The organism is Micromonospora sp. NPDC049081 (genome assembly GCF_040648835.1).
Lineage (GTDB): Bacteria > Actinomycetota > Actinomycetes > Mycobacteriales > Micromonosporaceae > Micromonospora > Micromonospora antibiotica.
On sequence record NZ_JBEZEK010000003.1, the window covers coordinates 102,440 to 216,868 of the forward strand.

The 114,429-nt window shown below is 72.9% G+C and carries 106 protein-coding genes and 3 tRNA genes (2 of these 109 only partly in view); 48 read left to right on the forward strand and 61 right to left on the reverse strand.

Going from position 1 to position 114,429, the window contains the following annotated elements:
* From AB0B63_RS07565 to ftsY, 5 genes are all read right to left on the reverse strand, one after another.
* Positions 1-735, reverse strand: the beginning of a protein-coding gene (locus AB0B63_RS07565) for a [protein-PII] uridylyltransferase (RefSeq protein WP_357015514.1). The gene continues 1,590 nt to the left of window position 1, outside the view; 735 of the gene's 2,325 nt are visible here — the first part of the coding sequence; its start codon is at positions 733-735; its stop codon lies beyond the left edge, outside the window.
* A 13-nt stretch (positions 736-748) separates the two neighbouring features.
* A complete protein-coding gene (locus tag AB0B63_RS07570) occupies positions 749-1,087 on the reverse strand; it encodes a P-II family nitrogen regulator (RefSeq protein ID WP_067307311.1) in 339 nt (112 codons plus the stop codon).
* Positions 1,088-1,112: 25 nt separating this feature from the next.
* Positions 1,113-2,525 carry an ammonium transporter gene (locus AB0B63_RS07575; RefSeq protein ID WP_208567198.1) on the reverse strand — a complete coding sequence of 471 codons (1,413 nt, stop codon included), beginning with the start codon at positions 2,523-2,525 and terminating at the stop codon, positions 1,113-1,115.
* Between the two features lie 228 nt (positions 2,526-2,753).
* Entirely contained in the window at positions 2,754-3,617 is an 864-nt protein-coding gene (locus AB0B63_RS07580) for an aminoglycoside phosphotransferase family protein (RefSeq protein ID WP_172898393.1), read from the reverse strand.
* 7 nt (positions 3,618-3,624) lie between these two features.
* Positions 3,625-4,806: a signal recognition particle-docking protein FtsY gene (gene ftsY, locus AB0B63_RS07585; RefSeq protein WP_357015519.1), complete on the reverse strand. Its 1,182-nt coding sequence runs from the start codon at positions 4,804-4,806 to the stop codon at positions 3,625-3,627.
* A 148-nt stretch (positions 4,807-4,954) separates the two neighbouring features.
* Here ftsY and AB0B63_RS07590 point away from each other — a divergent pair, with 148 nt between their 5' ends.
* The 6 genes from AB0B63_RS07590 to AB0B63_RS07615 all read left to right on the forward strand — a co-directional run bounded on the left by AB0B63_RS07590 (position 4,955) and on the right by AB0B63_RS07615 (position 12,613).
* Entirely contained in the window at positions 4,955-6,667 is a 1,713-nt protein-coding gene (locus tag AB0B63_RS07590) for an alkaline phosphatase D family protein (protein WP_357015522.1), read from the forward strand.
* A gap of 23 nt (positions 6,668-6,690) precedes the next feature.
* Complete coding sequence (locus tag AB0B63_RS07595; RefSeq protein ID WP_307826066.1) at positions 6,691-7,128, forward strand: MarR family transcriptional regulator; 438 nt, start codon at positions 6,691-6,693, stop codon at positions 7,126-7,128.
* Positions 7,129-7,398: 270 nt separating this feature from the next.
* Entirely contained in the window at positions 7,399-9,018 is a 1,620-nt protein-coding gene (locus tag AB0B63_RS07600; RefSeq protein ID WP_357015525.1) for an MDR family MFS transporter, read from the forward strand.
* Positions 9,015-9,506 (forward strand): universal stress protein, encoded by a 492-nt coding sequence (locus AB0B63_RS07605; RefSeq protein ID WP_307799198.1) that lies wholly within the window; start codon positions 9,015-9,017, stop codon positions 9,504-9,506. Before AB0B63_RS07600 ends, AB0B63_RS07605 begins: the two co-directional genes overlap by 4 nt.
* A gap of 126 nt (positions 9,507-9,632) precedes the next feature.
* Positions 9,633-10,154 carry a DinB family protein gene (locus AB0B63_RS07610; RefSeq protein WP_357015529.1) on the forward strand — a complete coding sequence of 174 codons (522 nt, stop codon included), beginning with the start codon at positions 9,633-9,635 and terminating at the stop codon, positions 10,152-10,154.
* Between the two features lie 170 nt (positions 10,155-10,324).
* On the forward strand, positions 10,325-12,613 hold the full coding sequence (locus tag AB0B63_RS07615) for a tetratricopeptide repeat protein (protein ID WP_357015531.1): 2,289 nt from the start codon (positions 10,325-10,327) through the stop codon (positions 12,611-12,613).
* A 16-nt stretch (positions 12,614-12,629) separates the two neighbouring features.
* On the opposite strand, the gene AB0B63_RS07620 is transcribed toward AB0B63_RS07615, so the two are convergent.
* From AB0B63_RS07620 to AB0B63_RS07630, 3 genes are all read right to left on the reverse strand, one after another.
* Positions 12,630-13,247 carry an HAD-IA family hydrolase gene (locus AB0B63_RS07620; protein ID WP_357015534.1) on the reverse strand — a complete coding sequence of 206 codons (618 nt, stop codon included), beginning with the start codon at positions 13,245-13,247 and terminating at the stop codon, positions 12,630-12,632.
* Positions 13,247-16,855: a chromosome segregation protein SMC gene (gene smc / locus AB0B63_RS07625; protein ID WP_357015537.1), complete on the reverse strand. Its 3,609-nt coding sequence runs from the start codon at positions 16,853-16,855 to the stop codon at positions 13,247-13,249. Before smc ends, AB0B63_RS07620 begins: the two co-directional genes overlap by 1 nt.
* Positions 16,856-17,144: 289 nt before the next feature.
* Complete coding sequence (locus AB0B63_RS07630) at positions 17,145-17,339, reverse strand: hypothetical protein (protein WP_208567207.1); 195 nt, start codon at positions 17,337-17,339, stop codon at positions 17,145-17,147.
* Between the two features lie 375 nt (positions 17,340-17,714).
* Between AB0B63_RS07630 and AB0B63_RS07635 the strand changes: the two genes are divergently transcribed.
* Both AB0B63_RS07635 and AB0B63_RS07640 read left to right on the forward strand, forming a co-directional pair.
* Positions 17,715-19,475 carry a CAP domain-containing protein gene (locus tag AB0B63_RS07635; RefSeq protein ID WP_357015541.1) on the forward strand — a complete coding sequence of 587 codons (1,761 nt, stop codon included), beginning with the start codon at positions 17,715-17,717 and terminating at the stop codon, positions 19,473-19,475.
* A 107-nt stretch (positions 19,476-19,582) separates the two neighbouring features.
* Positions 19,583-20,488, forward strand: coding sequence for an endo alpha-1,4 polygalactosaminidase (locus AB0B63_RS07640; RefSeq protein WP_357015544.1), 906 nt, complete (start codon positions 19,583-19,585; stop codon positions 20,486-20,488).
* Positions 20,489-20,611: 123 nt separating this feature from the next.
* Here AB0B63_RS07640 and AB0B63_RS07645 read toward each other — a convergent pair whose 3' ends face one another.
* The 9 genes from AB0B63_RS07645 to rsmD form a co-directional block, all read right to left on the reverse strand.
* Entirely contained in the window at positions 20,612-22,831 is a 2,220-nt protein-coding gene (locus tag AB0B63_RS07645) for an MMPL family transporter (RefSeq protein WP_357015547.1), read from the reverse strand.
* Between the two features lie 223 nt (positions 22,832-23,054).
* Positions 23,055-23,912, reverse strand: coding sequence for a bifunctional DNA-formamidopyrimidine glycosylase/DNA-(apurinic or apyrimidinic site) lyase (gene mutM / locus AB0B63_RS07650; RefSeq protein WP_219468259.1), 858 nt, complete (start codon positions 23,910-23,912; stop codon positions 23,055-23,057).
* Positions 23,905-24,702 carry a ribonuclease III gene (rnc, locus tag AB0B63_RS07655; RefSeq protein ID WP_357015551.1) on the reverse strand — a complete coding sequence of 266 codons (798 nt, stop codon included), beginning with the start codon at positions 24,700-24,702 and terminating at the stop codon, positions 23,905-23,907. Before rnc ends, mutM begins: the two co-directional genes overlap by 8 nt.
* A gap of 108 nt (positions 24,703-24,810) precedes the next feature.
* Positions 24,811-25,833, reverse strand: coding sequence for a phosphate acyltransferase PlsX (locus AB0B63_RS07660; protein ID WP_357015966.1), 1,023 nt, complete (start codon positions 25,831-25,833; stop codon positions 24,811-24,813).
* A 114-nt stretch (positions 25,834-25,947) separates the two neighbouring features.
* Positions 25,948-26,121, reverse strand: coding sequence for a 50S ribosomal protein L32 (rpmF, locus tag AB0B63_RS07665; RefSeq protein WP_088646032.1), 174 nt, complete (start codon positions 26,119-26,121; stop codon positions 25,948-25,950).
* A 5-nt stretch (positions 26,122-26,126) separates the two neighbouring features.
* Positions 26,127-26,690 (reverse strand): YceD family protein, encoded by a 564-nt coding sequence (locus AB0B63_RS07670; protein WP_208567211.1) that lies wholly within the window; start codon positions 26,688-26,690, stop codon positions 26,127-26,129.
* Between the two features lie 110 nt (positions 26,691-26,800).
* A complete protein-coding gene (locus tag AB0B63_RS07675) occupies positions 26,801-27,298 on the reverse strand; it encodes a hypothetical protein (RefSeq protein ID WP_208567212.1) in 498 nt (165 codons plus the stop codon).
* Between the two features lie 174 nt (positions 27,299-27,472).
* Positions 27,473-27,958, reverse strand: a complete 486-nt coding sequence (gene coaD / locus AB0B63_RS07680) for a pantetheine-phosphate adenylyltransferase (RefSeq protein ID WP_219468256.1) — start codon at positions 27,956-27,958, stop codon at positions 27,473-27,475.
* Positions 27,955-28,518, reverse strand: a complete 564-nt coding sequence (rsmD, locus tag AB0B63_RS07685) for a 16S rRNA (guanine(966)-N(2))-methyltransferase RsmD (protein ID WP_208567214.1) — start codon at positions 28,516-28,518, stop codon at positions 27,955-27,957. Before rsmD ends, coaD begins: the two co-directional genes overlap by 4 nt.
* Before the next feature lie 306 nt (positions 28,519-28,824).
* Between rsmD and AB0B63_RS07690 the strand changes: the two genes are divergently transcribed.
* The 4 genes from AB0B63_RS07690 (at position 28,825) to AB0B63_RS07705 (ending at position 32,608) form a co-directional block, all read left to right on the forward strand.
* On the forward strand, positions 28,825-30,090 hold the full coding sequence (locus AB0B63_RS07690; RefSeq protein ID WP_357015558.1) for a cell wall anchor protein: 1,266 nt from the start codon (positions 28,825-28,827) through the stop codon (positions 30,088-30,090).
* 98 nt (positions 30,091-30,188) lie between these two features.
* Positions 30,189-31,049 carry an ABC transporter ATP-binding protein gene (locus tag AB0B63_RS07695; RefSeq protein ID WP_357015561.1) on the forward strand — a complete coding sequence of 287 codons (861 nt, stop codon included), beginning with the start codon at positions 30,189-30,191 and terminating at the stop codon, positions 31,047-31,049.
* A complete protein-coding gene (locus tag AB0B63_RS07700; protein ID WP_208567217.1) occupies positions 31,046-31,807 on the forward strand; it encodes an ABC transporter permease in 762 nt (253 codons plus the stop codon). The genes AB0B63_RS07695 and AB0B63_RS07700 overlap by 4 nt, the downstream gene beginning before the upstream one ends.
* 30 nt (positions 31,808-31,837) lie before the next feature.
* Positions 31,838-32,608 (forward strand): MerR family transcriptional regulator, encoded by a 771-nt coding sequence (locus AB0B63_RS07705; RefSeq protein ID WP_357015564.1) that lies wholly within the window; start codon positions 31,838-31,840, stop codon positions 32,606-32,608.
* A 196-nt stretch (positions 32,609-32,804) separates the two neighbouring features.
* Here the strand turns inward: AB0B63_RS07705 and recG are convergent, their stop codons facing one another.
* Together recG and AB0B63_RS07715 are read right to left on the reverse strand one after the other, a co-directional pair.
* Entirely contained in the window at positions 32,805-35,009 is a 2,205-nt protein-coding gene (recG, locus tag AB0B63_RS07710; protein ID WP_357015567.1) for an ATP-dependent DNA helicase RecG, read from the reverse strand.
* Positions 35,006-36,631, reverse strand: a complete 1,626-nt coding sequence (locus AB0B63_RS07715) for a DAK2 domain-containing protein (RefSeq protein WP_219468241.1) — start codon at positions 36,629-36,631, stop codon at positions 35,006-35,008. The genes recG and AB0B63_RS07715 overlap by 4 nt, the downstream gene beginning before the upstream one ends.
* A 285-nt stretch (positions 36,632-36,916) precedes the next feature.
* Here AB0B63_RS07715 and rpmB point away from each other — a divergent pair, with 285 nt between their 5' ends.
* Positions 36,917-37,108: a 50S ribosomal protein L28 gene (gene rpmB / locus AB0B63_RS07720; RefSeq protein ID WP_007456456.1), complete on the forward strand. Its 192-nt coding sequence runs from the start codon at positions 36,917-36,919 to the stop codon at positions 37,106-37,108.
* Between the two features lie 110 nt (positions 37,109-37,218).
* Positions 37,219-38,472 carry an ATP-grasp domain-containing protein gene (locus AB0B63_RS07725; RefSeq protein ID WP_357015571.1) on the forward strand — a complete coding sequence of 418 codons (1,254 nt, stop codon included), beginning with the start codon at positions 37,219-37,221 and terminating at the stop codon, positions 38,470-38,472.
* Positions 38,473-38,535: 63 nt separating this feature from the next.
* Here AB0B63_RS07725 and AB0B63_RS07730 read toward each other — a convergent pair whose 3' ends face one another.
* Together AB0B63_RS07730 and AB0B63_RS07735 are read right to left on the reverse strand one after the other, a co-directional pair.
* Positions 38,536-38,997 carry a GNAT family N-acetyltransferase gene (locus tag AB0B63_RS07730; RefSeq protein WP_208567222.1) on the reverse strand — a complete coding sequence of 154 codons (462 nt, stop codon included), beginning with the start codon at positions 38,995-38,997 and terminating at the stop codon, positions 38,536-38,538.
* 22 nt (positions 38,998-39,019) lie between these two features.
* Positions 39,020-39,958, reverse strand: coding sequence for a thiamine-phosphate kinase (locus tag AB0B63_RS07735; protein ID WP_357015575.1), 939 nt, complete (start codon positions 39,956-39,958; stop codon positions 39,020-39,022).
* Between the two features lie 122 nt (positions 39,959-40,080).
* On the opposite strand from AB0B63_RS07735, the gene AB0B63_RS07740 reads away from it, so the two are divergent.
* The 11 genes from AB0B63_RS07740 to AB0B63_RS07790 all read left to right on the forward strand — a co-directional run bounded on the left by AB0B63_RS07740 (position 40,081) and on the right by AB0B63_RS07790 (position 53,958).
* The gene (locus AB0B63_RS07740) at positions 40,081-40,314 is read left to right on the forward strand and encodes an Lrp/AsnC ligand binding domain-containing protein (RefSeq protein ID WP_088646044.1); all 234 of its coding nucleotides are present in this window, start codon (positions 40,081-40,083) and stop codon (positions 40,312-40,314) included.
* Positions 40,315-40,512: 198 nt separating this feature from the next.
* On the forward strand, positions 40,513-41,049 hold the full coding sequence (locus tag AB0B63_RS07745) for a DUF3515 family protein (RefSeq protein ID WP_208567446.1): 537 nt from the start codon (positions 40,513-40,515) through the stop codon (positions 41,047-41,049).
* A 254-nt stretch (positions 41,050-41,303) separates the two neighbouring features.
* Entirely contained in the window at positions 41,304-42,497 is a 1,194-nt protein-coding gene (locus tag AB0B63_RS07750) for an MFS transporter (protein ID WP_357015578.1), read from the forward strand.
* A 1,056-nt stretch (positions 42,498-43,553) separates the two neighbouring features.
* Positions 43,554-45,689 carry a hypothetical protein gene (locus AB0B63_RS07755; RefSeq protein WP_357015582.1) on the forward strand — a complete coding sequence of 712 codons (2,136 nt, stop codon included), beginning with the start codon at positions 43,554-43,556 and terminating at the stop codon, positions 45,687-45,689.
* 46 nt (positions 45,690-45,735) lie between these two features.
* On the forward strand, positions 45,736-47,577 hold the full coding sequence (gene pelF / locus AB0B63_RS07760; RefSeq protein ID WP_357015586.1) for a GT4 family glycosyltransferase PelF: 1,842 nt from the start codon (positions 45,736-45,738) through the stop codon (positions 47,575-47,577).
* On the forward strand, positions 47,577-49,106 hold the full coding sequence (locus AB0B63_RS07765; protein ID WP_357015589.1) for a hypothetical protein: 1,530 nt from the start codon (positions 47,577-47,579) through the stop codon (positions 49,104-49,106). Before pelF ends, AB0B63_RS07765 begins: the two co-directional genes overlap by 1 nt.
* A gap of 37 nt (positions 49,107-49,143) precedes the next feature.
* On the forward strand, positions 49,144-49,983 hold the full coding sequence (locus AB0B63_RS07770; protein WP_357015970.1) for a nucleotidyltransferase family protein: 840 nt from the start codon (positions 49,144-49,146) through the stop codon (positions 49,981-49,983).
* Positions 49,980-50,873 carry an NAD(P)-dependent oxidoreductase gene (locus tag AB0B63_RS07775; RefSeq protein WP_208567228.1) on the forward strand — a complete coding sequence of 298 codons (894 nt, stop codon included), beginning with the start codon at positions 49,980-49,982 and terminating at the stop codon, positions 50,871-50,873. Before AB0B63_RS07770 ends, AB0B63_RS07775 begins: the two co-directional genes overlap by 4 nt.
* 54 nt (positions 50,874-50,927) lie before the next feature.
* Complete coding sequence (locus AB0B63_RS07780) at positions 50,928-52,304, forward strand: nucleotide sugar dehydrogenase (RefSeq protein WP_357015594.1); 1,377 nt, start codon at positions 50,928-50,930, stop codon at positions 52,302-52,304.
* Positions 52,301-53,266, forward strand: a complete 966-nt coding sequence (locus AB0B63_RS07785) for an NAD-dependent epimerase/dehydratase family protein (protein WP_357015597.1) — start codon at positions 52,301-52,303, stop codon at positions 53,264-53,266. Before AB0B63_RS07780 ends, AB0B63_RS07785 begins: the two co-directional genes overlap by 4 nt.
* Complete coding sequence (locus AB0B63_RS07790; RefSeq protein ID WP_244252298.1) at positions 53,266-53,958, forward strand: hypothetical protein; 693 nt, start codon at positions 53,266-53,268, stop codon at positions 53,956-53,958. The genes AB0B63_RS07785 and AB0B63_RS07790 overlap by 1 nt, the downstream gene beginning before the upstream one ends.
* 342 nt (positions 53,959-54,300) lie before the next feature.
* On the opposite strand, the gene AB0B63_RS07795 is transcribed toward AB0B63_RS07790, so the two are convergent.
* Positions 54,301-54,927, reverse strand: a complete 627-nt coding sequence (locus tag AB0B63_RS07795) for a TetR/AcrR family transcriptional regulator (RefSeq protein WP_357015601.1) — start codon at positions 54,925-54,927, stop codon at positions 54,301-54,303.
* A gap of 105 nt (positions 54,928-55,032) precedes the next feature.
* Here AB0B63_RS07795 and AB0B63_RS07800 point away from each other — a divergent pair, with 105 nt between their 5' ends.
* A complete protein-coding gene (locus AB0B63_RS07800) occupies positions 55,033-56,079 on the forward strand; it encodes a hypothetical protein (RefSeq protein WP_357015604.1) in 1,047 nt (348 codons plus the stop codon).
* A gap of 39 nt (positions 56,080-56,118) precedes the next feature.
* Here the strand turns inward: AB0B63_RS07800 and AB0B63_RS07805 are convergent, their stop codons facing one another.
* On the reverse strand, positions 56,119-56,715 hold the full coding sequence (locus AB0B63_RS07805) for a TetR/AcrR family transcriptional regulator (protein ID WP_219468208.1): 597 nt from the start codon (positions 56,713-56,715) through the stop codon (positions 56,119-56,121).
* Positions 56,716-56,935: 220 nt separating this feature from the next.
* Between AB0B63_RS07805 and AB0B63_RS07810 the strand changes: the two genes are divergently transcribed.
* Positions 56,936-57,955 (forward strand): aldo/keto reductase, encoded by a 1,020-nt coding sequence (locus tag AB0B63_RS07810; RefSeq protein WP_357015608.1) that lies wholly within the window; start codon positions 56,936-56,938, stop codon positions 57,953-57,955.
* A gap of 34 nt (positions 57,956-57,989) precedes the next feature.
* Here the strand turns inward: AB0B63_RS07810 and AB0B63_RS07815 are convergent, their stop codons facing one another.
* Both AB0B63_RS07815 and AB0B63_RS07820 read right to left on the reverse strand, forming a co-directional pair.
* The gene (locus tag AB0B63_RS07815; RefSeq protein ID WP_357015611.1) at positions 57,990-58,430 is read right to left on the reverse strand and encodes a VOC family protein; all 441 of its coding nucleotides are present in this window, start codon (positions 58,428-58,430) and stop codon (positions 57,990-57,992) included.
* A gap of 28 nt (positions 58,431-58,458) precedes the next feature.
* Entirely contained in the window at positions 58,459-58,674 is a 216-nt protein-coding gene (locus AB0B63_RS07820; RefSeq protein WP_357015614.1) for a hypothetical protein, read from the reverse strand.
* 168 nt (positions 58,675-58,842) lie between these two features.
* Between AB0B63_RS07820 and AB0B63_RS07825 the strand changes: the two genes are divergently transcribed.
* On the forward strand, positions 58,843-60,252 hold the full coding sequence (locus AB0B63_RS07825; RefSeq protein WP_357015617.1) for an alpha/beta hydrolase: 1,410 nt from the start codon (positions 58,843-58,845) through the stop codon (positions 60,250-60,252).
* 50 nt (positions 60,253-60,302) lie between these two features.
* On the opposite strand, the gene AB0B63_RS07830 is transcribed toward AB0B63_RS07825, so the two are convergent.
* Positions 60,303-61,205 carry an oxidoreductase gene (locus AB0B63_RS07830; protein ID WP_357015620.1) on the reverse strand — a complete coding sequence of 301 codons (903 nt, stop codon included), beginning with the start codon at positions 61,203-61,205 and terminating at the stop codon, positions 60,303-60,305.
* Here AB0B63_RS07830 and AB0B63_RS07835 point away from each other — a divergent pair.
* Entirely contained in the window at positions 61,204-61,857 is a 654-nt protein-coding gene (locus AB0B63_RS07835) for a TetR/AcrR family transcriptional regulator (protein WP_244252300.1), read from the forward strand. The genes AB0B63_RS07830 and AB0B63_RS07835 overlap by 2 nt on opposite strands.
* 115 nt (positions 61,858-61,972) lie before the next feature.
* Entirely contained in the window at positions 61,973-62,446 is a 474-nt protein-coding gene (locus AB0B63_RS07840; protein WP_357015623.1) for a carboxymuconolactone decarboxylase family protein, read from the forward strand.
* Between the two features lie 106 nt (positions 62,447-62,552).
* Here AB0B63_RS07840 and AB0B63_RS07845 read toward each other — a convergent pair whose 3' ends face one another.
* Genes AB0B63_RS07845 through AB0B63_RS07855 form a run of 3 tightly spaced genes read right to left on the reverse strand, consistent with a single transcriptional unit; the run spans position 62,553 to position 63,799 of the window.
* Complete coding sequence (locus AB0B63_RS07845) at positions 62,553-62,744, reverse strand: DUF397 domain-containing protein (protein WP_208567237.1); 192 nt, start codon at positions 62,742-62,744, stop codon at positions 62,553-62,555.
* A complete protein-coding gene (locus AB0B63_RS07850; protein ID WP_357015628.1) occupies positions 62,737-62,931 on the reverse strand; it encodes a DUF397 domain-containing protein in 195 nt (64 codons plus the stop codon). The genes AB0B63_RS07845 and AB0B63_RS07850 overlap by 8 nt, the downstream gene beginning before the upstream one ends.
* Positions 62,924-63,799 carry a helix-turn-helix transcriptional regulator gene (locus AB0B63_RS07855; protein ID WP_357015631.1) on the reverse strand — a complete coding sequence of 292 codons (876 nt, stop codon included), beginning with the start codon at positions 63,797-63,799 and terminating at the stop codon, positions 62,924-62,926. The genes AB0B63_RS07850 and AB0B63_RS07855 overlap by 8 nt, the downstream gene beginning before the upstream one ends.
* A 470-nt stretch (positions 63,800-64,269) precedes the next feature.
* Here AB0B63_RS07855 and AB0B63_RS07860 point away from each other — a divergent pair, with 470 nt between their 5' ends.
* Positions 64,270-64,494 carry a hypothetical protein gene (locus AB0B63_RS07860; RefSeq protein WP_357015634.1) on the forward strand — a complete coding sequence of 75 codons (225 nt, stop codon included), beginning with the start codon at positions 64,270-64,272 and terminating at the stop codon, positions 64,492-64,494.
* Positions 64,491-64,778 (forward strand): hypothetical protein, encoded by a 288-nt coding sequence (locus AB0B63_RS07865; protein WP_357015637.1) that lies wholly within the window; start codon positions 64,491-64,493, stop codon positions 64,776-64,778. Before AB0B63_RS07860 ends, AB0B63_RS07865 begins: the two co-directional genes overlap by 4 nt.
* Before the next feature lie 73 nt (positions 64,779-64,851).
* Here the strand turns inward: AB0B63_RS07865 and AB0B63_RS07870 are convergent, their stop codons facing one another.
* The 3 genes from AB0B63_RS07870 to AB0B63_RS07880 all read right to left on the reverse strand — a co-directional run bounded on the left by AB0B63_RS07870 (position 64,852) and on the right by AB0B63_RS07880 (position 67,658).
* Entirely contained in the window at positions 64,852-65,865 is a 1,014-nt protein-coding gene (locus AB0B63_RS07870; protein ID WP_208567242.1) for a hypothetical protein, read from the reverse strand.
* A 314-nt stretch (positions 65,866-66,179) separates the two neighbouring features.
* Positions 66,180-67,274: a D-alanine--D-alanine ligase family protein gene (locus AB0B63_RS07875; RefSeq protein ID WP_357015640.1), complete on the reverse strand. Its 1,095-nt coding sequence runs from the start codon at positions 67,272-67,274 to the stop codon at positions 66,180-66,182.
* A gap of 150 nt (positions 67,275-67,424) precedes the next feature.
* Positions 67,425-67,658, reverse strand: a complete 234-nt coding sequence (locus tag AB0B63_RS07880; protein ID WP_208567451.1) for a hypothetical protein — start codon at positions 67,656-67,658, stop codon at positions 67,425-67,427.
* 256 nt (positions 67,659-67,914) lie between these two features.
* On the opposite strand from AB0B63_RS07880, the gene AB0B63_RS07885 reads away from it, so the two are divergent.
* Both AB0B63_RS07885 and AB0B63_RS07890 read left to right on the forward strand, forming a co-directional pair.
* The gene (locus tag AB0B63_RS07885; protein WP_208567244.1) at positions 67,915-68,760 is read left to right on the forward strand and encodes a helix-turn-helix transcriptional regulator; all 846 of its coding nucleotides are present in this window, start codon (positions 67,915-67,917) and stop codon (positions 68,758-68,760) included.
* Positions 68,761-68,767: 7 nt separating this feature from the next.
* Entirely contained in the window at positions 68,768-68,977 is a 210-nt protein-coding gene (locus AB0B63_RS07890; protein WP_208567245.1) for a DUF397 domain-containing protein, read from the forward strand.
* A gap of 43 nt (positions 68,978-69,020) precedes the next feature.
* On the opposite strand, the gene AB0B63_RS07895 is transcribed toward AB0B63_RS07890, so the two are convergent.
* The 5 genes from AB0B63_RS07895 to AB0B63_RS07915 all read right to left on the reverse strand — a co-directional run bounded on the left by AB0B63_RS07895 (position 69,021) and on the right by AB0B63_RS07915 (position 74,169).
* Complete coding sequence (locus AB0B63_RS07895) at positions 69,021-70,073, reverse strand: ROK family protein (RefSeq protein ID WP_357015644.1); 1,053 nt, start codon at positions 70,071-70,073, stop codon at positions 69,021-69,023.
* A gap of 169 nt (positions 70,074-70,242) precedes the next feature.
* Positions 70,243-71,034, reverse strand: a complete 792-nt coding sequence (locus AB0B63_RS07900) for a putative protein N(5)-glutamine methyltransferase (RefSeq protein WP_208567247.1) — start codon at positions 71,032-71,034, stop codon at positions 70,243-70,245.
* Positions 71,035-71,170: 136 nt separating this feature from the next.
* Positions 71,171-72,331: a cystathionine gamma-lyase gene (locus tag AB0B63_RS07905; RefSeq protein WP_357015648.1), complete on the reverse strand. Its 1,161-nt coding sequence runs from the start codon at positions 72,329-72,331 to the stop codon at positions 71,171-71,173.
* On the reverse strand, positions 72,328-73,335 hold the full coding sequence (locus AB0B63_RS07910; RefSeq protein WP_208567249.1) for an NAD(P)H-dependent glycerol-3-phosphate dehydrogenase: 1,008 nt from the start codon (positions 73,333-73,335) through the stop codon (positions 72,328-72,330). Before AB0B63_RS07910 ends, AB0B63_RS07905 begins: the two co-directional genes overlap by 4 nt.
* Positions 73,336-73,443: 108 nt before the next feature.
* Entirely contained in the window at positions 73,444-74,169 is a 726-nt protein-coding gene (locus tag AB0B63_RS07915; RefSeq protein ID WP_208567250.1) for a lysophospholipid acyltransferase family protein, read from the reverse strand.
* A gap of 125 nt (positions 74,170-74,294) precedes the next feature.
* Between AB0B63_RS07915 and cofC the strand changes: the two genes are divergently transcribed.
* The 4 genes from cofC to AB0B63_RS07935 all read left to right on the forward strand — a co-directional run bounded on the left by cofC (position 74,295) and on the right by AB0B63_RS07935 (position 78,654).
* Complete coding sequence (gene cofC / locus AB0B63_RS07920; RefSeq protein WP_357015652.1) at positions 74,295-74,978, forward strand: 2-phospho-L-lactate guanylyltransferase; 684 nt, start codon at positions 74,295-74,297, stop codon at positions 74,976-74,978.
* A gap of 62 nt (positions 74,979-75,040) precedes the next feature.
* On the forward strand, positions 75,041-75,238 hold the full coding sequence (locus tag AB0B63_RS07925) for a cold-shock protein (RefSeq protein WP_208567252.1): 198 nt from the start codon (positions 75,041-75,043) through the stop codon (positions 75,236-75,238).
* A gap of 219 nt (positions 75,239-75,457) precedes the next feature.
* Positions 75,458-77,617 (forward strand): RNA degradosome polyphosphate kinase, encoded by a 2,160-nt coding sequence (locus tag AB0B63_RS07930; RefSeq protein ID WP_244252338.1) that lies wholly within the window; start codon positions 75,458-75,460, stop codon positions 77,615-77,617.
* A gap of 152 nt (positions 77,618-77,769) precedes the next feature.
* Entirely contained in the window at positions 77,770-78,654 is an 885-nt protein-coding gene (locus tag AB0B63_RS07935; RefSeq protein ID WP_219468161.1) for an NUDIX hydrolase, read from the forward strand.
* A 316-nt stretch (positions 78,655-78,970) separates the two neighbouring features.
* Here AB0B63_RS07935 and AB0B63_RS07940 read toward each other — a convergent pair whose 3' ends face one another.
* The 3 genes from AB0B63_RS07940 to leuC all read right to left on the reverse strand — a co-directional run bounded on the left by AB0B63_RS07940 (position 78,971) and on the right by leuC (position 81,935).
* Positions 78,971-79,717 (reverse strand): HU family DNA-binding protein, encoded by a 747-nt coding sequence (locus AB0B63_RS07940; protein WP_357015657.1) that lies wholly within the window; start codon positions 79,715-79,717, stop codon positions 78,971-78,973.
* Between the two features lie 172 nt (positions 79,718-79,889).
* Positions 79,890-80,477, reverse strand: a complete 588-nt coding sequence (leuD, locus tag AB0B63_RS07945) for a 3-isopropylmalate dehydratase small subunit (RefSeq protein ID WP_208567255.1) — start codon at positions 80,475-80,477, stop codon at positions 79,890-79,892.
* Positions 80,478-80,492: 15 nt separating this feature from the next.
* A complete protein-coding gene (gene leuC / locus AB0B63_RS07950) occupies positions 80,493-81,935 on the reverse strand; it encodes a 3-isopropylmalate dehydratase large subunit (protein WP_208567256.1) in 1,443 nt (480 codons plus the stop codon).
* A 49-nt stretch (positions 81,936-81,984) separates the two neighbouring features.
* Between leuC and AB0B63_RS07955 the strand changes: the two genes are divergently transcribed.
* Positions 81,985-82,671 (forward strand): IclR family transcriptional regulator, encoded by a 687-nt coding sequence (locus AB0B63_RS07955; protein ID WP_088646078.1) that lies wholly within the window; start codon positions 81,985-81,987, stop codon positions 82,669-82,671.
* Between the two features lie 240 nt (positions 82,672-82,911).
* On the opposite strand, the gene AB0B63_RS07960 is transcribed toward AB0B63_RS07955, so the two are convergent.
* From AB0B63_RS07960 to AB0B63_RS07975, 4 genes are all read right to left on the reverse strand, one after another.
* Positions 82,912-82,987: transfer RNA gene (locus tag AB0B63_RS07960), tRNA-Glu, on the reverse strand.
* Positions 82,988-83,532: 545 nt separating this feature from the next.
* Positions 83,533-83,605, reverse strand: a tRNA-Glu gene (locus tag AB0B63_RS07965).
* A 140-nt stretch (positions 83,606-83,745) separates the two neighbouring features.
* Positions 83,746-83,817 (reverse strand) — tRNA-Gln (locus AB0B63_RS07970).
* Positions 83,818-83,925: 108 nt separating this feature from the next.
* Positions 83,926-84,729, reverse strand: a complete 804-nt coding sequence (locus AB0B63_RS07975) for a fumarylacetoacetate hydrolase family protein (protein WP_357015662.1) — start codon at positions 84,727-84,729, stop codon at positions 83,926-83,928.
* Between the two features lie 155 nt (positions 84,730-84,884).
* Here AB0B63_RS07975 and AB0B63_RS07980 point away from each other — a divergent pair, with 155 nt between their 5' ends.
* Together AB0B63_RS07980 and AB0B63_RS07985 are read left to right on the forward strand one after the other, a co-directional pair.
* A complete protein-coding gene (locus AB0B63_RS07980; RefSeq protein ID WP_357015665.1) occupies positions 84,885-86,534 on the forward strand; it encodes a hypothetical protein in 1,650 nt (549 codons plus the stop codon).
* Positions 86,535-86,605: 71 nt separating this feature from the next.
* The gene (locus tag AB0B63_RS07985) at positions 86,606-87,490 is read left to right on the forward strand and encodes a 3-methyladenine DNA glycosylase (protein WP_208567259.1); all 885 of its coding nucleotides are present in this window, start codon (positions 86,606-86,608) and stop codon (positions 87,488-87,490) included.
* A 153-nt stretch (positions 87,491-87,643) separates the two neighbouring features.
* Here the strand turns inward: AB0B63_RS07985 and AB0B63_RS07990 are convergent, their stop codons facing one another.
* From AB0B63_RS07990 to AB0B63_RS08025, 8 genes are all read right to left on the reverse strand, one after another.
* Complete coding sequence (locus tag AB0B63_RS07990; RefSeq protein ID WP_357015668.1) at positions 87,644-88,816, reverse strand: cellulose binding domain-containing protein; 1,173 nt, start codon at positions 88,814-88,816, stop codon at positions 87,644-87,646.
* A gap of 89 nt (positions 88,817-88,905) precedes the next feature.
* The gene (locus AB0B63_RS07995) at positions 88,906-89,304 is read right to left on the reverse strand and encodes a DUF4180 domain-containing protein (RefSeq protein ID WP_208567261.1); all 399 of its coding nucleotides are present in this window, start codon (positions 89,302-89,304) and stop codon (positions 88,906-88,908) included.
* Positions 89,305-89,533: 229 nt separating this feature from the next.
* Positions 89,534-89,959, reverse strand: coding sequence for an alternative ribosome rescue aminoacyl-tRNA hydrolase ArfB (gene arfB, locus AB0B63_RS08000; RefSeq protein WP_208567262.1), 426 nt, complete (start codon positions 89,957-89,959; stop codon positions 89,534-89,536).
* 78 nt (positions 89,960-90,037) lie between these two features.
* Positions 90,038-90,901: a trypsin-like peptidase domain-containing protein gene (locus AB0B63_RS08005; RefSeq protein ID WP_357015672.1), complete on the reverse strand. Its 864-nt coding sequence runs from the start codon at positions 90,899-90,901 to the stop codon at positions 90,038-90,040.
* Positions 90,902-90,958: 57 nt separating this feature from the next.
* Complete coding sequence (locus AB0B63_RS08010; RefSeq protein ID WP_208567264.1) at positions 90,959-91,918, reverse strand: VWA domain-containing protein; 960 nt, start codon at positions 91,916-91,918, stop codon at positions 90,959-90,961.
* Positions 91,915-92,916, reverse strand: a complete 1,002-nt coding sequence (locus AB0B63_RS08015; RefSeq protein ID WP_357015676.1) for a DUF58 domain-containing protein — start codon at positions 92,914-92,916, stop codon at positions 91,915-91,917. The genes AB0B63_RS08010 and AB0B63_RS08015 overlap by 4 nt, the downstream gene beginning before the upstream one ends.
* Complete coding sequence (locus AB0B63_RS08020; RefSeq protein ID WP_208567266.1) at positions 92,913-93,962, reverse strand: AAA family ATPase; 1,050 nt, start codon at positions 93,960-93,962, stop codon at positions 92,913-92,915. Before AB0B63_RS08020 ends, AB0B63_RS08015 begins: the two co-directional genes overlap by 4 nt.
* Before the next feature lie 233 nt (positions 93,963-94,195).
* Entirely contained in the window at positions 94,196-94,717 is a 522-nt protein-coding gene (locus tag AB0B63_RS08025; protein WP_208567267.1) for a hypothetical protein, read from the reverse strand.
* Between the two features lie 395 nt (positions 94,718-95,112).
* On the opposite strand from AB0B63_RS08025, the gene AB0B63_RS08030 reads away from it, so the two are divergent.
* On the forward strand, positions 95,113-96,048 hold the full coding sequence (locus tag AB0B63_RS08030; protein WP_357015975.1) for an endonuclease/exonuclease/phosphatase family protein: 936 nt from the start codon (positions 95,113-95,115) through the stop codon (positions 96,046-96,048).
* A 16-nt stretch (positions 96,049-96,064) separates the two neighbouring features.
* Here the strand turns inward: AB0B63_RS08030 and cimA are convergent, their stop codons facing one another.
* On the reverse strand, positions 96,065-97,648 hold the full coding sequence (cimA, locus tag AB0B63_RS08035) for a citramalate synthase (protein WP_208567269.1): 1,584 nt from the start codon (positions 97,646-97,648) through the stop codon (positions 96,065-96,067).
* Between the two features lie 287 nt (positions 97,649-97,935).
* On the opposite strand from cimA, the gene AB0B63_RS08040 reads away from it, so the two are divergent.
* Both AB0B63_RS08040 and AB0B63_RS08045 read left to right on the forward strand, forming a co-directional pair.
* Positions 97,936-98,394 carry a PRC-barrel domain-containing protein gene (locus AB0B63_RS08040; protein WP_208567270.1) on the forward strand — a complete coding sequence of 153 codons (459 nt, stop codon included), beginning with the start codon at positions 97,936-97,938 and terminating at the stop codon, positions 98,392-98,394.
* Between the two features lie 112 nt (positions 98,395-98,506).
* Positions 98,507-99,259 carry a tyrosine-protein phosphatase gene (locus tag AB0B63_RS08045; protein ID WP_357015682.1) on the forward strand — a complete coding sequence of 251 codons (753 nt, stop codon included), beginning with the start codon at positions 98,507-98,509 and terminating at the stop codon, positions 99,257-99,259.
* Positions 99,260-99,282: 23 nt separating this feature from the next.
* Here the strand turns inward: AB0B63_RS08045 and AB0B63_RS08050 are convergent, their stop codons facing one another.
* Together AB0B63_RS08050 and AB0B63_RS08055 are read right to left on the reverse strand one after the other, a co-directional pair.
* Positions 99,283-100,380 (reverse strand): branched-chain amino acid aminotransferase, encoded by a 1,098-nt coding sequence (locus AB0B63_RS08050; RefSeq protein ID WP_357015687.1) that lies wholly within the window; start codon positions 100,378-100,380, stop codon positions 99,283-99,285.
* 109 nt (positions 100,381-100,489) lie between these two features.
* A complete protein-coding gene (locus AB0B63_RS08055; RefSeq protein WP_357015690.1) occupies positions 100,490-101,521 on the reverse strand; it encodes a 3-isopropylmalate dehydrogenase in 1,032 nt (343 codons plus the stop codon).
* A gap of 220 nt (positions 101,522-101,741) precedes the next feature.
* Here AB0B63_RS08055 and AB0B63_RS08060 point away from each other — a divergent pair, with 220 nt between their 5' ends.
* Both AB0B63_RS08060 and AB0B63_RS08065 read left to right on the forward strand, forming a co-directional pair.
* A complete protein-coding gene (locus tag AB0B63_RS08060; protein WP_357015693.1) occupies positions 101,742-102,617 on the forward strand; it encodes an FAD:protein FMN transferase in 876 nt (291 codons plus the stop codon).
* Between the two features lie 356 nt (positions 102,618-102,973).
* Complete coding sequence (locus tag AB0B63_RS08065; RefSeq protein WP_208567275.1) at positions 102,974-103,330, forward strand: hypothetical protein; 357 nt, start codon at positions 102,974-102,976, stop codon at positions 103,328-103,330.
* 164 nt (positions 103,331-103,494) lie between these two features.
* On the opposite strand, the gene serA is transcribed toward AB0B63_RS08065, so the two are convergent.
* The 5 genes from serA to AB0B63_RS08090 form a co-directional block, all read right to left on the reverse strand.
* Positions 103,495-105,093 carry a phosphoglycerate dehydrogenase gene (gene serA / locus AB0B63_RS08070; protein WP_208567276.1) on the reverse strand — a complete coding sequence of 533 codons (1,599 nt, stop codon included), beginning with the start codon at positions 105,091-105,093 and terminating at the stop codon, positions 103,495-103,497.
* 642 nt (positions 105,094-105,735) lie between these two features.
* Complete coding sequence (ilvC, locus tag AB0B63_RS08075; protein ID WP_208567277.1) at positions 105,736-106,749, reverse strand: ketol-acid reductoisomerase; 1,014 nt, start codon at positions 106,747-106,749, stop codon at positions 105,736-105,738.
* Positions 106,750-106,819: 70 nt separating this feature from the next.
* Entirely contained in the window at positions 106,820-107,335 is a 516-nt protein-coding gene (gene ilvN / locus AB0B63_RS08080) for an acetolactate synthase small subunit (protein WP_208567278.1), read from the reverse strand.
* A 66-nt stretch (positions 107,336-107,401) separates the two neighbouring features.
* A complete protein-coding gene (locus tag AB0B63_RS08085; protein ID WP_357015698.1) occupies positions 107,402-109,288 on the reverse strand; it encodes an acetolactate synthase large subunit in 1,887 nt (628 codons plus the stop codon).
* 239 nt (positions 109,289-109,527) lie between these two features.
* Positions 109,528-111,939 (reverse strand): bifunctional diguanylate cyclase/phosphodiesterase, encoded by a 2,412-nt coding sequence (locus AB0B63_RS08090; protein ID WP_357015701.1) that lies wholly within the window; start codon positions 111,937-111,939, stop codon positions 109,528-109,530.
* A gap of 110 nt (positions 111,940-112,049) precedes the next feature.
* Between AB0B63_RS08090 and ilvD the strand changes: the two genes are divergently transcribed.
* A complete protein-coding gene (gene ilvD / locus AB0B63_RS08095) occupies positions 112,050-113,897 on the forward strand; it encodes a dihydroxy-acid dehydratase (protein WP_208567281.1) in 1,848 nt (615 codons plus the stop codon).
* Between the two features lie 87 nt (positions 113,898-113,984).
* Here the strand turns inward: ilvD and AB0B63_RS08100 are convergent, their stop codons facing one another.
* Positions 113,985-114,209: a hypothetical protein gene (locus AB0B63_RS08100; RefSeq protein WP_357015705.1), complete on the reverse strand. Its 225-nt coding sequence runs from the start codon at positions 114,207-114,209 to the stop codon at positions 113,985-113,987.
* On the opposite strand from AB0B63_RS08100, the gene AB0B63_RS08105 reads away from it, so the two are divergent.
* A protein-coding gene (locus AB0B63_RS08105) for a DUF5753 domain-containing protein (RefSeq protein WP_357015708.1) crosses the window boundary here: on the forward strand, positions 114,199-114,429 show its start. The gene runs 525 nt beyond the window's last position; only the first 231 of its 756 coding nucleotides appear in the window; its start codon is at positions 114,199-114,201; its stop codon lies off the right edge, out of view. The genes AB0B63_RS08100 and AB0B63_RS08105 overlap by 11 nt on opposite strands.

Genomic DNA, 114,429 nt, shown 5'->3' on the forward strand with positions numbered 1-114,429 from the left:
CTGGGCGACCAGCCGGTCGACCCGGCGGCCCACCTGCCGGTGCAGGGCGTCGCGGGTGTCCAGCAGCCGCAGGTGGGCGGCGCGGACGGCGGGACGCAGCGCGTCGGTGATCCCGGCGGTGGCGATGGCCCGCAGGATGCCCACGTCGCGCAGCCCGCCGGCGGCCTCCTTCAGGTCACCTTCGAGCAGGAAAGCCAGTTCACCGTGGGTACGCCAGCGCACCTCGGTGATCTCCCGCAGGGCGGGCAGCTGGCGGACGGCGGTCCGCCGCCAGTGGTCGGTGGCGGTGCGGGTGAGGGTGTCGGCCAGCGCCGGGTCACCGGCGACGAAGCGGGCGTCGAGCAGGGCCAGGGCGACCTTGACGTCGTCCTGGGCCACCGACAGCGCCTCGGCGAGGGTACGCACCGAGTGGTCGAGCCGGACCCCGGCGTCCCAGATCGGGTACCACAGCGAGGCGGCCAGCTCGTCCACCCCGGCCACCCCGGCGTGCAGCAGCACGAGGTCGAGGTCGCCGTACGGGGCGCACTGTCGACGGCCGAGGCCACCGACGGCGATCAGCGCGATGCCCTCCCGCTTCGGCAGCAGCCCGCGCAGCCAGGTGTCGAAGGCCTCCGCCCGGCCCGCCCGGGCCGGTTCCCCGATCCCCGCCGGGACCCCGACGACCCCGTCGACCAAGAGGTTCCCGTCTCCGTTTCCGGTGTCATCCGACGTGTTCCTCTTGATCGACGGGGTCATCTGGGGGGTCCTCCTACAGGGCGTCGAGGCCGCGTTCGCCGGTACGGACCCGGACGACCTCTTCCACGCCGGTCACCCAGACCTTGCCGTCACCGATCTTGCCGGTCCGGGCGGCGGCCACGATCGCGTCGACGACCTTGTCGACGTCCATCTCGTCGGTGAGCACCTCGACCCGGATCTTGGGCAGGAACTCGACCGTGTACTCGGCACCCCGGTAGACCTCGGTGTGCCCCTTCTGACGTCCGTACCCCTGGACCTCGCTGACGGTCAGGCCGGCCACGCCGAGGGCGTGCAGGGCCTCCTTCACCGCGTCCAGTTGGTACGGCTTGATGACCGCGGTCACCAGCTTCATGTCCAAGCCCTCCATTCTCCGAACGTTAACCGGCGACCTTCTCGTCCACGGGCGCGGTGGCCGGTTCGGGGGCCCCCGGGGAGGCCGGCTTAGCGCCGCCGGGGGTGATCCCGGCCATCGCGAACGCACCGCCACCGGCACCGCCGGTGCTCGGGGACAGGTCGTAACCGCTCTCCGCGTGCTCGCTGATGTCGATGCCCTCGACCTCGTCGTCGGCCTTGACCCGGAAACCGAGGGTCTTGTCGATGACGAAGGCGAGCACCCAGGCGACACCGAACGACCAGGCGGTCACGATCAGGCCGGCGAGGGCCTGGCGGCCGAACTGGGTGACGCCGCCGCCGTAGAACAGGCCGTCGGAGGCGCCGACCACGTCGCTGATCGCGGCGTTGACCGAGTTGGTGGCGAAGAGGCCGAGCCAGAGCGACCCGATCCAGCCACCGACGAAGTGCACGCCGACCACGTCGAGCGAGTCGTCGTAGCCGAGCTTGTACTTCAGGCTGATGGCCAGGGCGCAGACCACACCGGCGACGATGCCGAGCAGGACCGCCGCCCAGGGGGCGATGAACCCGCAGGCCGGGGTGATGGCGACCAGACCGGCGACGGCACCGGACGAGGCACCGACCATGGTCGGCTTCTTGTCCTTGATCCACTCCACCGCGATCCAGCCGAGCACCGCAGCGGCGGTGGCGAGCTGGGTGTTGATGAAGGCCAGCCCGGCGACCGAGTCGACGGTGAGCTCCGACCCGGCGTTGAAGCCGAACCAGCCGAACCACAGCAGGCCGGCGCCGAGCGCGACCAGCGGGATGTTGTGCGGCTTCATGCCCTCACGCGGCCAGCCCAGCCGCTTGCCGAGCACCAGGGCGACGGCGAGAGCCGCCGCACCGGCGTTGATGTGCACCGCGGTACCACCGGCGAAGTCCAACGCGTGGATCTTGGCACCGATGATGCCACCGCCCCACACCCAGTGGGCGACCGGGAAGTAGACCAGGGTGGCCCAGCCGAAGGCGAACAGCAGCCAGCCGCCGAACTTGGCCCGGTCGGAGATCGCGCCGCTGATCAGCGCGACGGTGATCACCGCGAAGACCATCTGGAACGCCATGAACACGTACAGCGGGACGCCGATGCCGCTGGGGTTCTCCGCCGTGGCGCCCCACAGGTCGGTCTCGGCGAGGAAGGTCTTGGTGCCCAGGTAGGCACCGGGGTCGCCCCAGAAACCGTTGACGTCGGTCCCGAAGGCGATGCTGAAACCGTAGAACCACCACAGAACAGAGATGAGCCCGATGGCGGAGAAGCTCATCATCATCATGTTGAGCACGCCCTTGGCCCGGTTGAGGCCGCCGTAGAACAGCGCCAGTCCCGGGGTCATGAGCAGCACGAGAGCGGTCGAAACCAGCAGCCAAACGGTGTTGCCGCCGTCGATCGTCGGTGCTTCAGGCACGCTGGCCTCCTAAAGGTGAAGTTCCCTCCTTCGCGGCTTCCGGGGCAGCGTCGCCCGTACGCCGGTTGGGCGGAAGCTTGGTCGGCCGCTGTTTCCGGACCGACACCCCTCGATTTCCGACACGTGACGGGTTGTTTCCGGCGTGTGAAGAACCTCGATCATGAAATTCGGGAAACGAAAGAGTGGCCGTTCCGGCAACGAACAGCCACTCTTTCCCCGATGCGGTCGTCAGCGCAGGGCGTGCTCCAGGGCGTGCCGTTCGTAGTCGAGCAGGCGCAGGTCGCGCATCGGGCGACGAAGGTGACCCTTGTGCACGATCCGGACGAACGCCGGCTCCCCCGCCGCGGCCATCCGCCGGATGCCCTCCACGTGGTCGACGATCCGCTTACGGATGGTCCGGATCAGCCGGTGCCGGTCCCGGGGGATCAGCCCGTACGCGTCGGCGAACAGCCGCAGCCGGCGGGGCCGGTCCGGGTGCTTCCAGCCGAGCGTGATCGAGTCCCGGTCGGCGAAGATCGGCACCCAGGTCCACGCCGCGTACGCCACGTCGTAGATCCGGGCCCCGGGCGAGGCGAGGTCGAAGTCGATCAGGCCGAGGGTGCCGTCGGGCCGCCAGATCACGTTGTGCGGGGCGGCGTCGTGGTGGCAGATCACCTCGGTGTCCGGTGGCGGCGGCCCGAACGAGCGCCAGACCGCGCCGGGCGGCGGGGCGAAACCGTACTGGGCGTCGTGGAACATCCGCAGCATGGTCGCCACCGTCACCAGCGCCTCGTCGGTGACCCAGTGCGGGGCCAGCGGGTACTCCCCGCACTCCCCTTCGAGGTAGGACAGCACCTCCCGGTTGCGCTCGTCCATCCCCAGCGCCCGGGGAGCGCCGGTGAACCCGACGTACTCCAGGTGGCGCAGGAGGGCGTGCACCGAGGGCGTCCACGGGCCGGCGTTGCGCCGGACGGTGTCGCCGACCCGGACGACGGTGCTCACGTTCCCGCCGTGCAGCGGGATCTCCTGCGAGGTCACGTACGGTCTCCCCAGGCCCGGCGCCGCATGGCGGGGGTCACGCCACCCGGCGTACGCGCGATCGTCGTTGCTCACCGCGAGGTTACGCGTCCCGGGCGAGCGGCTCGGTGCCGAGCAGCGCGTCGACGAACTGCGCCGGGTCGAACGGGGCCAGATCGTCCGCGCCCTCGCCGAGACCGACCAGCTTGACCGGGATGCCGAGCTTGCGCTGGACGGCGATCACGATGCCACCCTTGGCCGTCCCGTCGAGCTTGGTCAGCACCACGCCTGTCACGTTCACCACCTCGGTGAAGACCCGGGCCTGTTCCAGCCCGTTCTGCCCGGTGGTGGCGTCCAGGATCAGCAGCGTCTCGTCGATCGGGCCGTGCTTCTCCACCACCCGCTTGACCTTGCCCAGCTCGTCCATCAGGCCGATCTTGTTCTGCAACCGGCCGGCGGTGTCGATGAGCACGGTGTCGGTGCCGGCGTCGATGCCCCGGCGGACCGCGTCGAAGGCCACGCTGGCCGGGTCGGCGCCCTCGGCGCCCCGGACCGTCTCGGCGCCCACCCGGCCGCCCCAGGTCTCCAGCTGGTCGGCGGCGGCGGCGCGGAAGGTGTCGGCCGCGCCGAGGGTGACCGAGCGGCCGTCGGCGACCAGCACCCGGGCGATCTTGCCGCAGGTGGTGGTCTTGCCGGCGCCGTTGACCCCGACCACCAGCAGCACCGCCGGCATGCCGTCGCGGCCGGTGGTGCGCAACGAGCGGTCCAGTCCCGGGTCGAGGGCGGTGACCAGCTCGGTGGCGAGCAGGTCGCGCAGCTCACCGGCGGAGCGGGTGCCGAGCACCCGGGTCCGCTCGCGGAGCCGGTCGACGATGTCGCGGGTGGCGTCGATGCCGACGTCGGCGGTGATCAGGCTGTCCTCGATCTCCTCCCAGGCGTCCTCGTCGAGGTGGTCGCGGGCGAGCAGGCCGAGCAGGCCCTTGCCGAAGGCGTTCTGCGAGCGGGCCAGCCGCGACCGCAGCCGGACCAGCCGGCCCGCGGTCGGCTCGGGGACCTCCAGCGGTGGGGCCGTGACCACCGGCGGCTCGACCAGGACACCGGTGGACAGGTCGGACTCCCCCGCCTCGACGGGTGGCCCGGCGAGGTCCTCCTCGGCCCGGGTGTCGACCTCGGTCTGCGGCAGCGGGGGTGCGGCACGCCGACGCAGCCGGGGCACGACCAGGCCGAGGCCGCCGAGGATCAGCACGCCGAGCAGGGCCAGTGCGACGAGGAGGTAGTCCGTCATGCCGAAATCCTGTCAGATGCCGGCGACGGCGTCCCACTCACCGCCTCCGGAGCTGAGCGAGCTGCGGGTACGCTCGCCGCTGCCGGGGGTGACCCACCCGCCCACGGGGTAGAAAAGATGAATCGTCCTCTCCTCGGAGGTGCCACCCATGCCTGAGCCCCGTCTGCTCATCGGCCCGTTGCTGCGCCGGGTCGTCGGCACCCGGGCGACGGTGTGGGTGGAGACCAGCGGGCCCGCGGTGGTCACCGTCCGCACGGCCGACGGCGCCACCGGCTCCGCGCCGACCTTCTCCGCGTACGACCACCACTACGCGCTGGTGGTGGTGGAGGGGCTCACCCCGGACCACACCACCAGCTACGAGGTGCTGGTCGACGACGAGCTGGTCTGGCCGGTGGCCCGGGACGGGTTCCCGCCCAGCGTGATCCGGACCAGGGCGGCCGACGACCGGGACCAGCCGGTCAGCCTGATCTTCGGGTCGTGCCGGGAGACCACCCAGCACAACACCACCCGCAAGCTGCCCCCGGACGCGCTTGACGCGTACGCCCGGCGGTTGATGGCCGCGCCCGACCGGGATGCGCAGCCCGACCTGCTGGTGCTGCTCGGCGACCAGGTCTATGCCGACGTCACCTCGCCCACGGTCAGACGGTTGCTCAAGCGGCGTCGGCGGCGGCCGAAGGACGCCCCGGCCGACCAGGTGGTCAGCTTCGACGAGTACACCAAGCTCTATCTGGAGTCGTGGCGCGACCCGGAGATCCGCTGGCTGCTGTCCACCGTGCCGAGCGTGATGATCTTCGACGACCACGAGGTGATCGACGACTGGAACACCTCGAAGTCGTGGCGGTCCGACATGCGCGAGCAGGCCTGGTGGGCCGAGCGGATCCGCAGCGGCCTGGCCTCCTACTGGGTCTACCAGCACCTGGGCAACCTGGCCCCGGACGAGATCGCCGCCGACCCGCTCTACGCCAAGGTCGTCGCCGCCGAGGACGCCACCGACGTGCTGCGCGAGTTCGGCGAGCGGGTCGACAAGGAGGCCGATGAGGCGCACGACACCGAACGCTGGCGGGCCGTGCAGTACCAGTGGAGCTACGCGCTGGACCTGGGCCGGACCCGGCTGGTCATGCTGGACAACCGGTGCAGCCGGGTGCTCGAACCGGGCGGTCGGGCGATGCTGCCCGCCGGTGAGTGGTCCTGGTTCCTCGACCGGGCCCACGGCGTCTACGACCACCTGGTGATCGGGGCGTCGCTGCCCTGGCTGCTGCCGCCGGGCATCCACCACGTGGAGGCGTGGAACGAACGGCTGGCCGACTCCGGCCGGCCGTGGGTCGCCGGGCTGGCCGAGAAGCTGCGCCGAGCGCTCGACCTGGAGCACTGGGCCGCGTTCCGCCGTTCGTTCGACGCCCTCGGCGCGCTGTTCGTGCGGCTGGGCAGCGGCACCCAGGGCAGCACCGGGGACCGGATCGGCGCGGGGCCCGCGTACCCGGCGCCGGCGTCGATCAGCGTGCTCTCCGGCGACGTGCACCACTCGTACGTGGCCCGCGCCCGGTTCGACGACCCGGCGGTGCGTACCCCGGTGCACCAGCTCACCTGTTCCCCGATCCACAACCAGGTGCCGGCGGCGATGCGCCCGCTGATGAAGCTGGGCTGGAGCGCGGGACCGGCGGCGGCCACCCGGGCGCTGGCCCGCTCCGCCGGGGTACGCCGCCCGACGGTGCGTTGGAAGAAGCTGGCCGGCCCGTACTTCGGCAACGCGGTGAGCACGCTGCGGCACACCGGGCGGGAGGCCGTGGTGCTGATCGAGGGCACCACCAGCGACGGGCACCTGCGTGAGGTGGCCCGGCAGCGACTCTCCTCGGCGAAGTGACCTCCGCCACGTACCCTCGTGCCGTGGACGATCATCTGCCGGAGACGCTGCGCGTGTTGGAGCACGAACTCACGGCGCTGCTCCGCCGGGGCCGGGCACTGTCCTGGGAGATCGCCCGGGAGGTGCACCCCAACCTGGAGCCGAACGCGTACGGCCTGCTGCTGTGGTTGCGCCGGTCCGGGTCGACCCGGCTGACCGACCTGGCCGCTGAGCTGGGCATCGGTAAGGGCACGCTGAGCCGGCAGATCCAGGGGTTGGAGGCGCTGGGCCTGGTGCGCCGCGATCCGGACCCGGTCGACCGGCGGGCTGCGCAGCTGCGGCTGACCGAGGAGGGCACCCGGCGGTTCGACGCCGCCCGGTCCGCCCGGATGGACCAGATCAACCGGTCGATGGAGACCTGGCCGAAGCGGGACGTCGAGGAGTTCGCCCGCCTGATGCACCGGTTCAACGAGACCTTCTGACCCCGTCGCGCCACTCCCCGGCTCCGGCGGGCGTCACCTGCTGACCCACTCCGGCCCGGCGGTGCGACGCGCCGACCCCGCCGACCCCGCCGACCCCGCCCCGCCCCGCCGACCCCGCCGACCCCGCCCCGCCCCGTCGGGCCCCGCCGCACCCCGGCCCGGCCCGGGGGCAAAGGGAATAGAGCCAGGTCACCTCCGGTTGTTGCTTGAGGCAACGAACGCTTACGGTTGCCCGAGGCACCCTTTTCACCACCAGCGGAGGCAACGACGATGACCCAGGCGACAGCGCCCACCCGGGCGACCGGCGTCGAGATGACCCACCGGCAGATCCTGGAGGCCCTCTCCGGACTGCTGCTGGGCATGTTCGTCGCGATCCTCTCCTCCACGGTCGTCTCCAACGCGCTGCCGCGGATCATCACCGAGCTCAAGGGCGGCCAGTCCGCCTACACCTGGGTGGTCACCTCGACCCTGCTGGCGACCACCGCGACCACCCCTATCTGGGGCAAGCTCGCCGACCTGACCAGCAAGAAGCTGCTGGTCCAACTCTCCCTGGCCATCTTCGTGCTGGGCTCCGTGCTGGCCGGCCTGTCCCAGTCCACCGAGCAGCTCATCGCCTGCCGGGTGCTCCAGGGCGTCGGCGCGGGCGGCCTCACCGCCCTGGCCCAGGTGATCATGGCGACGATGATCGCGCCCCGCGAGCGCGGCCGGTACAGCGGCTACCTCGGCGCGGTGCTGGCCGTCGGCACCATCGGCGGCCCGCTGATCGGCGGCGTCATCGTCGACACCTCCTGGCTCGGCTGGCGCTGGTGCTTCTACGTCGGCGTGCCGTTCGCCATCGCCGCCCTGGTGGTGCTCCAGAAGACCCTGCACCTGCCGGTCGTCAGGCGCCAGGTGAAGATCGACTGGTGGGGCGCGACCCTGATCACCGCCGCCGTGTCGCTGCTGCTGATCTGGGTCACCCTGGCCGGCGACAAGTACGACTGGATCTCCGGGCAGAGCGCCGCCATGGTGATCGGCGCGATCGCCCTCGGCGTGCTCGCCGTCCGCGTCGAGAACCGGGCCAGCGAGCCGATGATCCCGCCGAGGCTGTTCCGCAACCGGACCATCACCCTCGCCGTCGTCGCCAGCATCGCCGTCGGCGTCGGGATGTTCGGTGCATCGGTCTTCCTCGGCCAGTACTTCCAGATCAGCCGGGGCGAGAGTCCGACCATGTCCGGTCTGATGACCATGCCGATGATCCTCGGCCTGCTGATCTCCTCCGTCGTCGTCGGCCGGATCATCACCCGGACCGGCCGCTGGAAGCGCTACCTGGTCGCCGGATCGGCGCTGCTCACCGCCGGCTTCGCGCTGATGGGCACGATCCGCTACGACACCCCCTACTGGCACCTGTCCATCTACATGGCGCTGATCGGGCTCGGGCTCGGCATGACCATGCAGAACCTCGTCCTCGCCGTGCAGAACACCGTCGACACCCACGAACTCGGCGCGGCCAGCTCGGTGGTGGCGTTCTTCCGCAGCCTCGGCGGCGCGGTCGGCGTGTCCGTGCTCGGCGCGGTCCTCAGCCACCGGGTCAAGGACTACATCGCCGACGGACTCACCGCGCTGGGCATCCCGGCCACCGGCTCGGGCAGCGGCGGCGTGCTGCCCAACGTGCACACCCTGCCGGGGCCGATCCGGACCGTGGTGGAGAGCGCCTACGGCCACGGCGCGGGTGACATCTTCCTGGTCGCCGCCCCGTTCGGGCTGATCTCCCTGATCGCGGTGATCTTCATCAAGGAGATCCCGCTACGCCAGCACACCGGGGACGCCCGGACCGACACCGTCGCGCAGGAGTCCACCGTCGCGGCGGCTGCCGGGGCGGCGGTGGTCCGCACCGGGACCGACCGGTGAGCATCCCCGTCGAGCGTGAGCAGTACGGCCCGCAGGCTCGCCCGCAGGAGTTCGAGCGGGGCACCGACGGACCCCGGGTCGTGCTGGTCGGGGTCGACGGCAGCCGCACCTCGCTACGGGCCGCCTCCTACGCGGCAGGGCTGGCCCGTCGACAGGGCGCCGGACTGGTGGTGGTCTTCGTCAGCGCCCCGGCCGGCTACACCGGCCTGATGCCCGGGGTGGTGGCCGGGGCGGTCCAGCAGACCCACGACGAACTCGCCGACGACCTGCGACAGGAGTGCCGCCGGGGCGCGGAGGAGCTGGGGCTGCCGGTGACGTTCCTGTGCCGGCGCGGCGACGCGTACACCGAGTTGCGGGCGGCAGCCGACGAGTCCCGGGCGGACCTGGTGGTGGTCGGCTCCTCCGAGCAGGCCGGGCACCGGCTGGTCGGTTCCGTCGCCACCCGCCTGGTCCGCACCGGCCGCTGGCCGGTCCTCGTCGTCCCCTGACCGGGGCAGGGTCGGCGACCGCCGCCTGCGCCGGGTCGTCGCGGGGCATCCGGGCCGGGTGGTGCCGCCGACGGCGCGACGAATAACGGTCGCGGAATGTCGGACCGGGCGACGAGGATGCCGGACATGACCTGGCGAGCACCGGACATCACCCGGACCCCTGAACTCCCCGTCGGCGACGAGCGGGCCATGCTGGAGAGCTGGCTCGACTACCACCGGCAGACCCTGCTGCTCAAGTGTGCCGGGCTCACCGGCGAGCAGTTGCGCACCCCGAGCGTGCCGCCGTCCGAGCTCACCCTGCTCGGCCTGGTCCGGCACCTGGGCGAGGTGGAGGCCTGGTGGTTCCGGGAGAACTTCGCCGGGCAGCAGTTCGACTACCCGTACGGTTCCGTGGACGACCCGGACGCCGACCTCGACGTGAGCCACGCCGACGCCGAGGCCGACTTCGCCACCTATCACGAGCAGGTCACCCTGGCCCGGGCCGTCACCGTCGGCCGCTCGCTCGACGAGACGTTCACCGAGGTGGGCCCCAAGAAACGGACCTTCAGCCTGCGCTGGGTCTACCTGCACCTGATCGAGGAGTACGCCCGGCACAACGGTCACGCCGACCTGCTCCGGGAACGCCTCGACGGGGTCACCGGCGAGTGACCCCGCCGCCGGTCGGCGCGGCCCACCCGTCCGCCGGCCGGCCCGACCCCGGCCTGGGGGTGTTGCGGGCACCCGTCGTGACCAGATGACCGGACATCACCATCCGTGAGGCCGCAGGAGCGCTCCGGAGCACCGATGAGCGGCGTGCGTCCACACGGGATGATGAAGACATGGGTGAGGTCTTCCGCCGTCGCCCGCCCGGCCGGCGGGCGGTGATGTTGCTGCTGGCGGCGTTGCTGGCTGCCGCCGTGGCCGTCGTGCTGCTGCGTCGTCCCGTCGATGGCGCAGCGCTGCGACCCGGCTGGGCCGGCACCGAGCAGGCCGGTTGGATCGCCGGCATCGTCAGCGCGGTGTTCTCCCTGGTCGGCACCATCGCCGCCGTGCAGGCGCTGCGGGTCGGCCGAGCCGACCGTGCCCCGGCGACCGGCCGTCTGGTGCAGGTCGGACGGCTGCCGCAGTCCGCGTCCTGGTTCCAGGACCGACGTGCGCAGCTGGACCTGACCCGCGTCGCCCGGACCGGCCGCACCGCGGTGCTCACCCAGGTGCTCTCCGGGATGGGCGGTGTCGGCAAGACCCAACTCGCGGCCCAGTTCGCCCGACGACTGGCCCACACCGGCGAACTCGACCTGCTGGTCTGGATCACCGCCATCAGCCGGGACGCCATCCTCGCCGGTTACGCCCAGGCTGCCTGGCAACTACGTCTGGTCGATCCGACGGTGGACTTGGAGCAGGCCGCCGCGACACTGCTGAACTGGTGCGAACGCACCGACCGCCGCTGGCTGGTGGTGCTGGACAACCTCGACACGCCGGCCCACGCGGCCGGCTGGTGGCCGCCCGCCAACCGCCACGGACGCACGATCGTCACCACCCGCCGACGTGACGCCGTCCTCGCCGCCGAGGGTCGCGTCCTGGTCGAGGTGGGGCTCTTCAGCGAGGCCGAGGCCGCAGGCTACCTGCACCGGGCCATCGCCGACCCGGGTCGGCTGGCCGAGGCCGGTCAACTCGCCGCCGACCTCGGCCATCTGCCGCTGGCCGTCGCCCAGGCCGCCGCCTTCATCCGGGACCGGGGGCTCGACTGCGCCGGTTACCGCCGGCTGCTCACCGACCGCCGACGGCGGCTCGACGAGTTGGTGCCCCAGCCGGACGCCCTCCCCGACGACCACCGGGCCACGGTGGCGGCGACCTGGGCGCTGTCCATCGACGCCGCCGACGCGGCGGCCCCCGCCGGCCTGGCCCGGCCGGTGCTGAATCTGGTCGCGCTGCTGGACCCCAACGGCGTCCCCACCACCCTGCTCACCACCACGGCCGTACTGGCCTATCTGACCGAGGCACGCGGCACCGGCGACGTCGTCGGGGTGGACGACGTGGGTCGCGCCCTGCACAACCTGCACCGGCTCAACCTGATCACGCACGACCCGCACGGTGGCAGCCTGCGGGTGCACGCGCTGGTGCAGCGCGCCGCACGGGACGAGCTCACCGGCGACCAGCTCAGCCGGGCCACCCGGACCGCCGCCGCCGCGCTGCTGGACCAGTGGCCCGAGAGCGAGACCCGCCCGGCCCTCAGTCAGGCGTTCCGGGCGAACACCGTCGCGCTCCGTGATCATGTCGGTGACCTGCTGCTCCGCGACGAATCTCGGGACGTGTTGATCAGCCTCTACAGCAGCCTGGGTGACGCCGGGCTGGTCAGGGCCGCCAGCGACGGCCTGGATCGGACCATCGCCGACTCGCTGCGGCTGTACGGGCCCGACCACGCCGGAACACTCAACTTCCGTTTTCTGCACGCCTTCCACCGGGGTTGGGGCGGAGATGCCGCCGGGGCGGCGGACGAATTCGTCACGCTCGCCGCCGACTGCATCCGGGTGCTGGGCCCGGACGCCCCGCTCACATTGACCACCCGGCACAACATCGCCTTCTGGCGGGGCGAGGCGGGCGATCCCGCCGGGGCCGCCGAAGCCACCGCCGAGGTCTTCGCCGACCGCCTACGGGTAAACGGCCCGGACCACCCCGAGACACTGAACTCCCGGGGAAGCCTGGCCTGGCTACTGGGACAGGCCGGTGATCCGGCCGGTGCGGTCGTCGCGCTCCGTGAGCTGCTCGCCGACTGCCATCGGCTGCTGGGCCCCGAGCACGACGTGACCCTGAAAGCCCGCAACGGCCTGGCCTTCCAGCTCGGCGTCACCGGTGAGCACGCCGCCGCGGTGAGCGAGACGCGGGCACTGGTGGCGGACTACATCCGGGTGCTCGGCGCCGAGCATCCGCAGACCCTGTCCGCGCAACGGAACCTGGCCTCGTGGCGGGGGCACGCAGGGGATCCGGCGGGTGCCGCCGACGCCCTGGAGCAGTTGCTGGCCACCTGTCTGCGGGTGGTCGGCCCGGACCATCCGCTCACCGCCGAAGCCGCCGAGGCCCTGACGTACTGGCGACAGCAGAGCCAGCCCCACGACGTCAGCGACGGCTGACCCCCGCCGCCCGGGGTCAGTGGGCCAGCGCCGCCCGCAGGTAGCGCAGCCCCTCCGGCCCACTCCACCGGTACGCCGACAGCCCGGCCGCCCGTGCCCCCCGGACCGCCCAGTCCTCGTCGTCGACGAAGAGCACCCGCGCGGGCGGGGTCTCCAGCGCCGCGCAGGCGGCCTGGAAGTACTCCTTCGCCGGCTTGTGCACCCCGACGACCGAGGAGTTGACCACCACGTCCAGCTCGCCGACCAGGCCCAACTCGGCGAGGTCGGTGTCGAGCAGGTCGGTGGCGTTGGTGCCGAGACCCACCCGGACCCCGGTGGCCCGCACCTCGCGGACGAACGCCAGCACGTCGGCGTCGAGCTCACCCCGGTAGCGCTGCCACTGCTGCACCGCCGCTCGCGCCCGGTCCGGGCCGACCGACTCGGTCAGCGCGTCAGCCACGCTGGACACCCAGTCGGCGTGGCTGACCTGACCGGTCAGCACCGGTTGTAGCCGCCCCCAGTGCATGGCGATCTCGCCGAGCACCCCGGCGGAGAGGCCGTACTCCCGCTCGATGCCGGCGGCCACCGCCGGGTCCCAGTGGCGCAGCACGCCGTCGAAGTCGAGCAGGAGCGCCGTCGGCCGTTCCCGTGCCACTACTGATTCTCCTCAGTTCGGTCGGACCGCTCGTCGTCGGTCCGGTTGAGCCGTTGGCTGATCACCTGGGTGACGCCGCTGCGCATGGTCACGCCGTAGAGCGCGTCGGCGATCTCCATGGTCCGCTTCTGGTGGGTGATGACGATCAGCTGGCTCTTCTCCCGCAACTGGGCCAGCAGCGTGATCAACCGACCCAGGTTCACGTCGTCGAGGGCCGCCTCCACCTCGTCCATGATGTAGAACGGGCTGGGCCGGGCCCGGAAGATCGCCACCAGCATCGCCACCGCCGTCAGCGACCGCTCACCACCGGAGAGCAGCGACAACCGTTTGATCTTCTTGCCGGGCGGCCGGGCCTCCACCTCCACGCCGGTGGTGAGCAGGTCGTCGGGTTCGGTGAGGATCAACCGGCCCTCGCCGCCGGGGAAGAGCACGGTGAAGACCTGCTCGAACTCGCGGGCGGTGTCGGCGAACGCGCTGGCGAAGACCTCCAGGATCCGCTCGTCGACGTCCTTGACCACGGTGAGCAGGTCACGCCGGGTGGCCTTGAGGTCCTCCAGCTGCTCGGAGAGGAACTTGAAGCGCTCCTCCAGGGCGGCGAACTCCTCCAGCGCGAGCGGGTTGACCTTGCCGAGCAGGGCCAGTTCCCGTTCCGCCTTGGCGGCCCGCTTCTCCTGCACCGGCCGCTCGTAGCGGACCGGCTCGGGCACCGGCAGGCCGTCGCGTTCGGCGGTCGCGACGTCCACCGGGGTCGGCGGGACGGGCTGCGCCGGGCCGTACTCGGCGAGCAGGGTCTCCAGGTCCAGGCCGAAATCCTCGGCGGCCTTGGCTTCCAACTGCTCGATGCGCAGCCGCTGCTCGGCGCGGGCCACCTCGTCGCGGTGCACCTGGCTGGTCAACCGCTCCAGCTCCGCGCCGAGCCGCTTCGCCGCCCCGCGTACCTCCTGGAGTTCGGCTTCCCGGGCGGCGCGTTCGCGGGCGACCGCGTCGCGGTGCTCCTCGGCGCGCGCGACGGAGGTGCCCAACCGGGTGAGTGCCTCGCGGGCCCCGCCGACCACGGCTCGGGCGATCGCCGCGCCCCGGGTCCGGGCCGCCCGCCGGGCCGCCGCCCGCTCCCGGGCCGCCCGCTCGGCGGTGGCCTGCCGGGCCAGCGAGTCGGCCCGGCCGGCGATCGAGGCGACGCGCTCCTCGGCGGTACGCACCGCGAGCCGGACCTCCATCTCGTTCTGCCGGGCCCGGGGCACCATCGCGGCGAGCTGGTCCCGGTCCTCGGTGGAGGGTTCCGCGTCGATCGGGGTGTCCTCGGCGAGCCGCAGCCGCTCCGCCAGCTCGGCGAGGGCGGTCAGGTCACGTTCCCGGGCCGCCTCGGCGCGGGACCGGCTCTCACCGAGCCGGTCGGTCTCCGCCCTGGCCGACCGGGCCGCCGCACCCAGCTCGGCCAGCCGGCGGGCGGCGGCGTTGCGGTGGCTCTCCGCCTCCCGTTTCGCGGCGGCGGCGTGCTGCACCGCCTCCTTCGCGGCGGCCACCTCGGCCCGGGCGTCGACGAGCTGGTCGCGCAGCTCCGCACCGGTCCGTTCGGCGGTGAGCCGGTTGGCGCGGGCCTCCTCCACCGCAGCCTGCACCTCGATGAAGCTGGCCGCCTTGGCCGACCCGCCGGCCGCCGCGTACGCCCCGACCACGTCACCGTCCGGGGTGACCGCGCGCAGCTCCGGGTTGTCGGCGACCAGCTCGGCAGCGGCGGCGAGGTCGTCGACCAGCGCCACGTCACGCAGCGCCCGGTGTACGGCGGGGCGCAGCTCGGGGGCGCACTCCACCAGGTCCGGCGCCCACCGGGCGGTCTCCGGAAGCCGGGGGCGCAGCGCGTCGGCGGAGCCGGTCATGCCGGGGCCGGCGGGGCTGCCGACCAGCAGGCCGGCCCGCCCGGCGTCGGAGATCTTCAGCAGCCGCATCGCCTCGACGGCCTCGTCCACCCCGGTGACCGCCACCGCGTCGGCGAGCCCACCGAGCGCGGCGGCGAGGGCGGCCTCGTGGCCGGCGGCGACGGTGAGCAACCCGGCCAGGCTGCCCAGCAGGCCGGGCACCTCGTCGGCGCGGGCCAGCAGCGCCCCGGCACCGTCCTTGCGGCGCAGGCCCAGGGCGAGCGCCTCCTCGCGGGCCTTCCACGTCGCGGCGTCCTTCTCGGCGGCCCGCTCGGTGTCGGCCAACGCCCGGACGGTGGCCTGGGCCCGTTCGTGGGCGGCCACCGCCTCGGCATGCCGGTCGTCGAGTTCGGCGTTGTCCCGGTCGGCCTCGGTGGACTGTTCGGCGACCGCGTCCAGCTCGGCCTGGGCCTGGTCGGCGCGGGCCAGGGCGTCGGCGTGCGCGGCGGCGAGCCGGTCGATCTCCTCGCCGGCGCTGGTGGTCCGCGCCCGCGCCGAGTTCACCTGCCCGGTCAGCCGGGCCAGGCCCTCCCGCCGGTCGGCGATCGCCTTGGCGGCGGCGACGAGTTCCCGTTCGGCGGCGGCGAGCTGGCGTTCCAGCTCCTGCCGGTGCTCGACGGCCTCGGCGAGCCGGATCTGGTCGTCGGTGAGCGCCGCGCGCAGCTCCTCCTCCTGCTCGCGGACCCGCTGCGACTCGGCCTCCAACTGGTCGGGGTCCCGGCCGGGTCGCTCGTCGTCGCCGGTGGCGCTGAGGTGGCGCAGCCGTTCCCGGGCCACCTGCTCCACCGAGCGGAACCGTTCGGCGAGGGCGGAGAGCTTGTACCAGGTGTCCTGGGCGGCGGCGAGCAGCGGCGCGTCCTCGGCGAGCGCCGCCTCCAGCTCACCGAGACGGCCCTGCACCTCGGTGTGCTCGTCCTCGATCTGTTCGCGCCGCTGGCGCAGCGCCGTCTCGTCGGCGATCTCCTTGTCCAGGGTGACCCGCAGGGTGTGCAGGTCGTCGGCGAGCAGCCGGAGCCGGGCGTCGCGCAGGTTGGCCTGGATGGCGGCGGCCCGGCGGGCCACCTCGGCCTGCCGGCCCAGTGGCTTGAGCTGGCGGCGCAGCTCGGCGGTGAGGTCGGTCAGCCGGTTGAGGTTGACCTGCATCGCGTCGAGCTTCCGCAGCGCTTTCTCCTTGCGCTTGCGGTGCTTGAGCACGCCGGCCGCCTCCTCGATGAACGAGCGGCGGTCCTCCGGTTTGGCGTGCAACATGCCGTCGAGCCGGCCCTGACCGACGATGATGTGCATCTCCCGGCCGATGCCGGAGTCGCTGAGCAGCTCCTGGATGTCGAGCAGCCGGCACGAGTCGCCGTTGATCTCGTACTCGCTCTCGCCGGAGCGGAACATCCGGCGGGTGATGGAGACCTCGGTGTACTCGATCGGCAGCGCGCCGTCGGTGTTGTCGATGGTGAGGGTGACCTCGGCCCGGCCCAGCGGCGCCCGCCCGGCGGTGCCGGCGAAGATGACGTCCTCCATCTTGCCGCCGCGCAGCGCCTTGGCGCCCTGCTCGCCCAGCACCCAGGCGATCGCGTCGACGACGTTGGACTTGCCGGAGCCGTTCGGGCCGACCACGCAGGTGATCCCGGGCTCCAGCTTCAACGTCGTGGCGGAGGCGAAGGACTTGAACCCCTTCACCGTCAGACTCTTGAGATGCACCTGTCCGATCCTCGTCCGGTGGCCACCGCAGGCGTCGCGGGCTGCGCGGACCTGGTGAACCCGCAGACTAACCCGTCGGTACGCGGTGGCCGGCACGCGACCCGCCCCGGCCCCCGGTGCCGCACCCCGTACGGTCCGGAAAATGATCGGGTGTGCTACGCCACATCGAGTGACAAGATCACGAATTGACGCCCGGAAGAATTGCCGGCGACAGCACTGCGCGCCGGCACAAAAAGTGTCGGCGCGCTATTTCGCGGTGGTGCTGTTCAGTTTTCTGCGGTGCCGAAGATCAGGTGAGCGCCGGCTCGGCCAGCCGGAGGAGGTCGTCCACCTCCGCCGCAGCCGCCGCGAGCCGATCATTGTCGGCACGCAGGCGCGTGATCTCGAACTCCAGGGTCTGCACCCTGGAACGCAGTCGGGTGACCTCGTCGAGCAGACGCCGGTCGGGCGCTGCACCTACGTGGCCGTACAGGGCCTTCGCCATGCTAACTCCTTGATATGCGCTGCCGGAAAAGCCGGCCAACGCGCGCCCATTTCGTGTTCGCGACTACTACCGGGCCACTGAGTTCCGGGCGTGGCTGGGCGCGACTGGCGACACCTACATATTGAGCGATAATCCGCCGTTCGTCAAGTTCTCGCAGGCCGTAGATCATCTACACGCCTACCCTGACGACTGTGCCCGGGGGCCGTAAGGCTCGGACACTCTCTGTCCGGACTTCTTGACTCTACGCCTTCCCCGGCGGCTACGGTGACCCTGGATGTCTGCCCGGCCTTAACTCTTCCTTAGCCGCGTTGCCGCTGTTCCCGTTGCCGCCGTAGCGTCACCCCGGCCCGCAACCGACCCGTGGAGGCGACAGGCGTGTACGGCTCGACCGATCCGAACGACCCGGACGCCGCATACCGACGGCCGCAGCCGTCGGCGGACGACCCGGCCTGGCTGACCGACCGTCCCGAGCCCCGCTCGGCGTACCTCTTCGGTGACGACCCGACGCCGGACGGCCCGGATCGGACCGGCCCCGACCCGGCCGGCACCTCCGCCGGGCGCTTCGCGGGTGGACCCGACCGCTGGGCCGCCGGACCGCCCCCCGCCGGTGACCACCGGGCCGACGCGGCACCCGGCCAGCACCCGGCGGAACCGACCGGAACGTGGCGGAACGAGCCGGCGGACCGGTGGCGCGACGAGCCGACCGGCCGGTGGACCGCAGCGGCCGCCGGGCAGTGGCCGGCCGCCGACCGGACCGACCGTCGGCAGGACGGACCGACCGGGACGTGGCAGGACGGACCGACCGGGACGTGGCAGGACGACCGGACCGACCGCTGGCAGGCTGACCAGACCGGTCCCACGCAGGGCGGGCCCGCCGGTTCGTGGCAGGACACGCCGACCGGGCCGCGGCACGGCGAACCCGACGGGCAGTGGCAGGGCGAAACCGACGGGCAGTGGCACGGCGAACCGGCCGGTGGCTGGCAGGGCGGGCACGCCGACCGGTGGCCGGACACGCAGGGCGGGCAGACCGGCCAGTGGCACGGCGAGCAGGCCGGGCCGTGGGGTGGCGAGCCGGCCGGGCCGTGGCACGGCGATGCCGCCAACCGCTGGCAGGACACGCCTGGCGAGCCGGCCGACCGCTGGCAGGACGAGCAGACCGGGCGGTGGCAGGGCGAACCGGCCGGCCCGTGGGGCGGGGACACGCACCCGGCCACCGGACAGGACGGGCCCTGGGTGGGCGAACCGGACGGGCGGCAGGCGTACCTGAGCGGAGCCGGTTCCGGGCCCGCCGACCGGGACGCCACCGCGCTCGCCCCGGCGGTCGTGCCGGCCGGCGGACCGACGACACCCACCGGCAACGGCCGGCCGACACCCACCGGCCCCGGCCGGCCGCGTCGCCGGCCGAAGCGTCCACTGCTCATCGGCGGGGCCGCCGCCGCGGCGACCCTGGTGGTGAGCCTGGGCATCGGCGCGCTGCTGCTGCCCGACGACGACGAGCGCACCGACCCGGCCGCCCTCGACGAACCGGTGGCCACCGCGCCGGTCATCCCGGACACCGCACCGAGCACCACCGCCCCGACCTCCCCCAGCCCGTCACCGAGCCCGTCGGCGGCGTCGCCGAGCCCGTCGCCGAGCCGGAGCGTCACGCCGACGCCCGCCCCGAGCCGGACCCAGCCGGCGTCCCGGCAGACCACCCGGGGCGGCAACATCCCCACCGCGGCGACCACCACCCGGGCCGCGGTCAGCGGCGGCGGGGGCAGCCAGGTCCAGCAGGTCGTCGACCTGGTCAACGCCGAACGGGCCAAGGCCGGCTGCGCCGCCGTCACGGTGGACGCCAAGCTGACCCTCGCCGCCCAGCAGCACAGCCAGGACCAGGCCGACCACAAGAACATGACGCACACCGGCAGCGACGGCAGCGACGCCGGCCAGCGGCTGGACCGGGCCGGTTACACCTGGCGCACCTACGGCGAGAACGTCGCCTGGAACCAGCAGACCCCGGCTGCGGTGATGGACGCCTGGATGAACAGCTCCGGCCACCGGGCCAACATCCTCAACTGCGCGTTCACCGAGATCGGCGTGGGTGTGGCCAGTAGCAACGGGCCGTACTGGACGCAGGACTTCGCCGCCCCGCGCTGACCGGGGACGGCCAGCCCCCGGCGACGACGTGACCGCGTCGTCGCCGGGGGCTTCTCGTTTGACCGGGTGAGGCGTGCGACGTACCGCACGGGACCCGGGAGCCGCCGATGCGCATCCGGCCGTCAGCGTCCGCGACGCGCGGCGGGTCGCCGCTGCCCACCCGGCCACCGCGGCGCCACCCGGCCCGCCGGGTGCTGTCGGCCACGCTGGCACTCACCCTGCTGACCCCGGTGTACGCCTGCCGTCCCGACCTCGGCCCGCCCGGCGCACCGACCCCGTGGCCGCCCGGCACGGCCCGGCAGTGGCGGTGGCAGTGGCAGCTCACCGGCCCGGTCGACACCACCGTCGACGCCGACGTCTTCCTCCTCGACCCGGTCCGGGTGAGCACCGCCGAGACCGGGGCGTTGCGTCGGCGCGACCGGCGGCTGATCTGTCACGTGCCGGTCGGGACGTACGCCGGGACGGATCCGGACGCCGCGCGCTACCCGGCGGCGGTCGGCGGCGGTGCGGCGGGGCGGCCCGGGAGCCGGTGGGTCGACATCCGGCGGTGGGACCTGCTGCGTCCCGTCCTGGCCGACCGGTTCCGGCTCTGCCGGGGCAAGGGTTTCGGCGCGGTGGCCCTCGTCGACGCCGACGGGTACGCCCACCGGTCGGGTTTCCCGCTCGACTTCGACGACCAGTTGGCGTTCAACCGGCGGTCCGCCGCGCTGGCCCGGACCCTGGGTCTCTCCCCCGGCCTGGTCGGCGACGTCGCGCAGGTGGCCGCGCTGGCCCCGGACTTCGACTTCGCGGTCGACGAGGAGTGCGTCCGGCTGCGCCGCTGCGCCAAGCTGCTCCCGTTCGCCGACGCGGACAAGCCGGTCTTCCAGGTCGAGTACGCCGGGGATCCGGCGGGTTTCTGCGTGACGACCGTCGGCTACGGCTTCGCCTCGATCCGCAAGAACCGCACCCTGGACGCCTGGCGCGTGCCCTGTCCCACCGTCCCCGGGCCGGTCCCCGGCACACCGGGGTGACCCGGACCGCGAGCTGCGGTCCGGGTCATCCGCGCCGCCGGCCACGGCGCTGCACCACCCGCAAGGGCGGTCACCGGCGGCGAGTGGGCGGGGCGGCGGCCCCGGGGCTGGTGGAACGGCCGGTCAGTGTGCCCCGACCAGCTCCGGCGTCGGGTCGGCCGGTGGGGTGGCGGCGGGCCGGCTGCGCCCGCGCAGGAAGCGGGGCGCCCACCAGTTGGCCTCGCCGAGCAGCGTCATCACCGACGGCAGCACCACCGCCCGGATGATCGTGGCGTCCAGCAGGATCGCCGCGGCCAGCCCGATGCCGAGCTGCTTCATGTCGATCGTGCTGAGCGAGGCGAAGATCGCGAACACCCCGACCATCACGATCGCCGCGCTGGTCACCACCCCCGCCGAGGAGGTGATGCCGTAGGCGACCGCGTCGGCGTTGGACCGGCCGGCGCGTACCGCCTCCCGGATCCGGCTGACCACGAAGACGTGGTAGTCCATGGAGAGCCCGAAGAGCACCACGAACAGGAACAGCGGCAGCCAGGAGACGATCGCCCCCATCGAGGTGAAACCGAGCAGGTCCTGCGCCCACTCGCCCTGGAAGACCAGCACCAGCAGGCCGTAGGCGGCCCCGGCGGAGAGCAGGTTGAGCAGGATCGAGGTGAGGGCGACCACCACCGACCGGAACGTCCAGGTCATCACGAGGAAGGTCAGCGCCAGCACGAACGCCATCACCAGCGGCAGCTTCTCCCGGATGTGCCGGGCGTAGTCCTCGCTGGCGGCCACCCCGCCACCGACGGCGTACTCGACGCCGGGGATGCCACGCAGTGCGGCGGGCAGCAGGTCGTCGCGGAGTTCGTGCAGGGAGCGCACCGACCGGTCGTCCCGGCTGGCGTACGGGGTGGCCACCTCCAGCACCGACACCCGGCGGTCCGCCGACACCTCGATCTTCGGGCCGTCCGCCTCCACGGGGGCGAACAGCGGGTCGGCGGCGGCGGTGCGGGCCAGCCCGGTCAGCGCGGCGCGCACCTGGTCGGCCTGTTCGGCGGGGGCCCGGACGGCGACCGTGTGGCTGGTGCCGGTGCTCGGGAAGGCGGCGGTCAGCCGGTCGTACGCCTGCATCGCCGGGGTGGTCCGGGGCAGGTCCTCCATGCCGGGGAACTTCAGCTTCATGCCGAGCGCCGGGGCGGCCAGGGCGAGCAGCAGCCCCACCGAGACGATCAGGGTGGCCCGGGGCGCGCGCAGCGCGGGCCGCAGCACCGCCGGCCAGAACCGGGGCCGGGCCGGCTGCCCGTGCCGTCCGGTGCGGGGCGCGGTGAGCCGCCACAGCAGCGGCACCCGGGGGCGGTCCACCCAGCGGCCCAGCTTGGCCAGCAGTGCCGGCAGCACGGTCAGCGAGCCGGTCACCGCGACGGCGACCACGAGGATCGAGCCGACGGCGAGGGACGAGAAGACCACGTCGTCGGCGAGCATCAGGCCGGCCATCGAGATGATCACCGCGAAGCCGGAGACGACCACGGCGTGCCCGGAGGTCTCGGCGGCGATCTCCACCGCGTCCAGCCCGGACCGGCCCTTGGCCCGTTCCTCCCGTTCCCGTCGGACGTAGAACAGCGAGTAGTCCACCCCGACGGCCATCCCGATCAGCAGGATCACGCTGGAGGTGGTGTCGGTGGCGGGCACCAGGTGGGAGGCGAGGGTGGACAGCCCCATCGCGGCGGCCACCGAGGAGAGCGCCAGCAGCACCGGCACCCCGGCGGCGATCAGCGCGCCGAACGCGACGATCAGGATGGCCAGGGTGACCGGCAGGCTGAGCAGCTCGGCCCGCTTGAAGTCCCGGCCCAGGGTGTCGTCCAGGGCCTGGTTGATCGACGGGCCGCCGACCTGCTCGATCCGCAGCTGCGGGTGGGCGGCCTGGGCGGCGGCGGTGGCGTCGCGCAGCGGCTGCACCCGGTCGGCGGCGGTCTCCGGATCACCGGCCATGGTGATCGGCACCAGCAGCGCGGCACCGTCGCGCGACGGCACCGGCTCGCCCACCGACGCCACTCCGGTGATCTGCCGCAGCCGGTCGGCCGCGTCGGTCGCGGCGGCCTGCGCGGCGGCCCGGTCCAGGGTGCCGGTACGCGGGGTGATCAGGATGTTCTCCACCGCCGGATCGGTGAACTTCCCCTCGGTGACGATCACGTCGGCGTGACCGGACTCGCCGATCGCCTGGTCCGCCTGGGTGGCCTCGTTCAGGCCGGCGGCGCTGCCACCAACGAAACACACCGCCACGAAGACCACCCAGAGCGCGATCGCGCGCCACGGGTGCTCGGCGCTCCACCGCGCCAACCGCACCGTCACCGGTCTGCCGCCCATCTCCGTCGGGCCCCCTTCCCGCCGGCGCCCTGCCGACCGTGCTGACGCTAGGGACGGCGACGGCGGGGCACATCGGGGAACGGCCCCGGCCCACCCCGGACGCCGCGGAGGCGGCCGGGTCCGGTCGCCCGGGACGACCGACCGGGTGGATCAGCGTAAATCCGGCAGAGGCCCGGAGTGCCGTCGGCGCGGCACACCGGTGCAACCCCGAACCGGGTCGGGGTCACCCCCTGAGGGCACCCCGGGGGCGGGGCTGACAGCGCGGGCAGCTGTACGACGACCGGTTCATGAACGCCTCCCGGCGGATCGGCGCCCCGCAACGCCGGCAGGGTTCCCCTTCCCGGCCGTAGGCGTTGAGCGACCTGTCGAAGTAGCCGCTCTCCCCGTTGACGTTGACGTACAGGTCGTCGAAGCTCGTGCCGCCCTGCTTGATCGCCTCGGCCAGGACGTCCCGTACGTGCCCGAGCAGCCGACCCGCGGCGGGGGCGGTCACCGCGTCGGTGGGGCGGGCCCCGTGCAGCCGGGCCCGCCACAGCGCCTCGTCGGCGTAGATGTTGCCCACCCCGGAGATCAGTGTCTGGTCCAGCAGGGCCCGTTTGACCTCCGTACGCCGTCGGCGCAGGGCGGTGACGAACCCGGTGTCGGAGAATTCCGGGTCCATCGGGTCGCGGGCGATGTGCGCGATCTCGGCGGGCAGAACGGCGCCGCCCTCGCTGACCGCGAGCCCACCGAACGTCCGCTGGTCGACGAAGCGCAGCTGCGGGCCGTCGTCGGTGAACCGGAACCGGACCCGCAGGTGCAGCTCGTCGGCCGCCTCGGCCGGCTGGAGCAGCAACTGCCCCGACATGCCCAGGTGGCCGACGAGCGCGTCACCGCTGTCCAGTGGCAGCCAGAGGTACTTGCCGCGCCGCCGCACGTCGGTCACCGTCCGGCCGGCGAGCACGTCGGCGAAGTGCGCCGGGCCGGGGACGTGTCGCCGCACGGCACGGGGGTGGCGCACCTCCACCGTCGAGATCCGTCGACCGGTGACCCACTGGGCCAGCCCCTGCCGCACCGTCTCGACCTCGGGCAGTTCAGGCACGACCCAGACCCGCCTCGGCGGTCTCGTCGGCCGCCGGCTCCTGCGCGTCGGCTGGCGCGGCGTCCGCGCGGTCCCGCTCGGCCTGCGCGGTCAGCTCCCGCCAGGCCGCGTCGGCGGCCCGCTGTTCGGCCTCCTTCTTACTGCGCCCCTCGGATCCGCCGTAGCGGTTGCCGGCCACCACCACCCAGGCCGTGAAGGTCTTCAGGTGGTCGGGTCCGGTGCCCTCGATCCGGTACTCGGGCACGCCCAGCCCCAGCGCGGCGGTCAGCTCCTGGAGGCTGGTCTTCCAGTCCAGGGCGGCGCCCCGGCCCGCCGACTCGGCCATCAGCGGATCGAACAGCCGGTGGATGACCTCCGCTGCGGTGTCCAGCCCGTACTGGAGATAGATCGCGCCGAGCAGCGCCTCCAGGGTGTCGGCGAGGATGCTCGCCTTGTCCCGGCCGCCGGTGCTCTCCTCCCCCTTGCCGAGCAGCAGGTAGGCGCCGAGCCCGTCGGGGCCGAGCCCCCGGGCGACGTCGGCCAGGGCACGCATGTTGACCACGCTGGCCCGCAGCTTCGCCAGTTGCCCCTCGGGCAGGTCCGGGTGGTTGCGGAACAACGCCGTGGTGATCACCACGCCGAGCACCGAGTCACCGAGGAACTCCAGCCGCTCGTTGGTCGGCAGCCCACCGTTCTCGTAGGCGTACGACCGGTGGGTCAACGCCCGCTCCAGCAGCTCGGGGTCGAGGGTCACCCCGAACGCCGTCTCCAGGTGGGCGACGGGCGCGCGCCGCCGCTTGTCGTTGGTCATGCTCCTACCTCTGCTCCGTTCCCGCCGGCGGGGTACGCGGACTCATGGCCCGTACGCCGGTGACCTGTTCGTTCAGGACTGCGAGGCTGGCCGGCGCACACCTGGTGCTCATGGCCGTCTCCTCGGCTCGCGGCGATCCGCACCGGGACGATCGGACCCGGCCGATGCCTGCGGGTCCTCCTGGTCGGTGCCGCCGCCGGTCGGCAGGCCGGCGATCTGTTCCCGGACCCGGTCGGTGGCCCGGCGACGCCACAGGTGGGCGGCCAGGGCGATGCCGGAGGCGACGTCGTCGGGGGTCGCCGCGCCGTGGCAGACCACCACGGTGCCGGCCACCCCGAGCAGGGCCGCCGCCCGCGGGGCGTCACCGCCGGCGGGTGGGCCCCCGGTCATCGTGTACGCCCCCTCGATGGCCTTGAGCAGGACGTTACCGGTGAAACCGTCGGTTACCACCACGTCGGCGCGCAGGCCGAGCGTCACGTCGTAGCCCTCGACCAGCCCGACGTAGCGGGCGGCGCAGGGCAGTGGGGCGGCGGCGAGGAGGGGGTCGGCGGTGCGGCGGGGGCGGTCCCCCTTGCCGGTCTCGGTGCCCACCGAGAGCAGGCCGACCCGGGGTGCGACGATGGCGTGCGCGACGGCGGCGTAGGCCGCGCCGAGCACGGCGTGCCGGGCCAGGGTGGCCGGGCGGGGCTCCAGCGAGCCGCCGACGTCGAGCAGGATCACCGGGCCGGAGACGGCCGGCAGGCTCGCCACCAGCGCGGGCCGGCGCACGTCGGCCCAGCGGCCGAAGCCGAGGGCGGCGGCGGAGACGGTGGCGCCGGTGGACCCGGCGGAGACCAGGGCGTCGGCGGCACCGTCGCGGACGGCGGAGACGGCCGCGCGGACGGTGCTGTCGGCCCGTGGGGCGTGGTCGGCCGGCCCGGCGGCGGTACGGGTCGCGCGGATGGTGATCCGGGTCCGTTGCTCCGGGGTCAGGGCGTCGACCACCCCGGCCGCGACCTCGGTCGGGCCGACGAGCAGCAGGTGCAGGTCCGGGTCGGCACGCACCGCCCGCAGAGCGCCGTCAACCACGACGGCGGGAGCATCGTCCCCGCCGAGGAGGTCAACGGCGATCCGCGCGGTGCCCGGCTCCATCGCCACGCCGGCCGGAGCGGGCCGGTCGACGTCGGAGGGAGCCGGGGCACCGGGCGATCGCCGGGGTGCGCGCGCCACCCGACCTGTGGTCGGGGGTGTCACTCGGCGTCCAGGTCAGACCTCGAGAACCTGGCGGCCGTTGTACGTGCCGCAGACGGAGCACGCCGCGTGCGGCAGCTTGGGGGACTTGCACTGCGGGCAGGCCACGGTCGCGACCACAGCCGCCTTCCAGTTCGCCCGGCGGGACCGGGTGTTGCTGCGCGACATCTTGCGCTTCGGGACGGCCACGGTTCCTACTCCTCTGTACGGTTCAGTTGCGACAGGCTCGCCCAACGCGGGTCGATCTGCTGGTGGCTGTGATCGGCCGGCAGATCGTCCCAGTGCACCCCGCACTCGGGGCACAGTCCTGGGCAGTCCTCCCGGCAGAGCGGGTTGGTCGGCAGCGTGAGCACCACCGCGTCCCGCAGCGCCGGCTCCAGGTCGATCAGATCGTCCTGCATCCGGCCCACCTCGTCCTCGTCGGTCGTGATGTCCGTGGTGCTGTTCTCGTACGCGTACAGCTCCTGGACGTTCACGGTCAACGAGTAGTCGATCGCGCGCAGGCAACGACCGCACTCGCCCTGGACGGGACCGGTGATGGTCCCGGAGACGAGCACGCCCTCGGACACCGACTCCAACCTCAGGTCGAGGTCGAGGTCCGCACCCTCCGGCACGCTGATCAACTCTCCGCCGAGGTCCGCCGGTGCCGGCACGACCCGCCGATGCGTACGCAACGCACCAGGGCGACGCGGCAGGTCCCTCGTGTCGAGGACCAGCGGCGCCCTGGGGTTGAGTGATGAAGGCGAGTGTTTGGGCATAGTCAGACTCCGGCCGGTGAGAGGCCGACAAAAAAGGTTACCTGGGCGACCGCCGGATCGTCGAACCGGGGGCGACGCCCGACCCGTCCGTCGGTGCGATGAGGTGCCGCTCAGAAGGGTAGCGGGCGCTCCGCCTCGTCCCCACCGAAGGTGCCGATCTCCCGTAGCGCGTGCATCTTGTCCCGCCCACGCTCGATCGACGCCAGCGCCCGGGTGAGGAACTGCTCGAAGTTCGCCAGCGCGGTGTCGACGTAGTCGTCGACCTCCTCCCGCAGCCGCTGCGCCTCGGCGCGGGCCTCGGCGATGATCCGGGCCCCCTCGTGCTCGGCGGAGACCGTGATCTCGTTCACCGAGACCAGGCGGGCGTGTTCCGCCTCACCCTCGCTGATGATCCGGTCGGCCTCCCGCTTACCGGCATCCATGATCTTGTCGCGCTCCTCCAGGAGGGCGGCGGCGCGACGCAGGTCGGCGGGGAGGTCGGCGCGCATCTCGTCGAGAGCCGCGATCATCTCGCCCCGGTCGACCATGCAGTTGTTGCGCGACATCGGGACGGAGCGCGCCTGCTCCAGCACGCCGATCAGTTCGTCGATGCGATCGAGCGGGTCCACCGGTACCTCACCCCTGTCGTTCGTCTGCCGACCTACATGATGCGGCCTGCGCCCGACTTCGGCGCTGCACCACATGATGTCGTGCCCGGGCCACCACCGCCCTCACCACCCCGCCACGACGCGCCGCCCGCCTCCGATCCGCCGCCCCGGCGTCGGGGGGCCGGCGGCGGGCGGTCAGGGGCGCGGGGTGGTGAGCCGGGCCGCGAGCGCCTGCCGGACGGTGTCGGGGACGTGGGACGAGATGTCGCCGCCCCACTTGGCCACGTCCTTGACCAGGCTGGAGGAGAGGAACGAGTAGAGCGGGTTGGTCGGCATGAACAGGGTCTCCACGCCGGCCAGGCCGATGTTCATCTGGGCCATCTGCAACTCGTAGTCGAAGTCGCTGACCGCCCGCAGGCCCTTGATCAGCACACTCGCCTCCTGCGCCCGGCAGAAGTCGACGAGCAGCCCACGGAAGGACGCCACCCGCACGTTGCCGTACGAGGAGGTCACCTCGCGGAGCATGTCGATCCGCTCCTCGACGGTGAACAGGCCACTCTTGGACTGGTTCACCAGCACACCGACGATCACCTCGTCGAAGAGCCGGCTGGCCCGTCCGATGATGTCGAGGTGTCCGTTGGTGACCGGGTCGAACGAGCCGGGACACACCGCACGTCTCATGATCGGCGACCGTACCAAAGAGTGGTCTCGCCGTAACGCCGGCTGCGTTCGGCGGTGATGCCCCGCACCCAGTCGACCGGGCCGGTACGGGTGGACCGCTCGACCACCACCAGCGCGTCGGGGGCGAGCCAGTCGTGCTCCACCAGCGCGGTCAGCAGGGCGGCGATCTCGGTGTCCGGCACCGCGTAGGGGGGGTCGGCGAAGACCACGTCGTACGACACGTCGCCGGGGCCGGCCGCGAGCACGCCGGCCACCTTGCCGGTGACCAGCCGGGCGGCCGGGGCGGCCCGGAGCGCGGCGACGTTCTCCCGGATCACCCGGGCGGCCCGGGGATCGGACTCGACCAGCAGCACGTGCTCGGCCCCCCGGGACAGCGCCTCCAGCCCGACCGCGCCGGAGCCGGCGTACAGGTCGGCGAAGCGCGCGCCGACCAGGTCCACCTCGGCGGCGACGGCGCTGAACAGGGCCTCGCGCACCCGGTCGGAGGTGGGGCGGGTGCCGGCGCCGGGGGGTGCGGCGATCCGCCGACCGCCGAGCGTGCCGGCCACGATCCGGGTCACCGTCTTTCCCTGCGCATGCCTGTGACGCTACGCGACCACCGACGCGGGCCGGCGGCGCGGTGCACCCCGTCGGAGTGACCGGAACATCACCCTCAGTAGATCAATGATCTCAAATACATAACAACACTCCCGGTGCCCGTCGTGCACTATGTCCGTATCGACGGGCCCACTAGGGTCGGCCCGGTGCCGGTGCCGCTCCGCCGGCCAGGGCGTCGCACGGCGTCGTCACGGCGCTCCCGACACGCGCCGTGACCAGGCAACGCCACCCCCGCCGCGCCCTGACGCACCCTCACCCCGGGAGTACGCGTGATCCGTCCCCAGCTGTCGCTACGGCGACCGCTCGCCGTGACCGCCGCCGCCCTGGCCGGCCTGGCCACGGTCCTCGCCTGCACCGCCCCGGCGGGCGCCAGCTCACCCTCGCCGTCCCCCACGCCCACCACGACGGCGAGCGCGACCGCCACCACCCCGGCGGGCGGGCAGTCCACGTCGTCCTGTGTCGCCGCCGCCGACGCGCGTTACACGCACACCTTCGACGGTCCGGCGGGCCGCGCCTCGATCACCCTGACCAACGGCCCACTCTGCCGGGGCGAGGAGCAGGACCTGGCCCTGGTGTCGTACGTGACGCCGTCGGCGACGTTCGCCGTGCCGCAGTACGTGCTCGACAAGTCGATCAAGAAGTTCACCGGGGTCGCCCCGGGCGAGCTGGGGGTGGCCACCCTCGACTTCGCCGTCGAGGTGCCGAACTGCCACACCCAGGTCGACTTCGTCTTCGGCAGCAAGCTGATCGACCCGCTGACCGACACCAGTGACCGGTACGGCGACCGCAAGGTCGGCAGCCCGTCCGGCATCGGCGCCCGCTCCACCGGCCCGCGTGCCTGGTTCAACGGCGGTTCGGGCACCTGCTCGGCGGCCCCCGAGGTGATCGCCGAGTCCGACTGCGACGGCAACGTCGAACTGACCCTGGTCAACCGCAGCGGCAACGCCGCGGCGACGTTCACCATCACCGGCAGCGGTGGCTTCACCGAGAAGGTGACCGTCCCCCTGCGCAAGATCGAGACCCGCAAGCTCAGCGCCGGGGAGGCGCAGGACATCACCGTGGCCGCCGCCGGCATGAAGGACTTCACCGGTGGGTGGCAGAAGCCCGAGGACTGCCAGCAGCCCGAGGCCGGCACGCCCGACGCCAGCTATGAGTCCAGCTGCGACAAGATGGTCTTCCGGATCAGCAACCCGGAGGACGGCACCCCGCTGACCTCGGTCTTCACCCCCAACAAGGGCGAGCCGAAGAAGCTCACCGTCGAGCCGGGACGGACCGGGACGGTCAGCTTCCCCGCCACCAAGGGGCTCACCGTCACCGTCACCGGTGACCTCGACTCCGGCGGCCCGGTGAAGTGGGAGCAGCCGGAGGACTGCCCGTCCACCGGTGGTGGCGGTGGCGGCGGCGACCAGGACGGCGGCCTCCCGGTGACCGGTGCGGCGGCCGGCGCCATCGCCGCCGGCGCGGCCACCCTGCTGGTGGCCGGCGCGGTGCTCTTCCTCGTCGCCCGACGCCGACGGATCCACTTCACCGTCTGACCGCAGCACGCCCCCGGGGCGCGTCGACCGACCGGTCGACGCGCCCCGCGCGTTTCGGGCTTGACCCTGCCGCAGCGTCAACCCCGGATGCTGACGCCATGTCAGCCGATCAATCGACAATGTCGCCGGCCCACGGGCCCGCCATCCAGGTCCGGGGCCTGACGAAGTCCTACCGGGAACTGCGCGTGCTGCGCGGGGTGGACCTCGACGTGGCACCGGGCAGCATCCTCGCCCTGCTCGGCGCCAACGGGGCAGGGAAGACCACCCTGGTACGCATCCTGGCCACCCTGCTCAAACCCGACGGCGGGACGGCCCACGTGCACGGTCTCGACGTCACCACCCGGGCGGCGAGGGTACGGGAGTCCGTCAGCCTCACCGGCCAGTTCGCCGCCGTCGACGAGATCCTCACCGGCCGGGAGAACCTGGTGCTGGTCGCCCGGCTACGCCACCTGCGCGACCCCGGTCGGGTCGCCGACGACCTGCTCGGCCGCTTCGCGCTCACCGAGGCGGGAGGCCGGCGGGTGGGCACGTACTCCGGTGGGATGCGCCGTCGCCTCGACATCGCGATGAGCCTCATCGGCGACCCGCCGGTGGTCTTCCTCGACGAACCGACCACCGGGCTCGACCCGCAGGGCCGGCTGGAGGTGTGGCAGGCCGTCCGGGAACTCGCCCGGCAGGGCACGACGGTGCTGCTCACCACGCAGTACCTCGACGAGGCAGAGCAGCTCGCCGACCGGATCGCCGTCCTGCACCACGGGCGCATCATCGCCGACGGCACGCTCGCCGAACTCCGCCGGCTGCTCCCACCCGCCACCGTGGAGTACGTCGAGAAGCAGCCCACCCTGGAGGACGTGTTCCTGGCCATCGTCGGCGACGGCGACGACGGGACCCGCACCCGCACCGATGAGACCGTGGACGCCGTCGCCCCGACGGCACGAGCAGTTGAGGAACCCCGATGACCAGACACTTCCTCGGTGACACCGCCGCCCTGCTGGGGCGGTCACTGCGACACATCAGCCGCAGCCCGGACACCATCATCACCACCGCGATCATGCCGATCGCGTTCCTGCTGCTCTTCGTCTACGTGTTCGGCGGCGCGATCGAGACCGGGTCCGACCGGTACGTCAACTACCTGCTGCCCGGCATCCTGCTCATCACGGTCGTCTCCGGCATCTCCTACACCGCCTACCGGCTCTTCCTGGACCTCAAGGGCGGCATCTTCGAACGGTTCCAGTCCATGCCGATCGCCCGCTCGGCCGTGCTCTGGGCGCACGTGCTGACCTCGCTGGTCGCCAACCTGATCTCGCTAGTGGTGGTGGTGCTGGTGGCGCTGGCCATGGGCTTCCGTTCGGGGGCCGGCGTGCTGGGCTGGCTGGCGGTCGCCGGCATCATGCTGCTGTTCACCCTGGCGCTGACCTGGCTCGCGGTCATCCCGGGCCTCACCGCCACCTCCGTCGACGGCGCGAGCGCGTTCTCCTACCCGCTCATCCTGCTGCCGTTCGTCAGCTCGGCCTTCGTGCCCACCGACACCATGCCCGGCCCGGTACGCGCGTTCGCCGAGCACCAGCCGGTGACGTCCATCGTGAACACGATCCGCGCCCTGTTCGCCGGCCAGCCGGTGGGCGGCGACATCTGGACCGCGCTCGCCTGGTGCGCCGGCCTCCTCGTCCTCGCGTACGCCGGCGCGATGGCCGTCCACCACCGCAAGGTCGGTTGACGGTGCTCCCACGTCGGGCAGGCTGAGGCCATGTTGACGATCGGACGGTTGGCGTCCTACGCCGGGGTGACCATCCGCGCCGTACGGCACTACCACCAGATCGGGTTGCTGCCGGAGCCGGAACGCGACGCCTCCGGCTACCGGACGTACGACGCGGCTGCGGTGGTGCGGCTGGTGAGGATCCGGACCCTCGCCGAGGCCGGCGTCCCGCTGGCCCGGGTCCGCGAACTGCTCGACGCCGACGCGGAGACGTTCACCGCCGCGACCGCCGAGATCGACCGCCAGCTGCGGGCCCAGATCCGGGCGCTGCAGGAGCACCGGCGGCGGATCGCCCGGCTCAGCGGCGGTGACACCCTCGCCGTCCCCGCGGAGGTGGTCGACTACCTGGACCGGCTCCGCGCCGCCGGGGTGCCACCGGTCGCCGTCGAGGCCGAACGCGACGGGTGGATCCTGATGGCGGCGCGGTGGCCGGACGCCATCAGGGGGTTGATGGCCGACAAGGTGGCCCAGCTGGACAACCCCCAGGTCATCCAGCTCTACCGGCTGATCGGCCGGGTCGCCGAGAACTGGCAGGACGAGGAGTTACTGCGCGAGACGGCCGACCTGATGGCCGACCTGTTCGCGCAGGCGGAGGCCGCCGGGGAGCTGGAGATGCAGGAGGAGGTCACCCCGGACCCCGCGTTCGTCCGGTTGATGGACTCGTTCGCCGACGCCGCCCATCCCGTCGTCAGGCGACTGCGCAGACTCGTCGCCGACCGGGGCTGGACCGGCTGGACCGTCGTCGAGAAACGCCGCCCCTGAGCCGCCGGGCGGTAGCCCTCCGTCCGAGGGGGGACGCCGCCGGGCGGTAGCCCCTTGTCCAAGGGACGCCGCCGGGCGGTAGCCCCTTGTCCAAGGGATGCCGCCGGGCGGTAGCCCACCCGTCCCGGGGACGCCGGCCGGCGGGTCGACCGGTGCCCCGACGGCCGACCGCCGTCCCCGACGCCCGGGGCGGCGGTCAGCCCTTCTCCAGGTATTCCGCGCGTTCCTCGTCGACCAGGGCGGCAACCGAGGCGGCCAGCGCCGGGTGCCGCGCCAACTGCGGGTCCTGCTCGACCAGGGTGAGCGCCTCGGCGCGGGCGTCCCGGATCAGGTCGGCGTCGCGCAGCAGGGACAGCAGCCGCAGGTGCGAGCGACGACCGGACTGGGTCGCCCCCAGCACGTCACCCTCCCGGCGCTGCTCCAGATCCAGCTCGGCCAGCTTGAACCCGTCGGTGGTGGAGGCGACCGCGTCCAACCGTTCCCGCGCCGACGAACCCTCGGCCGCCTCGCTGACCAGCAGGCAGAGCCCGGGGGCCGCGCCCCGGCCGACCCGGCCCCGCAGCTGGTGCAGCTGGGAGACACCGAACCGGTCGGCGTCCAGCACGATCATCACGGTGGCGTTGGGCACGTTCACGCCGACCTCCACCACCGTGGTCGCGACCAGCACGTCCAGGTCGCCGTCGGCGAAGGACCGCATCACCGCGTCCTTCTCGTCGGCGGGCAGCCGCCCGTGCAGGACGCCGATCCGCAGCCCGTGCAGCGGCCCCTCGGCGAGCAGCGGCGCCACCTCGGTCACCGCCAGCGGTGGACGTCGTCCGTTGTCGTCCTCGCGGGGTGGTTCCTCCTCGGCCGCCGGCCCCTCGCCGATGCGCGGGCACACCACGTACGCCTGGTGGCCGGCGGTGACCTCCTCGCGGACCCGCCGCCAGGCCCGGTCCAGGAAGGCTGGTTTCTCCGCCACCGGCACCACGTGCGAGGCGATCGGGGAGCGTCCCTGCGGCAACTGGGACAGGGTGGAGGTCTCCAGGTCGCCGTAGACGGTCATCGCCACCGTGCGGGGGATCGGGGTGGCGGTCATCACCAGCACGTGCGGTGGCTGGTCAGCCTTGGCGCGCAGGGCGTCGCGCTGCTCCACGCCGAAACGGTGCTGCTCATCGACCACCACCAGGCCCAGGTCGGCGAAGTCGACCCCCTCGTAGAGCAGGGCGTGGGTGCCGAGCACGATGCCGGCCCGCCCCTGCGCCACCTCGGCCAGGGCCCGCCGTCGGGCTGCCGCGCCCAGCGAGCCGGTGACCAGCTCCACCCGGGTCGCGTCCTCGGCCGCACCCAGCTCACCGGCCTGGGCCAGCGGGCCGAGCAGGTCGAACATGCCCCGGTGGTGCTGGGCGGCGAGCACCTCGGTCGGGGCGAGCAGTGCCGCCTGACCTCCCGCGTCGACCACCTGGAGCATCGCCCGCAACGCCACCACCGTCTTGCCGGAACCGACCTCGCCCTGCAACAGCCGGTGCATCGGGTGCGGGGTGGCCAGGTCGGCGGCGATCTCGACGCCGACGTCGCGCTGCCCGGGGGTCAGCTCGTAGGGCAGCCGGGCGTCGAAGGCGTCGAGCAGGCCACCCGCCTTCGCGGGGCGCGGGGTGGCCGGCGAGGACGCCGACCGCAGCTTGCGTTGCACCAGGGTCAGCTGCACGGCGAACGCCTCGTCCCACTTGAGCCGGCGACGGGCCCGGTACAGCTCCTCCTTGCTGGACGGCCGGTGGATCTCGCGCAGCGCGGTGTCGATGCCGACCAGCTTCCGGCCGACCCGCATCGGCGTGGGCAGCGGGTCGTCCGGCGGGGTGACGGTGTCCAGCACCACCCGGACGCAGCGGGCGATCACCCAGGTCGGCACGGCGGCGGCGGCCGGGTAGACCGGGATCAGCGCCCCGGCGAACTCCTCGACCTCCTCGGAGGCCGCCACCTCACCCTCGCCCCCCTCACCGAGCAGGACGTACTCCGGGCCGTTGAGCTGCCGCTTGCCCCGGAACTCGGTGACCTTGCCGGCGAACAGCCCCCACCGGCCGGGGCGCAGCTCCCGCTCCCGCCACGCCTGGTTGCCGAAGAAGGTGAGCGTCAGCGTCCCGCCGGAGTTGTCGCCGACGGTCACCTCCAGCAGGTTGCCCCGCCGCTGCCGCATCGGGCGGACCGCCGTGCGCTGCACCTGGGCCAGGACGGTGACCTGCTCACCGACGTCCAACGACCGGATGTCGGTGTGCTCGCCACGCTCGTCGTACCGGCGCGGGAAGTGGTAGATCAGGTCACCGGCGGTGTGCAGGTCGAGGTGACCGGCGAGCGCCTTGGCGGTCTTCTCCCCCACCAGCTTGGTGAGCGCGGTGTCCACCGTGGCCGGCTCGGACGTCGTCATTCGACCCCCACCAGGAGCGGATAGTGCGGTTGCCCACCCGAATACGCCTGCACCTCGACGAAGGGCCAGCGCCGGGTCACGTGCGCCCGGACCGCCTCGGCGAGGCCGGCGGGGGCGTCCGCGCCGGTGAGCAGGGTGACCAGTTCACCGCCGCCACCGAGCATCCGGTCGACCACGGCGGCGCAGGTGTCGACCAGGTCGCTGCCGATCAGGTGGACCTCCCCCTCGACCAGGGCCAGCACGTCACCGGGGCGGCACGGGCCGGCCACGGTCAGCGCCTCCCGGCTGGCGTGGCACACCTCGGCGTACCGGCAGGCACCGGCGGCCTCGGCCATCGCGATGACGTCGTCGGCGAACCGGCGCTGCGGGTCGCGGACGGCGAGAGCGGCGAGCGCCTGCACCGGCGAGCGGGTCGGCACCACGCTCACCTCCACCCCGAGCCGGTGCGCCTCCCGGGCGGCGGCGTTCGCCACCGCCTGGGTGTTCGGGTCGTTGGGGAGCACCACCACCCGGGCGGCGGCGGTGGCCCGGATCGCGTCCAGCAGCTCGCCGGTGGACGGGTTACCCGGCACCACCGTCGCGCCCTCCCCGCCGAACAGCTCGGCGATGCCGACGCCGGGCGCGACCACCACGGCCGCCCGGCCGTCGGCGGCGGGGCCGGGTCGCCGGGCCGGCGCGGCCTGGTCGGCGAACCGGGTCACCGATATCCGGTACGGCCGGCCGGCGGCCACCCCTGCCTCGACGGCCGCCCCGACGTCGTTGACGTGGACGTGGACGTTCCAGGTGCCGGACTCCGCCGGCGTGCCGGCGTCACCCACCACCACCAGCGAGTCGCCCAGCGTGGCCAGCTCGGCGCGCATCCGGGTCACCGCCTCGTGCGGCGCGTCGAGCAGGAACTGCACCTCGTAGGCGTAGTCGGAGGAGCCGGTCTCCCGGACGGCGGTCAGCGGCCCACGGGCCGGCCGGGTCACCGGCGCGGGCCCGGCCGCAGGCTCCCCCGTGACCACCTCGACCAGGGCGTCGAGCAGCAGGCAGAGTCCCCGGCCACCGGCGTCGACCACCCCGGCACGGGCCAGCGCGGGCAACTGGTCGGGGGTGCGGGCCAGCGCGCGGGCCGCCTCCCCGGCGGCGGCCCGGACCACCGTGCGCAGGTCGTCGCTGTCGGCCTGCTCGGCGGCGGTCGCGGCGGCGGCGACCACGCTGAGCACCGTGCCCTCGACCGGCTGGGCCACCGCGGCGTAGGCGGCGGTGGTGGCGTCACGCAGCGCACCGGCCAACGCCCGGCCGGCGACGGTGGGCACACCGCCGAGTGCCTCGGCGAGCCCGCGCAGGAGCTGCGAGAGGATCACCCCGGAGTTGCCCCGGGCACCGAGCAACGCACCCCTGGCCATCAGCCGCAGCGCGTGCCCGTGCGCGGTGTCGCCGTCCTCCGGCAGGGTGCCGAGGCCCACCGAGAGCGCCTGCTGGGCCGAGGTGAGGGTGAGCACGAGGTTGGTGCCGGTGTCCCCGTCGGGCACGGGATAGACGTTGAGGTCGTCGATCTCACCCTGGTGCCGGCGCAGCGCGGCGAGACCGCTCGCGCACCAGCGGCGTACCGCGGCGGCGTCGAGGGTGTCCAGCACGGCCAGAAGCCTACTGGCGGCGGCCGACACCCGCCGGGGTCGGCCGGCGTGTCCCCGCGCGGGCCGGCGGCGACGCCTTCCGACGGTGGCCGGCCCGGTCCGCGCACCGTCCGGGACGGTGACCGGCTGGCCGCCACTGCCGTCCTGGACGGTGACCGGCTGCCCGCCGCAGCGGGCCGGGACGGGCCGGTTGGGCAGGGCGGGGGTGCATCGGGTAACCTGGCCAGGTTGTCCGGGCAGCGCCTGCCGGCGACCTCATGAACGTATCAATCTCAGGAGTATCCCGTGGCTAGCGTGTGCGACGTCTGTGGCAAGGGGCCGGGCTTCGGCCACAACGTGTCCCACTCGCACCGGCGGACCAACCGCCGCTGGAACCCGAACATCCAGTCGGTGCGTACCCCGGCCGGTGGCGGCAACACCAAGAAGCTCCAGGTCTGCACCTCGTGCATCAAGGCCGGCAAGGTCACCCGCGCCTGATCAGGTAACACCACCACCGCTCCAGCTCCGACAGTACCGGCGGGCCGTCCCGGCCCGCCGGTACTGTCGTGTCCCCGCACCCGGTGGCCGACCCGTACGGAGGACGACCGTTGGACCTTGACCTGGGCCCTGACGAGATGATCGTGGTGGGCGCCTCGATCGGCATCATGCGCTGGTTCAGCGAGGAGCTGCCGCCGGGCAGCGTGGTACTCGTCGAGGAGCCGGAGATCATCGCCCGGCGGGACGTCACCACGACGGTGACCCGCCTGCCGGTGGTCTCCCGGGTGGTGTCCGCCCGCTACCAGACCGGGCTGGACGTCGAGGAGTTGCTGGCCCGCGAGCCGGGGCTGACCACCGCCCGGCTGGTGATGCCCGGCCTGGAGTACGCGGTCGGTGCCGCCGCCCGGCTCGCCGACCGGCTGGGCCTGCCCGGGGCCGGCCCGCAGGCCGCCGACGTCTTCTCCGACAAGCACCGGATGCGCCTGCTCGCCGACCGGGCCGGGCTGGCCAATCCGGCGTACGAGCTGGTCGACTCCCCGCAGCGGGCGGCGACGTTCGCGGCCCGGTTCGGTGGCCGCTGCGTGTTGAAGCCGACCCGCCGCTCCGGCAGCCTCGGCGTGCAACTGATCGCCCCCGGTGACGACGTGTCGGCGGCCTGGTCGGCGACCGCCGCCCCGGAGGAACCGGTGGAGGCGGCCAGCGACCTGCCCACCGAGGTGCTGGTCGAGCAGACCCTGGTCGGCCCGGAATACAGCGTCGAGCTGCTGGTCGCCGACGGCGAGGTGTGCTTCGGCAACGTCACCGACAAGCGGGTGCTGCCGGGTCGTCGCCCGGTGGAGACCGGGCACACGGTCCCCTCGGCGCTGCCGGCGGCCCGCCGGGCGGAACTGGTCGAGGCAGCCACCCGGCTGGCGACGGCGGCCGGTTTCCGCACCGGTGTGCTGCACAGCGAGTGGATCGTCGCCGACGGGGTGCCGACGTTGGTGGAGTGCGCCGCCCGGCTGCCCGGCGACATGATCTCCGCGTTGGTCTCGGTGGCGTACGAGTGCGGTTTCATCGACGCCTACCTGCGGACGCTGCGCGGCGAGCGGCCCCGGCTCCCGGCCCGGCCGTCCGGGGCGGCGGCGGTGGAGTTCCTGCTGCCACCGCCGGGGACGCTCACCGCGATCGACGGGCTGCGCGACGCCCGGCGGGTGCCCGGTGTGCTGGCCGTGCAGCTCGACGTGGCGGTCGGCGACCGGGTCGGTGACGTCACCTCGTCGGTGCGGCGCGGCGGGCACGTGCTGGCCTGGGGCGCCGACCCGGCGGAGGCGACCGCCACGGCCCGCGCCGGTGCCGACCGGTTCCGCTTCACCGTCGCCTGACACCGCCGCACCGGCCGGGTGGGTCGGGGATTCACCCGGTGGCACGGCCCTGCGGCGGGCGGGTCAGAGTGTCCGGCCGAACGACAGGCAGCCGGGGGCGTCGGCGTAGTAGCCGAAGTTGGTGATCCGCTCGTACCCCGCCGAGGTGTAGAGGGCGACCGCCTCGGGCTGCCGGTCGCCGCACTCCAGGATGATCCGTCGGCGACCGTGCCGGCGGGCCGACTCCTCGACGGCGGCGAGCAGGGCGCGGGCCGCACCGCGCCCCCGCACGGCCGGCACGGTGTACATCCGCTTCAGCTCCGCGGCGTCGTCGCCGTGGCTGCGCCACCCCGCGCAGCCGACCGGGGCACCGTCGAGGTGGGCGACGAGGAACTCACCGTGCGGTGGGACGAACTCGGTCGGGTCGATGGGGGTGTCGTCGCCGCTGCCGCCGTACCGGACGCCCAGGTCGGCCATGGTCGCCCGGATCAGCGTCTGCGCCACCGGCGAGTCGAAGCCGAGCGGCCGGATCTCGATCTCACTCACGGGTGAAGGGTACGACTGCCCCTTACCGGAAGTGCTCCCAGCCGGCCGGTCCGTCGTACGCGTCACCGTCGACGGTCACCCCGACGCCCTCGACCACCCGGCCCACCGTCCGCCACGACGACGGCAGGGTCACCGCCGGGGGGAAAGTGGCGACCAGGGCGTGATCGTCGCCACCGGCCAGGATCCAGGTGTACGGGTCGACGCCGAGCGCCTGGGCGGCGTCACGCATCTGCGGGGGCACCTCGAAGCCGTCCCGGCGCAGGTCGACCCCGACGCCGCTGGCCTTCGCCAGGTGACCCAGATCGGCCAGCAACCCGTCCGACACGTCGATCATGGCGGTGGCGCCGAGCCGGGCGGCCTCCGGTCCGGCCGGGTAGGGCACCTCCGGCCGCCGGTACGCCTCGACCAGCAGGCGCGGGGTCCGGAACCCCCGGGAGAGCACGGTCAACCCGGCGGCGGCCCACCCGGTCCGGCCGGCCAGCGCCACCACGTCACCCGGCCGGGCACCGGAGCGGACCACCGGTGCCCGGCCGGCCAGGTCGCCGAGGGCGGTCACCGCGATGGTCAGGGTGGGGCTGGCGGACATGTCGCCGCCGACCACGCCCGCGCCGACCAGCGCCGCCTCGGCGGCCAGCCCGTCGGCCAGCTCCTCCGCCCAGGCGGTGTCCAGGTCGGCGGGGATGCACAGGGCCACCAGCAGGGCGGTGGGGGTCGCGCCCATCGCGGCGACGTCGGCGAGGTTGGCCGCCGCCGCCCGGTGCCCGACGTCGCGGGCGCTCGACCAGTCCCGCCGGAAGTGCCGCCCCTCGACCAGCACGTCGGTGGAGGCGACCACCCGCCGGTCGGGGGCGGCCACCACGGCGGCGTCGTCGCCCGGCCCGAGCAGGCATGACGCTCCGTACGTCAGCCGGGCGGTAACCCGGTCGATGAGACCGAACTCGCCCACGTCCGCGACACCCATGTCTTCCTTCCGACACGCTCGCTAGCTGCTTGACCTCGACCACCGATAGGGATCGCGCCTGCTCCGTAGGGTATTTTCACCCTTCGGGCCGCCCCTGGGCGGCGACGGACGGAGGTCGAGTCGTGGTACAGGCGTACATCCTCATCCAGACCGAGGTGGGCCGGGCGCGGGACGTGGCCGGTCTGATCGCGGACCTTGCCGGCGTGGTACGCGTCGACGCCGTCACCGGGCCGTACGACGTGGTGGTCCTCACCGAGGCGAACACCGTCGACGAGCTCGGCAAACTGATCGTCAGCAACGTGCAGATGGTGCCCGGCATCACCCGCACCCTCACGTGTTCGGTGGTGCGCCTGTAAGTGGACGAGAAGACTCCCTCCCCCGAGACCCCGACCGACGCCGCGCCCGGCACCGACCGGCCCGCCACCGGCGCACCCACCACCGACCGGCCCAGCACCGACCGGGGCAGCACCGACCGGCCCGGCACCGGCCAACCCACCAGCGACCGGGCCAGCACCGACCGGCCCGCTGCGGACCGGTCGACCCGGCGGGCCGCGTTGTGGGCCACCCTGGTCGCCGTGCCGGTGACGGTGGCCGTGGCCGGGTTCACCTTCGCCAAGCTGTCCCCGGACCCGCCGGTCGCCGCGCCTAGCGCTTCGCCGACCACCCTGCGCCCCCAGTCCAGCGCCCCGGTCGAGATGGCCGCCCCGGCGTTGGCCGAGCGCCCGGGGGTGGTGTGCCGGGCGCTGGTGTCGCAGCTGCCGGCCACCGTCCGGGAACTCGCCCAGCGCCCGGTGACCGCCGGTGCCGAGCAGAACGCCGCCTACGGCGACCCGGCGTTGACCGTCGCCTGCGGTGGCCCCGAGCCGACCGTGGACGCCACCGCCGACGTGTGGACCGTCAACGGGGTCTGCTGGTATGCCGACGAACGGTCGGATGCCACCGTGCTCACCACGCTCGACCGGGAGACGGCGGTCACGGTGACGGTGCCCCGGGCGTACGAGGGGCCGTTGCAGTGGCTCACCCCGGTCTCCGACGCGGTGGTCGCCTCCGTGCCGTCCGGCGGCGACGGCCCGTCCGGGTGCCGGCGCTGAGGTTCCACCCCGCCCGACCGGGCTCCGGCCCGCGCCCGCTCCACCCGACCGGACCCGCGTGCCCGTGCCCTTGCCCGCACCGGACCCGCGTGCCCGGGTCGCGTGCCCTTGCCCGCACCGGTCGACCGGACCGGGGTGAGGACGACGCGACGGTCCGGAAAATCGTTTGACGGCACCGATAATCTGATCCTCCGTACCTGCGGCTGACCGTGGGTGGCGAGGGGGCCCTGCCCCCTCACCGCCCAGGAGCCGCCATGCGTCGGACGCCCGCCCTCTCCTTCCTGCTCGTCACCGTCTTCCTGGACATGCTCGGGCTCGGCCTGATCGTGCCGACGGTGCCGGCCCTGTTGACCGCCGTCACCGCCGACGCCGCCGCCGCGGTCCGCTGGTCCGGCCTGCTCGGCTCGCTCTACGGCCTGTTGCAGTTCGTCGTCTCGCCGCTGCTCGGCCAACTCTCCGACCGGTACGGCCGGCGGCCGGTCCTGCTCGTCTCGCTGGGTTGCCTCGGCGTCGACTGGCTGGCCCACGCCAGCTCCCCCGGCCCGTGGACGCTGCTGGTGTTCCACAGCCTCGCCGGCGCCTGCGCGGGCACCTACACCGTGGTCAACGCATACCTGGCGGACGTCACGGCACCCGAGGACCGGGCCGGTGCGTTCGGGGCGGTGGGTGCCGCGTTCGGGCTGGGTTTCGTGGCCGGGCCGGTCGTCGGCGGCCTGCTCGGCACCGTCGACGTACGCCTGCCGTTCCTCGCCGCCGCCGCGCTGTCCTTCGCCAACGTCGGGTACGGCTGGCTCGTGCTGCCCGAGTCGCGGCCCGGCGACCGCAGCACCCCGTTGACCCTGCGGACGGCGAACCCGGTCAGCGCCATCGTCGTCGTGCTGCGTCGACCGGTGCTCGGGCGGCTCGCGTACGCCCGGTTCTGCGCCGACGTCGCCCGGATGACCCACCAGTCGACCTGGACGTTCTTCCTCACCCACCAGTTCGCCTGGGGCACCGCGCGGGTCGGCGTGGTGCTGGCGGCGGGGGCCCTGGCCGGGGCGCTCTTCCAGGCCAGGGCCGTCGGGCCGATCGTGCGCCGGCTCGGGGACAAGCGGGCCGCGGTGTTCGGCGGGGTGCTCGGCGTCGCCACGCTGGCGGGTACGGCGTTCGTCTCGACGCCCTGGCTGCTCCACGTGCTCCAGGCGGTGGGTGTGCTCGCCACGGTCGGCGGCGTCGCCGCGCAGGCGTGGCTCTCCCGGATCGTGCGGGCCGACGAGCAGGGCACCGTGCAGGGGGCGTTGACCGGGATCGGGGCCGCCGCCGAGTCGGTGGTGCCGGTCCTGGCCGGCGCGGTCTTCGCCTGGTCGCTGTCCCACGCGTCGCCGGGCCTGGTCCTCGCCGGGGCGGCCGGTTGGGCGGCCGGCTCGACGCTCCTGCTGGCCACGACACCCGACCTGCGCCGGCCCTGACCTGTCGACGCCGGTGTCACCCGCAGGCGTCGGGCCGTCCGGGGCTGCCGGTCGGCCCACGTCGGCGGTGGCACCGGCGGACAGCCGGTCGGCCGGGCCCGGGAGAAACTGCGCGGCCGATGGTGTCGGGCCCTGTCCACCGAGCCGCCGAGTGGGACCGCGCCGGGGGATGCGCCGATCCGGCGGCTGCCGTTTCGTCCCGGCATCACCTTCGGCTCAGGACGCGCACATCTACTCCTGCATTTGCGTCCCGTGGAAGTTCCACGAAACCGATCGGATAGTAAAACGATTTGGCCCGGACGGCGCTGATAGGGGAGACAGCGGACGACTTCCAAAGGATGGGAATGGGCAACTCCTGACGCTGGGAACCGCTTCTGCCGAAACTGGCTGATTCGGCGGTCAGCGCCGTGGTATTCGCCATTTCCGGTCGAGTTCACACACCCGCAGGGTCGAGGAAACTCAACATTCTCCACTATGTGCCGCCGATCAAGCGATTGCCCGACAAAAGGCACGCACGACCCCACCCACATCCCCGAAACAGGGCTTTGAACTGGGAAAACGTTGATCACTCCACGCCCCGGCCCACCGCGTACCGGCCGCACGGGGCACCGTCAACCGAAGGGATGGTCGGGTAATCGGCTGATCGGCGGGCCAGCATGGACTGATCGGCCATTCTTGCCGCACCTCAATTGCCGCAACCCGAGCGAATGGCTGAGGTAAGCCCGGTTCCACGCCCGACCACGGCCCACATTCTGGCCACCGCCGGCTACAGCCGTGTGAAGTGAACGTGAATGAGGTGTTTCGGCTCCTCTGGAAAAGAGCACGTCAGCATGGCTGACGCCGACCGGCAACACCGTCAAGATCAGCAAAAAACGCGTTACCGGAAGTCACGCCCGGGTGCCCGGCACTAACACCCGACCCAGCTTGCGTCAATGGTCCACATGCGACAGGATCATGCGCGGAATCCGCACCAACAATTGCTAGCCTTCGATGGCAACCCCGTCATCCATACAGGATCGGCGGCATTGTTCACATCTCCTCATCGGAGGTCACCACATGGTCCACACCGGACCTACCCGTCGTCGCGCGAACCGATTCGCCCTCGCCGGGCTGACCGCACTCACGGTCCTGCTCGGCACCCAGACCCCGGGCCTCGCCCAGCCGCCGACCGCGCCGCGCACGCTGGCCCAGCCGCCGAGCGCGCCCGGACTCGGCCAGGTCGCCGCCAAGAAGGAGTCCCGCCCCGGCCCGCTGCCCACCCGGGCCGGCACCGTCAAGGTCGCCCCGTCGTCGTCGGGTGCCCGCAGCGGCGGCGTGGGCACCCAGGCGATCAACGACAAGGTCGCCCTCCGGTCGCTGATCGTGGCCACCAACACGGCGGACTTCGGCGTAGCCACGCTCACCACCACCCTCGACCGGGTCGGCGCGAGCTACGACATCATCTACACCGCCAGCCAGACCCTCTCGGCGAGCACGCTCGTCGACTCCAACGGGGTCGGCAAGTACAACGCGATCCTGCTCACCAACAGCATGTTGATCTACGAGTCGGGCGGCAACTACCTGGAGGGCCTCAGCAGCACGGAGTGGACCACCCTCTGGGCCTACGAGCGCAACTTCCAGGTCCGGCAGGTCGCCCTCTACACCAGCTACGGCACCTGGCCGGAGGACTACTGCCTCAACTCCGCAGGCGAGACCGCGGTCGGCGACACCCCCCTGCCGGTCTCGCTGACCACCGCCGGCGCCGGGGTCTTCGACTACCTCAAGAGCACCGCCGAGATCCCGGTGACGCAGTCCTACGTCTACAAGACGTCGATCAAGAGCGGCTGCAACGCCGACGCCCTGCTGACCAACGGGTCCAACGTGCTGGCCGTCCGCACGACCTCGGGCGACGGTCGGGAGCGCCTCGCCCTGACGTTCACCTCGAACCAGTACCTGCTCCACTCGGACCTGCTGGTCTACGGCCTGATCCGGTGGGCGACCAAGGGCCTGCACTTCGGTGAGCAGAAGCACCACCTCAACGTCGACATCGACGACTGGTTCAGCTTCTCCGACCACTACAAGGAAGACGGCACCGTCGAGTACAGCCCCGGCTTCCAGACCACCGGGCACGACGCGGTCAACCTCGACGCCAAGCAGACCGCGCTGCGCGCCGCGCACCCGCTGGCGTCCGGGTTCACCTTCAACGTCCCCTACAACGGCGCCGAGATCGACCCGTTCGCCGGCAACACGTGCAGCCCGAACGGCGACGCCACCACGCTGACCGCCACCACGAAGTGCCTGAAGAACAACTTCCGGTGGATCAACCACACCCTGACCCACCCCGCGCTGAACACCACCGACTACACCACCACCCACGACGAGATCACCGCGAACCAGACCGCGGGCACCTCGATCGGGCTGAACCCGCCGTCCAGCGTGCTGAAGACCCCCGAGTACTCCGGCCTCGGGGTCTACAACAACTCCAGCGGCGTGCTCACCGACTACGGCCTCGCCGCGTCCAACCCGGACCTGATCGACGCGGCCGGCGACCTCGGCATCACCACGCTGGCGGGCAACATGTCGTTCGCCAGTCACGTGCCGGCGCACTTCAACGCGGCCACCGCCCACCCGCTGGACCCGAGCATCGCGGTGGTGCCGTGCTGGCCGACCAACATCGCCTACCACACCACCAACCAGGCCGAGGAGACGCACTTCTACAACGCGTTCTACGGCCCGAACGGCCACTTCCCCTACTGGCCCACCGACCGCACCTACGCCCAACTCCTGGACTACGAGGCCTCGGTGGGCCTGCAGCACGTGACGTCCGGCTCGATCTACGCGCACACGTTCCACGTCGCCAACGTGCGCGACTACGGCTCGGGCAACAGCCTGGTCACCGACTGGGTGGGCGCGGTGCTGACCAAGTACAGCTCCTACTACTCGGTGCCGCTGCTGAACACGGCGTGGACCGACATCGCCACCTACACCAGGGCGCGTACGGCCCACTTCGCCGCGCTCAGCGCCGGGGCGTCGGCGATCTACGACCGGACCACCGGTGAGATCACGGTGACCTCGCCGGCCGCCGGCTCGCTCCAACTCGGGGGCGTGGCCGCCACCACCACCGGTGCCGGCACCTACGGCACCGACGTCACCGTCCCGGTGACGCTGGCGGCGAACACCCCGGTCACGTTCACCGCCGCGCCTCGCCTGTAGGGCGAGACGGCGACTTCAGAACAGCAAAGGTAAACGGGAGCAATTGGTGAGGATCGCACTGGTCTCGGAGGGCACCTACCCGTACGCGATGGGTGGGGTGAGCATCTGGTGCGAACAGCTCATCCGGGGAATGCCGGACTACCGGTGGGAGGTCGTGGCGCTCACCGTGGACGGCACCGAGGAGCCGGTGTTCGACCGGCCGGCCAACCTCGACCGTGTGCACTCGATCCCGCTGTGGGGCGGCCGGCCGACCGGCCGCCGCCCCCGGCGGGGGGTGCTGGTCCCCGCCGGACGGCCCGGCACCGAGTTCATGCAGTCCTACGAGGTGTTCCTGCGGGCCCTGGTCACCCCGCTGGAGTCGACCCGCTCCCAGGCCGGCGCGGTCAACCGCAGCACCTTCCTGCTCGCCCTGCGCGGCATGTTCGAGTACGCCTCCGGCGGTGGTGACCTGAGCGCGGCCCTGCTGTCCAACGAGGCGCTGCGGATGATGCTGGAGGCCTGGCACACCCTGCGGGTCGAGGAGACCGGGCCCGCCCCCACCGTCGCCGACGCGCTGGAGGCGGCCTGGCTCATCTCGCACATGCTGCGGCCGCTGAGCGCGCCACCGGTACGCGCCGACATCGTGCACTCGTCGATGAACGGTCTCTCCACCCTCGTCGGGATGGCCGCCACCTGGACGTACGGCACCCCGCTGGTGCTCTCGGAGCACGGCATCTACCTGCGCGAGCGCTACATCTCCTACCTGCACGACGACGCACCGCACCCGGTACGGGTGCTGGTGCTGAGCTTCTTCCGCTCGCTGGCCGGTGCGGCCTACCTGATCACCGGCGCGCTCGCGCCGCACTCGCAGTACAACCGGCGGTGGCAGCTGCACAACGGCGCCGACCCCGAGCGGATGTGGACGATGTACAACGGCGTCGACCCGGACGAGTTCCCACCCGCGGCCGGCGAGCCGGACGTGCCGACCATCTCGTTCATGGGCCGGATCGACCCGCTCAAGGACCTGCACACCCTGATCCGGGCGTTCGCCCTGGTCCGCGTGGAGATCCCGAACGCCCGGCTGCGCATCTTCGGCGGGACCCCGGCCGCCAACAAGGTCTACCACGAGAGCTGCGAGGCGTTGATCGACGAACTCGGGCTGACCGGGCACGCGGTCCTGGAGGGCCGGGTCGGCAGTGCCGTCGAGGCGTACCACGCCGGCAGCCTGGTGGCGTTGACCAGCATCTCCGAGGGCTTTCCCTACACCGTGGTGGAGGCGATGGCGTGCGGCCGGCCGACGGTGTGCACCAACGTCGGCGGGGTCGCCGAGGCGGTCGGTGACACCGGATTCGTCGTCGCACCGCGTGACGTACCCGCGATCGCCGCCGCCTGCGTCAAGATGCTCAACGACCGGGAGCTGCGGCTACGCCTCGGGGCGGCCGCCCGGGGCCGGGTGCTGGAGCGGTTCACCCTGCAACGCTCGTTGCAGGCGTACCGCGACATCTACGAGGGACTCGCCGCGCCCCGGACCACCTCCCCCGCGCCGAAGCGGCTGCGCGGTCAGGCCCAGGGCTGGGTACGCGTCCCGAACCGGCCGACCCGCCCCGGAGTGGCGTCCGTCACCGCTCGCCCCGCCGCCCCGTTCGCCGCCCCACCAGAGGTGGCCCCCGTCGCCCGGCCTGAGCCGACCCCCGTCACCGTCCGGCCCGAGCCGACCCCCGTCACCGTCCGGCCGGAAGCGACCCCCGTGGCCGGGCGGGTGCCCCGCCAGCGTGGACCCGAGCAGTACTCGTCGGCCGCCTACCGGACCCACCACGACCCGAACTCGTCCGGGCCGGAGCTGCCGCAACCGACCACACCGGGCCCGGACGACGAGCAGACGATCGCCATCCTGCGCGGTGGCCGCTGATGACCGGAGCCAAGGACCCGGACGTCACCGACCCGTTGTTCCGCCCCGCCGCCACGATGACCACCGAGCCGGGGCCGTCCGACGGGCGGGCGGACAACCCCGAGCGCACGATCCTGCTGCCCCGGATCTCCACCGACCCGGTCGACGACCTGGTCGAGCGGGTCCGGCCCCAGCTGACCCGGGCGGTGGACGCGCTCCAGGTCGCCGCCGCCCTGGAGGCCGACGGGCACACCGACCGGGCCGCCCAGGTCGAGTACGGCTACCGGGACGTCTTCGTCCTGGCCCTGGAGGTGTTCCGACGGCTGGGGCCGACCCCGGAGATGGTGGACGGGCCGCGCACCACGTCGGCGACCGACCGCGACCGGTGGGCCGACCTGCGGACGATCTCGCACGGCCTGCTGTACGTGTTGCCGAGCGCCGCGTTCCCCGCCGTGTTGTCGGTCGTGGGACGGCCGGGCCTGGTGGTCGGCCTGATCCTCGCCGGGACGGTCGGCTGGATCTGGTCGGGGATGGTCGCCTACGCGGCGTTCCGCCTGCTCGGCCTCGGTCGGGCCCGCTCGGCCAGCCGGGTGCTGCGGATCGCCGCGTTGACCGCTCCCCTGCTCGGCCTGGCCGCCGGTGCGGTGATGCTGCCCTACGGTGGCCTGCCGCTCGCCGCGATGATGCTCTGCCAACTGACGTACCAACTGGCCAGCACGTTGCTGATCTTCTACCGGCGGGAGGGTTGGCTGGCCGGGGCGATGGTCCCGGCCGTGCTGGGCAGCGCGGTCTTCCTGAGCACCGGCGGTGCGACCGAGCGGCGCTGGGCGGTGGGCGCGGCGGCCCTCGGCGTGCTGGTCGCCTTCGCCGCCGGGCTCTGGGCCACCCGCTCCGCCGCCCGGTCGACGGAGCCGGCACCCCGGGACCCGCTCTGGCCACCGGTGTCCACCCTGCTCGGCGTCGCCGGTTACGGGTTCTGCTCGGCGGCGTTGCTCTTCCACGCGCAGGCGCCGTACCTGCTGGGGCAGTGGGACGTCGCGGCGTCGGCGGTGCCGCTGATCCTGTCGATGGGGTTCGTCGAGTGGCGGACCAGCCGGTTCTGGGCGGCCGGGGTGGCGTTGTCCCGGCGGGCCCGGCTCCCGCGCAGCTTCGTCGTGGGGATCTGGCGGGCGATCGGCCGGGAGGTCGCGGCGTGCCTCGCGGTGCCGGCGGGGCTGGGGGTGCTGCTGCTCGCCGGGCTGACCCAGCTGGGCGTGCTCTCCACCGCCGGGGTGGTGATGACGGCCGCGCACGTCGCCCTCGCCGGGGCGTACTACCTGGCCTTCCTGCTGGCCGGGCAGGGCCGGTACGGCTGGTTGTGCCTGTCCATGACGGTCGTGGTCACGCTGCACGTCGGCCTCGGCGCGCTGCTCGGCGTCGCCCCGCTGCTCGGGCAGGGCGGCAGCCCGGTCACCGACACCTCGCTGTACCTGGGCAGCGTGCTGCTGCTCCAGGCACTGTTCGCGCTCGGTCTGCTTCCGGTGATCGGGCAGGTTCGGCACTACCGATAGTCCACTCGAGACCTATGGGGAGGTCCGGTTGCACGCGGTGATCCTTGCCGGCGGCAAAGGGGTGCGGCTGAAGCCGTACACCACGACGCTGCCGAAACCCCTGATGCCCATCGGGGACAGCCACTCGATCCTGCAGATCGTGCTCGACCAGCTCGCCTCGCGCGGGTTCACCTCGGTGACCCTGGCGATCAACCATCTCGGCCCGCTGATCCGGGCCTTCGTGGGTGACGGCAACCGGTGGGGCCTGACCATCGACTACATCGAGGAGGACAAGCCGCTGTCCACGGTGGGCCCGCTGTTCGGCCTGAAGGACCGGTTGCCCGACGAGTTCCTGGTGATGAACGGTGACGTCCTCACCGACCTGGACTACGGCGACCTGCTGCGCAGCCACCAGCTCTCCGGCGCCGGCCTGACCCTGGCGACCTCCGAGCGGGTACACCGGATCGACTTCGGCGTGCTCGACGTGGACGCCGGCCGGGTGGTCGGGTTCCGGGAGAAGCCGGCGCTGCGCTACCCGGTCAGCATGGGCGTCTACGGAATGTCGCGGCGGACCCTGGAGCCCTATCAGGCCGGGCTGGCCCTCGGCTTCGACCAACTGGTGCTGGACCTGCTCGCGGGCGGTGACCCGCCGATGACGTACCCGTTCGACGGGTTCTGGCTCGACATCGGCCGGCCGGAGGACTACGACGAGGCGAACCGCTCGTTCCCCCAGCTCAAACCGATCCTGCTGCCCAGCCGGTCGGGGCCGGTCGAGGTCGCCATCGGCGAGGGGACGACACCGCTGGCCGTTGCCGAGGGGACCGAGCCGCTGGCCGTCGGCGACCTGTCGGGCGTCGCGGACCTGTCGGGCGTCGTGCGGGCCGGGGAGCTGACGTGACCCGGGTGCTGCTGTTCGGGGCGTCCGGCTTCATCGGCGGGCACGCCCGCGACGCGTTGGCCGCGGACCACCGGGTGACCGAGGTGATCTGCCCGGGGCGGGCCGCCCACGACCTGCTCGACGGCACGCCGGCCGCGCTCACCGGATTGCTGCGCGAGGTCGCCCCGGACGCGGTGGTCAACTGCGTGGGCGCCCTCACCGGCAGCGCCGCCCAACTGGTCACGGCGAACACGCTGGTCGCGGCGAAGCTGCTGGCGGCGACCGCCGACGCGGTGCCGCAGGCCCGGCTGGTCCGGCTCGGCTCGGCCGGGGAGTACGGGCCGGTGCCGCAGCGGCTCCCGGTCACCGAGGACGCCCCGGCCCGGCCGGTCAGCGCGTACGGCGTCAGTCACCTGGCCGGAACCCGGTTGTTCCAGCTCGCCGGGGAGGCCGGCGAGGTCGACGCGGTCTCGTTGCGGGTGTTCAACCCGATCGGCCCCGGCATGTCGCAGGAGAACCTGCTCGGTCGGGCGGCGGACCGGTTGCGGGCCGCGCTGGCCGACGGGGCCACCGAGATCACCCTGGGGCCGCTGTCGGCGTACCGGGACTTCGTCGACGTGCGGGACCTCGCCGCGCTGATCGTCGCGGCGACGCTCGCACCCGAACTGCCGCACCGGGTGGTCAACGCCGGCAGCGGCCGGGCGGTCACCGCCCGGGAGGCGGTCGGGTTGCTGGCCGGCGCGGCGGGCTACGACGGCCGGATCCGCGAGGTGGGCCTCGGACCGCAGCGCTCGCAGGCGGTCGACTGGATCCAGGCCGGCATCGGCCGGGCCGGCGAGCTGGGCTGGTCGCCGGTACGCGACCTGGAGACATCGATCAAGGACATCTGGGCCGCGGGCGCGGCGCGGTGAGCCGCGCCGACCGCTCCCCCGTCACGACACACCCGCACAACTGAGAGGACACGCATGAGCATGAAGATCGGGGTCGTGGGCCTGGGCTACGTGGGGCTCACCCTCACCGCCGCCCTCGCCGACAAGGGCTTCACGGTGTACGGCGCGGACGTCTCACCGGCGGTGCTGGACGCGCTCTCGCACGGCCGGCCACACATCTTCGAACCCGGCATCGACGACGTCTTCGCCGCCCACCTGGGCAAGAACATCCACGTCGCCGCCGACCTGCCGAAGGACACCGTCGACGTGGCGGTGATCAGCGTGTCGACGCCGGTGGACAACATGACCCACCGGCCCAACCTGGCGAACCTCGCCGCCGCCGCCCGGGTGGTGGCCGGCAGTTGCCGCCCGGACACCCTGGTGGTGGTGCGCAGCACCGTGCCGGTCGGCACCAGCCGCCGGGTGGTGCTGCCCGAGTTGCAGGCCGCCTGGGGTGAGCGGGTGAAGCTGGTGATGGCCCCGGAGCGCACCATCCAGGGGCAGGCGCTGCGGGAACTCGTCGAGCTGCCACAGGTCGTCGGTGGCCTGGACGAGGAGAGCCTCGCCGCCGGGATCGCGTTCTTCAACGGGCTGGCGCGCACCGTCGTCCCGGTGTCCGGGTTGGAGACCGCCGAGCTGGTGAAGCTGTCCAACAACTGCCACACCGACCTGATCTACGCGTTCGGCAACGAGATCGCGCTGATCGCCGAGCGGCACGGCCTCGACCCGCTGGAGGTGATCCGGGCGACGAACGTCGACTACCCGCGCCCGGATCTCGCCAAGCCCGGGTACGTGGGCGGTGGCTGCCTCTCCAAGGACCCGTACATCATGATCGACAGTGCGGGTGACCGCCGGCCGTTCCTCGTCGGCAAGGCCCGCCAGCTCAACGAGTACCTGCCGATCCACGTCGGCGAGACCGTGGTCCGGATGCTGGTCGAGGCGCGGGGGCGCAGTCTCGGCGCCCGGCTGGCGGTGCTGGGGTGGGCCTACAAGGGCTGGCCGGCCACCGATGACATGCGCGGCACCCCGATCGAGCCGATGATGCGGGTCTTCTCCGCCGCCGGGGTCACCGTCCTGGGGCACGACCCGATGGTCACCGACGACGTGATCCGGCAGTACGGCGGCGAGCCGGTCAGCCTGGACAAGGCGTTCACCGAGGCGGACGCCGTGCTGATCATCAACGACCACCCCGACTACCGGGCGCTGCGGGTGCCGGAGGTGCTCGGGGCGACGCCGCCGGCCTTCGTCTACGACTCGTGGCGGGTACTCGACGGCGAAGCGGTCAGGGCTGCCGGGGTCCGCTACGCCGGACTCGGCTACCTGCCTCCCGCGCCGACCGGTCCGGGTGACGGCGGTGCGGCCGGCACCGCCGCCGGTGCGGGCACGTCGGTCGCCGGGGCGGTGTCGGCATGAGGGCCCTGCTGCTCGGTGGCGCCGGCTTCATCGGCCTGCACCTCGCCCGCCGGCTCGTCGCCGACGGTCACCAGGTAACCATCGTGGACGACTTCTCCCGGGGCCGCGACGACGCCGACCTCGACCGGTTGCGCGCCGATCCGGCCGTCCAGGTGATCTCCGGCGATCTGACCGGCCCGGACACCTGGGCCGCCCTGCCCACCGGATGGGACCAGATCTACCTGCTCGCCGCCGTGGTCGGGGTGCGCAACGTGGAGCAGGACCCGGCCCGGGTGATCCGGGTCAACACCCTGTCGGCGCTGCACCTGCTCGACTGGGTGACCCCGGGTGAGCGGGTCTTCTTCGCCTCCACCAGCGAGGTCTACGCCGGGGGCGTGACGGCCGGGGTGGTGCCGGTGCCGACGGCCGAGACGGTGCCGGCGATGATCTCCGACGTCACGGCCCCCCGCTTCGCGTACGCGGCCAGCAAGCTGCTCGGTGAGGCCGCGTTCCTGCACACGGCCCGCGCCAAGGGCTTCGAGACGGTGGTGGGCCGGTTCCACAACGTGTACGGCCCCCGGATGGGCGCGGACCACGTCATCCCGGAGATGTCCCTGCGCGCCCTGCGGGGGGCCGACCCGTTCCCGGTCCCCGGCGCCGACCAGTACCGCGCGTTCTGCCACGTCGACGACGCGGTCGAGGCGATGCTGCGGCTGATGGGGGCACCGGCCGCCGCCGGTCAGATCGTGCACATCGGCAACGACCGGGAGGAGACCAACATCGGCGACCTGGCCAAGCTGGTCCTGCGGGTGGCCGGGGTGAGCCCCGCCATCGCACCCGGGAGCGCGCCGCCGGGATCGGTCGCCCGCCGCTGCCCGGACCTGTCCCGGCTGCGGGAGCTGACCGGTTACGAGCCGGGTGTCAGCCTGGAGGAGGGCGTCCGCAGCACGTTCGCCTGGTACCGGGAGCACGGGTGGGCGTGATGAGCCGACGTCCCATCTGCTTCTACTACGGCGACGGCCGACTGCCCGAGCTGTCCAGGTACGTGCGGGTGGTCCTGCAACCGGACTTCTACCGGCCGGCCGAACTGCGCTACCTCGCGGCGCAGGACGTGCAGACCCTCGGCTACCTGTCGTTGTCGGAGGACCAGGGGCCACCCGCGCCCTGGCAGCGGCGGGAACGCAACCCGGACTGGGGTGGCGCGTTCGTCCACGTCGACCACCCGCTCTGGGTGGCGCACGTGATCGGGCAGGCGAAGCAGGCGATCGCGCAGGGATTCGCGGGGCTCTTCCTGGACACGCTCAACGTCGAGCTGACCTTCCCGGAGGACGTGCCGCACCTGCTCACCCTGGTCGCCGCCATCCGGGAGGAGGCCCGACCGGCGTACCTGCTGGCGAACCGGGGCTTCGGGATGCTGCCCCGGCTGGCCGAGATCGTCGACGGGATCGTCTTCGAGTCCTTCTCGGCCCGGTGGACCGACCAGGGTTACGCGCCGTGGCCGCCCGACGTGCTGGAGTTCCACGCCCAGATCGCCGAGCAGCTGCTCCAGTTGGAGCTGGACCTCTACAGCCTCGACTACGCCGACAGCCAGGGGCTGACCGATTTCGCGGAGCGGCGGGCCCGCCAGTTCGGGCTCCAGTCCTCGGTCAGCGACCGCGCCCTGTCCCGTACCTGATCATCCGGCGGGGGCGTCCGCCCCGCCGGTCCGGGGCCGGTCCGGTCCCACCCCGAACACCCGCCCCCGTCGGGCCGGGACCGGGTCGCGCGTCGGCACCACGCGCGACCGGCTCCGCCCGGCGGGGGCGGGCTCGCGGGACGGCAGCCCGCCCACCGCCACGGCACAGCGGATGTGGCGGTCCGCCCCCCGGCGACGGCACAGCGGGTGTGGCAGTCCGCCCCCGGCTACGGCACGGCGGGTGGCTGCCAGCCACCGCCGAGGGCACAGCGGGCGGCGGCCCGGCGGGGCGCGACGTCGCGGCAGGTCAGGGTTCGCGGGTGGTCAGGGCGTCGCGGCAGGTCAGGGCGTCGCGGCGTCGAGGGCGGGGGTGAGCGGTGCCAGGGCGGCCCGGACGAGGTCCGGCAGCGGCCGGGACGGGACCACGAAACCGGCCATCGCCGGCACCTCGTTCGTGCCGTGCAGCCACTGCCGGAGCGCCACTCTGACCGCCGCGCCGACGGCGGCGGCGAGCACCTGGGCGGTCAGCCGGTCGAGGCCGGGGCAGCGGGCGGTCAGCGCCTCGGCGAGCGGCTCCTCGATCGTGGTGACGGCGTCGACGTAGCAGGCGCGCAGCGCGGGACTGGCGGCGATCATCAGCAGCGCGGCTGGCGGGTGGTCGCCGGGGTCGGTGTAGAGACCCACGACGGCGTCGACGACCGTGTCGCCGAGGCTGACCCCGGTGGGCCGGGCGAGCACGGCGGCCGTGACCGTGACCGCGCGGTCCGCGGCGACCCCGGCGACGATCGCCTGCTCCCGGCTGGCGAAGTAGTTGTTGTAGGTCCGGGGCGACACGCCTGCGGCCTGGGCGATCTCCTCGACGCGGACGTTGTCCGGTCCGCGTTCCAGGGCGAGGCGCAGCGCCGCCGACTGGAGCGCCTCCCGGGTGGCCCGTTTCTTCCGTTCCCGCAACGTCGGTGGTCCGGTCACGGTGCCACTGTCGCACACACGGTTCGTGCACGCAAAATTGCGTGCACGCAAAATTATGCTACGGTCCCCCCGAAGTCCGCAGCACCACGACGGAAAGGGACCGACATGCGTGCCAGAGGCATGGCCTACGACACCGGCTTCGTCACCGACGGCGTCAGCTCGGTGCCGCACTGGGACCCCGAGGTGGTCCGGCGGGAGCTGGCGATCATCCGGGACGACCTGCACTGCACCGCCGTCCACCTGGTCGGCGGGGATCCCGGGCGGCTGGAGTCCGCCGCCCGTACCGCCGCCGCGCTCGGCCTGGAGGTCTGGTTCTCGCCGTACCCGCTGGAGCTGGAACCCGACCTGATCCGCGCCCTGTTCCTCGACTGCGCCGAGCGGGCCGAACGGCTCCGTGCGGCCGGGGCGGAGGTCGTCTTCGTCACCGGCGCCGAGCTGAGCCTCATGAACCGTGGATTCGTCGACGGGGACCGCCTCGCCGACCGCCTCGACCACCTGTTCACCGACCCGGACGGCCGGGCCGAGCGCATCGCCGAGGCCGGCGTCCGCCTCGACCGGTTCCTGCGCGCCACCGTGGCGGCGGTCCGCGAACGCTTCCACGGGCGGGTCACCTATGCCGCGATCCCGTTCGAGGGCGTCGACTGGGACCTGTTCGACGTGGTGACCCTCGAACTCATCCGCTCCGCCGAGGTCGCCGACCAGTTCCGCGCCGGCGTACGCCGGCTGGTCGACCAACCCAAGCCGGTCGCCGTCACCGGCTTCGGCACCGCGACCTGGCGCGGCGCGGGGGACGTCGCGCCGCGCAGCATGGAGATCATCGAGTACGACGCCAGCGGCGCCCCCCACCGGCTGAACGGCAGGTACGAGCGCGACGAGGAAGGGCAGGCCGCCTACCTGCGGGAACTGCTCGACATCTTTGACAGCGAGGGGGTCGACAGCGCTTTCGTCCACCTCTTCGCGCTGCCCAGCCTGCCGCACCGGCCCGACGGCGATCCCCGGTACGACCTCGACCTCGCCAGCCCCGGGATCGTCAAGGTGCTCGACGGCCGCACCGGCGAGACCTACCCCGGGCTGCCCTGGGAGCCGAAGGCCGCGTTCGCCGCCGTCGCCGAACACTATGCGCGCCGGCCCGCCGCCGAGCGGCACGGCTGAGCGGACGCGGTCCGCCCGAGGGGTGGCGCGTGCCACCCCTCACCGCAGGCGCAGCCCCGCGACGAGGAGCCCGACCATGCGGCGGGCGTCGTAGTAGGGGGCACGGCCGGCGCAGAGGTTGCCGACGGCGAACAACAACTCCCGGGCGTCGACGCCGGGACGGATCTCGTCGGCCGCGACGGCGGCGTCGAGCAGGCGGGTACACGCGGGCACCAGGTGGTCGAGGAAGTAGCCGTGCAGCGTGTCGAAGGCGGCGGTGTCGGAGTTCAACGCTCCGGCCAGGCCGTGCTTGGTGACCAGGAAGTCGACGAAGAGGTCGATCCAGGCGGTCAGGGCGGCGTGCGGGGTGCCGCTGGTGGCGAGCAGGGCCGGCGCGGCCGCGGCGCACGCCTGCACCTGGTGCCGGTAGACGGCGACGATCAGGTCCGCCCGGGTCGGGAAGTGGCGGTAGATGGTGCCGACGCCGACGCCGGCCCGGGCGGCGATGTCGCGTACCGGCACGTCGACACCGGCGGCGAGGAAGGCGGCGGCGGCGGCCTCCAGCAGGGTCGCCTCGTTGCGTCGGGCGTCGGCCCGTTTCCGGGGTGCGCCGGTGCGCCCGGGTGGGGTGGGCGGCCCCGGTTCACCGTCGACCATCGCACCGTCACCTCCGGACACCCTTGGCAAACGGAACAGTGTTCCGTATAGTTCAGAGCGGAACACCGTTCCGCTTGCCCCATGATGCCAGAGCCGGACGGCCGGCCACCAGCCCCGTCCCTCGCCACCAGCCCACGACGCGTCCGCACGCGCCGTGGTCCCCAACGGCACCGGCCCACCCGACCGGCCGTCACCCCGCCACCCCGTGGAGGAAACCGTCATGCAGTACCGCACCCTCGGCCGCACCGGCGTCCAGGTCAGCACCCTCGTGCTCGGCGCGATGAACTTCGGCACCATCGGCCGCACCAGCCAGGCCGAGGCCACCGCGATCATCGACGCCGCCCTGGAGGGCGGGATCAACCTGATCGACACCGCCGACCGCTACAGCCAGGGCGAGTCGGAGGAAATGGTCGGCCGGGCCATCGCCGGCCGCCGCGACGACATCGTGCTGGCCACCAAGGCGGCCCTGCCGATGGACGACGAACGCAACCACCGGGGCACCTCCCGCCGCTGGCTGCACACCGCGCTCGACGACAGCCTGCGCCGGCTCGGTGTCGACCACATCGACCTCTACCAGGTGCACCGCTGGGACCCGACGACCAGCGACGAGGAGACGCTGTCCGCGCTCACCGACCTCCAGCGGGCCGGCAAGATCCGCTACTTCGGCTGCTCGACGTTCCCCGCGTACCGGCTCGTGCAGGCCGAGTGGGCCGCCCGGGAACACCACCTGGGCCGGTACGTCACCGAACAGCCCAGCTATTCGATCCTGCAACGCGGCATCGAGGCCCACGTCCTGCCCGTCACCGCGCAGTACGGCATGGGCGTGCTCGCCTGGAGCCCACTGGCCTCCGGGTGGCTGTCGGGCGCGGTCCGGGCGGGTCGGGAGATCACCACCCACCGCGCCGACGTCCTGCCCGAGCGCTTCGACCTCACCATCGCCGGCAACCGGGCCCGGCTCGACGCCGTCGAGCAGCTGACCAAGGTCGCCGAGGAGGCCGGGCTCACCCTGATCCAGCTCGCCCTCGGCTTCGTCACCGCACACCCCGCCGTGACCAGCGCGATCATCGGCCCCCGTACACCGGAGCACCTGCACAGCCAACTCGCCGCCGCCGACACCGTGCTCACCGCCGACGTGCTCGACGCCATCGACGCGATCGTCGCCCCCGGCGTCGACCTCGCCCCCGGCGAGAAGCACGACACCCCGCCGGCCCTGCTCGACCCGGCGCTACGCCGCCGCTGAGCGTCGGCGCGCGCACCGGTCGACCGGCCCGGGATCAGCTCACGCAGAACACGTTGCCCTCCGGGTCGTGCAGGGTGACGTAGTAGTAGAGGTCCGCCGGGTCGTCGCCCCGGGTCCGGCGCTGCACGGTCGCGCCCAGGGCGACCAGTTCGGCCACCTTCGCCTCAACGATCTCGATCCGCCGCGCCTGGGGCAGGGCATCGTCCCGACCGGTGGGGTAGAGGTCCAGGTGGAGCCGGTTCTTCCCGGCATGCTCCTGCGGCACCCGCTGGAACCACAGCGGCGGACGCAGCCCGGCCGGGTCGAACAGCCGGTCCTCGAACGCCGCCGCCCCACCCAACCGGCCACGGAAGTGCGCGTTCCAGGTGGTCGACGGCTCGGCCGGCGGCGTCGGCTGGTAACCCAACGCCCGGGCCCAGAACCGGGCCAGCCGGGCCGGGTCGTTCGCGTCGACAGTCAGTTGCCAGAACACCATGGCCCCACCCTAGCCACGCGCCGCGCGGTCACCGGGTCGACGCCACCTCTCCCGACCGGCCGGCCCGCCCGGAACGCTTGAGCAGCACCGCACCCCCGACGACGAGGACGACACCGAGGACGATCCCGACGACGTTGCCCTGGGTCAGCGAGGCAAGCACCCCCAGCACACCCACCACGACCAGCAGCACACCGAGAACCCGCAGCAGCAGACCACCGACGTTCTTCACCTGTCCGTTCGCCATACCGGCCCTGTTCCCCGGTCAGACCGTCCACAAACGACGGTAGGACCCATCACCCCGTCGAGGTGGTCGGGGCGCAACCTCAGGGACGAGATCCGGGTTCCTCCGCATATGACTCGGGTCGGCCGGGGGGCCAGGGTGGACGGATAGCCACAACCCGGGAGGTCCGCCGTGTTCCGTCGTACCGTGACCGTCGTCGTCGCCGTGCTCACCGTCCTCGCCGGTCTCCCGGCGGTGGCCCAGGCGCGTCCCGGGCCACCGCCGGGCCTCACCTGGGGTGAGTGTCCCGACGATCTGCCCGACGTCCCACCCGACCCGCGCGTGCGGTGCGCCCCGCTGCGCCTGCCGGTGGACTGGGCCAGGCCGGACGGGCGCACGTTCACGCTCGTCGTGGCCCGCCGGGCCGCCCGGGTGGCGCAGCAGCGGGTGGGCACGCTGGTGTTCGGACCGGGCGGCCCCGGGGACTCGGGGGTGGAACGCATCCGCCGGGGGGACCGGTTCAGCGACGAACTGCTGGACCGGTTCGACCTGGTCAGCTTCGATCCACGTACGGTGGCCCGCAGCGCCGCCCCGGTCTGCACGCCCGACCCGGAGCTGCGCAGGCCGCCCGTCGTGCTGACCGGCCAGGCCGATTTCGACGCAGCGGTGGCCTACAACCGGGCGCTGTGGAACCGGTGTCGCCCGACCAGCCCGGTGTTCGGGTACGCCGACACGCTCAGCACCGTGCACGACCTGGAGGCGCTGCGGCGTGCGCTGGGTGAGCGGCGGTTGACCTTCCACGGCAGCTCGTACGGCACGCTGCTGGGCCAGCAGTACGCCGAGCGGTATCCCGACCGGGTACGGGCCGTGGTGCTGGAGGGCGTGTTCGACCACAGCCTGGACGTGCGGTCCTTCGTCCGTACCCAGGCGGCGGCGCTCCAGGACGCCTTCGACGAATTCGTGGCCTGGTGCGACAGTTCGCCCGGGTGCGTGCTGCACGGCCGGGACGTCCGGGCGGTCTGGGCTGCGGTGCTGGCCCGCGCCGACAACGACGGGTACGCCCCGCGCACCGCCTTCGACGTCACCGCCGTGGCCCTCGGGATGCTCGCCGGCCCCCGCTTCCCGCAGCTGGCCGAGGCCGTCCGGGACATGGCCGCCGGCATGCCGCCGCCCGAGGTGAAACTCCCGGTGGCCGTGGCGGTCTTCTGCGCGGACTGGCCGGCCACCGTCCGCGACCACCACGAGTACGCGGCCCTGGTCCGGGCTGCCGGGGCGGTCGCGCCGGACGTCCGTTACGGTGCCGGCCTGCTGGCCGTGCACACCTGTCTGGGCTGGCAGTCCCCGGTCCGGAATCCACCGCACGAGCCACGGGTGCACACCCGTACGCCGTTGCTGCTGCTCAATGCCCGGCACGATCCCCGCACCGGCTACGCCTGGGCCACCCACGTCGCGCGGCAACTGGGCCGGCACGGACGCCTGGTCACCTACGAGGGCTCGGGCCACGGCACCTACCTGCGCAACGCGTGCACCGTCGCCGTGGTCGACAGGTACCTCGTCGACCTGACCCTGCCCGGTGCCGACGCCCGCTGCCCCGCAGGCTGAACCGCCCCGTCGGCGACCAGCGGGGTCCGGCCCGTGCCGCCGACGGTCACCTACCGGGTGGGCTGGGCGGCGAGCGGGAAGCTGACGCCGGTCAGTTCCTCGGAGACCGTCCACAGCCGACGGGCGACGGCCGCGTCCCGGGCGGCCTTCGACCGGCCGACGAGCTTGGGCGCACCACGCCCCTCGAAGAGGCCGTCCGGCCCGGCGTAGCTGCCGCCCGGGACGTCGGCCACCGCCGCGTAGAGGGTGGGCAGCGCGCCGTCGTCGCCGCTCTGCGCGAAGCGGTGGACCAGGGTCGTCTGGAGCCGGTTCCACAGGGAGCGGTCGTGGTCGAGGTGCCCGAGCAGGTTGGTGGCGGCCAGGCCGGGGTGGGCGGCGGTCGCCAGCACCGGCGAGCCGACCTCGGTGAGGCGGCGGTGTAGTTCGGCGGTGAACAGCAGGTTCGCCAGCTTCGACTGGGCGTACGCGGGGAACGCCCGGTAGGGGCGGCGCTCCCAGTTGAGGTCGGCGAAGTCGATCTTCCCGCCCCGGTGCGCGGAGGAGGCGACAGTCACCACCCGGCCCCGGATCTGCGGCAGCAGCAGGTTGGTGAGCGCGAAGTGCCCGAGGTGGTTGGTGCCGAACTGGAGCTCGAACCCGTCGGCGGTACGGCCGAGCGGGGGGATCATCAGCCCGGCATTGTTGATCAGCAGGTCGATCGGCCCGGTGTGACCCTCGGCGAACTCACGCACCGAGGTGAGGTCGGCCAGGTCGAGCCGCCGCACCTCGACGTCGCCGGTCATGCCGGCGGCGGCGGTCTGCCCCTTGGCCAGGTCGCGGACGGCGAGGACGACGCGGGCACCCCGGGCGGCGAGCACCCCGGCGGCGATCCGGCCGATGCCGCTGTTCGCGCCGGTGACGATGACGGTACGGCCGGTCATGGCGGGAACCTGGGCACTCGTGAATGTTGTCATGGCCAACAATGTATACGGCGACAACAATGTCGGCAACGACGACATTTTTTCGACTACCATGACCGTCGTGCCCGCGTACCACCATGGAAACCTGCGCTCGACGCTGCTCGCCGCAGCCGAGCGCAGCCTGCGCCAGCACGGCGCCGGCCAGCTCTCGCTACGCGAACTGGCCCGGGAGGTCGGCGTGAGTCACGCCGCGCCGCGCCGGCACTTCGCCGACCGGCAGGCGCTGCTGGACGCCCTCGCCGAGGCCGGATTCGCCCGGCTGCACGCCGAACTGCACGCGGCGCTCGTCGCCGCCGGGGACGACTTCGCGCCGCGCCTGCACGCCGTGGCCGCCGCCTACCTGCGGTTCGCCACCGAGGACGCCGCCCTGCTGGAGCTGATGTTCGCAGCCAAGCACCGCGAGGGGGCCGACCATCTCGTCGCCGCCGCCGCCGGCCCGTTCGGGCTGATGGGCGAGCTGATCAGCCAGGGGCAGGCCCAGGGCGTGCTGGAGCCCGGCTCCCCGGAACTCGCCGGGACCGTGCTGTTCGCGACATTGCAGGGCATCGCCACCCTGGTCAACGGCAACATGATCGCACCGCCACTGCTCGACGGGATCACCCGGACCGCCGTCGACCAGTTCCTCCGGGGGTCCCGCCCCCGTTAGCGGACGACGTCAGCCGCCGAGCGGCGAGACGCGGGTCACGTTCAGCTCTGTCACGGGGAGGCGGGCCACCCCGTCCGAGGAGGTGCAGCCACGAACGACCGCAGAGGAGCACACCATGGACGCCCGACTGAACTTCCTCACCGACCCGACCGCCGGCAGGGCCTTCAAGCACCTCATGTCGGCAGGCAGGGCGCTGAAGGAGTCAGCGCTGCCGGCCCCCACCCAGGAACTGGTGGCGCTGCGCGTGAGCCAGATCAACGGCTGTGCCTTCTGCGTCGACATGCACACCAAGGACGCCGCTGCGGCGGGTGAGACGTCGGTGCGGCTGAACCTGGTCGCGGCATGGCGGGAGGCCACGGTGTTCACCGAGGCCGAGCGGGCCGCGTTGGCGCTGGCCGAGGAGGGGACCCGGGTGGCGGACGCGGCCGGCGGGGTCAGCGACGAGGTGTGGGCGCACGCCGCGAAGCACTACGACGACGAGCAACTGGTCGCGCTGGTACTCCTGGTCTCGTTCATGAACCTGGCGAACCGGATGAACATCATCACGCGGCAGCCGGCCGGCACCTACCAGCCCGGACAGTTCCACTGAACGCACCACGCCCACCGGCCCGGGGACCCTCTGGCGGGCCCCGGGCCACCGGGCCGGAAGCCCGTTCCGGCGCGGACGGGTGAGCCGGGTGGGTCGGATGGGTCGGTCAGTGGTGGCGGTCGATGGTGGCGAGGAAGCTCCGCCACGCCTGAGGGGAGAACACCAGCACCGGGCCGGCGACGTCCTTGCTGTCCCGCACTCCGACCACGGCAGGCAGGTTGTCGGCGACCTCCACGCAGTTGCCCTCGGCACCACTACGACTGCCCTTGCGCCAGACGGCCCCACCGAAATCAGCCATGGTCGCTCTCCTTGATCTTCTGAAGGAAGCTCCGCCAGGACCGGGCGGAGAACACCAGTATTGGCCCGGCGACGTCCTTACTGTCCCGCACTCCCACGCCGACAACCAGACTGCCAGCAACCTCCACACAAGCCCCCTCGGCACTGTGCGTGCTTTTCCGCCAACGGGAGAGTGCCAGATCATTCATCGTAGGTCTCCTTGATCACGCGTCCGATCAGATCCTCGGACTCACGCTCGTCCAGGGCAAGCGCCGAGAGCACCTGCCAGGCTTCGGAGTAGGTTTCCAATTCGTTCGGACGATCCAGGTAGAGACTGCCGGTGAGCGACTCGCTGTAGACGGTGGAGGGCTCGGCGGGGCGGGTACCCATGGCTGGAAAATCCAGAATGATGAAGGCGCTCGCGACAAAGACCATGTGCGGACCGGCCGCCTGCGGGACGATGCGCACCGACACGTTGGGTGCCTGGGCGGCATTCACGAGCTGCGCGAGTTGCCTGCGCCACGCCTCGGTGTCGGTGATGGGTCGACGGATGACCGCTTCGTCGATGATGGCATCGAAGGCCGGCGCGACCGGGCGGCGTCGAGACAGCAGGCGCTGCCGTTCCAGTCGAAGGGACACCTTCCGCGCCACTTCCTGGGGGGCGCGCCCCGGCCTGCTCTCGAACAACGCCGTCATGTACTCCGGTGATTGCAGCAGGCCCGGGATCAGCATCGTCTCGTAGTGGCGGATCTGGCGTGCTGCCGCCTCCAACCCCACGTACAGCTCGAACCAGGCGGGGATGACCTCCCCGTAGGCGTGCCACCACCCCTTGCTCTTACTCTCCCGCGCGAGACTGACCAGCACCTCGGTCAGCTCGGCCGACGTGCCGTAGTGCTGGCACATGAGAGTCACGTCGTGGGTACGCAGCGAGGTCTGGCCGCCCTCAAGCCGGTACATCTTGGCGCGCGACCATTCGAGCGCTTCGGCTGCGGCCTCCAGGTTGATGCCGGCCTCCTCACGTGCCTGCCGCAGCAACCGCCCGAGCTGCCGGCGGGGAACCGAAGATCCGTCACTCACGTTCCGCTCCCCGTCTCAACACCGTGCGTCATCTGTCTCATCTGGAACAGATTGGCGGTCCAGATGAGGCATCGTCAATCTCTTTCCCTGAATTTCTCGATGAGACGTTGCACCTCGATCCGTATCGGACTCATCGTGGCTGGCAGAGCGGCCTGTCGACGATCAATGGAGGTGGCACTGTGCCCCGATGGAAATGGTTCCAGCGCACGGATCATCCGGTCGATGTGGTCGGCCGGTCGAGTGCCCCGCAGAAGGCCGACACCGTCGGCACACCGGGAGAGGAATGCGGAGCGGGCCGACCGGCGTGGAACAGCCCTACGGTGATCTTCGCGCGGGATCTTCCGTTGCTGACCCCGGGCGCGCAGTGGCGGGCACGGAACGCGGTCAGGGGGCGCCGCCGATGAGGCCGCACCTGCCAACCTGCCCAGCGGTGCGCCGAACAGGAACGGGCGTCCAGCGAGGCACCCGCCATGCTTGACGGGCGACCCGAACCGCCGTTCCGCGTCCTGATGGCCGGCTACGTGGTCGACTTCCACCACCGCAACGCCTGCCCCCGCTGCCAGCCCGACGGCTCCTGCCGCCGCCTCACCGCAGCCGCCGAGACCCTCCGCGCCTGGCGCGACCGGCCCGACCACCCCCCTCCCCACCACACCGGCCCCGATGCCGGTGAGCAGCAGCGGCCGGCCGCGCCGTGAAGCCCGGTGACCTGCTGCTGATCACCCGGGCGGCCAGTGTGCAGTTCATCCGCCCGATCCGGTGCCGGCTGATCCGGATCGACGACCGGCCGACGTACGACGGGTGGGTCTGGCTGGACGTCTACCAGCTCGACGCCCGGGACCGGGCGGTGGCCCGGCGGAGCATCTTCGTGCAGCGCGCCGGGGTGCGGCCGGCGGACCAGGGGCGGCAACCGCCGCAGCGCGCCACCCCGCGTCAGCCCACCTGCACGACGGCCCGCACCCGGGTTCCGCCGGAGCCCTGACAATTCGCATTCCGGGGGCCGCACGGCACGACAGCGCCCCGGCCGGTGGCCGGGGCGCTGTCCGGGGAGGGAATTACGCGGGAGAGCCAGCTTCTGCGTAGTCGTAAAGGCTCTTGATGTCGTCGTCGTAGTACGGGCCGTCGAATTGCCCGTTGCCGGGATTGTCGCCGTGGCTGACGGTGCTGTTGATGTATCCGGCGCCGATCGAGTCGTTGTATTCCTGCAACCACGGCCCGCCGCTGGAACCGTAGGTCATGTTGCAGTACATTCGGATCTGCTGGCCGCCGGCGTCCCAGGTGGTGCTCTGACAGTATTGCTGGCTCTCACCGCCGCCGAGGTTGGACGGATAGCCGAGGGCGGTGACCGCGACGCTGTAGCCCCAGTTCCACCGGAGCCCGTTGCCGCCGACGGTGTCGACGACCTTCGCGTTGTAGATGCCGCCGTTGGACATCACCGCGATGCCCATGTCCTCGGCGTAGCTCGACGAGCTGGCCCAGGCGCCCCGGGTGGAGAGGCTGTAGGCGACGAAGGTGCCGAACGGCCGCACCCCGTTGCGGTACCGGGGGACGAACTGCCAGTTGGTGTACCACTGACCGCCGCCGCCCTGGTGGACGCAGTGGCCGGCGGTGATCACGAGTCGCCGCTTGGCGCTGGCGACGGTGCTGGCCGAGCAGGAGGCGGTGCCGCCGCCGGGAACGGTGAAATAGACCTTGCCGACGGTCACCGCCTCGTTCAGCATCGTCCTGGGGCCGCCGGCGATGCTCGGGACCACCGGCGCGACCGTACCGGCCGGTCCGGTGGGCCTCGGCGCGTGGCTCGACGACGCGGCGGCCCTGCCCGACTTCGGGAAGTCCAGGTCGACGGCGGACGCCATGCGCTCCGGGGTCCAGAAGTCGGCGACCTCCTTCGCGATCTTCTCATTGGTGATCGCCCGGCCGTCCAGGGTACGGGCAATCGCCGTGATGTTTCCCTTCTGGTCGACCGTGGTCGAATTCGCCTCGGCTGCCGGCGCACCGGTCAGGATCAGGGTGAATGCCGCACCAGCACTCACGGACCAACGCAGAGCGGATTTCAAGAGGACCTCCATTTTGCCCCTTGCAGGTATCCGAACTCCGGCAGCATATTGAGGTTTTACTATTGATCACAACGCCGAACAATGGTTGTCAGGAATCCGTGCCACCCCACCATAATTGCCATAACCACCATCGGCTTTATTGCCCGTGGGATATGCCGGTGGATTACTCTCGCCCATTGACAGACCGGCCCCGACCAGGACCGCCCGAATCAGGGACCGACAACATGGTCGACCGGCGTCGGGAAGATGCCCGAACGCCGGTCTGCGGGAGGGCCGGCCGCCGCCGGTACGGAGGACCGGCACGGAGGTCAGTGCCGGTGCAGGGGTCAGTGCCGGTGCAGGGCCGTCCGGATCAGCCGGTTGACCAGCTTGGGGTACTCCAGGCCGCTGGCCGCCCACATCCGGGGGAACATCGACGTCGGGGTGAACCCGGGCATCGTGTTGATCTCGTTGAGGTAGACGTCCAGGTCGGGGGTGACGAAGAAGTCGACCCGGGCCAGGCCGGCGCAGTCCAGGGCGGTGAAGGCGCGGGTGGCGTACTCCTGGACCTGACGGGCGACCCGGTCGGGCAGGCCGGCGGGGACGTCGTACTCGCAGACCTCGTCGGCGAAGAGGTACTTGGCCTCGAAGTCGTACCACTCGCGGTCGCCGACCATCCGCACCTCGGCCAGCACGGACGCCTCGGGCGCCCCACCGGCCTCGCCCTCCAGCACGCCGCACTCGATTTCCCGGCCGACGATCGCGGCCTCGACCAGCACCTTGGTGTCGATCTCCCGGGCGGTGGCCACGGCGGCGTCGAGTTGCGCCCAGTCGTCGACCTTGGTGATGCCGAACGACGAGCCGGCGCGGGACGGCTTGACGAAGACCGGCAGCCCCAGCCGCTGCTTGTCGGTCTCGCTCAGGGTCATCCCGTTGCGCAGCACCGCGTACGGGCCGACCGGGATGCCCTCGGCGACGCAGAGCTTCTTGGTGAACTCCTTGTCCATCGCCGCGGCGGAGGCGAAGACGTTCGCGCCGACGTACGGGATGTCGGCCATCTCCAGCATGCCCTGGATGGTGCCGTCCTCGCCGTACGCGCCGTGCAGCACCGGGAAGACGACGTCGACGTCGGCGAGTGCCCGGGGACCCTCGGTGGGGTCGAGCACCAGCAGGCCCCCTGCGGTCGGGTCGGTCCGCAGCACGACCTCGGCCCCGGCCCCGGCGGTGATCTCCGGGAGCTTGCGGGCCCGGATCGCCAACTCGCCCGGGTCCCCGCTGGTCAGCACCCACTGGCCCTGCCGGGTGATGCCGACCGGCACCACGTCGTACTCGTCGGGGTCGAGCGCGCCGAGCACACTGCCGGCGCTGACGCAGGAGATGCCGTGTTCGGGGCTGCGGCCGCCGAAGACGATCGCCACGCGGGTCTTGCCTGGGGTGGTCACTCGGGTCACCTCTCGGTACGCGCCTGCGGAGCCGTCAGTTGCGCTCACCCGACTGACCTTACTGTGGGTGGCGACACCCCGATGGTGATACCCGGCAGGACGCGAACCGCCCTCGCAAACGGTCATCCACCCCGATACGGTACGTGACGCTCAGCCCGGGTCGGCGGGCAGGACGCGACGGCGACGCCCGACGGCGATCACCTTCACCCGCTGCCGCCCGGCCCGGACCATGCCCAGGGCCATGAACGCCCCGGCGATCCGGTCGGCCGCCTCCCGACTGTTCGCGCCGACGACCTGGCGGCGGCGCTCGGGGCAGGCCCGTTCGTCGCGCACCTGCGCCTCCACCGGCCGGACGTCACTGAGCACCACCAGGAACCGTGTCATCGCCGTCATCAGGCCCCTCACAGTCCGAAGTCCTTTCCAGACGATGGATGGCGGCGGCGGCACGTGGCGATCGGGAACGGGGGAGTAAACCCGATCGCCACGCGCCTCATCCCCTCCGGTCACTCACCACCGCCGTCGCCACGACAACCGTTGGTGAGGACTCCGTTACAGATTGACAGGTGGACAGGCGTGAATGCAACTCTCATCGACGTTCTCTCATGCACAAGTTCCCAAAGACATATGCCACCATCGACGTATGGCTCCCAAGACCGCTCGGGCTCGCCGCCTGGGCATCGCCCTACGCGCCCACCGGGAAGCGGCCGGCCTCACCCTGGAGGCCGCCGCCGACGAGATCAACAGCACCCGCAGCACCCTCAGCCGCTACGAGAACGCACAGACCCTGGTCAACCCGGCCACCGTCCGCGCGCTGCTCAGCCTCTACGGGGTACGGCCCGAGGAGATCGCCGCAGCGGTCCAGCTCGCCAAGGACACCCGTAAACCCGGCTGGTGGGTGCCCTACTCACACCTGCTGGACAAACGCACGATCGACTTCATCGCGCTGGAGGCCGAGGCCACCGCGATCGCCAACTTCGAACCCTCGATCGTGCCCGGCCTGCTCCAGACCGCCGACTACATCCGGGGCGTGATGCGGGGCGGGCCGCACACCCTCACCGACGACCAGGTCGAGCAGCGGGTCAAGCTCCGGCTGGACCGGCAGCAACGGATCACCGCCGCCGAACCCCCGATCTTCGACGCGATCATCGACGAGGGCGCGCTGCTGCGTCCCGTCGGCGACCGCACGGTGATGGAGGCGCAGCTGAGCCACCTGCTCAAGACGGCGGAGCTGCCGAACGTCACCGTCCAGGTGATCCCGCTCTCCGCCGGCTACCACCGGGGCACCCGGGGCTCGCTGCACATCCTGGAGTTCGCCGACCCCGAGGACCCGCTGATCGCCTCGGTGGAGACCGTGGCCGGTCAGATGGTCCTGGACCGGCCGGGTGACCTGCGGACCTGCACCAAGATCATGGAACATCTGCGGACCGTCGCGCTCAGCCCGGCGGACAGCCGCGACCGACTGCTGCAACTGATGAAGGGACGGTAGGAGACCGATGACACCGACGATCGGCGTGGCCCTGTCCGGGGCCGCCTGGCGCAAGAGCAGCCACAGCGGGGACGAGGGGGCCTGCGTCGAGCTGGCGTCACTGCCGGGCCGGGTCGCGATCCGCGACTCCAAGGACCCCGGCGGCCCGGTGCTGCTCTTCCCACCCACGGCCTGGGCCGCCTTCGCCACCGCCCCGCCGGCCCCACAGCGCCACTGACCCGGCACCGCCCCCGCACCGAAGCGGTGCGGGGGCGGACGGGTCAGTCGATCAGAGCGGCAGGCGGGGCGGCGGCAGGACGGACCGCCTCGGCCGCGGCGATGGCCACCCCACGCGCCCCGGCCATGTCCCGGTCCGGGACCAGGGCGAAGGTGACCAGCGCGGCCTGCTCCGCCCGGAGCACCGTGTGCGCCCGGACGGTGTCGAGGAACCAGTCGCGGAACTCCGGCGTCGCCTCCACCACCCCACCACCGACGAAGTACGCGTGCGGGTCGGCGAAGTTCGCGGCGATGGTGAACAACCGGCCGAGTGCCGCCGCCTGCTGGGCGAAGACCTCCCGGGCCAGCGGATCACCGTGCTCGGCGTACCCCCGTAGCAGCCTGGCGGCACGCTCGGGCGGCTCCTGCGCCAACGGATGCTCCGGCTGCCGGGACAGCCGGTACGGCAGCAGGTTACGGCCGATCGCGGTCAGCGAGGCGACGCTCTCCGCGTCCCCGACGAAGCCGCAGGCGCACCGCGGTTCGGGTTGACCGGGGGCGAGCAGCCCGGCCAGCGGGATGTGCACGTGGCCGAACTCCCCGGCCATCCCGGCCGCGCCGGTGACCACCCGGCCGTCGATCACCAGCCCGCCGCCGAGACCGGTACCGACGATCGCCGCGACCGACGACCGGGTCGCCGCCTCCGCTCCGAAGTGGACGTGGTGGGCGTAGAGCGCGGCGGCGTTGCCGTCGTTGTGATAGATCACCGGCAGGCCGAGACGTCGCTCCAGCGCCCCCCGCACGTCGAACCCGTGCCAGGCGGGCTGGGCGAAGTTCGTCGACCCCCGGGACGAGATGACGCCGGTGGCGCTGGCCGGCCCCGGGGTGTCCAAACCCACCGCCCGGACCTGCTCGCGGGGCACACCGGTGTGGGCCAGCACCCCGTCGAACGCGTGGGCCAGCGCCTCGATCGCCACCTGCGGCCCGGCGGTCACCTCGCTGGGGGTCTCCACCAGCCCGTCGACCAGGAACCGGCCGTCCAGGCGGAGCACGGTGGCGTTGTTGCTGGTGCCACCGTTGTCGAGGCCGACCACCACCGGCACGTCCACGCCGACCATCCGCCACCTCCAGCTGGGTCTGCTGCGAGGTTAGTTCCCGTTCCCGCCGCCCGTCACGCCCCCGACCGGGGCGAACCCGCCGTCGGGTCGCCCCGGTCGGACCCGACCGGCCGTTCGACCTCGAAGCGGTCGTCGGCGTCGAAGAGCACCCGGTCGGCGGCGGGGCCGCTCAGTCCGGGCGGCGGGCGAGGACCCCGGTGGCCTCCCACTCCTCGGCGCGCAGCACCGTCGGCAGCAGACCCAGCCCGGTCATCGCCTCACACAACGCCCCGGCCTGCCCGGCGCTGACCTCGACCACCAGGTGACCGCCGGGCCGCAGCCAGTCGACCGCACCGGCCGCCACCCGACGCAACACGGCCAGCCCGTCGCTGCCGCCGTCCAACGCCACCGACGCCTCGTGCAGCCGTGCCTCCGCCGGCATCAGAGCCACCGCCGGGGTGGGCACATAGGGAGCGTTGGCGACCACCACGTCCAACCGGCCCCGCCACTGAAGCGGCAGCGGGTCGTACAGGTCGCCCTGCACGACGGTGACGTCCCGGCCGGCCAGGTTACGGCGGGCGCAGGCCACGGCGGCCGGGTCCACGTCGACGGCGGCGAGCCAGCGGGGGGCGAGCCGGTCGACCAGCGCGACGCTGATCGCGCCCGAGCCGCAACAGAGGTCGACCAGCGCCGGGGCCGGCCCGGCGACCGACACGGCGGCTTCCACCAGCAGCGCGGTCCGGGCCCGGGGTACGAACACCCCCGGGTCGACGGCGACCCGACGGCCACAGAACTCGGCCCAGCCGAGCAGGTGTTCCAACGGTTCACCGGCGACCCGCCGGTCGGTCAGGGCGGTCAACACCTGCGGCGAGTCGGCGGCGGAGACGAGCAGCGTCGCCTCGTCCTCGGCATAGACGCAGCCGGCGGCGCGCAGCCGGGCGACGAGGGCGGCGTGATCGTGGGGGAACAGGTCGGATGCCATGGTGATGCCTTTCGGGAGCGCACGTCGGCGCTCCCACCGTCGCTACCGCAGCGACGGGGACTCGACGGGGAGCGCCGGTCCTGATGTCTGGTGGATCGGACTCACCTCCTCCGGTCGGGGCCCGTACGGGCCGGCATCACGATAGCGGACCGGCCGCCCCCGCGATGTCCAGTGCGGCGGCCACGTCGGCGACCAGATCGGCGGTGTCCTCCACCCCGCAGGAGAGCCGGACGAAGCCGGGGGCCGTGTCGTCGCCCCACTGCGCCCGCCGGTCGGCGCTGGTGTGCAGGCCGCCGAACGAGGTCGCGGCGGTGACCAGCCGGGACGCGACGATGAACCGGGCCACCCGGTCGGCGTCCCCGAGGTCGAACGAGAGCACCCCGGGCATCCGTCGCAGCTGCCGCGACGCCACCGGGTACGCCGGGTCCTCCGGGCGGCCCGGCCAGCGCAGCCCGGTCACGTCGGCCCGGCCGGCGAGCAGCCCGACCAGTGCCGCCGCGTTGGCGGACTGCCGGGCCAACCGCAGGTCGAGGGTGGCCAGCGACCGGTGGGCCAGCCAGGCGTCGAACGCCCCGGGCACCGCACCGGTGGTGGTCCGCCACCCGGTCACCGTCTCCAGCAGTTGCGCCGACCGGGAGGCCACGTAGCCCAGCAGCAGGTCCGAGTGGCCGGTCAGCGCCTTGGTGCCGGAGGCGACCACCAGGTCGGCTCCCAGGTCCAGCGGGCGCTGCCCGAGCGGGGTGGCGGTGGTGTTGTCCACCGCGACCAGCGCGCCGGCCGCGTGCGCCGCGTCGGCCACGGCGGCGATGTCGGCCACGTCCAGGCCCGGGTTCGCCGGGGTCTCCAGCAGCACCAGCCGCACCCCGTCGAACGACGGGTACGGCCCGGCGGTGGGCACGAAGCTGACCCGTACCCCCATCCCGGCGAGGGTGTCGGTGGCGAACGCCCGGACGGGGAAGTAGCCGTCGGCGGGCAGCAGCACCGTGTCGCCGGGGCGCAGCACCGCCAGCAGCATTCCGGTGATGGCGGCCTGCCCGGAGGCGAAGACCCGGCAGTCGCCCCCTTCCAGCTCCCCGATGGCCGTCTCCAGCAGCCGGCGGGTCGGGTTGTCCGGGCGGCCGTAGCCGTTCGGCGCCCCGGCCGGCCCCTGCCACGGGTCGAGGTGGTAGGGCGCGGCGAACACCGGGCCGGGCAGGAACGGCTGCCCCGGCACCGGCTCCGGCAGCCCGGCGTGCACGCACCGGGTCCCGTCGTGCCAGTGCCCGTGCTCCCCCGGTGGGACCGACTGGCCGCTCACTCGTACGACTCCGGCTTGGCGGTACGGCTCATCAGGGTGTCCACTGCCAGCCTCGGGTCCATCCCCTCGTGGCAGATCCGTTCGATCTGCTCGGTGATCGGCATCTCCACCCCGTGCGCGCGGGCCAGGTCCCGGATCGCCAGGCAGCTCTTCACGCCCTCGGCGGTCTGTCGGGTGGCCGCCTGCGCCTGCTCCAGGGTCTCCCCCCGGCCCAGGTGCTCGCCGAAGGTGCGGTTGCGGGCCAACGGCGACGAGCAGGACGCTACCAGGTCACCCATGCCGGCCAGGCCGGCGAAGGTGATCGGGTCGGCGCCGAGCGCCACGCCCAGGCGGGCGGTCTCGGCCAGCCCCCGGGTCATCAGCATCGCCCGGGTGTTGTCGCCGAAGCCCATCGCGGTGGCGATCCCGTAGGACAGGGCGATCACGTTCTTGACCGCCCCGCCCAGCTCGCAGCCGATCACGTCGTCGTTGGTGTAGGGCCGGAAGTACGGGGTGCGGATCGACTGCTGCACCAGTTCGGTGCGGCGGGCGTCGGTGCCGGCGACCACCGTCGCCGCCGGCTGCTCGACGGCGATCTCGGGGGCCAGGTTGGGGCCGGAGACGACCACCACCCGGTCGGCGGTGACCCGGGCGGTCTCCACGATCACCTCGCTCATCCGCCGGGTGGTGCCCAGCTCGATCCCCTTCATCAGGGAGACGAGGGTGGCGTCCGGGGCGAGGTGACCGGCCCACTCGGCGAGGTTGCCGCGCAGCGTCTGCGACGGCACCGACAGCACCACCAGCTCCGCGCCGGAGATCGCCTTGGCCGCGTCGCCGGTCGCGGTGACCCGGTCGGGCAGCCGCAGCTCCGGCAGGTAGTCGGGGTTGCGCCGGTGGGTGCGGATCGCCTCGACGACCTGTTCCCGCCGGGCCAGGATGGTCACCTCCCGACCGGCGTCGGCGAGGATCTTGGCGAACGCCGTCCCCCAGGAACCCGCCCCCAGCACCGCCACGTGGCCACTCACGCCGTCGCCTCCCCACCGTCGGTGACGCCGTACGCCCACGCGCCGGTCCGCCCGGTCCGTCCGCTCATGCCCCTGCCGTCCGTGCGTCGCGCCGGTCGATCCACTCGCTCATTCGGTCACCTCAGGAGTACGCGGACTGACGGGACGTTCCCACAGCGGCGGCGGTGTCCCGCCCCGGATGCCGGCGAGCAGGTCACGCAGGGTCAACATGATCTGGTCGGTCATCTCCTCCAGCACCACCCGGCCGGGGGTGGCCCCCGCCCACCGGCTCAGGTCGACCGGCGGACCGGCCACCACCGTCACCGGGGTCCGGGGCCGCAACCCCACCCGGCGGGTACGCGGGTCGAAGAGCCGTTCCGGGCCCCACAGCGCGACCGGGATGACCGGTGCGCCGGTGGCCAGGGCCAGCCGGGCCGCGCCGGTCTTGCCCCGCATCGGCCACAGCTGCGGCTCCCGGGTGATGGTGCCCTCCGGGTAGATGACCACCGCGCCGCCCGCGTCCAGCGCGGCGACCAGCCGGTCCAACGACTTGACCGCGACGGACGTCTCCCGTTCCACCGGGATCTGCCGGCAGCGGTGCAGGATCCAGCCGACCACCGGGACCCGGAACACGCTGGCCTTGCCGAGGAACTGCGGCCACCGGCCGGCGTCGTAGATGAAGTGCGCGCAGACCAGCGGATCGGTGTGCGAGAGGTGGTTGGGGACGATGATGACGCCCCCCGGACGGCGCAGCTCCTCGGCCCCGTGCCAGGTGCGCCGGGTCCAGGCCAGCATCACGGGCTTGACCAGCGCCACGGCGAACCGTCGCCAGAAACCCAGCCTGCGCCGTGTCACCCCTGCCTCCTCGTCACCCCGCGCGCCGCACCCCCACCGTTGCGGCCCGCAGCGGAAATCATGCCTGCTCGTCCCCGGTACGGCCAGTGAGGGGTACCGCCGTCGGCGCTGGCAGGATTGTCGACGTGGGCCAGGCGAGGTGGGTGGTGGTGGTACCGGTGAAGCGGCTCCGTGCGGCCAAGAGCCGACTGCGGGGGGCGCTGCCGGGCGTACCCCACGAGGAGCTGGCGCTGGCGTTGGCGGCCGACACGGTCGGCGCGGCGCTGGCCTGCCCGGCGGTCGCCGAGGTGCTGGTGGTCACCGCCGACCCGCAGGTGGCGGCGGCGGTCGGCGCGGCGGGCGCCAGGGTGGTGCCGGACCGCCCGGACTCCGGGCTGAACGCCGCCCTACGGCACGGCGTCGACGTGGCGGTCACCGACCGTGACGACCCGGTCGGAGGTGGGTGCGGGACCTGGGTGGCGGCGCTCACCGCGGACCTGCCGGCGTTGCGCCCGGCCGAGCTGGCCGCCGCACTGCACGCGGTCGGCACCGGCCCGGCGGGGGTACGCCGGTTCGTCTCCGACGCCCCCGGCACCGGCACCACGCTGCTCGCCGCGCCCCCCGGGGTGCCGCTGGACCCCCGGTTCGGGGTCGACTCGGCCGCCGCCCACCTGACCTCCGGGGCGGTGCCGCTGCCGGGCGGTTGGCCGAGCCTGCGGCGCGACGTCGACACCGCCGCCGACCTGGCCGACGCGGCCCGGCTCGGCCTCGGCCCGGCCACCGGCGCGCTGACCGGCGTCGTCCCGGCGGGTCCCGGCCGGCCCGGCTGAACCGGCCGGCGGCCCCGGACCGACCACCCACCCCGGCGACACCACAGGTGTACGGTGCTGACATGCAGGGCACCGTGGCGACCTTCGACGCGCAGACCCGCACCGGCGTGCTGCTCCTCGACGACGGCACCGAGCTGCCCTTCCCGGCCCGCGCCTTCGACGCCTCCGGGCTGCGCCTGCTCCGCCTCGGCCAACGGCTCCGGGTGGAAACCGGTCCGGACGGCGGGGTCGTCCGGGTGACATTGCCGACGATGGCCTGAACAACCCGGCCCAAGTTCATTTTGCGTTAACCGTAATCGGGTGATTATGAGCGGGTGAGCACCCCTCGCGAGCACCCCACCAGCCCGTCCGCCGCCACCGACCCGACCCGCAACGGCACCCGCCGCCGGGGCGGTTCCCGCACCCGCCGCGCCCCCGAGGACGTCGCCGCCACGGCACCCGACTCCCCCGCCGCCAGCGCCGCCGGGGCCTCCGCCGGCCTGGACGAGGTGCTCGACACCGGCGACCGGCCCACCGCCGACGGCGCGTCCACCGCCACGGGGTCGAGCACCGCCGACGGGGCACCCGCCGTCGAACCGCTGCCGGCGGACCGGTTCCTCAACCGGGAGCTGTCCTGGCTCGACTTCAACGGCCGGGTGCTGGCGTTGGCCGAGGACCCCGGCACCCCGCTGCTGGAACGGGCGAAGTTCCTGGCCATCTTCGCCAGCAACCTCGACGAGTTCTACATGGTGCGGGTGGCCGGGCTCAAGCGCCGCCTCTCCGCCGGTCTGCCGGTACGCGGCGGGGACCGGCTGCCGCTGCGTACCCAGCTGGAACGGATCACCGAGTGCGCCGCCGGGCTGGTCGCCCGGCAGGCCGCCTGCTTCGTCGACGACCTGCTGCCGCAACTGGCCCGGGAGGACATCCGGATCCTGCGCTGGGCGGAGCTGGACGACCCGGAACGGGAACGGCTGCGCACCTACTTCCGGGAACACATCTTCCCGGTGCTCACCCCGCTCGCGGTGGACCCGGCGCACCCGTTCCCGTACATCTCCGGGCGGTCGTTGAACCTGGCCGTGGCGGTGCGCGACCCCGACGGCGGTTCGGAGCTGTTCGCCCGGGTGAAGGTGCCCAACAACGTGCCCCGCTTCGTCCGGGTGGCCCGCGACCAGCCGGGGCTGCGGATGCTGCCCGTCGAGGAACTCATCTCGGTGCACCTGGGGCAGCTCTTCTCCGGCATGCAGGTGGTCGAGTGCCACCTGTTCCGGGTCACCCGCAACGCCGAGGTGGAGGTCGACGAGGACCGCGACGAGGACCTGCTCCAGGCGTTGGAACGGGAACTGGCCCGGCGACGCTTCGGCCCCCCGGTCCGGCTGGAGGTGGCCGCCTCCATCTCCGACCACATGCTGGAGCTGCTCGTCCGCGAGCTGGACATGGACGGGCACGACGTGCTGCGGGTGCCCGGCCTGCTGGACCTGTCGGCGCTGTGGCAGCTCTACGGCGAGGCGGACCGCCCCGACCTGAAGGACAAGCCGTTCGTGCCGGCCACCCACCCCCGGCTGGCCGAGGGCGAGGTGCCGCGCAGCGTCTTCGCCACCCTGCGCGACGGCGACGTGCTGGTGCACCACCCGTACCACTCGTTCGCGACCAGCGTGCAACGCTTCGTCGAGCAGGCCGCCGCCGACCCGAACGTGCTGGCCATCAAGCAGACCCTCTACCGCACCAGCGGCGACTCCCCGATCGTCGATGCGCTGGTCGACGCCGCCGCCGCCGGCAAGCAGGTGGTGGTGCTGGTGGAGCTGAAGGCCCGCTTCGACGAGGTGGCCAACATCGGCTGGGCGCGCACCCTGGAACGGGCCGGCTGCCACGTCGTCTACGGCCTGGTCGGGCTCAAGACGCACTGCAAGACCGCCCTGGTGGTACGCCAGGAGGGCAACCAGATCCGCCGGTACTGCCACATCGGCACCGGCAACTACCACCCCAAGACCGCCCGACTGTACGAGGACTTCGGCGTGCTCACCGCCGACCCGGAGATCGGCGCCGACCTGACCGACCTGTTCAACGTGCTGACCGGCTACAGCCGGCAGACCGCGTACCGGCGGTTGCTGGTCGCCCCGCAGGGCATCCGCAGCGGGTTGGTGGAGCGGATCGAGCGGGAGATCGCGCACGTCCGGCTGGGCATGCCGGGGCTGGTGCAGTTCAAGGTGAACTCGCTGGTCGACGAGGAGATCACCGACGCGCTCTACCGGGCGTCGCGGGCCGGCGTGCACGTGGACCTGCTGATCCGGGGGATGTGCACGCTGCGGCCGGGGGTGCCGGGGCTGTCGGAGAACATCCGGGTCCGCTCGATCCTCGGCCGGTTCCTGGAACACTCGCGGATCTTCCGGTTCGGCAACAACGGCGACGCCGAGTTCTGGATGGGTTCCGCCGACCTGATGCACCGCAACCTCGACCGCCGGGTCGAGGCGCTGGTGCAGGTCAGCGACCCGGTCGCCCGAGCCGAACTGGACCAGGTGATGACCACCGCGATGAGCCCGGACGTGGACGCGTTCGAGCTGGCCGCCGACGGCAACTGGACCCGGCGTACCGGCAGCGCCGAGCAGCCCCTGCACGACCTGCAGGAGCTGCTGCTGCGCCGGGTGGGCAGCTCCGCCGGCTGACCGCCAGGTCACCCGTCCGGCGGGCCGGGCGGGCGACGGGCCGGCCGGGCGGCGAGCCAGGCGGGCGGGCGGGCGGCGAGCCAGGCGGGCGGGCGGGCGGCGAGCCAGGCGGGCGACCGACGGGACCGATTCTCCGGACGTAGGGTGACCAGATGGTGGACGAGGAGGCGGCCGGGATCCGGGCGGCCGGTGGGGTGGCCTGGCGGCCGGCCGGTGACGGCGGGGTCGAGGTCTGCCTGGTGCACCGACCCCGCTACGGCGACTGGTCGCTGCCCAAGGGCAAGCTGGAACGCGGCGAGCACCCGCTGCTGGCCGCCGTCCGCGAGGTGGCCGAGGAGTCCGACGTGCGGGCCGTGCCGCAGGTCCGGCTGCCCACCGTGCGGTACCGCAGTGAGGGCCGGCCGAAGGTGGTCGACTACTGGTCGATGCGGGCCGTGGCCACCGGCGGGTTCCAGCCGGACACCGAGGTCGACGACGTGTGCTGGCTCGACGTCGACGCCGCCGTCCGGCGGGTCAGCTACCCGCACGACGCGCAGGTGCTGACCGCGTTCGCCGCCCTGCCCCGGGTCACCGGCACGGTGGCACTGGTCCGGCACGCCCACGCCGGTAAGCGGGCGACCTGGTCCGGACCGGACACCGGCCGGCCGTTGGACGCCGAGGGGGTCACCCAGGCACGGGCGTTGGCCCCGCTGGTCGCCCTGGTCCGCCCGGTACGGCTGCTGTCGGCCTCGCCCCGCCGCTGCGTGCAGACCCTGGACCCGGTGGCCGACCTGCTGGATCTGCCGATCGAGGTGTGCGGGGACTTCGACGAGCCGCAGCCGGGTCAACAGGTCGACGAGTGCGCGTTGGCCGCCGCCGGCCGGTTGGCCGAGCTGGCCGCCCGTGGGCAGCCGGTCGGGGTGTGCAGCCAGGGCAAGGTGATCCCGGGGGCGTTGGCCCGGCTCGCCGGGCGCGACGACGACTTCGGCACCGCCAAGGGGGGCGGTTGGCTGCTCGCCTTCACCGCCGACCGGCTGCTCGCCGCCGACCGCCTCTGAACACCCACCCCCGACCGGCCCCGGACACTCGCCGCTGCACCCTCGCGGCCGACCGGGTGCAGGACCCTCACGGTCGGCCGACGCCGGACAGTCACGGCCGGATGCCGCTGCGCCCCCGCGGCCGACCGGGTGCAGGACCCTAACGGTCGGCCGACGCCGGACAGTCACGGCCGGACGCCCGTGCGCCCCCGCGGCCGACCAGGTGCAGGACCCTCACGACCCGGCCGACGCCGGACAGTCGCGGCCGGCCCCCGGTTGGAGGTCGGAAACGGGCGCCCACCGTGTCGGTGGGCGCCCGTTTCGTCGTACCGGGAAATCAGCGCTTGGCGGCGGTCCGCTTCGCCGGCGCCTTCTTCGCGGTGGTGGCCTTGGCGGTGGTGGCCTTGGCGGTGGTGCTCTTGGCCGCGGCGGTCTTCTTGGCCGCCGCGCTCCGGGCGGGAGCCGACTTGGTCGCCGTGGCGGTCTTCTTCGCCGGAGCGGCCTTCTTCGTGGCCGCCTTGGTCGCGGTGGCGGCCTTGGTGGCCTTCGCCGCGGTGGTCTTGGCGGCACCGGTGGCCTTGCTGGCCGCGGTCGTCTTCTTGGCCGCGGTGGCCTTGACGCCGGTCGCCTTCGTCCCGGTCGCCTTGCTGGCCGCGGTCGTCTTCTTGGCCGTGGTCGCCTTGGCCGTGGTCGCCTTCGCGCCGGTGGCCTTGGCGCCGGCCGCCTTGGTGGCGGTGGCCTTCGTGCCGGTGGCCTTGGCGGCCGCCGTGGTGGTGGTCTTCTTCGCCGGAGCGGCGGTCTTCGGCACCTTGCCGGTGGCCACCATCTCCTTGAAACCGGCGCCCGGCTTGAAGGCCGGCACGGATGTCTTCTTGACCTTCACCGCCTCACCGGTACGCGGGTTGCGCGCTGTTCGCGCCGCCCGGACACGCTTTTCGAACGATCCGAATCCGGTGATCGCCACTTTGTCGCCCTTGGTGACCGCCGCCTGGACCTCGGCGAGGACCGCGTCGAGCGCCGCCGTCGCCGACTTCCGGTCCCCCAGGCGAGCGGCGAGCGCCTCGATGAGCTCGGCCTTGTTCACGACTTCCTCCCGATTGTGCAACTGACTCGACGCGAGCCATTCTGCGCGCACCGTATGCCCTGTGCTGCCTGGACACAAACATTCGGTGGAAAAAAGCCCTTGTGTCGTAACGGATTCGCCCCCACCGGATGAACCGGTGGGGGCGAAAACGGTGCCGTGGCCCGGCGTACGGCTAGACCACGGCGGGGGTGAACGACGGTCGGCCGGCCTCGTACGCCTCAATGTCGGCGACGTGCCGCAGGGTGAGTCCAATGTCGTCGAGGCCCTCCATCAGCCGCCAGCGGCTGTGGTCGTCGAGCGGGAACGGCCAGGTGGAATCCCCGACCCGGACCTCACGGGTGGTCAGGTCGACCGTCACCGGCGTGGTCGGATCGGCCTCCACGAGGTCCCAGATCTGCTCGACCGCGGTCAGTTCCAATTCGACCGGGAGGAGCCCTTCCTTGAGCGCGTTGCCCCGGAAGATGTCACCGAACCGGGGCGAGACGACCGCCTGGAAACCACCGTCGCGCAGCGCCCACACAGCGTGCTCCCGGGACGACCCGGTGCCGAACTCGGGCCCCGCCACGAGGATGCTGGCCCCGGAATACGCCGGGTTGTTGAGCACGAATGCGGGATCGTCGCGCCAGGCCCGGAAGAGCCCGTCGGCGAAGCCCGTCCGGGTCACCCGCTTGAGGTACACGGCCGGGATGATCTGATCGGTATCCACATTGGAACGCCGCAGTGGCGCGGCGGTGCCGGTGTGGGTGGTGAACTTGTCCATCTCTCGGCTGCCCTTCTACAGATCGGCCGGGGCGGCGAGCCGGCCGGTCACGGCGGTGGCGGCGGCGACCGGCGGCGACACCAGGTGGGTACGCCCGCCCCGGCCCTGCCGGCCCTCGAAGTTGCGGTTGGAGGTCGAGGCCGAACGCTCGCCCGGCTTCAGGGTGTCCGGGTTCATGCCCAGGCACATCGAGCAGCCGGCGAACCGCCACTCCGCTCCGGCGTCGGCGAAGACCTTGTCCAGGCCCTCCGCCTCGGCGGCCTCCCGCACGGCGGCGGAGCCGGGCACCACCAGCATGCGTACCCCGTCGGCGACCCGGTGGCCGCGCAGCACGTCGGCGGCGGCCCGCAGGTCCTCCAGCCGGCCGTTGGTGCAGGAACCCACGAAGACCACGTCGACGGCGAGGTCACGCAGCGGGGTGCCCGGGGTGAGGTCCATGTACTCCAGGGCCCGGCGCGCGGCGGTCCGCTCGGCGTCGGTGGTGAACTCCTCCGGGTCCGGCACGGCCGCGCCGAGCGGGACGCCCTGACCGGGGTTGGTGCCCCAGGTGACGAACGGGGTGATCCGGCTCGCGTCGAGGGTCACCTCGGCGTCGAAGGTCGCGTCGTCGTCGGTGGGCAGCGTCCGCCAGTAGGCGAGCGCCGCGTCCCAGTCCGCCCCGGCCGGCGCGTGCGGCCGACCCTTGAGGTACGCGAAGGTGGTCTCGTCCGGCGCGATCAGACCCGCCTTGGCACCCCACTCGATGGACATGTTCGCCACCGTCATCCGGCCCTCCATCGACAGCGCCCGGATCGCCTCGCCCCGGTACTCCACGATGTGACCGCGTCCGCCGCCCGTGCCGACCTGGGCGATCAGCGCGAGGACCAGGTCCTTGGCGGTGACGCCGGGGCCGAGCTGACCGGTGACGTTGACCGCCATGGTCTTCGGGCGGGCCTGCGGCAGGGTCTGGGTGGCCAGGACGTGTTCGACCTCACTGGTGCCGATGCCGAAGGCCAACGCGCCGAACGCGCCGTGGGTGGCGGTGTGGGAGTCGCCACAGACGATCGTCATCCCCGGCTGGGTCACGCCCAGCTGGGGGCCGATCACGTGCACGATGCCCTGGTTCTCGTCGCCCAGGGGGTGCAGCCGCAGGCCGAACTCGGCGCAGTTGCGGCGCAACGTCTCGATCTGGGTACGCGAGGTCGGGTCCGCGATCGTCAGCAGGTCGCCCCGGCGCAGCCGGAACGCGGGATCGTCGTACCCGGTCGGGGTGTTGTGATCCTCGGTCGCGAGCGTGAGATCGGGGCGGCGGACCTGCCGGCCGGCCTGGCGCAGCCCGTCGAACGCCTGCGGGCTGGTCACCTCGTGCAGCAGGTGCAGGTCGATGTAGAGCAGGTCCGGTTCGCCCTGGGCGGTCCGTACGACGTGTGCGTCCCAGACCTTTTCGGCCAGGGTCCTCGGTTGAGTGACTCCCACCATCTGGACATCCTAAATTCTGGGAGGTAAATTTCGGCTTGTGGGACACAGTATGAGCGGTGTCGGCGTGCTCGACAAGGCGGTGGTCATCCTGGCCGCCTGTGTCGACGGCGCCAGCCTGGCCGAACTAGTCGAACGCACCAAGCTGCCCCGAGCCACCGCACACCGGCTGGCCCAGGCACTGGAGATCCACCGGATGCTGGTCCGGGACACCCAGGGACGATGGCGTCCCGGGCCCCGGCTCGGCGAGTTGGCCAACGCCGCCCCGGACGTCCTGCTGACCGCCGCCGAGCCACTCCTGGCCGCACTGCGCGACGCCACCGGGGAGAGCGCCCAACTCTACCTGCGCCGGGCCGACGAACGGGTCTGCGTGGCCGCCGCCGAACGGGCCAGCGGCCTACGGGACACCGTCCCGGTCGGCTCGGTGCTGCCCATGACGGCCGGCTCCGCCGCGCAGATCCTGCTCGCCTGGGAGCCCCCCGAGGCGGTCATGCCGCTGCTGCCCCGGTCCAAGTTCACCGGCCGCACCCTCGCCGAGGTACGCCGCCGGGGCTGGGCGCAGAGCGTCGCCGAACGGGAGGCCGGTGTGGCGAGCGTCTCCGCCCCCATCCGGGACCGCACCGGCCGGGTGATCGCCTCGATCAGCATCTCCGGCCCCATCGAACGCCTCGGCCGCCGCCCCGGCGAACGCCACGCCATGGCCGTCGTCCGCGCCGGCCAACGCCTCTCCGGCCTCTAACCCCCCACCCCACCCCGCCCACCCCACCCACGCCCCGCCCACCCGCCCCGCCCCGGTGATCAAGAAGTTTGCGTCATGGTTAGAGATCAAAGTGACGCAAACCTCTTGATCAACTGACGCAAACCTCTTGATCACCGAGGCGAGACCGGCGGGAGCAGGGAGGGCAGGGGAGATGGCCGGGAGCGGGACCGGGAGAGATGGCGATCGGCCCGCCTCGCGGGGCGAGACGGGCCGATCGTGTGGTAGCCCCGACCGGATTCGAACCGGCGCTACCGCCTTGAGAGGGCGGCGTCCTGGGCCACTAGACGACGGGGCCAGGCACTTTTCCTGCTTCACCACCCCGGGGGGCGTCGCGGGATTAGTCTAACGGCACCGACATCCGGCCCCCAAGACGGGGGTCGGGGCCCTGCGGTCGTGCGCCGACCGGGCCATCGCCGGCCAGCACCGGGGGACGTGGGCACCCCCAGGGGGCGGCCGGGCGTGTAGGCGCCCGGGGATGTGGGCGTCCCAGGGGCGAAGTAGCGGTATCTGGTGGCTGGGATGGCGCAACAGCGCCCCACGTGGGGTTCTACCCGGCCGGGCAGGCAGAACAGCCCGGGCGGACAGCCGGATATTCCGGCCGGGCGGCGGACAGGCGGGGCGGAGCGGCCGACCGACGAACAAATGGGGCAGGCAGGCGCGAAACGGTCAGGCGGCGGGACAAGCGAGGCAGGCGGACGCGGAACGACCGGCCGACAGACAAACGAGGCAGGCGGACGCGGAACGACCGCCGACCGGCGGACAAGCAAGGCGGGCGGGCGGGCGGAGCGGCCGGATGCGAAGAAGCCCGCCCCAGCGAGGTGGGACGGGCTGTCAGCGTTGTAGCCCCGACCGGATTCGAACCGGCGCTACCGCCTTGAGAGGGCGGCGTCCTGGGCCACTAGACGACGGGGCCAGAACATAGCTTGTGCTTCCCTGCCCTGCCGGGCGGGGAAGCTGCACTCTATCAGAGATCAACTTGACTCCCGTGGCGGGAGCGGTGTCGATCACCGTCAGAATCCAGCGTCCGCGGATTCGGGTGAACCTGCGGTTGCGCTGGGGTACCAGGACTCGAACCTAGACTAACTGAACCAGAATCAGTTGGGCTGCCAATTACCCCATACCCCATTGGCCCCTTGTGGCGCCGGGAAGGAACTTTACCCTCCCCGCGCCAACAGGCCAAATCCAATCCCCCAAACCGCCCTTGAGCTGCGGAAACAGGGGGTGTCGTACGGCTCAGGCGACCGGGACCACCGAGTTGGTGAGGTCGCCGATCCCCTCGATCCGCACGGTGACCGTATCCCCGTCGGTGAGCGGACTAACCCCGGCGGGGGTGCCGGTCAGCACCACGTCCCCGGGCAGCAGCGTCATCACGTGCGAGATGTACGACACCAGCGCCGGCACGTCGAACACCATGTCCTTGGTCCGACCGAGCTGGCGTACCTCCATCTCGGTCGGGTTGCGCCCCACCTCGCAGCGGACCTCCAGGTCGGAGACGTCCAGGCCGGTGGTGATCCAGGGGCCGATGGGGCAGAACGAGTCGAAGCCCTTGGCCCGGGTCCACTGCGAGTCGGACCGCTGCAGATCCCGCGCGGTGACGTCGTTGGCGCAGGTGTAGCCGAAGATGGCCCGCTCGGCGGCGGCCCGGTCGGCCCGGCGGGCACCCGGCGCACCGATCACCACGGCCAGCTCCGCCTCGTGCTCGACGTGCTTGGAGAAGATCGGCAGCCGGATCGCGTCCCGGGGGCCGATCACCGAGGTGGACGGCTTGAGGAAGAGCAACGGCTCCTTCGGCACCTCGTTGCCGTGCTCGGCGGCGTGCTCGGCGTAGTTACGCCCGACACAGACCACCTTGCTCGGCAGGATCGGCGAGAGCAGCCGAACGTCGGAGAGCGCCCAGCGGGCGCCCGAGAACTGGATCTGCCCGAACGGGTGGCCGTCGATCTCGGCGATGGTCAGGCCCTGCGGCCCGGCCTCCGACTCGCCCTCGACGACCCCGAACGACATTCCCTTGGCATGAGCGAAACGAGCGATACGCACCCGGCCAATCTATCCCCCACGGCGGCGTCGCCCGTCGGCCACCGGGAAACGTCGGCGCAGCGTAGGCCATCGGTCGGCGCTGCGGGCGGGGTTCGGGGCTTCGTACCCGCCCGGAGGGTCCCCGCTCCTAACGTCGGCTCCGGAGGTTCGTTGGTATGCCTGCATCGAGACGACACCACAGGGCCCTCGCGGTTTTCGTGAACTGCCTGGGCATTCTCGCCGCCGTACCGGCGCTGCCCGGCACGGACCCCGCGCCCCGCGCGCCGGCGACGACCACCCCGGCCGCGGCCACCCAGGCGACGACCGGCACGCCCGTGGTCCGGGCACCGGCCGCCGAGCCCGCCACCGGGGCGGGACGTACCACGGCACCGGGCCGGGCACCGGCGGCAGACCCGGGCGGCGCGGCGGATCCGGGAGGCACGGCGGATCCGGGCAGCGCCCCGGCGGCACGCCGGGGCCGTGAATTCGACCCGGCGGTCGCCGCACCGGCCCGTCTCGCCGCCTGGGCCACGCCGGTGGCGGCGGCCCGGGAGACACCACCACCGGCGGTACGCCCTCGGGCCGCACCGGCCGCACCCGGGGTGGCGGCGAGCGGCGCGGTCGTGCCGGTCACCCCGACGGCACCCGCCCCGGGGATGACCACCGCCGGCAACCCGGGCGTACCCCGACCGGCTCCGCAGGTCACCGTGGCCGTGGCGCCAGCCGCGACGTCGGTGCCGGGCTACCGGATCATGGTGCGCAACACCGGCAGCGCGACGGTGCAGACCATGGTCCGGCAGGAGGTGCCGGCGGGTGCCTCGATCACCGCGGTCAGCGCGGGTGGGCTGGCCACCCGGCCGGGCGGGGCCACCGGCGGCGGGGAGGTCACCTGGCGGCTCGTCGTGCCGGCCGGGTCGACCCGGACCCTGGACACCGCCCTGGCCGCCACCGCGCCGGGCCAGGCGCTGACCGCACCGGCCTGCGCGTACACCAGCGACGGTGACCAGCCGTACGACTGCGCGACGGCCACCTGGCGCAGCGGAGCGGCCCCGGAGGCGGCGGTGCCCGCGACGCCGGCCTGGCGGCAACCGCCGATCCTGCTCGGGGCGGCCGTGGTGGTGCTGGCGCTGCTGGCCGGCGGTTCGTGGTGGTGGCTGCGGGCCCGACGACGGGTGAGCGGTGTCGAGCCGACCGGCACCGCGCCGGTAGCCGCGGGCCACCCCCCGTACGCCGGCGGGCCGGCGGCCCCGGGTGGCGGGACGGTGTACCCGCGCCCCGCCGCCCCGGGACAGCCCGCGCGACGACGTAACCCGTCGGTGTGGCTGGTGGTGGGGGTGGCCGCGACCGTGCTGGCCGGGGTGGTCTTCGCCGCCGCGTGGACGGCCACCCGGGAGGTCGCCGCGATCGACACCACCAAGCAGCCGACCGCCGGGGCCTGGACGGGCACCACCATGACCGGCGCGGTGGGGACCCCGCTGCGGGAGAAGGCGTTCGAGTTCACCGTCTACCGGGTGGCCTGCGGCACCGCGAAGGTGGCGAGCCAGCAGTGCCAGGCCACGGTCGGGGTCCGCAACGTCACAGCGGAGCAGCAGAGCTGGCACGGTCAGCTCCAGCGGGCGTACCTGCCGGGGGGCACCTGGGTCAGCACCGACGAGGACGCCACCCGGCTGGCGAACCTGGGGCGGGACGTCTTCGCCCAACCCGTGTCGGCGGGCAGCCGGGTGGTGCTGCCGCTGGTCTTCACCGTGCACGGGATGCAGAAGCCGGAGCAGTTGGAGCTGCGCAGCGGGGTGTTCTCCGCCGGTGTCCGGGTGGACGTGCCCTGACCCGGCGGGACACGCCGGACGGCAGCGACGTGCGCTGACCGGGGGCGGGCGGCGGTCGTACCCTGGTGGGTGTGACCGCCGCCCTCGCACCCGCCGCCCTCGACGCGGCCGACTGGCGGGCCCGGCGGGCGGCCCACGAGGCGCGGGTGGCCGGCTGGCTGGACCCGCACCTGGCCCGGCGTCGCACCGGCGGCCGGCACCCGGTGGAGGACTTCCTGTTCACCTACTACTCGCACCGCCCGGCGCAGCTGCGCCGCTGGCATCCGGGCGCGGGGGTGCTGCTGCGCGATGCGGACCCGGCCGAGTTCGGCCGGGACTACCGCGCCGGCCCCGCCGGGGTCACCCTCGACACCGACGGGGTACGCGACCGCCGCGCCGACTCGATCGCCTGGATCAGGGGTCTGCTGGCCGCGACCGCCGGCCGGCCGGCGCACCTGGGCTGCTTCGGGATGCACGAGTGGGCGATGGTCTACCGGCAGACCCAGGAGGAGGTACGGCACAACGCCTGGCCGTTGCGGCTCAGCCCGGACGACACCGCCGCCGTGGTACGCGAGCGGGGCGTGCGGTGCAGCCACTTCGACGCGTTCCGGTTCTTCACCGCGCCGGCCCGGCCGCTGAACCTGCTCCAGCCCACCCGGGAGACGCAGCACGCGCTGGAGCAGCCGGGCTGCCTGCACGCCAACATGGATCTCTACAAGTGGGCGTACAAGCTTTCCCCGCTGGTCGCCTCGGAGCTGGTCGCGGACTGTTTCGCGCTGGCCCGGCAGATCCGGGCGCTGGACATGCGGGCCAGCCCCTACGACCTGGCGGCCCTCGGCTATCCCCCGGTCCGGGTGGAGACCCCCGAGGGTCGGGCCGAGTACGCGGCGGCGCAGCGGGGTTTCGCCGAGCGGGCCGCCGTGCTCCGCGCCCGGCTGCTGGCCGCCCTGGACCTCGCCGGGGCTGTCCACAGCTGACCGTCCGACGCACGCCTCGACTGCCGGCTGCCCGCCCGTCTCCTGCGTGATCACGCTCGATCCACGAAGTAGTGGCCTCCGTCGTCCGGGAGGCCACTACTTCATGGATTCAGCACGATCTTGCGGGTGTTCTTCGGCGAACGGGTGGACCGGTCAACTGGCGGTGCAGGTCGCCGTGGGGGCGGTGGCGGTGCCGGTGTGGGTGCCGAGGAACCCGAAGGTGGCCTCGGCTGCCGGGGCCAGCGCGCCGTTCCAGTTGACGTTGCGGGCGGTGACCGCGCTGCCGGTCTGGGTCAGCTCGGCGTTCCAGGTCTGGGTGATCTGTTGCCCGGCGGGCAGGGTGAAGGTGACCCGCCAGCCGGTGGTCCGCGCGGTGCCGGTGCTGCGCACGGTCACCTCACCCTGGTGCCCGCCCTGCCACTGGTTGGTGATCCGGTAGCTGGCGGTGCAGGCGACGCCCGCCGGCGGCGAGGTGGTCGGCGGGTCGACCGTGGGTGACCCGGTGGGGCTGACCGTGGGGCTCGCCGTCGGGGTGGGCGAGGCCGTCGGGGTGGGCGGGGTGGTGGGGCTGACCGTCGGGGTGGGCGAGGCGGTCGGGGTGGTGCCGCCGAGGGCGGCCACCAGCGCCGGGTACCACCGGTCGGACATCTTCTGGTCGCCGGCCGCGTTGGGGTGCACCCCGTCGTAGGTGTCGGTGCTGGTGCTGAACCCGGTCCACTGGTCGACCACCACGATCGGCGACGCGGCGGTGGTCTTCCCCGCCGCCCAGCCGTCGATCACGGCGTTCAGGGCCACCGCCCGCTGCCCGCACTCGGCGCAGCTCGACGGGGCCATCGGGATGATCTTGGCGACGATGATCCGCATCGCCGGGTTGCCGGCCCGCATCTGGTCCACCAGCTTGGAGTACGCGGCCAGGATGGTGGCCGGTGCGATGTTGCTCCACACGTCGTTGGTGCCGAAGTGCATCAGCACGACGTCGGGGCGGGTGGCGGCGAGCCAGCCGGGCAGCAGGTTCTGGTTGGCGACGTTCGTCACCAGGTAACCGCCGTGGCCCTCGTTGTCCCCGTCGTACGGCTGGCCGCAGCCCTGCGGGCCGAGGGTGCCGACGAAGTCGACGTCGGTGTGACCGGTGGACTGGAGACGGTTCCAGAGGATGGACCGCCAGCAGCCGGGCGAGCCGGTGATCGAGTCGCCGAGCGGCATGACGCGGACCGGGGTGGCGGCGGCGGGCCGGGCCGCCGGGGTGGCGACCAGCCCGACGAGCAGGGTGAGGGGGACCGCCGCGAACGCGGCGAGCAGGGCGGAGAGGAACGGCCTTCGGAGCATGGTGAGGGGACTCCTGTCACGTGACGACGTGCGGTCGGTGACGGCCCGGTTTGCTCCCACGGACATCCCAGCAGACCGGGTGCCCCGACTCAACGCCCTCCCGCATCCTGGCGAAGCGCTTCGACGCGCAGCCGCTCCTCCAGCGCGGCCAGGGTGTCGACGAACCACAGCTGGCCACCCCGGTTGGCCTCGACGACGAAGTCACGCAGCGCGGTGCTCCGTGTGACGTGCCCGGAGATGTCACCGACCACGGCCAGCCGTAGCCGGTAGTTGACGAACTTCTGCACCACCTCGCCCGCCACCCCGGTGCGCAGCGTGAAGAACTCGACGGCGAGCCGGCGTACCGGCAGCACCACCAGGTCGACCCCGTGGCCCAGGGCCGCGCCGATCACGTCGGTGGCGTCGTCGCCGCCGCAGATCCTCGGCCCGTCGGCGGCGCCGGCGAGCGCGGTGGTGCCGGCGAGGGTGACCAGGGTGTCGGTGGACATGCCCGCCAGCCTAGGCAGCGCCGGGCCACACCGGCCCGGGTTTCGCCGTGCACGGCCGGCCCGGGTTCACGCGAGCCACACCGACCGAGGATCTCGCCGTGCACGGCCGGCCCGGGTTCACGCGAGGCCACACCGACCGAGGATCTCGCGGTGCACGGCCGGCCCGGGTTCGCGCAGGGCCGCGCCGACCACGGGTTGCGCGGTGCGCGGCCGGTTCGGGTGGGGCAGCTCAGTCGCCGTCGGCGCGGCGGTCCCGCTTGCGCTGCGACTGCCGCTTCTTGTCGGCGAGACGGCGTTCCTTGGCGCCCCGCGAGGGCCGGGTCGGACGGCGGGGCGGCGGGGGTGGGGCGACAGCCTCGCGCAGCAGCGCGACCAGGCGTTCCCGGGCCGCCTCCCGGTTGGCCAGTTGCGCCCGGTGCTCGCTCGCGGCGATGGTGAGCACCCCGTCGACCAGCCGGCCGGCGAGCCGCTCCAGCGCCCGTTCCCGCAGCACAGGGGGCAGGCTGGTGGTGCCGGCCAGGTCGAAGCTCAGCTCGACCCGGGAGTCGGTGGTGTTGACACCCTGCCCGCCGGGCCCGGACGAGCGGGAGAACCGTTCCCGCAGCTCGGCGGCGGGCACGGTCCACCGATCGGTCACCCGCAGTCCGTCGTCCACCCCGCGAGGCTAACGCCCCCGCCCGACGCCGTGCGGCGCGGTCACCGGGGGCGCGGCCCGCGGACCCGCACGGGAGGCTCAGCCGCCCTTGCCGATGATCGTGTCGGCGGTCTGCTGCACCTGGTCGATGGGGATGGCGAAGCCGATGCCGATCGAGCCGCTGCCGTCGATGGTGGCGATCGCCGTGTTCACCCCGACCACCTCGCCCCGGGCGTTGACCAACGGGCCACCGGAGTTGCCCGGGTTGATCGACGCGTCGGTCTGCACCGCGCTGCGCCGGTTGGTGCCCAGCCGTACCTGCCGGTTGAGGGCGCTGACGATCCCGGCGGTCACCGTGCCGGCCAGGCCGAGCGGCGACCCGACCGCGAGCACCGGCTCACCGACGCGGGTGGACCGGGGCTTGGCCAGGGGCAACGGGGCCAACCCGGCGGCCGACGGCACCTTCAGCACGGCCAGGTCGCTGCCGGGTTCCCGGCCGACCACCTCGGCGGCGTACCGGCGGCCGTCGGGCATCTCCACGGTCACCGCGCCACCACCCCCCTTGGCCAGGATGTGGTCGTTGGTGACGATGTGCTGCTCGTTGTCGATGGCGAAGCCGGAACCGGTCGCCGACTGCCCGGTGGCACCCCCGCCGACCAGCACGGACACCACCCCGGGGACGGTCTTCTGGGCGGCGGTGACCAGTTCCGCCGGCATCGGGGCGGCGGAGGCCGCCGTCGGGCCCGCCCCGCCCTGGCCGGCCACCCAACCGCCGGCCGCCGCCCCGGAGACGGTGGACAGGGCGACCACCGCCACGGCGGTCCACAACCGGCCACGCCAGCGCCGCCGGGACGGGTCCTCCCCCGGATCCGGTACGTCCCACCGGTGCCGGCCGTCCGGCCCCAGGTCGGGTGAGAGGAACCAGGGACCCCGGGGTTCCCCCAGACCGGTCTGTACTGCCATACGTCCGCTCCTCACTGTTGTGACGGATCAGGGGCAGGTGGGCCCGCGTCGTCCCCCTCAGGGCAGGCGGGAGAACCAGCGCATCGACCCGGCCGCCGCCCCCATGGCGAAGACCAGCCCGAGCCCGATGAACCGGGCGGAGATGTCCTGACGTTCCTTGCGGTAGCCGACGGACGAGCCGATGTCCTCATAGACGTCGCGCAGTTCGGCGCTGCTGCCCGCCTCGTGGAACCCGCCCCCGGTCTGGTCGGCGACCTCCCGCAGGGTCTGCCCGTCGACCGGCACCTGGATCGGGCGGCCACCCCGGTCGACGAACCCGCCCGGGGTGCCGAACGAGATGGTGTGCACCGGCACCTTCGCCTCGACGGCCGCCGAGGCCGCCTCCATCGGGTCCGCGCCGGAGGTGTTCGCCCCGTCGGAGAGCAGGATGACCCGGGCCGGCGGCGGTTGCTTGGCCGCCTTGTCGTCGAGGCTCTTGACCGCGCCGAGACAGGCGCTGATCGCCTCGCCGATGGCGGTGCCCTGCACCCCGGTGATCCCCTCGGCGAGCCGGTCGATCCCGTCGTGCAGGGCGCCCCGGTCGGTGCTCGGCGGCACCAGCACCGCCGCGCTGCCGGCGAAGGCGACAAGTCCCACGTTGAACTCGTCGGGCAGCCCGTCGACGAAGGTCCGGGCGGCCTCCTTGGCGGCGGTCAACCGGTCCGGTTCGACGTCGGTGGCGAGCATCGACGTGGACACGTCCACGGCGACCATCACGGTGGCCCGCTCGCGGGGCACCCGTACCTCGGCGGTGGGCCGGGCGAAGCCGACCACCAGCAGCGCCAGCATGGCCAGGAACAGCCCGGCGGGCACGTGCCGCCGCCAGGCGGGCCGCTGCGGGGCGACCCGGTCGAGCAGTCGCAGGTTGGTGAAACGGACGGCGTACCGGCTGCGTCGGCGCTGCGCCAGCAGGTAGCCGGCGGCCAGCGCGACCACCCCCAGCAGCAGCAGGAGCCGGACGGGTGACTGCCAGTTCACGCGAGACCTCCCCGGGAGGCGGCGGGCGCGGCCGCCAGCCGACGCTGGGTGTGCACGTGCCGCACGATGTCGGCGGTCCAGTCCCGGTCGGTGCGCAACGCCAGGTGACCGGCTCCGCTGCGGCGCAGTGCGCGGGCCACCTGGGCGCGTTGCGCGGTGGCGGCGTCGGCGTACCGGCGGCGTAGCGCCGGGTCACCGGTCCACACCTCGCGCCGCCGGCCGGTCTCCGGGTCGACCAGGGTGATCAGGCCGACGTCGGGCAGTTCCAGTTCGCGGGGGTCGGTCACCTCGACCGCGAGCACCTGGTGCCGGGCGGCGAGCCGGCGCAGCGCCGGTTCCCAGGGTGCCGGGGTGTCGTGGTCGTCGGGGAGCCCGTCGAGGAAGTCGGAGACCACCACCACCAGCCCCCGCCGTACGGCGGTCCGTTGCACCGCCGCGAGGGCTGCGGCCAGGTCGGGGCCGACCGGCGGGGTGGCCGGTGGCTCGGCGTCCGCCCGGGGGGCGTGCAGCAGCGCACGGAGCAGGCTCAGCAGGTGGGTACGCCCGCTGCGGGCGGGGAACCGGCGCAGCCCGTCGGTGCCGAGCACCTGTGCGCCGAGCCGGTTGCCGGTGCCGGCGGTGAGGAACCCGATCGCGGCGACGGCGGCCACGGAGAGTTCCCGTTTGTCCAGCTCGGCGGTGCCGTACTCCATGCTGGGGCTGGCGTCGACCAGCAGCCAGGTGGTCAACTCCCGGTCGGCGTCGACCTCGCGGACGTGCGGGACGGTGGTGCGGGCGGTGACCGCCCAGTCGATCCGGCGTACCTCGTCCTCGCCGGGGCGGTACTCGCGGCTGCCGGCGAGTTCGCTGCCGGGGCCGGGCAGCAGGCCACGCAGCTGGCCCTGGAGCAGCCCGTCCAGCCGGCGGGTGACGGTCAGTTCGAGGCGGCGCAGCCGCTGTTCGGGGGCGAGGTCGGCCAGGGTCGGGCCGGCGGGTGCCGGGGCGGTCCGGGGTCTCACGCCGCCGCCAGGTCGGGCGTGTACTCGGGGTGGCCGGTGGCGAGCACCGGCGGCGGCACCGCCTGGACCAGCCGGTGCACCACCGCCTCGGCGCTGACCCCGTCGGCGACCGCGTCGAAGGAGAGCACCAGCCGGTGGGCGAGCACGTCGACGGCGAGTTCGCGGACGTCCTCGGGGAGCACGTACTCGCGGCCCCGCAGCAGCGCCTGGGCGCGGGCGGCGGCGACCAGGCCGAGGGTGGCCCGGGGGCTCGCCCCGTACGCCAGCAGCGGGGCGATCTCCGGCAGCCCGAAGCGGGCCGGGTCGCGGGTGGCCAGGATCAGCCGGACCACGTACTCGGCGAGCGCGTGGTGCACGAAGACGTGGGCGGCCCGGCGCTGGTAGTCGCGCAACCGGACCGGGTCGAGCACCCGACGGGGGCGGGGCCGGTCGCTGCTCATCCGGTAGAGGATGGCCAGCTCGTCGGCGTCGCCCGGGTAGTCGACGACGATCTTCATGAGGAAGCGGTCGCGTTGTGCCTCGGGGAGCTGGTAGACCCCCTCGGACTCGATCGGGTTCTGGGTGGCCAGCACCAGGAACGGCTCCGGCACCGGCCAGCTCCGGCCGCCGATGGTGACCTGCCGTTCGGCCATCGCCTCCAGCAGCGCGGACTGCACCTTGGCCGGGGCCCGGTTGATCTCGTCGGCGAGCACCAGGTTGGCCATGATCGGGCCCAGCTCGACGTCGAACTTCTCGGTCGAGGCGCGGTAGATCCGGGTGCCGACGATGTCGGAGGGGACCAGGTCGGGGGTGAACTGGATGCGGGTGAAGGTGCCGCCGACGACGGTGGCGAGGGTCTGCGCGGCCAGCGTCTTCGCCACCCCGGGCACCCCTTCCAGGAGGCAGTGCCCGTCGGCGATCAGCGCGGTGAGCAGTCGTTCGACGAGCCGGTCCTGCCCGACGATCACGCGTCTGACCTCGAAGAGGGTCTGTTCCAACTCGGCGCCTGCCGCATCGGCTTCGACCGGGCTGGGCAGGCTGGCCAGGGTGTCCGAGATGTCCGTCACGGTGCTTGCTTCCCGGGGCGGTGGGCAGGCAAACGTCGGAATTTCCGCCCCTGGCAGGCCCTTTCCCGGCCGGACCGGGACGACCCGCCCGTAGGGGCGGCAACACCGTGGGACGGCAGGACCGGTACGTCAGGTGCCGCGCGTCGACCCCCGCCCGGCGGCGGGAAACCTGCTCCACAACGGACGGTGCCGGCCCCCGGGCTGGGGGCCGGCACCGTCGACGCGGCTGCGCGTCAGTTGGCGACGAACAGGTGGAACGGCTTGCTCGACACCGAACCGCCGGAGCTGTACGTCTGGATGAAGACGCCGTTCGGGGTCTGGTTGCGGGGCGCGACCGAGATCTCGCCGGCCGGCGGCACGTTGAACTGGTCGTTGGTGCCGATGGTGGCCTGGAACGCCTTCCCGACCACGCTGTAGTCGAGCAGCACCTGGTACTGGCCGGTGCCGTACTTGGTCGACGACACGACGTTCGCCGAGTGCTGGAGCAGGGTGCCGTCGCTGGCGACGACGGCCCAGGCGACCGAACCCGCAGCCGGCGGGGCGAGCGAAACCTTCAGCGCGGCGCGGGCCTGCTTGGCTTCGGCTGCCGTCACCGGCGGCTGACCGGTGGCACCGGCCAGCCGGGCCCCCGGCTGAGCCACCTCGGCCGGGGCCTTGGTCGTGGGCTGGGCGGCGGCGATCCCGCCGCCGGCCAGGGTGAGCGCCAGGACGCCGAGCGTCACCGCCGCCGCCTTACGCCTGAAGAATGTGGCCATGACAGGTCTCCCTCTTGTGACCGTGGCGATACGGCCGGCCCACCGTTCGGAGAGCCGGATGGGTCTGGTGCGGACGGGCCGGAAATGACGCGGACAGAAGAGTTCCATCCGCGTCGGAAATGTTGACCGATCAACACTCCCGACCGGCCTGAGCTGGGATTACTACGCTCTGTTGCGGCACCTCAACGAGGAGGAACCTAACACCGACAAAAGCGGAGCGTCAATAGCGGACCAATCCGTTTTGCCATCTCGAAAACGATGTTGAAAATTGCGAAAGATGAAGTCTCGACCATTCACGAATGGATGCCGGGGCACTGCGGACGGCGTCGGTCACTAGGCTGACCGCCGTGCTCACGACCCCGACGCCGTCCACCACCCGCCGCCCCGCAGCCACCCTGCTCTGCTGGCTGGCGGTGGCTCCCGGCCTCGCCTGGGCGGTGGTCCGCCTCGCCGGGCTGGACCGGGGCCCGCTGGTGCAGGCGCTCGCGTTCACCCCGTACGTGGCAGGGTGGAGCCTGCTGGTGTTGACGCTGACCCTCGCCCTGCGACGCCGGTGGCCAGCGGTGGCCGCGGCGGTGGCGGCACTGGCCCTGGTCGGGGCGGTGGCACCCCGCGCCCTGCCCACCGGGCAGCCGACGGTCGACGGGCCCGAGCTGCGGCTACTCACCGCCAACCTGCTCAAGGGCGGCGCCGACGCGACCACCCTGGTCGAGCTGGTCCGCCGGCACCGGGTGGACGTGCTCACCGTGCAGGAGTTCACCCCCGCGGCGCGCGACGCCCTCGACCGGGCCGGCCTCGCCGGCCTGCTCCCCCACCGCCAGCTCAACCCGGAGGTGGGCACCACCGGCTCCGGGCTCTACGCCCGTTTCCCGCTCTCCGACGGCGGCTTCCGCCGCAACGCCGGCTTCGCGTTCACCCAGGCGTACGCGACGGTGGCGGTGCCGGACGCACCCCCGCTGCGGGTGGAGTCGGCCCACCCGGCGGCACCCTGGTCGGTCGGGGTGGTCGGCGAGTGGCGCACCGACCTGGCCGGCCAGCCGCGCGCCACCCCCGACGGGCAGCTCGGCATCCTCGCCGGGGACTTCAACGCCACCCTCGACCACGCCCCGCTGCGCGCCCTGCTGGCCAGCGGCTACGTGGACGCCGCCGACGCCGCCGGGGCCGGCCTGGTGGGCACCTGGGGCCCGTACGACGGCACCCCGATCCCGCCGGTGACCATCGACCACGTCCTGGTCGACCGCCGGATCGCCGTCCGCGCGGTCACCGTCCACCGGGTGCCCGCCACCGACCACCGTGCCGTACTGGCCACCCTGCGGCTGCCCACCCGCTGAGGCCGGGGGCGGCGGATCAGACCCGGGCCCGGTCCAGGCCGTAGGTGAGGGCGTCGACCAGGGCGTGCCAGGAGGCTTCGACCACGTTGGGGTGCACACCGACGGTGGTCCAGTCGCGGCCGGTCCCGTCGGCGGTCTCCACCAGCACCCGGGTCACCGCCCCGGTGCCGTGGGTGCCCTCCAGGATGCGCACCTTGTAGTCGGCCAGCTCGAAGTGGCGCAGCTCCGGGTAGTACCGCAGCAGTCCGACCCGCAGCGCCTCGTCGAGGGCGTTGACCGGTCCGTTGCCCTCGGCGGTGGCGATCACCCGCTCACCGCGTACCCGGATCTTCACGGTCGCCTCGGAGACCACCGCACCGTCCTCCCGGTGCTCCACCAGCACCCGGTACGACTCCAGCGCGAACGGTCGCACCGGGGCGGCGTCCGGCAGCTCGGAACGGACCAGCAGCTCGAACGACGCGTCGGCGGCCTCGAACGACCAGCCGCCCGCCTCCAGCTCCTTGACCCGGGTGGTCACCTTCGACACGGCGTCCGGATGGCCGGCCAGGTCAAGACCCAGCTCGCGGCTCTTCAGCTCGATGCTGGCCCGGCCGGCCATCTCGGTCACCAGGATCCGCATGTCGTTGCCCACCACCGACGGGTCCACGTGGTTGTAGAGCAACGGGTCGACCTTGATCGCGCTCGCGTGCAGCCCCGCCTTGTGGGCGAAGGCGGCGGCCCCGGCGTACGCCTGGTGGGTGTCGGGGGCGATGTTGGCGATCTCGGCGATGGCGTGCGAGACCCGCACCATCTGTTCCAGGCAGCCGTCGGGTAGGACGGGCAGCCCGAGCTTGAGCTGGAGGTTGGCCACGACGGCGAAGAGGTCGGCGTTGCCGGGACGCTCGCCGTACCCGTTGGCGGTGCCCTGCACGTGCCGGACCCCGGCCTCGACGGCCGCGATGGTGTTGGCCACCGCGCAGGCGGTGTCGTTCTGGGCGTGCATGCCGAACAGCTCCGGGGCGATCCCGGTCCGCGCGGTCAGGTCGGCGATCGCGGCGGTCACCCGGGACGGGAGCATCCCGCCGTTGGTGTCGCAGAGCACGAACCGCTCGGCCCCGGCGGCGAGCGCGGTCTCGACCACCGAGGCGGTGTACGCCGGGTCGTGCCGGAACCCGTCGAAGAAGTGCTCACCGTCGACGAAGACCCGTCGTCCCTGCGCGACCAGGTGGGCGACCGTGTCCCGGACCATCGCCAGGTTCTCCGCGCCGGTGGTGCGCAGGGCGCGTTCGACGTGCCGGATGTCGGCCTTGGCGACCAGGGCGACGGCCGGGGTCTGCGCGTCGAGCAGCGCCCGCACCTGCGGGTCGTCGGCGACGGCGATCCCGGCCTTGCGGGTGGCCCCGAACGCGACCAGCAGGGCGTGCCGCAGGTCCAGCTCGGTGCGGGCGCGGCGGAAGAACTCGGTGTCCTTCGGCACGGCGCCCGGCCACCCGCCCTCGATGAAACCGACGCCGAACTCGTCGAGCAGCCGGGCCACCGCCAGCTTGTCGATCACCGAGTAGCTGAGCCCCTCGCGCTGGGCGCCGTCGCGCAGCGTGGTGTCGTAGACCTGGAACGTCATCGCGAGTCCCTTTCTTCGGACCGTCGAACCTTGCGGGGGGCAACAAAAAGACCCCCCGCGGATGCGGGAGGTCTGCGCGCTCGGCGGAGGGGAGGCCGGCGCGCTAGCTGCCAATAATGCGGGCGGAGCTGGTCACGGTGGCCACTCTGCCACTCCCACCCGAATCTGGGAGACAGAATCCACATCCCGGGACGGGATGTGTGGGACGTCTCCCCTCGGGTACCTCAGATGCGGACACGAAGCGCTTTTCTCCGATAACGACTACGACAGTCGAGGCAGGAGTTCCGATGGACAGGCTCGATCCGCACACCGCCCACGGCACCACGGACCCGATGGTCGACGACGGTCAGGGCGCGATCGCCGGCGGCGCCCCCGGTGGGGCGTTCAACCCGTGGAGCTACCGCGACGAGGCCGGGGTCGCCGACGCCGACCTGGTCGGCTACAAGGTCGAGGCGACCGACGGCGGCATCGGCAAGATCGACGAGGCGAGTCACGAGGTCGGCGGCAGTTACCTGGTCGTCGACACCGGGCCGTGGATCTTCGGCAAGAAGGTGATGCTCCCCGCCGGCACCATCAACCAGGTCGACCACGACGACCGCAAGGTCCACGTCGACCGCACCAGGGACCAGATCAAGGCCGCCCCCGAGTACGACGAGACCAGCCACAGCGACCCGGCCTACCGGGACAAGCTGGGCGGCTACTACGACGACACCTACGGCAACCTCCCCCCGGGCACCGCCCGATAGGCGACAGGCGGGCGGTCCGACGCACCGGCAGACCTCGGACACCAGACCCGTCGATCGACGACGACGGCCGACGGGGCGGCATCCACGCCCCGCCGGCCGTTACCGTGTCCGGGTGAACCCCACCGAGGACAGCCGCCGTATCCCGTTCTCCGCGATGTTCAACTTCCGCGACGTCGGCGGCTATCCCGGCCACGACGCCCGGACCGTCCGCTGGGGGCGGCTCTACCGGTCGGACTCCCCACACCGCATCGACGGCACCGACCGGGAGGCGTTCAGCGCCCTCGGCATCCGCACCGTGATCGACCTGCGCCGCCCGACCGAGGTGGACCGGGACGGCCGGGTGCCCGACCTGGACGGCCTGGCCTACCGGCACGTCCACCCTGAACACGCCGACTGGGCGCTGACCCGCCACGAGCCGGAGTCCAGCCTGGCCCGCTACCTCGCCGACCGCTACGCCGACCTCGCCGAGACCGGCACCGCCGGGCTGGCCGAAGCCGTCGGCCTGATCGCCGACAGCGCCAACGCCCCCGTCCTGGTGCACTGTGTGGCGGGCAAGGACCGCACCGGCATCGTCTGCGCGTTGACCCTGGCGGTGCTCGGCGTCGACGACGACCGCATCGCCGAGGACTATGCGCTGAGCAGCGAGGCGTCCCAGCGGTTCAGCGCCTGGCTGGCGGCGTCCATGCCGGAGGCCGAAGCACCGCCCGCGCCCTTCCTGGGCTCCCCCGCCGAAGCGATGTCGCTCTTCCTCGTCGAGCTGCGCCGACGGCACGGCTCGGTCGAGGACTACCTGCGCCACGCCGGCGTCACCGACGCCCAGCTCGCCGCCCTGCGCGACCACCTGCTGGAGCCGCCCACGCCGTAGTGACCCCCTCGGGGGGCCGCCGGTCAGCTCAGGTGCGTCACCCAGCCGTGCGGGTCGGGGGCGTCGCCGCGCTGGACCGCCACCAGCTGCTCCCGCAGCGCCGAGGTGGACCGGCCCGGCTCACCGCCGCCGATCACGAACTCGCCACCGGGGTGCCGCACGCGGGCGACCGGGGTGATCACCGCGGCGGTGCCGCAGGCGAAGACCTCACGCAGCCGGCCGCTCTCGGCGTCGGCCTGCCACTCGTCGAAGCTCACCCGGCGTTCGACGACCCGGTGCCCGGAGGCGGCGGCCAGGTCGAGCAGCGCGTCCCGGGTGATACCCGGCAGGATCGTGCCGGTCAACGGCGGGGTGACCAGGGTGTTGTCGTCGTAGACGAAGAAGACGTTCATGCCGCCGAGTTCCTCGACGTAGCGGCGCTCCACCGCGTCCAGGAAGACGACCTGGTCGCACCCGGCCTCGATCGCCTCCGCCTGGGCGGACAGCGACGCGGCGTAGTTGCCGCCGCACTTGGCCGCGCCGGTGCCCCCGGGGGCCGCCCGGGTGTAGTCCGGGGAGACCCAGAGGGTGACCGGCTTGACCCCACCGGCGAAGTACCCGCCGGCCGGCGAGGCGATGACGCAGTAGAGGTACTCGTTGGCCGGGCGGACACCGAGGAAGGCCTCGCTGGCGAACATGAACGGCCGCAGGTAGAGGCTGGTGTCGGCGCCCTCGGGGATCCAGTCCCGGTCGATCTCGACCAGCTTGCGCAGCGACTCGACGAACAGCTCCGCCGGCAGCTCCGGCATGGCCAGCCGCCGGGCGGAGGCGATGAACCGGGCCGCGTTGGCCTCCGGGCGGAACATGGTGATCGAGCCGTCAGCCGTCCGGTAGGCCTTCAGCCCCTCGAAGATCTCCTGCGCGTAGTGCAGGACGGCGGTGGCCGGATCCATCGGGATCGGCGCGCGGGCCTCGACCCGGGGGTCGTACCAGCCCTTGCCGTCGGCGTACCGGATGGTGACCATGTGGTCGGTGAAGACCCGACCGAAGCCGGGGTCGACCAGCAGGGCGGCCCGTTCGGCGGCGGATACCGGCGCGGGATTCGGACGGATCTCGAAATCGAGCATGTCACCACCGCTCATCGCGCTGACCTCCCTGCGGGTTGACGGCACGCGGGGACCACGCACCGAGCTGCTGTCCAGAAACCTACCCCGAACGGTCGTTCAGTGGATAGGGCCGCTACCGGCGGGATCAGGCCACCGCGTGCGCGGCGAGCCGGTCCCCCACCTCGTCGGTCCGCAACGCCACACCCGGGGTCCGGCCGGCCAGCTCGGCGGCGACCGCGCCGGTCACCCGGGCGGCGGCGTCGGCGTGACCCAACTGGTCGAGCAGAAGCGCGGCGGAGAGCACGGCGGCCACCGGGTCGGCGACCCCCTTGCCGGCGATGTCCGGCGCCGAGCCGTGCACCGGCTCGAACATCGACGGGTACGCCCCGGTGGGGTTGATGCAGCCACTGGCCGCCAGGCCGATCCCCCCGGTGACCGCGGCGGCGATGTCGGTGAGGATGTCGCCGAACAGGTTGTCGGTGACCACCACGTCGTAGCGCTGGGGCTGGGTGACCAGGAACATGGCGGCGGCGTCGACGTGCTGGTACTCGGTGGCGACGTCGGGGTGCTCGGCGGCGACGGCCGCGAACGCCCGCGCCCACAGCGAGCCGGCGTGGGTCAGCACGTTGGTCTTGTGCACCAGGGTGACCTTGCGCCGCTCCCGGCGGGCGGCGCGGGCGAAGGCGTCCCGGATGACCCGTTCCACCCCGTGTCGGGTGTTCAGGCTCTCCTCCGTGGCCACCTCGGCCGGGGTGTCCCGGTGCAGGCTGCCGCCGGCACCGGCGTAGAGGCCCTCGGTGCCCTCCCGGACGACGACCAGGTCGACCTCACCCGGCTTGACGTTGACCAGCGGGCCGGGCACGCCGGGCCAGAGCCGGGACGGGCGCAGGTTGACGTACTGGTCGAAGGCGAAGCGGAGCCTCAGCAGCAGGCCGCGCTCCAGCACGCCCGGCGGCACGGTGGGGTCGCCCACCGCGCCGAGCAGGATGGCGTCGTGGCCGGCCAGCTCGGTCAGCACCGAGTCGGGCAGCACCTCGCCCGTGCGGTGGTAGCGCGCCGCGCCGAGGTCGTACTGCGTCGCCTCGACCCCGGGGAGCACGGCGTCGAGGACCTTGAGGGCCTGCGCGACCACCTCGGGTCCGATCCCGTCCCCGGCCACCACCGCGATCCGTGCCACCTGCCGCTCCTCACCTCGTCCGCTGGGGTGAACGGTACGTCCCCGTCCCGGTTCCCGGTACGAGCCTTCCATTATCTGGGAGGACGAAATGCTCAGCAGGCTCCCAGCCAGCATTCATGGTGCGGTCATCTCCACTGCCTAGGGTCGGTGCAGGACGGGTCGTGGGGCCCGGGACGGACCGGTCGCGACGTCGCGGCACCGTCGGTGAAGGAGCAGTGTGATGCGGACCGAGCAGCAGCGGGGGCCAGGCCGACTGGACGAGCAACCGCGCACCCGCTGGGTGGACCAGGCGACATTCTCCCGCCGCCGCCCCGACCTGCGCCTGGGCACCCGCAGCCACCGCCTCGACCGGGCCGGTGAAGCGGCCGGCGGCCGGATCACCGTGCAGCACGCCGTCCGGACCGGCACCGCCGAATACTCGCTCCTGCTCAACGCCCCCGAGGACCTGGGCCGGCGGGTGGTCGGTGACGCGCTGCGCGACGCCGTCGCCGAGCTACGGGCCATCGACCTCACCTACGGGCCGAACCGGCCGGAGAGCCTGGTCTCCCGGCTGCGGCGCGGCGAGATCAGCCCCGAGTCGTACCCGCCGCTGACCGACCTGGTGGACCGCTGCGCGGCCATGCGGGCCGCCACCGACGGCTGGTTCGACGCCTGGGCCGTGCCCGGCGGCTTCGACCCCGGCGGCCTGCTCAACGGTTGGGCGGTGGAGCGGGCCGCGGCCCGGTTGCGCGCCGCCGGCATCACCGACTACGCGGTGCTCTCCGGCGCCGACCTCACGGTACGCGGCCACGCCGCGCACGGCGGCCCGTGGCGGGTGGCGGTGCACCACCCGACCGACGGTCGACGGGCCCCGCTGGTGCTGGAGATGACGGCCGGCGCGGTGGGCACCTCCGGGGTGACCGGCCGGCAGGGGCACGTCGTCGACCCGCACACCGGTGAGTCGGCCCGGCAGCTGGTCGCCGCGACCGTCGTCGGGCCGGACCTCGCCGTCGCCGACGCCTACGCGACCGCGTTGTACGCGGCCGGGCCGGTGGGGCTGGCATGGTTCCGCACCGACTCGGCATATCAGGCTCTCTTCGCCCACCGGCGCCGCTGAGCGGTGCCGCGGCGCGTCGGCCGACCTGTGGAGGGGGTCCACGGGGTGGCGCGGTCGACGGGCCGGCGATCGGCCCCCACGGTCTCGGCAACGACCGTGGGGGCCGGTCAGCGACGAGTGCGCGTGGCTCGCGCATTCGAGGGGTGCAGGCCGGCCGGACGGACGTTCGGCCTCGTCACCCGAAGACGGGTCGACGTCCGACGCTGCCGGTGACCGCTCCGATACGCTAGCGAATCGACGCAACTCGACGCAAGAGTCTCCACAGCGGACCGTGTCCTCCGGACACTCGAACCACCTGCGGGAATCACGGCGGGTCAGTGTCGCCCGCAGGAGCGCGTGATGGCACGCTGTCCGCCGTGAGTTTCGATCTGAGCGTGTGGGCCCTCCACGACGGGGCCACGCCCGAGGACGTCCGGGCGGCGGTGCGGCGGTGCCACGAGGGGCAGCACGGCGAGCGGTATCCGGACCCCCGGGTGGTGGGCTTCTACCGGGCCCTCACCGCGTCCTACCCCGACCGGCCCGCCCACCAGGGCACCCCGTGGGAGGTCTCGCCGTTGCACGCGGCGTCCGACCATGTGGCGTTGCACCTCGTCCCGACCTGCGACGACCAGGTGCTGCTCGACATCGAGCGGTTGGCCGGCGAGTACGACCTGATGCTCTTCGACCCGCAGGACGGCTCGGTCTACCCGCCACCCTCCCGCGTCACCCGCTGACCCGACCCGCACGAACCGGGTGTGTGTCGCGTGGTCGGCGAACGCCCGCTCCTGCCGCGACCCGGCGCACCCGCACCGGCTCGGTCCCGCGCGGCAGTCCGTCGGGTGTGGACGGCGCAGGGCCCGGCCGGGTGGCCGGGCCCTGCGCCTGCGTGCGGGTGCGACTACTCGTCGCGCAGGTCCGCCGCGCTGGCGGCGGTCGCGCCGATCGAGTCGGCCGCGGAGGTGAGCAGGTCCGCGCCGAGCGCCTGGTCGACGGTGAGGGTCATCAGGGTCTCACCGCCGGCCTCCCGGCGGGCCACCTGCATCGCGGCGATGTTGATGCCGGCCTCACCGAGCAGCGTGCCGACGGTGCCGACCACGCCCGGCCGGTCGGCGTAGCGCAGGAAGAGCAGGATGCCCTCGGCGCCGATCTCCACGTCGAACCCGTCGACCTCGGTCAGCTTGAGGACGTCCCGGGCACCGGCGTGGGCGACCGTGCCGGAGACGCTGACCGTACGGCCGTCGGGCAGCGCACCCCGGATGGTGACCAGGTTCGGGTGGTCCGCCGTCTCGGCCTGGGTGACCAGGGCCACCTCGACGCCCCGCTCGGCGGCCAGGTGCGGCGCGTTGACGTAGGTGACCTGCTCCTCGACGACCGAGCTGAACAGCCCCTTGGTGGCGGCGAGCTTGAGCACCGACACGTCGTGGTTGACGATCTCGCCGCGCACCTCGACGGTGACGCTGGCGGCCACCCCGCCGGCCACGGCGGTGAACGCCCGGCCCAGCTTCTCGGCCAGCGGCAGCAGCGGCCGGACGTCCTCGGCGACGACGCCACCGGCCTGCACGTTCACCGCGTCCGGCACGAACTCGCCCTGCAACGCCAGCTTGACGCTCTTGGCCACGGCCAGGCCGGCCTTGTCCTGCGCCTCGTGGGTGGACGCGCCCAGGTGCGGGGTGGCCACCACGTTGTCGAAGGCGAACAGCGGGGACGAGGTGCACGGCTCCTTGGCGTACACGTCGACGCCGGCGCCGGCGACCCGACCCTCGGCGATCGCGTCGGCCAGCGCCTGCTCGTCGACCAGCCCGCCCCGGGCGGCGTTGACGATCCGGACGCCCGGCTTGACGATCGCCAGCTCCTTCTCGCCGATCAGGCCGACCGTCTCCGGGGTCTTGGGCAGGTGGATCGAGATGAAGTCGGCCTCCCGCAGCAGCTCCTCCAGCCCCACCAGGCGGACGCCGAGCTGGGCGGCGCGGGCCGGCTGGATGTAGGGGTCGTACGCGATCAGCCGGGTGCCGAAGGCGGCGATGCGGGACGCGAAGAGCACGCCGATGCGGCCGAGGCCGACCACGCCGACGGTCTTGCCCTGCAACTCGACGCCGGTGTACTTCGACCGCTTCCACTCGCCGGCCTTGAGCGCGGCGCTGGCGCTGGCGGTGTTACGCGCGACGGCGAGCAGCAACGCGACGGCCTGCTCGGCGGCGGAGACGATGTTGGAGGTGGGAGCGTTGACGACCATGACGCCCCGCGCGGTGGCGGCCGGAACCTCGACGTTGTCCAGCCCGACGCCGGCCCGGGCGACCACCTTCAGACGCGGCGCGGCGGAGATCGCCTCGGCGTCGATCTGCGTGGCACTGCGCACGATCACCGCGTCGGCCTCGGCCAGCGCGGAGAGCAGGGCCGGGCGGTCGGTGCCGTCGACGTGGCGCACGTCGAAGTCGTGCGCGAGCACCTCGATGGCGGCGGGGGCGAGTTCTTCGGCGATCAGTACGACAGGATTCATCGGTCCTCGTAGACGTCGTATTTTAGGTCGGCCGGGGCGACCGGGCGCCGCGATGCGCCCTGCGCCGATCCGTGCCATGGCCGTCAGGTGCCGGTCACGCACCTCACCAAGGATCGTAGGGGGCACCCCGGTCGGCATGTCCCGGTCTGCGGGGTGAGGGCCCTCACACAGCGTTGTCGCACGCCTGTCATCCCCCGTTCATCCGGCCCGGGAGCGCGGCGGGTGGGCCGATCGGGACCGATGAGGCATCGATCACCCCGTCCCGCCTGGTGAACCGGCCAGCGCGGACCGCGACGGCGACCGCCGGGACAGGTGACGCCGCGACGGCGACCACCGGGACGAGTGAAACTCCGGCGGGGACCGGCGGGACGGGTGACCGCGACGGCGACCGGCGCAACGGGTGACGCCTCGGCGGGGACCGGCGGTGGCAGCGGACCGGCCCCGGCAGCTGAGGAACGTGCCCACGCAGAAAGCGGTATGACTGGCAGGCATAAATATGCCTACCAGTCATACCGCTTCACGTCACCAGTTCGACCGGTCCGCGACACGCCCGGCGGGAGCCGGAGGCCCGGTCGGGGCCGACGACCCGGGCGGCGCTCAGCGCGACGGACGGGTCAGACGGCGCTCAGCGCGACGGTCGGGTCAGGCGGTCTCGGTGAGCGGGCGGTCCACCCAGCTCATCATCGAACGCAGCTTCTGCCCGGTCTCCTCGATCGGGTGCGCCGCGCCCTCGGCACGCCACTTGGCGAAGTTCGGCCGGCCGGCCTCGTCCTCGGCCACCCACTCGCGGGCGAACTCGCCGGACTGGATCTCGCCGAGGATCTTGCGCATCTCCTCCTTGACCCGGGAGTCGACGACGCGCGGGCCCCGGGAGAGGTCGCCGTACTCGGCGGTGTCGGAGATGCTGTAGCGCATCCGGGCGATGCCGCCCTCGTACATGAGGTCGACGATGAGCTTCAGCTCGTGCAGGCACTCGAAGTAGGCCACCTCGGGGGCGTAGCCGGCCTCGGTGAGCACCTCGAAACCGGTCTGCACCAGGGCCGCCGCGCCGCCGCAGAGGACCGCCTGCTCGCCGAAGAGGTCGGTCTCGGTCTCCTCGGTGAAGGTGGTCTTGATGGCGCCGGCCCGGGTGCCGCCGATGCCCTTGGCGTACGCCAGGGCGAGCGGGAAGGCGTTGCCGCTGGCGTCCTGCTCCACGGCGACCAGGCAGGGCACGCCCTTGCCGTCGACGTACTGGCGGCGGACCAGGTGGCCGGGGCCCTTCGGGGCGACCATCGCCACGTCCACGTCGGCCGGCGGGGTGATCAGGCCGTAGCGGATGTTGAAGCCGTGACCGAAGAAGATGGCCTTGCCGGGGGCGAGGTTGGGCGCGATCGACTCGGCGTAGATGGTCCGCTGGGCGGTGTCCGGCGCCAGGATCATGATCACGTCGGCCTCGGCCGACGCCTCGGCCGGGGTGAGCACCCGCAGGCCCTGCTCCTCGGCCTTGGGCCGGCTCTTGGAGCCCGCCGGCAGGCCGATCACCACGTCGACACCGGAGTCGCGCAGCGACAACGCGTGGGCGTGGCCCTGGCTGCCGTACCCGATCACGGCGACCTTGCGGCCCTGGATCAGGCCCAGGTCGGCGTCGTCGTCGTAGTACACCTCAACGCTCATTGACTTCCCTTTCGTACGGCGGTCTCGTCGGACCGTCGTGGACTGTGTGCGGTGGCGGGTGGGCGCGCGGTCAGGCCGCGCGCAACGAGGGGCCGGCGGTGATCGACCGCGAGCCGCGCCCGATCGCCACCGTGCCCGACTGGACCATCTCCTTGATCCCGAACGGCTCCAGGTCGCGCAGCAGCGCATCGAGCTTGTCGGGGGTGCCGGTGGCCTCGACGGTGAGGGTGTCCGGTGCCACGTCGACCACCCGGGCCCGGAACAGGGCGACCGTCTCCAGCACCTGCGCGCGGGCCGCGCGGTCCGCGCGCACCTTGACCAGCAGCAGCTCCCGGGCCACCGAGACCTGCGGGTCCAACTCGACGATCTTGAGTACGTTGACCAGCTTGTTGAGCTGCTTGGTGACCTGCTCCAGCGGCGACGAGTCGGCGTTGACCACGATGGTGATCCGGGAGACGTCGGGGTTCTCGGTCTCCCCGACGGCCAGGCTGTCGATGTTGAACCCGCGCCGGGAGAACAGGCCGGAGACCCGGGCCAGGACACCGGGCTTGTTCTCCACCAGCACGGACAGGGTGTGCAGGGTCATGCCGCCGTCTCGCTTCGCTCGGTCGGGCCGTGCCACCGCACGGTCCCGGGGATTCGGGCACTCATCTCAGATGTCGTCCTCGTCGAACGCCGGGCGGACACCCCGGGCGAACATGATCTCGTCGTTGCTGGTGCCGGCGGCGACCATCGGCCAGACCATCGCGTCCTTGCCGACCGTGAAGTCGATGACCACCGGGGCGTCGGTGATCGCCATCGCCGCCTCGATCGTCTTGTCGACGTCGGCGGCGTTCTCGCAGCGTAGGCCGATGCAGCCGAGCGCCTCGGCCAGCTTGACGAAATCCGGGATGCGGTGCTTGTGGGTGCCCAGCTCGGTGTTGGAGTAGCGCCCCTCGTAGAACAGGGTCTGCCACTGCCGGACCATGCCCAGGTTGCCGTTGTTGATCACGGCGATCTTGACCGGGATGCCCTCCAGGGCACAGGTGGCCAGCTCCTGGTTGGTCATCTGGAAGCAGCCGTCGCCGTCCACCGCCCAGACCACCGTGTCCGGCCGGCCGACCTTGGCGCCCATCGCCGCCGGGACGGCGTACCCCATGGTGCCGAGGCCGCCGGAGTTGAGCCAGGTGCCCGGCTTCTCGTACGAGATGAACTGGCTGGCCCACATCTGGTGCTGGCCGACCCCCGCCACGTAGATCGCGTCCGGACCGGCGATCTCGCCCAGCCGCTTGATCACGTACTGCGGGGACAGGGTGCCGTCGGCGGGCTCGTCGTAGCCCAGCGGGTAACGCTCACGCAGGTCGTCGAGCTGGTGCCACCAGTCGCCGAGGTCGGTCCGCCGGCCGGCCTTCTGGTCGGTGGTCACCGCCGCGATCAGCTCCTCGATGACGTGCTTGGCGTCGCCGACGATCGGGACGTCGGCGTGCCGGTTCTTGCCGATCTCGGCCGGGTCGATGTCGGCGTGCACCACCGTCGCGTCCGGGGCGAACGAGTCCAGCTTGCCGGTCACCCGGTCGTCGAACCGGGCGCCGAGCGCCACGATCAGGTCGGCCTTCTGCAGGCCGTAGACCGCGGCGACGGTGCCGTGCATGCCGGGCATGCCCAGGTGCTGGCGGTGCGAGTCGGGGAACGCGCCCAACGCCATCAGCGTGGTCACCACCGGGATGCCGGTCAGCTCGGCGAGCTGGCGCAGCGCCTCGGTCGCGCCAGCCTTGAGCACCCCGCCGCCGACGTAGAGCACCGGCCGGCGGGCGCCGCTCATCAGCCGGGCCGCCTCGCGGATCTGCTTGCCGTGCGGGTGCAGGGTCGGCCGGTAACCGGGCAGGTCCAGCGTCGGCGGCCAGGAGAAGGTCGTCGCCGCCTGGAGGACGTCCTTGGGGATGTCCACCAGCACCGGCCCCGGACGCCCGGTGGCGGCCAGGTGGAACGCCTCGGCGAGGACCTGCGGGATCTCCTCGGCGGTCTGCACCAGGAAGTTGTGCTTGGTGATCGGCAGGGTGATGCCCTGGATGTCCGCCTCCTGGAAGGCGTCGGTGCCGATCGACGGCCGGGCCACCTGGCCGGTGATCGCAACGATCGGGACGGAGTCCATGTAGGCGTCGGCGATCGGGGTGACCAGGTTCGTCGCGCCCGGCCCGGAGGTGGCCATGCAGACGCCGACCCGGCCGGTGGCCTGCGCGTAGCCGGTGGCGGCGTGCCCGGCGCCCTGCTCGTGCCGGACCAGGATGTGCCGCACCGACGAGTCGTAGAGCGGGTCGTAGGCGGGCAGGATCGCGCCGCCGGGGATGCCGAAGACGACGTCGACGCCGAGGGCCTCCAGCGACCGCACCAGTGAACCGGCACCGGAGACCGGGACCGGCCCGGACGGCCGTACGGCCGGGGTGGCCGCGGCGGCGGTGCCTCGCGGCGTGGTGGTGGGGTCGGCGTCGCCGGCCGGCTCGGTGACGGTGCGGGCCCGCCGGGCGGAGTGGGCGAGGGTCTCTGGCGTGGGTCTCGTCATGGCGGTTCAGGCCTTCGGCTGGAGTTGGGTGGAGCTGATACGGCAGGTGCGACAGGGGCGCCTATGCGCCCCGGTGGTTCCGACGGCAATAAAAACGGCCCTCGTGCAGATGCACGGGGCCAGCGCACTCTCGACAGCAGGAGAGTGCGCTCAGGTAAGTACTCGCAGCGACCGGTTCGACGACATGGGCCAAGCCTGACGCATCTCACGCGATGAGTCAACTGATCCCACATGTTGGTTCACGAACGGGGGACGCCGTCCCCGGTGGGGGTCTCGTCAACCGGCCCGGCCTGCGCGGACTCCTCGTACGCGGGCCGTGGTGCGGGCACCGGCGGCGGCGCCGGTGGGTGGGATCGCAGCCGGGGCAGCAGCGGCGAGGGGGTGGGTCGACGCGGGGCGGGCGGCGGTGCCGGCGGGGCCGACGCGGGGCGGGCCCCCGGCGAGGTGGCCGCCTCCAGCATCGCCTCCAGGTGCTCGGCCGGCACCCCCCAGCCGAAGAGCGCGCCCTGGCCGAACCGGCACCCGGCGGCGACCACCGCGGCCAGCTCCGTCGGGGTGGTGACCCCCTCGGCGATCACCTCCATGCCCAGCTGGTGACCCAGCCGCATGACGATGTCGACCATCGGGGCGAAGGCCGGCCCGTCCCGCCCCACCGGGCGGACCGGCTCGTGTTCGGCGACCAGGCTGTGGTCGATCTTGAGGATGTCGATCGGCAACCGGCGTAGCTGCCCCAGCGACGAGTAGCCCGCCCCGAAGTCGTCCAGCGCGATGCGTACCCCGGTCAGCCGCAGTGCGGTCAGCCGACGGATCAGCTCGTCGAGGTCGGTGGCGACGGCGTGCTCGGTGACCTCCAGCACCAGTCGCTGCGGCGGTACGTGGTGGGCGCGCAGCGCCTCGGCGACCTGCACCACGTACTCCGGGGCGTGCAGCTCGCGCGGGGAGACGTTGACCGAGACCCAGACGTCGTGGCCGTCGGCGAGCCACCGGGACAGCTGCCAGCACGCCTGGTGCAGCACCCAGGCTCCCAGCTTGGCGATCATCCCGCACTCCTCGGCCAGCGGGATGAACTCGTCCGGCCGGATGTTGCCCAGCTCGGGGTGGCGCCAGCGCAGCAGAGCCTCGGCGCCCACCGGCCGGACCGAGGGCAGCGACGCCACCGGCTGGAAGGCCAGCCGCAACTCGTCGCGCTCGATCGCGCCGCGCATCTCGTGCTCCAGCCGGGTACGCCGGGTCAGCAGTTGGTCGTAGCTGCCGTCGTAGCGCTCGATGCGGTTCTTGCCGCGTTGCTTGGCGTAGCGCAGGGCCAGGTCGGCGTGGCGCAGCAGGCCGACCACGTCCGGGTCGCCGCCCTGGCCGGCCACCCCGATGCTGACCGAGAGGAAGACCGCCCCGCCCGCCTGGTCGTACGGCCGGCCGAGGACCCCCAGCAACCGCTCGGCCACCACGTCCGCGTCGGCCGGACGGCCCCGCATCAGCACCGCGAACTCGTCCCCACCGAGCCGGGCGGCCAGGTCACCGGGGCGCAGGTTGCTCCGCAGCCGCCGACCCACCTCGGCGAGCACCATGTCGCCGACGTCGTGGCCGCGCATGTCGTTGACGTTCTTGAAACCGTCCAGGTCGAGCCCGAGCAGCACGCAGTCGCCCCCCTCGGCGGCGCAGCGCTGCATCTCCCGCAGCAGGCCACGCCGGTTGGCGAGGGTGGTCAGCGGGTCGGTGTGGGCCAGTTCACGAAAGTGCGCCTCCCGTTCGGCCAGCCGGCCGGCATAGCGGCGCACGTCGTTGAGGGTGAGGTACTGCCGGGTGACCAGCGCGAACCCCTCCAGGCTGCCGGCGACGATGCCCAGCGCGTCGAACCGGCCCCCCTGCATCAGGTGGTACATCGCCGAGCCGGCCATCGCGACCATCGGGATGAAGGCGTACTCCCCGTCGCGGCGGATCAGGTCGATGTCGACCTGGCCGGGGGCGTCGACCCGGTGCACGGCGAACGCCCCGGCGAGCAGGCCCACGGCGAGCAGCGCCATCCCGGTCACCGCCATCGCCGAGCCGCCCTGGCAGACCCCGGCGGCCACCACGAGACCACCGGTGGCGGTCGCGGTGATGCCGGTGCCGAGCACGGCCAGGCGGGTCCGGGGGCCGTCGGCGCGGGCCACCACCATGCCGGTGAGGCCGGCGGTGATCGCCGCGGTCACCGAGGCGAGCAGGATCGCCGGGCAGGCGCTCGGCGTTGCCGGCCCGAGCAGCCGGGTCGGCTCCGACAGGAGCACCCAGCCGACGAACCAGATCGAGGTGGCCACGACCAGCCCGTCGAGCAGCAGCCGGGCGGCGGCGGCCCGGGCCACCATCGCACCGGGCAGCCGGAGCAGCCCGGCGCAGAACGCCAGCCCGGTCAGCGCGGTGCCGCCGGCGATCACCGACGCCCAGCCCGGGTGCCGCCCACGCTGGTGCGCCCCGTGCTCGGTCGCGCCGAGCAGCGCGACGCCGCCCGCGACCAGGGTGGCCAGGGCGACGGCGGCGGCCAGGGCGAACAGCAGGTGTGCCTGGCGGTGCGGCCCGCCGCGACGCCGGGCCGAATCGGCCAGCAGTGCGGTGGCGGCGGCGGCCAGCAGGCCACTCAACACCGCCACGGCGACCATGCCCGGGGGTAAACGCACGACCACAACTGTGCCGGATCGGCGTCGGCCACGGGGTACCGGGTGTGCAACTGTTGGGACACGGCGCGCGCGGTGGTTGCCGCCCGCCGGACGGTGCAAGACTGGTACCCATGCCTGAGCTGCGGTCGAGGACCTCCACCCACGGTCGGACGATGGCCGGCGCCCGGGCCCTCTGGCGGGCCACCGGGATGACCGACGACGACTTCGGTAAGCCGATCGTCGCCATCGCGAACAGTTTCACCCAGTTCGTCCCCGGCCACGTACACCTCAAGGACATGGGTGGCCTGGTCGCGGACGCGGTGGCCGAGGCCGGCGGGGTGGGGCGCGAGTTCAACACCATCGCCGTGGACGACGGCATCGCCATGGGCCACGGCGGGATGCTCTACTCGCTGCCCAGCCGGGAGCTGATCGCCGACGCGGTCGAATACATGGTCAACGCGCACTGCGCCGATGCCCTGGTCTGCATCTCCAACTGCGACAAGATCACCCCGGGGATGCTGCTGGCCGCGCTGCGGCTCAACATCCCGACGGTCTTCGTCTCCGGCGGCCCGATGGAGGCCGGCAAGACGGTCGCGATCGAGGGCGTGGTGCACTCCAAGATCGACCTGATCGACGCGATGATCGCCTCCTCCAACGAGGCCGTCACCGACGACCAGCTCGGCGAGATCGAGCGCTCCGCCTGCCCGACCTGCGGCTCCTGCTCCGGCATGTTCACCGCCAACTCGATGAACTGCCTCACCGAGGCGATCGGCCTGGCCCTGCCCGGCAACGGCTCGACGCTGGCCACCCACGCCGCGCGCCGGTCGCTCTTCGTCGAGGCCGGCCGCACCGTCGTCGACATCGCCAAGCGGTGGTACGACCACGACGACGCCTCCGTGCTGCCCCGCAACGTCGCCAACCGCAAGGCGTTCGACAACGCGGTCGCCCTCGACGTGGCGATGGGCGGGTCGACCAACACGATCCTGCACCTGCTCGCCGCCGCCCGTGAGGCCGAACTCGACTTCACCGTCGCCGACATCGACGCCGTCTCCCGGCGGGTGCCCTGCCTGGCCAAGGTCGCCCCGAACTCGCCGAACTACCACATGGAGGACGTGCACCGGGCGGGCGGCATCCCGGCCATCCTCGGTGAGCTGGACCGCGCCGGGCTGCTGCACCGCGACGTGCACGCCGTGCACTCCCCCTCGCTGGCCCAGTGGCTCACCGACTGGGACGTCCGGAGCGGCTCCCCCACCCCGGAGGCGGTCGAGCTGTTCCACGCCGCGCCCGGCGGGGTGCGCACCGTCGAACCGTTCTCCACCACCAACCGCTGGTCCACCCTGGACACCGACGCCGCGCAGGGGTGCGTGCGGGACCGCGAGCACGCCTACAGCGCCGACGGTGGGCTGGCCATCCTGCACGGCAACCTCGCGCCCGACGGTTGCGTGGTCAAGACCGCCGGCGTGCCCGACGAGTGCCTGACCTTCCGGGGTCCGGCCAAGGTCTACGAGTCGCAGGACGACGCGGTCTCGGCGATCCTCGCCAAGGAGATCGTCGCCGGGGACGTCGTGGTGATCCGCTACGAGGGCCCGAAGGGCGGCCCCGGCATGCAGGAGATGCTCTACCCCACCTCGTTCCTCAAGGGGCGCGGGCTGGGCCGGTCGTGCGCGCTGCTCACCGACGGCCGGTTCTCCGGCGGCACCTCCGGGCTGTCCATCGGGCACGCCTCCCCCGAGGCGGCCTCCGGTGGGCTGATCGCCCTCGTCGAGCCCGGCGACGAGATCGTCATCGACATCCCGGCCCGGTCCATCGAGCTGAACGTGCCCGACGACGTGCTGGAGGCCCGCCGGGTGGCGCAGGAGAAGCGGGACCGGCCCTACACCCCGCTCGACCGGCAACGCCCGGTGTCCGCCGCCCTGCGCGCGTACGCCTCGATGGCCACCTCGGCCAGCGACGGCGCGTACCGCCGCGTCCCGGAGTAGTCCGGCCCGGCCGGCCCACGTCGCCTCGGGGGCGAGGTGGCGGTATCCCCCACGCGAGGACACCGCCACCTCGCCCCGACGCGTCGATCAACCCTCGACCGCGCACGCCGTCAGGTCGAACACCGGCTCCTCGATCGCCTTGAGCAGGGGTCGGGACGCCGCGTGTTCGGGATTGACGTGCCGGCCGAGCACTACGACACCTACCGACGAGGCACCGGAGATCTTCAGCGCATGTGCGAGCGACTGCGCCCGGGAACCAGTCGACCAGGTGTCGTCGAGGACCAGGGGCAGCCGGCAGAAGGTGTGGCGCATCGAGAGCGGGCTCGGCTCGGCACGCAGCATCGACGTCCGGGCCATGTGCGAGCTGTACCGGGCCAAGAACGAGCTGACCCGGGCGCTGATCGCACTGGCCGGCGAGACGAAGGCGAAAGGCTGGTGGCACGCGTACGGCGACGCCATTCCCGACTGGTTCGAGTTGTACGTCGGCCTCGAATCCGCCGCATCCCACATCCGGCGATACGACGAGGCGTTG

Coding starts and splice junctions, on each gene's coding strand:
- AB0B63_RS07570 (WP_067307311.1), bottom strand. CDS start 1,087: ATGAAGCTGGTGACCGCGGTCATCAAGCCGTACCAACTGGACGCGGTG.
- ftsY (WP_357015519.1), bottom strand. CDS start 4,806: ATGACGGACTACCTCCTCGTCGCACTGGCCCTGCTCGGCGTGCTGATC.
- AB0B63_RS07590 (WP_357015522.1), top strand. CDS start 4,955: ATGCCTGAGCCCCGTCTGCTCATCGGCCCGTTGCTGCGCCGGGTCGTC.
- AB0B63_RS07600 (WP_357015525.1), top strand. CDS start 7,399: ATGACCCAGGCGACAGCGCCCACCCGGGCGACCGGCGTCGAGATGACC.
- AB0B63_RS07610 (WP_357015529.1), top strand. CDS start 9,633: ATGACCTGGCGAGCACCGGACATCACCCGGACCCCTGAACTCCCCGTC.
- AB0B63_RS07615 (WP_357015531.1), top strand. CDS start 10,325: ATGGGTGAGGTCTTCCGCCGTCGCCCGCCCGGCCGGCGGGCGGTGATG.
- AB0B63_RS07630 (WP_208567207.1), bottom strand. CDS start 17,339: ATGGCGAAGGCCCTGTACGGCCACGTAGGTGCAGCGCCCGACCGGCGT.
- AB0B63_RS07640 (WP_357015544.1), top strand. CDS start 19,583: ATGCGCATCCGGCCGTCAGCGTCCGCGACGCGCGGCGGGTCGCCGCTG.
- AB0B63_RS07645 (WP_357015547.1), bottom strand. CDS start 22,831: ATGGGCGGCAGACCGGTGACGGTGCGGTTGGCGCGGTGGAGCGCCGAG.
- rnc (WP_357015551.1), bottom strand. CDS start 24,702: ATGACCAACGACAAGCGGCGGCGCGCGCCCGTCGCCCACCTGGAGACG.
- AB0B63_RS07660 (WP_357015966.1), bottom strand. CDS start 25,833: ATGGAGCCGGGCACCGCGCGGATCGCCGTTGACCTCCTCGGCGGGGAC.
- AB0B63_RS07670 (WP_208567211.1), bottom strand. CDS start 26,690: ATGCCCAAACACTCGCCTTCATCACTCAACCCCAGGGCGCCGCTGGTC.
- coaD (WP_219468256.1), bottom strand. CDS start 27,958: ATGAGACGTGCGGTGTGTCCCGGCTCGTTCGACCCGGTCACCAACGGA.
- AB0B63_RS07695 (WP_357015561.1), top strand. CDS start 30,189: ATGTCAGCCGATCAATCGACAATGTCGCCGGCCCACGGGCCCGCCATC.
- AB0B63_RS07700 (WP_208567217.1), top strand. CDS start 31,046: ATGACCAGACACTTCCTCGGTGACACCGCCGCCCTGCTGGGGCGGTCA.
- AB0B63_RS07705 (WP_357015564.1), top strand. CDS start 31,838: ATGTTGACGATCGGACGGTTGGCGTCCTACGCCGGGGTGACCATCCGC.
- recG (WP_357015567.1), bottom strand. CDS start 35,009: ATGACGACGTCCGAGCCGGCCACGGTGGACACCGCGCTCACCAAGCTG.
- AB0B63_RS07735 (WP_357015575.1), bottom strand. CDS start 39,958: ATGGGTGTCGCGGACGTGGGCGAGTTCGGTCTCATCGACCGGGTTACC.
- AB0B63_RS07750 (WP_357015578.1), top strand. CDS start 41,304: ATGCGTCGGACGCCCGCCCTCTCCTTCCTGCTCGTCACCGTCTTCCTG.
- AB0B63_RS07755 (WP_357015582.1), top strand. CDS start 43,554: ATGGTCCACACCGGACCTACCCGTCGTCGCGCGAACCGATTCGCCCTC.
- AB0B63_RS07765 (WP_357015589.1), top strand. CDS start 47,577: ATGACCGGAGCCAAGGACCCGGACGTCACCGACCCGTTGTTCCGCCCC.
- AB0B63_RS07780 (WP_357015594.1), top strand. CDS start 50,928: ATGAGCATGAAGATCGGGGTCGTGGGCCTGGGCTACGTGGGGCTCACC.
- AB0B63_RS07785 (WP_357015597.1), top strand. CDS start 52,301: ATGAGGGCCCTGCTGCTCGGTGGCGCCGGCTTCATCGGCCTGCACCTC.
- AB0B63_RS07790 (WP_244252298.1), top strand. CDS start 53,266: ATGAGCCGACGTCCCATCTGCTTCTACTACGGCGACGGCCGACTGCCC.
- AB0B63_RS07800 (WP_357015604.1), top strand. CDS start 55,033: ATGCGTGCCAGAGGCATGGCCTACGACACCGGCTTCGTCACCGACGGC.
- AB0B63_RS07805 (WP_219468208.1), bottom strand. CDS start 56,715: ATGGTCGACGGTGAACCGGGGCCGCCCACCCCACCCGGGCGCACCGGC.
- AB0B63_RS07810 (WP_357015608.1), top strand. CDS start 56,936: ATGCAGTACCGCACCCTCGGCCGCACCGGCGTCCAGGTCAGCACCCTC.
- AB0B63_RS07815 (WP_357015611.1), bottom strand. CDS start 58,430: ATGGTGTTCTGGCAACTGACTGTCGACGCGAACGACCCGGCCCGGCTG.
- AB0B63_RS07820 (WP_357015614.1), bottom strand. CDS start 58,674: ATGGCGAACGGACAGGTGAAGAACGTCGGTGGTCTGCTGCTGCGGGTT.
- AB0B63_RS07835 (WP_244252300.1), top strand. CDS start 61,204: ATGGCCAACAATGTATACGGCGACAACAATGTCGGCAACGACGACATT.
- AB0B63_RS07830 (WP_357015620.1), bottom strand. CDS start 61,205: ATGACAACATTCACGAGTGCCCAGGTTCCCGCCATGACCGGCCGTACC.
- AB0B63_RS07840 (WP_357015623.1), top strand. CDS start 61,973: ATGGACGCCCGACTGAACTTCCTCACCGACCCGACCGCCGGCAGGGCC.
- AB0B63_RS07845 (WP_208567237.1), bottom strand. CDS start 62,744: ATGGCTGATTTCGGTGGGGCCGTCTGGCGCAAGGGCAGTCGTAGTGGT.
- AB0B63_RS07850 (WP_357015628.1), bottom strand. CDS start 62,931: ATGAATGATCTGGCACTCTCCCGTTGGCGGAAAAGCACGCACAGTGCC.
- AB0B63_RS07860 (WP_357015634.1), top strand. CDS start 64,270: ATGCTTGACGGGCGACCCGAACCGCCGTTCCGCGTCCTGATGGCCGGC.
- AB0B63_RS07870 (WP_208567242.1), bottom strand. CDS start 65,865: ATGGAGGTCCTCTTGAAATCCGCTCTGCGTTGGTCCGTGAGTGCTGGT.
- AB0B63_RS07880 (WP_208567451.1), bottom strand. CDS start 67,658: ATGACACGGTTCCTGGTGGTGCTCAGTGACGTCCGGCCGGTGGAGGCG.
- AB0B63_RS07885 (WP_208567244.1), top strand. CDS start 67,915: ATGGCTCCCAAGACCGCTCGGGCTCGCCGCCTGGGCATCGCCCTACGC.
- AB0B63_RS07890 (WP_208567245.1), top strand. CDS start 68,768: ATGACACCGACGATCGGCGTGGCCCTGTCCGGGGCCGCCTGGCGCAAG.
- AB0B63_RS07895 (WP_357015644.1), bottom strand. CDS start 70,073: ATGGTCGGCGTGGACGTGCCGGTGGTGGTCGGCCTCGACAACGGTGGC.
- AB0B63_RS07900 (WP_208567247.1), bottom strand. CDS start 71,034: ATGGCATCCGACCTGTTCCCCCACGATCACGCCGCCCTCGTCGCCCGG.
- AB0B63_RS07925 (WP_208567252.1), top strand. CDS start 75,041: ATGCAGGGCACCGTGGCGACCTTCGACGCGCAGACCCGCACCGGCGTG.
- AB0B63_RS07935 (WP_219468161.1), top strand. CDS start 77,770: ATGGTGGACGAGGAGGCGGCCGGGATCCGGGCGGCCGGTGGGGTGGCC.
- leuD (WP_208567255.1), bottom strand. CDS start 80,477: ATGGACAAGTTCACCACCCACACCGGCACCGCCGCGCCACTGCGGCGT.
- leuC (WP_208567256.1), bottom strand. CDS start 81,935: ATGGTGGGAGTCACTCAACCGAGGACCCTGGCCGAAAAGGTCTGGGAC.
- AB0B63_RS07955 (WP_088646078.1), top strand. CDS start 81,985: ATGAGCGGTGTCGGCGTGCTCGACAAGGCGGTGGTCATCCTGGCCGCC.
- AB0B63_RS07980 (WP_357015665.1), top strand. CDS start 84,885: ATGCCTGCATCGAGACGACACCACAGGGCCCTCGCGGTTTTCGTGAAC.
- AB0B63_RS07990 (WP_357015668.1), bottom strand. CDS start 88,816: ATGCTCCGAAGGCCGTTCCTCTCCGCCCTGCTCGCCGCGTTCGCGGCG.
- AB0B63_RS07995 (WP_208567261.1), bottom strand. CDS start 89,304: ATGTCCACCGACACCCTGGTCACCCTCGCCGGCACCACCGCGCTCGCC.
- AB0B63_RS08005 (WP_357015672.1), bottom strand. CDS start 90,901: ATGGCAGTACAGACCGGTCTGGGGGAACCCCGGGGTCCCTGGTTCCTC.
- AB0B63_RS08025 (WP_208567267.1), bottom strand. CDS start 94,717: ATGGCCACATTCTTCAGGCGTAAGGCGGCGGCGGTGACGCTCGGCGTC.
- cimA (WP_208567269.1), bottom strand. CDS start 97,648: ATGACGTTCCAGGTCTACGACACCACGCTGCGCGACGGCGCCCAGCGC.
- AB0B63_RS08040 (WP_208567270.1), top strand. CDS start 97,936: ATGGACAGGCTCGATCCGCACACCGCCCACGGCACCACGGACCCGATG.
- AB0B63_RS08050 (WP_357015687.1), bottom strand. CDS start 100,380: ATGAGCGGTGGTGACATGCTCGATTTCGAGATCCGTCCGAATCCCGCG.
- AB0B63_RS08060 (WP_357015693.1), top strand. CDS start 101,742: ATGCGGACCGAGCAGCAGCGGGGGCCAGGCCGACTGGACGAGCAACCG.
- serA (WP_208567276.1), bottom strand. CDS start 105,093: ATGAATCCTGTCGTACTGATCGCCGAAGAACTCGCCCCCGCCGCCATC.
- ilvC (WP_208567277.1), bottom strand. CDS start 106,749: ATGAGCGTTGAGGTGTACTACGACGACGACGCCGACCTGGGCCTGATC.
- ilvN (WP_208567278.1), bottom strand. CDS start 107,335: ATGACCCTGCACACCCTGTCCGTGCTGGTGGAGAACAAGCCCGGTGTC.
- AB0B63_RS08085 (WP_357015698.1), bottom strand. CDS start 109,288: ATGACGAGACCCACGCCAGAGACCCTCGCCCACTCCGCCCGGCGGGCC.
- ilvD (WP_208567281.1), top strand. CDS start 112,050: ATGCCTGAGCTGCGGTCGAGGACCTCCACCCACGGTCGGACGATGGCC.
- AB0B63_RS08100 (WP_357015705.1), bottom strand. CDS start 114,209: ATGCGCCACACCTTCTGCCGGCTGCCCCTGGTCCTCGACGACACCTGG.